Source organism: Pseudomonas sp. AC016 (genome assembly GCF_979253365.1).
The window spans coordinates 3,607,940-3,723,282 of the sequence record NZ_CEEDCC010000001.1 but is presented as its reverse complement, the minus strand read 5'-3'; the positions used below and the strand labels follow the sequence as shown (position 1 = coordinate 3,723,282).

Sequence of the window (115,343 nt, the reverse complement as noted above, 5' to 3'; positions counted from 1 at the left end):
GGGGCAAGCCGAGGAGTTTCTGGATCAGGCTTGCAGTGAAGCCGAACGACTATTGGCGGGCATGAGCCTGGGCGGCATCGAACTGCTAGGCCCGGTGCCCGCCCCCATGGAGCGCCGTGCCGGACGGTATCGCGCGCAACTGCTGCTGCAGTCCAGCGCCCGCGCGCCGCTGCACAAATTGCTGAGCCAGTGGCTGATTGTCCTGGAGCAGATGCCCAGTGGCAGGCAGGTCCGCTGGTCGCTGGATGTGGATCCGGTGGATCTGTACTGAGCTGTCTACGCGAATAAACGCGGCTTTTGTGGGACGCGGCTGCACAGTTACGGGCCTGAAAACCAACACGGTTGGCAACACGGCTTGAGCAACGGATAATGCGGAGTTTTTCCACCCGCGCATCCAGGCGCCACCGCGCTTGCGGTCGAAGAGAGCATCATGAAAGACACCATTCGTCAGCTGATCCAACAAGCCCTGACCCGTCTCGTCACTGAGGGCGTCTTGCCAGAAGGGCTGACGCCGGCGATTCAGGTAGAGAACGCTCGCGACAAGACCCACGGGGACTTCGCCAGCAATATCGCGATGATGCTCGCCAAGCCTGCCGGGATGAAGCCGCGTGATCTGGCTGAAAAGCTGATTGCCGCGCTGCCCGCCGATGAGCAGGTCAGCAAGGTGGAAATCGCAGGTCCCGGCTTTCTGAATTTCTTCCAGAACACTCAGGCCCTGGCCGCGCGTCTGGACACAGCCTTGGCCGACCCGCAGCTTTCGGTACGCAAGGCAGGCCCGGCGCAGCGTGTGGTGGTCGACCTGTCGGCACCGAACCTGGCCAAGGAAATGCACGTCGGCCACCTGCGCTCGACCATCATTGGTGACGGCGTAGCCAACGTCCTCGCTTTTCTGGGCGACACTGTCATTCGCCAGAACCATGTCGGCGACTGGGGTACCCAGTTCGGCATGCTGCTGGCGTATCTTCAGGAAAAACCGGCGACCAGTGACGAACTGTCTGACTTGGAAAACTTCTACCGCGCCGCGAAGCAGCGCTTCGACGAATCCGAAGAGTTCGCCGAGCGCGCTCGCGGGCTGGTGGTCAAGTTGCAGGGCGGCGATGCCGAGTGCCTCGCGCTATGGAAACGCTTCAACGAGATCTCGCTGTCGCACTGCCAGAAGACCTACGAGCGCCTCAACGTCAATCTGACCCCGGCCGATGTCATGGGCGAAAGCGCCTATAACGATGATCTGGCCAATGTGGTCAGCGACTTGAAGGCCGCTGGCCTGTTGGTGGAAAGCAATGGCGCGCTGTGCGTGTTCCTCGAAGAATTCCGCACCGCAGAAGACACGCCCCTGCCGGTGATCGTGCAGAAGGCCGGTGGCGGCTATCTGTACGCCACCACTGACCTGGCCGCCATTCGTTATCGCAGCAAGGTGCTCAAGGCTGACCGTGCGCTCTACTTCGTCGACCAGCGTCAGGCGCTGCACTTCCAGCAAGTATTTGAGGTGGCGCGCCGCGCAGGCTTCGTTCATGAAGGCATGCAGCTGGAGCACATGGGCTTCGGCACCATGAACGGCGCCGACGGCCGTCCGTTCAAGACGCGCGATGGCGGCACGGTCAAGCTGATCGACCTGCTCGACGAAGCCGAAGAGCGCGCCTACACGCTGGTGAAAGAAAAGAATCCCGAAGTCGCGGAAGCCGAACTGCGCAGTATTGCCAAGGCGGTGGGTATCAGCGCAGTGAAGTACGCCGACCTGTCCAAGCACCGCACCAGCGACTACAGCTTCAACTTCGACCAGATGCTGAGCTTCGAAGGCAACACCGCGCCTTACCTGCTCTACGCCTACACCCGCGTGTCTGGCGTATTCCGCAAGCTGGGCACGCCGTTCGACGCCAGCAAAGGCAAGATCGTGCTGGAAGCGCCACAGGAGCAGGAGCTGGCGGCTCGCCTGGCGCAATTCACCGAAACCCTGAATAACGTCGCAGAAAAAGGCACGCCTCACGTACTCTGTGCTTACCTGTATGACCTTGCGGGTCTGTTTTCGAGCTTTTACGAAAACTGCCCGATCCTTGGTGCCGAAAATCCCGATCAGCAACAGAGCCGCCTGCGTCTGGCAGCGCTGACCGGTCGCACCCTCAAGCAAGGCCTGGATCTGTTGGGTCTGGAAACTCTGGAGCGTATGTAAGTTGGCAGTTGCGAAGAAGAAACCGGCACCCAAGCGCGGCGCCAGCCGTTATCAGGCACCCGCCAAGCAGCCGATTCCAGGATGGTTGTGGCTGGTCATTGGTTTGACCGTAGGCGCATTCGTTGTCTTCCTGATGAAGCTCGAACCCGGCGGCGACGACATCAAGCGAGTCAAGGCTGACGCCAAGGCCGCGAAGATCGCCGAGGCGAACAAGACGCCGCCGAGCCCGACGGCGCCGGTCAAACCCAAGTACGACTTCTACACCTTGCTGCCCGAGTCGGAAGTGATCGTGCCGAACGAAGCGGTGCCTGAAAAGACGCCACCTGCAGTCGCGCCGACCGCCCCGGTTACGCCGGAGCAGGCCGCCAAGATCGACACGGCCCGTGCCCAGGCTGCGCTCAGCGGTCTGACGCCACCGCCAGCGCCTCCGGTCACGGCCACCAAACCGGCAGCGGTGACTACGTTCTTCCTGCAGGCGGGCTCGTTCCGCAAGCAGGCCGACGCTGAAAAAGTCCGTGCGCAGATCATCCTGCTGGGCCAGACGGCAACGGTCGAATCCGGCACAGTGAAGGACGAGACCTGGTACCGCGTTCTGGTCGGCCCGTTCAGCAACCGCGAACAACTGACCACGGCCCAGAAACAACTGGCGGGTGGCGGATTTAGTAACCTGTTGTTGCAGCAGCGTCAGAGCCGGTAGGGCGCGCACCAATAGTCGATAGTGCGCATGCGGAGCGCTCATCGTTATACACAAGCCCGCCTCGACACTGATCGATGATCGTTCCCACGCAGAGCGATGGGCACGATCAGTGTTGAGACAGCCATTCACCCCCAACGGTTGAAATACCCGACCCCACCCCCATATGAGTCTGCATCAGGGCATTTTCGCCCCGCTGCGTGGAGACTCTCCCCTTGACCACCATCGTTTCAGTGCGCCGTCACGGCAAAGTCGTCATGGCTGGCGACGGCCAGGTTTCCCTGGGCAATACCGTCATGAAAGGCAACGCCAAGAAAGTGCGTCGCCTGTACCACGGCGAAGTGATTGCCGGGTTCGCTGGCGCTACCGCAGATGCATTCACGCTGTTCGAGCGCTTTGAAGGCCAACTGGAAAAACACCAGGGCCATCTGGTGCGGGCAGCCGTCGAACTGGCCAAGGACTGGCGCACCGACCGCTCGCTGAGCCGTCTGGAGGCCATGCTGGCCGTTGCCAACAAGGACGCCTCGCTGATCATCACCGGCAACGGCGATGTCGTCGAACCGGAAGACGGTTTGATCGCGATGGGCTCCGGCGGTGCATTCGCTCAGGCCGCCGCACGCGCCCTGCTGCTCAAGACCGATCTGTCGGCACGCGAAATCGCGGAAACCTCCCTGCACATCGCAGGCGACATTTGCGTGTTCACCAACCACAACATCACCATTGAGGAGCAGGACCTCGCCGAATAAGCCGCTCTCGGCTTGTTTGCGCTAGAGGACCGTCAATCATTATGTCCATGACTCCCCGCGAAATCGTCCACGAACTCAACCGCCATATCATCGGCCAGGACGATGCCAAGCGCGCCGTTGCGATTGCCCTGCGCAACCGCTGGCGCCGCATGCAGCTGCCTGAAGAGCTGCGCGTCGAAGTGACGCCGAAGAACATTCTGATGATCGGCCCGACCGGTGTCGGCAAGACCGAAATCGCCCGTCGCCTGGCCAAGCTCGCCAACGCGCCGTTCATCAAGGTCGAAGCGACCAAGTTCACTGAAGTCGGCTATGTCGGCCGCGATGTCGAGTCGATCATCCGTGATCTGGCGGACGCTGCGATCAAGCTGCTGCGCGAGCAGGAAATCGTCAAGGTTCGCCATCGTGCCGAAGATGCTGCCGAAGACCGCATTCTCGATGCCCTGCTGCCACCGGCCCGTGTCGGGTTCAACGAAGACCCGGTGCAGACCAACGATTCCAACACTCGCCAGCTGTTCCGCAAGCGCCTGCGCGAAGGTCAGCTGGATGACAAGGAAATCGAGATCGAAATCAACGAAGCCGTGGGCGTCGATATCTCCGCGCCACCCGGCATGGAGGAGATGACCAACCAGCTTCAGAGCCTGTTTGCCAATATGGGCAAAGGCAAGAAAAAGAGCCGCAAGCTCAAGGTCAAGGAAGCGCTCAAGCTGGTCCGTGAAGAAGAAGCGGGCCGTCTGGTCAACGACGAAGAGTTGAAGGTCAAGGCGCTGGAAGCCGTCGAGCAGCACGGTATCGTGTTCATTGACGAAATCGACAAGGTGGCCAAGCGCGGCAATTCCGGTGGCGTAGACGTGTCACGCGAAGGCGTTCAGCGCGACCTGTTGCCGCTGATCGAAGGCTGCACGGTCAACACCAAGCTGGGCATGGTCAAGACCGACCACATCCTGTTCATTGCCTCGGGCGCGTTCCACCTCAGCAAGCCGAGCGATCTGGTGCCCGAGCTTCAGGGTCGTCTGCCGATTCGCGTCGAACTCAAGGCCCTGTCGCCCCAAGACTTCGAACGCATCCTCAGCGAGCCGCACGCATCGCTGACCGAGCAGTACTGCGCGCTGCTCAAGACCGAAGGCCTGAATATCGAATTCAAGCCCGAAGGCATCAAGCGCCTGGCGGAAATCGCCTGGCAGGTCAACGAGAAGACCGAGAACATCGGTGCCCGTCGCCTGCACACGCTGCTTGAGCGCCTGCTTGAGGAAGTGTCGTTCAGCGCAGGCGATATGGCCTCCAGCCCGGACGCTGCGCCGATCGCCATCGATGCCGACTACGTCAACAGTCACCTGGGCGAACTGGCCGAGGACGAAGATTTGTCGCGTTACATCCTGTAAGCCTGCCAGATTGCACAGGGGCGTCGAAAAACGCTCCTGTGCATGCATCGCCTTGAACATCGAAACCGGAATCCATGAGCCCAATCCCCAGCGCCATTCAGTTGCACAAGGCCTCGAAGACCCTGACGCTCAAATACGCGTCCGGTGAGGAATATCACCTGCCTGCCGAGCTGCTGCGGGTGCATTCTCCTTCCGCCGAAGTTCAGGGCCACGGCAAACCGATTCTGCAACACGGCAAACTGAATGTAGGCCTGACGAAAGTCGAGCCGGCCGGGCAATACGCGCTGAAACTGACCTTCGACGACGGTCATGACAGCGGCCTGTTCACCTGGCAATACCTCCACGAACTGGCCGTGCGTCAGGAAGCCTTGTGGGCGGATTATCTTCAGGAGCTGGAAAAAGCCGGCAAGTCCCGCGATCCTTCCGAGCACGTCGTCAAACTCATGCTCTGACCCGCAAAACCCCGCCCCAGCCGCTCTGGCACGCCATCTGCCGTTTTAGGACGCGCTTTCTAATCGAATTTGTTTCAATATTCCGCGCAGCGGCCAATGACTGACGCCGCTTGCGATTTTTTGAAATCTCGCGTAACCAATGGCATTGGCAATTTCCTCCGCATCGATCCGATGCGCAGACGCGGTATGCAAGGAGTGGTTACACGAAGCGCAGCTGTTCAGATGCCTTCGCGGTAGCCTGCGTGAAAATCGGGAAATTGGCTGCCAAGCCATCTTAGGTCACACGAGCAGTAGTACCGGCTATTCGCCTGTGTCACTGGTTCACAGGGAAGTAGTTGCGGTACTCGTCTCAGGACAACGGAGCGTCGTAGATGAGTAACACGAAAGACGATGACCTGCAGCGCCAGGCCTCTGAACACACCTTGAATCTCAATCCGGTGGTGGGCTTGCGTCGCAAGGACCTACTGACCACCGCACGCATGGTGCTACGCCAGGCCATCAGACAACCGATCCACAGCCTCAAGCATGTCGCTCATCTGGGTACCGAACTCAGAAAGGTGGTGTTCGGCAAATCCGCTCTGCAGCCGTCCCCGGACGATCGACGCTTTGCCGACCCGGCCTGGAGCCAGAACCCGCTGTATCGCCGTTATCTGCAGACCTACCTTGCCTGGCGCAAGGAGCTGCATGACTGGATTGGCGGTAGCAATCTCACCCCGCAGGACGTCAGCCGTGCTCACTTTGTGATCAATCTGATGACCGAAGCCATGTCGCCCACCAACTCGGCAGCCAACCCTGCCGCCGTGAAGCGCTTCTTTGAAACCGGTGGCAAAAGCCTGCTGGACGGCCTGTCACACCTCGCCAAAGACCTGGTGCACAACGGTGGCATGCCCAGCCAAGTGAACATGGACGCGTTCGAGGTGGGCAAGAACCTCGGTACGACCGAAGGTGCGGTGGTGTTTCGCAACGATGTGCTGGAGCTGATCCAGTACAAGCCGATCACCGAGCAGGTCCACGAAAAGCCACTGCTGGTGATTCCGCCGCAGATCAACAAGTTCTACGTCTTCGATCTGAGCCCGGAAAAGAGCCTGGCGCGCTTCTGTCTGCGCAGCAATGTGCAGACGTTCATCATCAGTTGGCGCAACCCGACCAAGGCCCAGCGCGAGTGGGGCCTGTCGACCTACATCGAGGCGCTGAAGGAAGCGGTGGACGTAGTCCTGGCGATCACCGGCAGCAAGGACCTGACCGTGTTGGGCGCCTGTTCCGGCGGCATTACCTGCACCGCCCTGCTGGGCCATTACGCAGCCCTCGGCGAGCAGAAGATCAACGCCATGACCCTGCTGGTCAGCGTGCTGGATACCACGCTGGACACCGATGTCGCCCTGTTCGTCGATGAGCAGACGCTGGAAACTGCCAAGCGTCATTCGTATCAGGCGGGCGTGCTGGAAGGCCGGGACATGGCCAAGGTGTTCGCGTGGATGCGGCCCAATGACCTGATCTGGAACTACTGGGTCAACAACTACCTGCTCGGCAATGAACCGCCGGTCTTCGACATCCTGTTCTGGAACAACGACACCACGCGTTTGCCGGCGGCCTTTCACGGCGACCTGATCGAGATGTTCAAGAACAATCCGCTGACCCGCCCGAACGCGCTGGAAGTCTGTGGCACACCGATCGACCTGAAACAGGTGACCACCGATGTGTTCTGTCTGGCAGGCACCAATGACCACATCACGCCGTGGCCGTCCTGCTACAAGTCCGCCCGTCTGTTCGGCGGCAAGACCGAGTTCGTGCTGTCCAGCAGCGGGCACATCCAGAGCATTCTCAACCCGCCGGGCAATCCCAAGTCGCGCTACATGACCAACACCGAGTTGCCGGCCACGCCAGACGAATGGCAAGAAAACGGTACCAAGCACACAGACTCGTGGTGGCTGCACTGGCAGGCATGGCAGACCGAGCGTTCGGGCAAGCTCAAGAAAGCGCCCACAACACTTGGCAATAAAACATTCCCGGCAGGCGAAGCGGCACCCGGCACCTACGTTCACGAACGCTAGACTCAAGGAAGAAGGCGCACTGCCGTTCACTATGGAAGTGACCGGCAGTGCTCGTTAGGCGAATGACAGACGTACGATCTGGTCGAAACGCAGGACAGCTTTCCCAGCGGTTTAACCAACAGGGCTTTGCGCATGCCTCAACCGTTTGTATTTCGCTCCATCGACCTGGACGGTCACACTATTCGCACCGCTGTGCGACCCGGCAAGAGCCATTTGACGCCGCTGCTGATCTTCAACGGCATCGGTGCCAACCTCGAGCTGGTGTTTCCGTTCGTCGACGCGCTGGACCCGGATCTGGAAGTCATCGCGTTCGACGTGCCAGGCGTCGGCGGCTCCTCCACACCCAAACGTCCCTACCGCTTTCCGGGCCTGGCGAAGCTGGCCGCGCGCATGCTCGATTATCTGGACTACGGGCAGGTGAATGCGATTGGCGTGTCGTGGGGCGGTGCGCTGGCACAGCAGTTCGCCCACGACTACCCCGAACGCTGCAAGAAGCTGGTGCTGGCCGCGACTGCGGCCGGTATGGCGATGGTGCCCGGCAAGCCACGGGTGCTGTGGCTGATGGCAAGTCCGCGCCGGTACATCCAGCCTTCGCACGTGATCCGTATCGCACCGGAAATCTATGGTGGTGCGTTCCGTCGCGACCCTCATCTGGCGGCCAACCATGCGGCGAAGGTCCGCTCGTCCGGCAAGCTCGGTTACTACTGGCAGCTATTCGCAGGCATGGGCTGGACCAGTATCCACTGGCTGCACAAGATTCATCAGCCGACGCTGGTGCTGGCGGGTGATGACGATCCATTGATCCCGTTGGTCAATATGCGCCTGTTGGCTTGGCGGATACCCAATGCCCAGCTACACATAATCGATGACGGGCATTTGTTCCTGATCACTCGAGCCGAAGCCGTGGCTCCCATCATCATGAGTTTTCTGCAACAGGAACGACAACGCGCAGTCATGCACCCGCAACCTGTACCTCCCAGAGCGCGCTGAATCCGTCCGTCACGGTCGAAGGCACTGGAACGCTTCGCGAACAAAAAAAGCTTCACCGACTGCGCCAGAGACAGGAGTGTCGAACCGCGCAGAACGACGCAGGCCGCCGCGACGGGGCCTGCGCCAGTCCATGAGTTGATGGCTTGACGAAGGAGTGTTGCCCTCATGCAAGAAAAACCAACGAAGGTTGCCGAAATGACGCCGGCCACCTTCATCAACGTGCAAAGCGCCGTGACCGGCCTGCGCGGACGCGATCTTTTTTCCACCCTGCGCAGTGTCGCTACCCAAGGCTTGCGCCATCCCTTTCGCAGCGCCCGCCACGCCCTGACGCTGGGCGGTCAGTTGGGGCGCGTGATGCTGCTGGGCGAGACGCCGCATCCGCCCAACCCGCGCGACAGCCGTTTCGCCGACCCGACCTGGAGCCTCAACCCGCTGTACCGTCGTGGCTTGCAGGCTTATCTGAGCTGGCAGCACCAGGTCAAACGCTGGATCGATGACTGCGACCTGTCCAAGGATGACCGGGCAAGGGCGCATTTTCTGTTCAACCTGCTCAACGATGCCCTGTCGCCGACCAACACCCTGCTCAATCCGCTGGCGGTCAAGGAGCTGTTCAATTCCGGCGGCACCAGCCTGATCAAGGGTCTGAGCCACATGGCCGATGATCTGCTGCACAACAACGGCTTGCCCAGCCAGACCACCAAAGACGCGTTTGAAATTGGTCGGACTGTGGCGGCAACACCCGGTGCCGTGGTGTTTCGCAACGAAATGCTTGAGCTGATCCAGTACAAGCCGATGAGCGAAAAGCAGTTCAGCCGACCGATGCTGATTGTCCCGCCGCAGATCAACAAGTACTACATCTTCGACCTGAGCCCCACCAACAGCTTTGTGCAATACGCACTCAAGAATGGCCTGCAGACCTTCGTGATCAGTTGGCGCAACCCGGACGTGCGGCATCGGGAATGGGGCTTGTCCAGTTACGTGGAAGCCACCGAAGAAGCGATGAATGTGTGCCGGGCAATCACCGGTGCCCGTGAAGTGAATATCATCGGAGCCTGCGCCGGTGGCCTGACCATCGCTGCGCTGCAGGGCCATTTGCAGGCCAAGCGCCAGATACGGCGGGTGGCAAGCGCGACCTACATGGTCAGCCTGCTGGACAGCCAGATCGAAAGCCCGGCCACGCTGTTCATTGACGAAGAAGCACTGGAAGCCGCCAAACGTCGCTCCTATCAGCGGGGTGTGCTGGAGGGCAGCGACATGAGCCGAGTATTTGCCTGGATGCGGCCCAACGACCTGATCTGGAGCTACTGGGTCAACAACTACCTGCTGGGCAAGGCACCACCGCCGTTCGACATTCTCTACTGGAACAACGACACCACACGTCTGCCAGCCGCGCTGCACGGCGACCTGCTGGATTTCTTCAAGCACAACCCGCTCAGCCATCCGGGCGGACTGGAGGTCTGCGGTACGCCTATCGATCTGCAGAAAGTCACAGTGGACAGTTTCAGCGTCGCCGGCATCAACGACCACATCACCCCTTGGGATTCGGTCTATCGCTCGACCCTGCTACTGGGCGGCGAGCGTCGTTTCCTGCTGTCCAACAGTGGTCACGTGCAGAGCATCCTCAACCCGCCGGGCAATCCGAAAGCCAATTACGTAGAGAACGGCAAGCTCAGCGGCGACCCGCGCGCCTGGTATTACGACGCCCAGAACCACGAAGGCAGTTGGTGGCCAGAATGGCTGACCTGGATTCAGGAGCGTTCCGGCAGTGAGCGCGAGACCCGCATGGAACTGGGCAACGCCAAGTACCCGCCGATGGAAGCCGCGCCGGGCACCTACGTGCACATGCGCTGATGGCCTGACCTGAAGGGGCAACACTGTGCGGTGCGCCCCTTGCCTCCTGATGACGTTGGATTCTCGAACAAGAAGACTGGATGAAAACCCGCGACCGTATCCTCGAATGTGCACTGACGCTGTTCAATCAACAGGGCGAACCCAACGTCTCGACGCTGGAAATCGCCAACGAAATGGGCATCAGCCCTGGCAATCTGTACTACCACTTTCACGGCAAGGAGCCGCTGATTCTGGGTCTGTTCGAACGCTTCCAGACCGAACTTGCCCCTCTGCTCGACCCGCCCGCCGATGCAAGGCTCAGTGCCGAAGACTACTGGGTGTTCCTGCACCTGATCGTCGAGCGCCTGTCGCACTACCGATTTCTGTTTCAGGACCTGTCCAACCTCGCCGGACGTCTGCCAAAGCTGGCGCGTGGCATCCGCAACCTGCTCAACTCACTCAAACGCACCCTGGCCTCACTGCTGGCCCGCCTGAAATCCCAGGGCCAACTGGTCAGCGAAACCCAGGCGCTGGGGCAACTGGTGGAGCAGATCACCATGACCCTGCTGTTCTCGCTGGATTACCAGCGCATTCTTGGCCGTGAAGGTGACGTGCGGGTGGTGGTGTACCAGATCATGATGCTCGTCACCCCGCACCTGCTGCCCACCTCGAGGCAGGCAGCCGAGCAGATTGCGATGGAGTATCTGGGGCGGTGAGGATTGAAGGCTGGGAAGCAAGTTGCTTTACGATTGATGCTTTGTACGCGACCTGATGCGCTATAGCTATTCGGAAGAAACGACTTCGTTCAGCACGTCTAACACCCTAAGATCACCTTCAAGGTCGCTCCATACCCCGTCAGCAATGACAGATCCCTGCTTCATAACAATCACACGATCGAAAAAAGGCAGCGCTGCAAGATCGTGAGTTGCACAGATCAATCCCTTATGCTGAAAATGAGTGAATAATATTTCCCAGACACGTACCCCCGTCTCTTGGTCTAATGAAGCTGTTGGCTCGTCGAAGAGGTTAAAATCTCCAGGTCGGTTGATCAGCCTAAGTAACGAAAGTCTTTTCGCCTCTCCGCCAGAAATATTTTTGGCACCCTCTGCGATATAGGTGCTTTTTGCCAGTTCGTGCAATTCTAACGACTCAATTGCCGACGCCGCTAACGAAGATATTTCATATCCAAAAAAAACAGACTGGCGAATATAGCCCTCTAGAAAAACAGGGCTTTGCGGGCAGTAGCGAACACGACTTAGGTATTCCTCGATACCTGAGGGATGCAGGGGCAAGTCGTTGGCACTGAGATGCTGACGTTTAGATCTCAGTGTACCGGCCAATGTTTCCAAAAGCGTGGTTTTACCTCCACCGCTTGGCCCGATTATCGCGACGGATTGATCAGACTGAAAACGCAACAGTTTGTCTGTAACCCCTTCTACGCGCGACAGACTCAGGCTGGAGAGATGACGAAGAACAGATTGCTGAGAACACGTTATCACGTCATCCAACAGCAACGTTTTTTCCAGCTTTTCTTTGTCAACTCGAAATTGATCAAGTGCTCTATACGCTTCTGCCAATGCGCTGAAATTATTCAATAGCATCCCGGCGATCGAAAATACAGCGACCAGGTCGCCGACCGTCAGCCTTGGTGAAACCGACAGTTGATCATAGACACCCCAGGCTAACAATCCTGCGACTGACAGTCCAAGGTACAAAATCTTTACAGCACCCAGAAGGGCTCCCGTGCTGGCGACTTTTGTAGCAGCTTGCGCATAACCTGCATAACTCGCATACAACTGTTCAGGCGCTTGATCGCAGGCCTGCTCAAGTTTTATTATCTTCCCGGCCTGAAACGCCTCAAAAAGCTTTGAGGACACGGCGTCCTCTAGTTCGTTGACAGCCGTTAGAAAAGGACGCCGCCAGTTTACCAGGCAGCGATAAATAAACATATAGACAATTGACACACCCAAAAGAGCAAAAAATATAGTTACGCCCCCGACAAGCGAAAAAATAGCAGCAATTAACGCCAACTCGATTATTAAGGGCAGCCCTGCCGTGATGACGAATGTCAGAAATTTTTCATGTGCAGTTATTCCTCTCTCCAACGACTTTATCAACCCACCGAGGCGTAGAGATGAGAACTGTTCGAATTCTTTTTGCAGAATCTTTGCTGTCCACAGAACGGACTTTTCCTTCAGAATGATCTGTACGAGTTTCACAAGCTGGTAGGTTTGCAAGGGATGAAAAACTGACTGAAGAGCAGTAGCAACGCACAACATAATCAATAGAAAAAAACTGTAGGTTGCGTCAACCTGAGGTGATGTAGAAAACGTATCAATAATCTTCCCTAACAACAGAGCGGGAATTAACACAGACACCTTTACGAGAACGGTCATGCCCGTTGCGCCGATAAAAAGCGTTCGTTTTGAACGAAGCGTTTCTTTTAAAAAAGCAATCATGGCACACACCTTTTATTGCAATGACTTATTCGCATGCAGTAAGTGTTGCGGAACGACTGGCAGGCCCGCTCTAATCAAGTTAAACCTCTCCAACCCGGGAACATAAATCTGCGTCACTGCACAGCCATTTTCAAAAGACAGCACCGTACGACTAAGAATCCTCAGCCCTGTACTCGAAACTTTTTTTATCACATGACTCACTTGGTCAGTCACTGACATTTGCACAGGCGGGGTGAGTCGTTTGCAGGGTAGATCAATATTCCTAATCACTTCCAACTGCAACAGTGGTTGTAGCGCAGGCACTTTATGCATCAATGCATAGGCCCTAAAGTCAGTTGCTTTTTCAGACGCATCAAAAAGCTGAGTCGTTTGCAGAAGCTCAGAAGCGGCTCGTTTTATAGCGACCCTAGGGTCCACCGAGCAGCCCGATCCTATTGGGCAAATCGGGTATCTTCCATCCGGCCTCTTCGGCATGGCCATACTAAAATAAACGCCATAAATTGTTTTCACGATTAATATTTTCATCGCTTCATCGTTTCAACGGCGGACCGAAAATCGGATACTTTGTAGAAAATATCATCCAGTACGTCTGCGCTTACAGATGCCAGCATTAATCGCTCATGCTGACCACACAGCGACATAAAGATTTTTGAAAGCACGTGCCGCTCTACAACTTCATTGAGACCGTGAAGAAGCGCCTCAGGCCGTGAACAACCAAACGCAATGCCTGAGTTCGAAGAGTATTTATTAAGAAATGAGAGCTCCGCCTGCATACAGGCTTTTCCTGTAAGCGGTATATGTGGCATTTGAAGCACTGCCGGAAGCAGCACAGGCGCACCGGACTGCATATCGGTCAACGTCACACAATTAATAACCGAACAGTCACTTGGAAGGTTAGCAACCAACCCATCCATGTTGAGCAAAGGTTGAAGACGAACCGTTTTCACAGCAGACTCTACGAGATGCCGAGACCAATCGTAGCTCAATGCATAGTGTTCAATGCTTTCAGCCAATGCACCAATGTCGCAATGATAACCTTTCCCCGCGCCCTCGCTTACCACCCTACCCTCATTATCACTGAGTACACAGGTTGCAACTGTTTTTGATGAATTCTCGTACTCTAGTGAAGCAGACAACGACAAAGAAGAAGTCGCTTGCAAGATTTTATCTCTCGCTGCCGCAGGCACGTACTCTCGCTCAAACATAAAAACTCCTGATTTGAAAGGCTTGGGGAATACCCCAAGCCTGCCTTACAGCGATACCGAATCAATCAATAGAATAGAATTGATTTTCACTCGGCAGGAGATGACCCAGCGCATCTTGACTTTGATTCATCGGGTCAATTGAAATTTCCGAACGACGTCTTCCCATTATTATTGCTCCATAAGATTTTAAGTAGTGGTGACAATCACCTTACTCGTACACGCTGTGCGAGTGAGATATTAGTAACATCGACACCAGACTCCTCATAGACCCTTTGGACGCCCTGCAGTCCGACAAAACTGTAGGATAATTCCTTGGCCATGTAGGACACCAAGCTTAAACCCATGAACAATCAAGCAAATCACTGTAGGAATGGCTAAACAGACACTGTCTTATTATTTTAAATTCATCAGTAACTTTACAGACGGACGATCCAACTGAGTGCCGACCATCCGTTTTCTTCACACATGCACCGAGACCTGTAAGCAATCTATTTAAGATCTTGCCGGACGTGGAAAGTAGAGCCTCCACAAGGACTATCAGTAAGCGCTGCACAACAAAAAGCCCGACCTGCTGAGCAGGTCGGGCCTTGGCGTTTCCGGTCTTCTTACGAAGGCTGGTTGGCGGGTGCTTCCGGTGAAGGCGTTGGCGCGGCAGCCGGTTTCGGGCTGTCTGCCGTGGCCGAGGCGGCTGGCTTGGGTGCTGCGGCCTTTTTGGCTGCCGGCTTTCTCGGCGCAGCCGGTTTGGCGGCTGGCTTGGCAGCATCCTTGGCCTTGCTGGCCGTTTTGGACGCCGCTTTCTCGGCAGCATCAAGCGGCTTGGCGGCCGCCTTTCTGGCCGCAGGCTTGGCCGCTGCTGCTTTATCCGCAGCCTTGTCTGCTGTCTTGGCGACGGTTTTGGCCGCTGCTTTCAGCGGTTTGGCCGTGGTCTTGGGAGCAGGCTTGGGCGCGGCAGCAGCGCGCGGCGCAACCGGACGAGCCTTGGCGCCGGTCAGTTGCTCGATCTGCTGAGTCAACTGGTCAACCTTGCTGTGCAGTGCCTGGACTTCGTTACGGCTCGGCACACCCAGACGCGAAATGGCGCTGTTCAGACGCTTGTCGAACGCACCTTCCAGTTCGTTCCACTTGCCCAAAGCCATGTCCTTGACATCACCGACGCGGGACTTGGCCGCCTTGGTGGTGTCCTTGACTTCATCGATCTGTTTCTGCGCTTCGGCCTTGGTCTGCTTCTCAGCCTTTTCGCCGTCTTTTACCAACGTCTCGAAAAGCTTACTGCCGTCATTGCTTATCTTGGAGTAAGCGCCTAAACCAGCCAGCCAGATTTGGCGAGAGTACTTCTCAACCTCGCCAATCCAGGAGCTGCCTTCTTTCTCTACCTTTTTCTTGCCAGCCATCCTGCTCTCCTTATTGTCCAGGCTCGGAACGTTCGAGTCGTTTAGGCTCAGAGCGTTCGAGCTTCTTGGGCCCGACACGTTCAAGCAATGCCGTCAGCTCATCGAGCTTAGCAGAGAGCGTGTCAACATCATGTTTAGACGGGATGCCGATCCGGTTCAAGGCCTTTGCGACGCGGCGGTCGAAAGCACCTTCGATTCGGTCGAGTTGCGCTTCGACATGACCCTTGGCATCGGACACTTCGCCCTTGACCGAGTCCATTTCGCTGTTCGCGGCTTCAAGCTTTTCATCCAGAACTTTTTTGGCTTCCTGCTCAGCCTGCTCACCCGTCTTGATCAGCTCTTTGACGTATTGCGTACCTTCCTCATTGACCTTGGCGTAGGCGCCCAGGCCTGCCAGCCAGATCTTGCGGGCATACAGCTTGACGTCGGAAAAGGTGGAAGCCTGTTCGTCTTCGATTTTTTTCCTGGTGGTAACTCTGGCCATGGTGCACCTCATGCTCGAAAGTTGAAGGAACCGCCCCACAGGGGCATGAGCTCAAAGCTACGGAGAAAAATTAGAATGCTCACCCTAGGGTGAAAGGAAAGGAGCAGAGCACGGCGGCCTGCTGAGCCCCGACAAACGGGGCATTACGACTCGGACAGTCTCAGGCAGCCAGTGCCTTGTCCAGCACACGCTCGACCTCGGATTTGATCGAGCCGCTCATGGTCGACAGGATGAAGTTCAGGTCGATATTGATGCGAATCAGCTCGTCCTCGACCTCTACCTTGCCCTTGGCGCCCTTGCCTTCGAGTTTCACGGTGTCGCCTACCCACTCATGGGCCAGGCCATACCGGTCGGCAAGCTTTTCCACCAACTGCTCCGCCTTCTCGCGCGCCTGCTCCCGGCCCAGGGAATGAGGGCGCTCAACAGTTATCTTCGCCATGAGAGAGTTCCTTGATGATCGTATGAAATGCGGCGCAACTATATACACCCGTCTGCATCCAAGAAAGCGTTGGCGGTGAGCCTTGTCAAGACAAAGCCAGCCTTGACGATTAGAATGGCCCGCAATCTATTCCGGTGAAGCGATATGAACGATCAGCGCAAAGGCAGCGATGCCGAACCTACGACTCACTTCGGTTACAAAAATGTACCGGAAAGCCAGAAGGCAGAAAAAGTCGCTGAGGTATTCCACTCGGTAGCGGCCAAGTACGACCTGATGAATGACCTGCTGTCCGGCGGCATGCACAGGCTCTGGAAACGCTTTGCCATCGAACTCTCGGGGGTTCGTACCGGCAACCGCGTGCTCGACATCGCGGGCGGCACAGGCGACCTGACCCGCAAATTCTCCAGCCTCGTCGGCCCGACCGGCCACGTGGTACTGGCAGATATCAACGCCTCGATGCTGAAGGTCGGCCGCGACCGACTGCTCGACCTGGGCGTTGCCGGCAATGTGGAATTCGTCCAGGCCGACGCTGAAAAGCTGCCGTTTCCGGACAACCATTTCGACTGCGTGACCATCGCCTTCGGCTTGCGCAACGTGACGCACAAGGAAGACGCCCTGCGCTCCATGCTGCGCGTGCTCAAGCCCGGCGGTCGCCTGCTGGTGCTGGAGTTCTCCAAGCCGACCAACAAGCTGATGTCCAAGGCCTACGACGCCTATTCCTTTGCGTTCATGCCGTTCATGGGCAAGCTGGTGACCAACGACTCGGAAAGCTACCGCTATCTTGCCGAGTCGATCCGCATGCACCCCAATCAGGAAACCCTGAAGTCGATGATGGTAGAAGCCGGTTTTGACCGCGTGACCTATCACAACATGACCTCGGGCATTGTTGCCCTGCACCGCGGTATCAAACCGTAATGTTGCTTCGGGGGCTGCTCGCCAGCGTCGAGCACGGTATCAACCGCGTGTTGCGTCTGGACAGCACGGCGCTGCCGCGTCTGGCCCGGTTGTCCGGCCATGTGATCAAGATCGATTGCCGCGATCCGTCCCTGAAAATCTATATTCTGCCCAGCGACGAGGGCCTGCTGTTGGCCCCTGAATGGGCCGCCGATGCCGACTGCACCCTTCGCGCTCCGGCGTCGAGCCTGCTGCGTCTGGCCCTGAGCAAGGACAAGACGGCCGTGCTGCACGGTCCTGAAGTCGAGCTGGATGGCGACAGTGGTGTACTGCTGGAACTGGTTGGAATCCTCCAGGACCTTGAGCTGGACTGGGAACACGAGCTGTCCCGCTGGCTGGGTCCTGTGGCCAGCCAGTTGCTCAGCGGCCATTTACGTAATAGTGCGCGCTGGACGCGTGATAGTGTGGCAAGCCTGAGCCAGAACGCGGCCGATTACTTCAGCGAAGAGTCGCGCACCCTGGTCGGCAAACATGAAGCCGAAGCCCGCTTTGCCGAACTCGACCAGATCAAGCTCGATCTGGAACGCCTCGAGGCGCGTTTTGCGCGCCTTGCCCGATCCCTCAATTCCAGCGATAACGCATGAAGCTGCTTGCCGTCCGCCGTCTGTTTCGCATTCAACGTGTCGTTATCCGCTACCGCCTCGATGACTTGTTGTTCGCCCTGCCCCTGCCGTGGTGGATGCTGGCAGTTCGTTTCGTGCTGCCGTGGCGCTGGCTGCCGCGCAGCAAATCGGAGCTGAGCCGTGGCGCACGCTTCCGTCTGGCCCTTCAGGATCTGGGGCCGATTTTCATCAAGTTCGGCCAACTGCTTTCGACCCGCCGCGACCTGTTGCCCGAGGACATTGCCGACGAACTGATGCTGTTGCAGGACCGCGTACCGCCGTTCGACCAGAATCTGGCCATCAAGCTGATCGAAGAACAGCTTGGCGCGAAAATCTGCGACGTGTTCAGCCGCTTCGATGAAACACCCCTGGCGTCGGCTTCGGTCGCGCAGGTACACGCCGCTCGTCTGAAGACCGGCGAAGAGGTTGTGGTCAAGGTGGTGCGCCCCGGCCTGAAGCCGATCATCGGCCAGGATCTGGCGTGGCTGTTCATCCTGGCCCGCACCGCCGAGCGCCTATCAGCCGATGCGCGATTGCTGCACCCGGTGCAAGTGGTGATGGACTACGAGAAAACCATCTACGACGAACTGGACCTGCTGCGCGAAGCCGCCAACTCAAGCCAGTTGCGCCGCAATTTCGAAGGCTCCGAGCTGTTGTATGTGCCGCAAGTCTACTGGGACTGGTGTCGCCCGAAAGTGCTGGTCATGGAACGCATCTACGGCGTTCAGGTGACCGATCTGGCGACCCTGGCCGATCAGCGTACCGACATGAAACTGCTCGCCGAGCGCGGAGTGGAAATCTTTTTCACCCAGATCTTCCGCGACAGCTTCTTTCACGCCGACATGCACCCAGGCAACATCTTCATCAGCACGGTCAGCCCCTGGAGTCCGCAGTACATCGCCATCGACTGCGGCATCGTCGGCAGCCTGACACCGGAAGACCAGGACTATCTGGCCCGCAACCTCTTCGCTTTCTTCAAGCGCGATTACCGTCGCGTGGCGCAATTGCACATCGATTCAGGCTGGGTGCCGGCCGAAACCAAACTCAACGAGTTCGAAGCGGCGATACGCACCGTTTGTGAACCGATCTTCGAGAAGCCGCTCAAGGACATTTCCTTTGGTCAGGTGCTGATGCGCCTCTTCCAGACTGCACGCCGCTTCAACATGGAGGTCCAGCCACAACTGGTCCTGCTGCAAAAGACGCTGCTCAACATCGAAGGTCTGGGCCGCCAGTTGTACCCCGAGCTTGACCTCTGGAGCACCGCACAACCCTATCTGGAACGCTGGATGCGCGAGCGCGTCAGCCCCAAGACACTGGTGAGCAATCTGCAATCGCAGGTCGAGCAGTTGCCGCACATCGCCAACATGACCCGCGACCTGCTGGAGCGTCTGTCCCGCCCGCACGCTTCCGACCCGCCAAACCCATGGCGCGAGAACAGGGACGGCTGGGCCTTGCGACTGATCGGCTCGGCCTTGCTGGCCGGTGGCGTCATACAGGGCTGGGTGATCAGCGAAGCCGGTACGCAACTGCCGACACTTGCGGCTTGGCCCGCGGCGATCATGCTCATTGCCGGGCTGTATCTGATCGTTCGCCGATAGCCAGCAGCGCATGGCGCTGGCACACTGTTCAACCCGCCGGACCTCAAGTCCGGCTGCCGGAGTAGATATGAAAGACTGGCTGGACGAGATTCACTGGAACAGCGACGGTCTGGTGCCTGCAATCGCTCAGGACCACAAGACCGGCCGCGTACTGATGATGGCCTGGATGAACCGCGAGGCCCTGAGTCTGACGGCGTCCGAGAATCGTGCAATCTATTGGTCGCGTTCGCGTGGCAAACTCTGGCGCAAAGGTGAAGAATCGGGTCATGTGCAAAAGCTGCATGAACTGCGCCTGGACTGTGATGCCGACGTCGTCATCCTGATGGTCGAGCAGATCGGCGGCATCGCGTGCCACACTGGCCGTGAAAGTTGCTTCTACCGAGTGTATGAAAATTCAGGCTGGAAGACCGTCGACCCGGTCTTGAAAGATCCTGATGCTATTTACCATGCAGGCCATTGAACATGACTGATACGCTGTCCCGCCTGGCCGAGGTGCTGGAATCACGCAAGGATGCCGCTGCCGACAGTTCCTATGTCGCCAGCCTGTATCACAAGGGGTTGAACAAGATTCTGGAAAAACTTGGCGAGGAATCGGTTGAAACCATCATTGCCGCCAAAGACGCTGCCATCAGCGGTGATTGCAGCGACGTGATTTATGAAACGGCTGACCTGTGGTTCCACAGCATGGTCATGCTTGCGGCACTGGGTCAGCATCCACAAGCCGTACTCGATGAACTGGACCGCCGGTTCGGGCTATCCGGTCATGCGGAAAAAGCCGCCCGTACAGCAGACTGACTGCCTTCCCCTTTCGAGCTTGAAGAATCTTCTACGAGGACTGTTTCATGGGTATTTTTGACTGGAAACACTGGATCGTCATCCTGATCGTCGTGGTACTGGTTTTCGGTACCAAGAAACTCAAGGGTCTGGGCACTGACGTCGGCGAATCGATCAAGGGCTTTCGCAAGGCCATGAACGACGACGAAAAAAACGCTGATCAAGCTTCTGCGCAACCACAGCCTCAACCTCAGACTCAACAACCGTACACCGCGCCCCAGGGCTCGCCTCTGAACCAGCCGCATACCATCGATGCGCAAGCGCACAAAGTTGAAGAGCCGACCCGCAAAGACCAGGTTTAAGACCATGTTCGGTATCAGCTTCTCTGAATTGCTGTTGATCGGCCTCGTGGCCCTGCTGGTGCTCGGCCCCGAGCGATTGCCCGGCGCAGCACGCACCGCAGGCCTGTGGATAGGCCGACTGAAGCGCAGCTTCAATGCGATCAAACAGGAAGTTGAACGTGAAATCGGTGCCGACGAAATCCGTCGGCAGCTGCACAACGAGCACATTCTTTCGCTGGAAGATGAAGCGCGCAAAATGTTCGCTCAGCAACAGCACCCTGAAGTGGCCTACGAGCCGATCGTTCCGCCGACCGCGCCGCAGGCTGCCCAGCCAGCATCGCATCACGAGATCGGCCCGGCAGAGCCTGCCGACAAGGCACCGCTGAAGCTTGAGAAAACCGCCAAACCTGCCGCCGACACGACACCGGACGTCACGCACTCTCCCGCCCACGATTCGTCATTGCCACCGCGAGCCCCATGAGCGCAGATACCCCGGAAAACGATCAGCAAATGCCGCTGATCTCGCACCTCACCGAGCTGCGTACACGCCTGCTGCGTTGCGTTGCCGCAGTGTTTCTGATCTTTGCCGGTCTGTTTTACTTCACGCAGAAGATCTACACGCTCGTGTCCGCCCCGCTGCGGGTCTATCTGCCAGAAGGCGCGACGATGATCGCCACCGACGTGGCCTCGCCGTTCATCACGCCTTTCAAGCTGACCATGATGGTGGCGCTGTTCCTGTCCATGCCGGTCATCCTGCACCAGATCTGGGGCTTCATCGCGCCAGGGCTGTACAAGCATGAGAAGCGCGTGGCCATTCCGTTGCTGGTGTCGAGCATCATCCTGTTCTACGCAGGCATGGCGTTCGCCTACTTCCTGGTCTTCCCGCTGATCTTCCACTTCTTCGCCAGCGTGACGCCGGAAGGCGTGTCGATGATGACCGACATCGCCAGTTACCTCGATTTCGTGATGACGCTGTTCTTCGCCTTCGGCGTGGCGTTCGAGATTCCCGTGGCCGTGGTGCTGCTGGTCTGGATCGGCATTGTCGACGTGAAGTACCTGAAGAAGATCCGCCCGTATGTGGTCATCGGCTGCTTCGTGGTCGGCATGATCCTCACCCCGCCTGATATCTTCTCGCAGACCCTGCTCGCCGTGCCGATGTGGTTGCTGTTCGAACTGGGCGTGCTGTGCAGCGGACTCATCAAGAAACGCGGTGAGCACCCGGACGATGAAGAACAGGAAGCCGACAAGCAAGACCAGCCGCCCGCGACTCAGCCGTGAACCTGCTGCTTCTCGAAGAGGCCGACTTTATTGCGGCCGACCGGGTGGTGCTGCGTGACCGTCGCCTCACGCACATGCAGGAAGTGCATCGGGCCGAGGTCGGCGACAGTATGCGGGTCGGTCGCGTCAATGGCCTGCTGGGCACCGCCGAAGTGCTTCGCCTTGAGCCGCGTGAAGCCGAGCTGCGGGTCTCGTTGAACAGCGAGCCGCCTGCCAAGCTGCCTCTTACCCTGCTGCTGGCACTGCCGCGTCCCAAGATGCTGCGCAGAGTCTTTCAGACTGTCGCGACCATGGGCGTGCCGAAAGTCATCCTGCTCAACAGCTACCGAGTGGAGAAAAGCTTCTGGCAAACACCGTTTCTCGAGCCTCACGCGATTCGTGAGCAGCTGATTCTGGGGCTGGAGCAGGCCCGCGACAGCGTGCTGCCGGAAATCGTGATCGAAAAACGTTTCAAGCCCTTTGTCGAAGACCGTCTGCCGCAACTGGCGCTGAATACTCTGGGCCTGGCCGGCCATCCCGGCGACTACCCGGACTGCCCGCGCGCCGTCACCGAACCAGTCACCCTCGCCATCGGCCCCGAAGGCGGCTGGATTCCCTACGAAGTCGACCTGCTGGGCAAATCAGGCCTGCAGCCGGTGCAATTGGGCGACCGTATTTTGCGGGTTGAAACCGCTGTCACTGCACTCCTAGCACGACTGTTCTGATTCGACAGGCGACATCCAACTCAATCGCTTCAGTTACGTCATGGCTGGCCGATAGGGATGGATACGCACAAGAATGAGTCATCGAGGAGTGGTCATGTATCGCGGGTTAACTCAAAGTCTCGCCAACGCGAGTGTCAGCTTGAAATTGGCCATCGGCTTCGGTCTGGTGCTGATCATGACCCTGATGATCTCCACAACCGCCTGGTTCAGCACCGACGCCCTGATTGATCGAGGGGATCGCGTAACGGCGATTGCCGAAATCAATGAGCTGACCCTGCAGCTGCGCATCAACCGCATGCGCTACGAAGCGCTGTACAACGCAGAGACCGCCACTGACGTCAAAGCCAACCTTGATCAACTCGACGCCGCCCTCCAGAGCGCCAGAAACCTGCTGCGTTCTCCGGAAAACATTCAGTTGCTCGATGGCCAGATCCAGGCAACACGCGAATATCGTCAGTCGTTCGACGACATGACCAAGGCCATCGGAGTGCGTGAAGGCAGTCGCAGCCAGATGGGCGACAACGCCGACAAGGCGGTGGAGCAGGCGAACAAGATCGAAGCGGCGCTGCTCAAGGAAGATAACATCCTGGCGTTCAATGGCATCGTGGGCGTCAGCAAGCTGATCCAGCAGGCACGTTTTCAGGTTCGCGGCTACACCTACAGCGGCAAACCGGAATTCGAGAAGAACGCCAATCAGGCCATTGATGACGCAGTCACCGGCATCAATACCTTGGCAGGCGATGTGTCCTCAGAGTTCGCACCCACCTTGCAACAAGCCATCGCAGGCCTGAAAGGCTACCGCGCAGCGGTGGGCGTATACCGGGACTCGCAGGCTGCCAGCAAGGCGGCGCTGGAAAAAATGACCACTCTGGGCGTGAAAATGCTGGCCACCAGCAGTGACATGATCGATCGCCAGAACAAGAGCCGCGACGCAGAAAGCGACCATGCCGTCATGATGATCGTTGCGGCAACCGTTATGGCGCTGCTGCTCAGCGTGCTGGCCGCGTGGATCATCACCCGTCAGATCACCACGCCGCTGCAGGAAACCCTGGAAGTGGTGGAGCGTGTCGCCGCTGGTGACCTGAGCCGCAACCTCAACGTGAATCGCAAGGACGAACTGGGCAGGCTGCAAAGCACCATCCAGCGCATGACCGTCAGCCTGCGCGAGCTGGTCGGCGGTATCCGTGATGGCGTCACCCAGATTGCCAGCGCGGCCGAAGAGTTGTCAGCAGTTACTGAACAGACCAGTGCTGGCGTCAACAACCAGAAGGTCGAGACCGATCAGGTTGCGACCGCCATGCACGAGATGACGGCCACTGTGCAGGAAGTCGCTCGCAACGCCGAAGAAGCCTCCGAAGCAGCTGTCGCGGCCGATCAGCAGGCACGCGAAGGTGAGCGCGTGGTCAACGAAGCCATCGCCCAGATAGAACGTCTGGCGTCGGCAGTCGGTAACTCAAGCGAGGCCATGGGCGCGCTGAAGCAGGAAAGCGAGAAGATCGGCAGCGTGCTGGACGTGATCAAATCCGTCGCCCAGCAGACCAACCTGCTGGCCCTGAACGCCGCCATCGAGGCCGCTCGAGCCGGTGAAGCCGGTCGCGGCTTTGCCGTGGTTGCCGATGAGGTGCGCAGCCTGGCGCAACGCACCCAGAAGTCCACCGAAGAGATCGAAGCCCTGATTGTCAGCCTGCAGAGCGGAACGCAACAGGCGGCCAGCGTGATGGACAGCAGCCGCGAGCTGAGTGCCAGCAGCGTCGACCTGACGCGCCGCGCAGGTGGTTCGCTGGAGAATATCACCAAGACCGTCTCGGCGATTCAGTCAATGAACCAGCAGATCGCCGCGGCCGCCGAGCAACAGAGCGCCACGGCCGAAGAAATCAACCGCAGCATCATCAACGTGCGCGACGTGTCGGAACAAACCTCCGCTGCCAGCGAAGAAACCGCCGCATCCAGCATCGAGCTGGCGCGCCTGGGTACTCATCTGCAAACGCTGGTGAGCCGCTTTACCGTCTGATTGCATCCAGGCCATTTCCGCGCCCGTTGAACGGCGCGGAGATGCCCGGCCTTGTCGTTGAGTGACGCCCGTCACTGTCCCGACCGACTCGGAAATCTCCTACGACCTGTTCAGGTCACGCGATTCAACTCCTCGCCGATGCGTTCATAACGCAGGTTCTGTGCTGTTCAGAATCTGGTTTCGTTCGCATATCGCAGGAGCATTTCAATGCCTGGAAGGATCACTCACACGCTCGACAACCTGAGCGTCAAACTCAAACTGGCACTCGGTTTCGGCCTGGTACTGCTGTTGACGCTAGCGATTACGTTGACCGGCTGGCATGGCCTGGACACGATGATCGATCGCTCCGAATCGCTCTCCGCAATCGACCGGCTCAACAGCCTGACCAAGGACTTGCGCACAGAGCGGATCGTCGCCCGAGTGGAAAATACCCCGGAGAACGTATCCAGAGTCGTCGACCGACTCAATGAGATCGAAGCCCTCCTGGCCTCGCTGCGCAAACAGAGCGATGAAGCTGACGCTCTTGCCAGCCTCGAGTCCCAGAGCCAACTGATCAGCCTCATGGAAAAGACCTTCACCGACCTGGGGGCCGATCGTGAAGCACGCGATCAGATGCGCGCCCGGCTTGATCAGAAGTCCGAGCAAGCGGTAAACGCCGTAGCGCAGGTAGAGACGGAAGTGCTCAAGGCGGTCAGTCAGGAGCAGGACAACGGTGAGCGAATGGACGAGTTCACTAACCTCTCGCAACTCAAGCATCAGATTCAGATTGCCCGTTATCAGGTGCAGGCCTACACCTTCACCGGCAAGGAAGCGGATGAGACCGCAGCTGTCACCGCAATTGATGAAGCGCTCAAGGAAATGCAGCAAATCTCGCAGGATCAGGCGGATGAAAATATTCAGGCGCTGGTGCCTGCCAATGAGGCCTTGCAGCAGTATCGGGAGCAGCTGACCCGGTTCAAGGTCATCCAGATCAAGACCGAGGCAGGTCAGGAAACACTGGAGGATCTGGGTGACAAGATGCTCAACGCTGTCGCAGAGCTGAGCACCCTGCAAGGCACACGGCGCGACAGCGAGGCGGACAGTTCAAGAAAAACCCTGTCCGGCGTTGCTGCACTGGCCTTGCTGGTCGGCTTGCTGGCCGCCTGGATCATGACTCGGCAGATTACCGAGCCTTTGCGTCAAACGCTGATCGCTGCCGCCCGGATCGCCCAGGGTGATTTGAGCAAGGACCTTGAAACCGGACGGCGCGACGAGCTGGGGCAACTGCAGAACAGCATGCAGGCCATGACGCTGAGCCTGCGAGAGCTGATTGGCGGCATCGGCGACGGCGTCTCGCAGATTGCCAGCGCGGCGGAGCAACTGTCGGCTGTGACCGAGCAGACCTGCATGGGGGTCAATACGCAGAAAGACGAAACCGATCAGGTCGCCACCGCCATGAACGAGATGACCGCAACGGTTCAGGAGGTCGCCCGCAATGCGCAGGAAGCCTCGCAATCGGCGGCTCAGGCTGACCAGCAGGCGCAGGACGGAGATCGGGTTGTCGGCCAGGCCATTACTCAGATCGAGCAACTGGCGCGCGAAGTCGTGAACTCAACCCAGGCGATGAATCAGCTCAAGCAGGAAAGCGGCAAGATCGTAGGGGTTCTTGACGTGATCAAGTCGGTTTCACAGCAGACTAACCTGCTGGCGCTTAACGCTGCCATTGAGGCCGCACGTGCGGGCGAGGCAGGCCGGGGCTTTGCGGTTGTGGCCGATGAGGTTCGCAGTCTGGCGCAACGGACGCAGAAGTCCACAGAGGAAATCGAAGAGCTGATCGAGGCCCTGCAGACCGGCACTCAACAGGTTGCAACCACGCTGGACAACAGCCGGAGCCTGACTGACAGCAGCGTAGAACTGAGCCGTCGGGCTGGCGGAGCGCTGGAGCAGATCACCCGCACCGTGGCCACCATTCAGCAGATGAACGAACAGATCGCCGCCGCCAGCGAAGAACAGAGCACCGTGGCCGAGCAGATCAACGCCAGCGTCATCAACGTGCGCGACATCTCCGAACAGACCGCCTCCGCCAGCAACGAAACCGCCGCTTCAAGCGTAGAGCTCGCCCGCCTGGGCTCGCACCTGAAAACGCTGGTGGGGAAATTCCGGGTGGGGTGATGGCCTGCCAGGCCGGACGCGGAGCGTCCTGAGAGGCGTTACCACGCAGAGCGCTCATTGTTATACACAAGTCTGCCTCGACACTGATCGTGCCCATCGCTCCGCGTGGGCATGCATCCTGTGACGCTCCGCGTCACAAATGGCACAGACTGAGGATTCAGTGAGCCGAGCGCATGACGTGGATGACGCTGGAGCTTGTCCACGCATCTGCGCCACATTCGAGAGCGGACGCGGAGCGTCCTGAGCGGCATTCCCACGCGGAGCGTAGGAACGATCAGCGTGATCTCAAGTGCCCACGCCTGTGCTCAGCGTTATACCCGAGTCTTGCTGCGACCACGGGGTATGCATTCAGTCAGTCACTTTTGTTTTGGCCCCCGTTTTGCGCGTCTTCCGGACTTGTGTATAACGATGAGCGCAGAGCGTGGGAACGATCAGTGTCAGGACGAAGGAACCCCGGCGAAGCCGGGGCCGGAACCGGAGCGAAGGACTTTGGCTACTTTGGTCCCTCAAAGTAGCGCGCCGTAAGGGCGCAAAGGTGACCTGAGCCGGGCGCTCGGCTCACTGAGTCCGCAATCTGTGCCATTTGTGACGTGGGGCGTCACTTGCGCGGTCGTGAGCCGGGCGCATAAAAAAGCCCCTGAAGCAGCACTTCAGGGGCTTTTTTCAAACCGGGTGGCGATCAGGCCAGAACCGGCTGTACCTCAGGTTTCAGTGGCTGCAGTGGCAGCAACGGCGCATGAGGGTCAGCTGCAATGGAAGCTCTCCACGCAGCCAGCCATTCTTCATGACCACCGCTCCAGACCAGCTCATGCAGACGACCCAGGGCAACCGGATCGCTCAGCAACATCAGACGCTCATGATTGCCAAGCTTGTCCGGACCAACCTTCAGTGCATGCTCGACGCGCTCCATACGGACCACTTCGATCGGCCTGGCCTGCTTGTGACGCGACGTTGCCAGCGCACATGCCAAAGCATTCTGCTGCGGATCGACCACGGCGCGAATAAAGCCTTCCTTCAGCGCATGCCAACGGTTCTCGTGGGTGTACTGATCGGTGGAGATCAGTTCCTGCGGCGGCTCGAACTCTTCCGGAATCAGGAAGAACTTCTCGTCGCGCGCCTTGAGACCCAGACCGGTACGGCTGGAAATCACCGACACCGGAATCGACAGCATCAACGACACCACAATCGGTGCCAGCCACCAGAGGAAGCTCGGGTTCAGCGAGAACACCAGCGCTGCCCAGCAGGCGCCCAGCAAAGTCTGAGGACCATGACGCTTGACCGCTTCGATCCATGGCGTGGAGTCATCGTCGCGCTGTGGGGAGTTCCAGGTCGCTGCCCAGCCCAGGAAAGCGGCCAGTACGAAGCGGGTGTGGAACAGCATGCGAACAGGCGCCAGCAGCACCGAGAACAGCATTTCCAGCAGCATCGAGATGGTGACCTTAAACTTGCCGCCATAGCCCTTCGCGCCCTTGGCCCAGATCAGAATGACGCTGAGCAGTTTGGGCAGGAACAACAGGACGATGGTGGTCGAGAACAGCGCAACGGCTTTTTCCGGGTGCCATTGTGGCCACAGCGGGTACAGCTGACGCGGTTCAAGGAAGTAGGTCGGCTCCATCAGCGTGTTCACGGCCAGCAAGGCAGTGGACAGCACCAGGAAGAAGAACCACAACGGCGCCGACAGGTAAGACATCACGCCTGTCAGGAACACTGCACGGTGAACCGGGTGCATGCCCTTGACCAGGAACAGCCTGAAGTTCATCAGGTTGCCGTGGCACCAGCGGCGGTCACGTTTTAGTTCGTCGAGCAGGTTCGGCGGCAACTCTTCGTAGCTGCCCGGCAGATCGTAGGCAATCCAGACGCCCCAGCCGGCACGGCGCATAAGCGCAGCTTCGACGAAGTCGTGAGACAGGATCGCACCGGCGAAGGCCCCTTTACCCGGCAACGGCGCCAGTGCGCAGTGCTCGATAAAAGGCTTCATGCGGATGATCGCGTTGTGGCCCCAGTAGTGGGATTCACCCAGCTGCCAGAAGTGAAGACCGGCAGTGAACAGCGGACCGTAGACACGTGTGGCGAACTGCTGCATGCGCGCATACAGCGTGTCCATGCCCGAGGCACGTGGCGCGGTCTGGATGATACCGGCGTCCGGCGTGGCTTCCATCAGGCGAACCAGGCTGGTCAGACACTCGCCGCTCATGACGCTGTCGGCATCGAGCACGACCATGTAGCGGTATTCACCACCCCAACGACGGCAGAAGTCATCGAGGTTGCCGCTCTTGCGTTTGACGCGACGGCGACGACGGCGATAGAAGATCTTGCCGAAACCACCGGCTTCACGGCACACGTCGAGCCAGGCTTGCTGCTCGGCAACGGCGATGTCGGTGTCGTTGGTATCGCTGAGGACGAAAAAGTCGAAGCGATCCAGGTCACCCGTGGCCGCGACCGACTCGAAGGTCGCACGCAGACCGGCGAACACGCGTGGCACGTCTTCGTTGCAGATCGGCATGACCAGAGCAGTACGCGCGCCGACTTCAATCGGCTCGTTACCTGCGCTGGCACCGGAGATGCGGTACTTGTCGCGACCGGTCAGCAATTCCAGGAAACCCATCAGCGCGGTCCAGAAACCGGCCGATACCCAACAGAACAGAATCCCGAACAGCAACAGGATGCTGGTCTGCAAGGCATAAGGCATGACCTGTAACGCAGTCTGCACGAAGGTCTGACGCGTGATTTCGTCCAGCGAAACCAGCGACCAGCCCTGATACGGCAGAATGCCTTTCATGTACCAGCCAGCCACGATCGTCTGACCCAGCATGAGAACCAGCAGGATATAACGACGGATCGAGCCGACCGTGCGCCAGCGCGACTTCGGCAGGTCGCGTGGCAGATCGTCGTGCTCAGGCTTCGGCGGATTGGTCTTGCCGGTCAGCCGGCGCCAGCCACGCACCAGAATGTTGGTGCGCCACGGCTCGGGAACGACCTTGGTGCGACGGATTGGCGGAGTCGCCTTCAAGCACAGGCGACCGCTTGCATCGACACCGAGCATCTCGGCGTCCTGCAATTCGTCGGCAGTGGACAGCGTCAGGCGACGGCCTACCGAAGCCTGGGCGGCCTCGGCAGTGTCGGTGAATGGCTGCGCCGAAAGGCGTTCGTGCAACTCGGCGAAAGATTTGCAGCCGACCAGTTCGGCCCGCTGCTCGTCGCTCATCGGCAAATGCGCCAGGTACTCGTTCAGAGACACTGGCACCGGTAGAGAATTACTCATCGCTCGGCAACTGATAGCTCCAGGTCTCGGTCATGACTTGCAACGTCTTGGCCGGTTCCGGATGGGTGGGCGCGGCCTCGGTTTCAGGCTGCTGGATTTCTTTACCGTCCTTGTCCTTGGCTACGTCAGCCTTGGCGGCGTCGGTTTTGGCAACTTCACCTTTGGCAGCGTCAGGCTTGGATGCATCACCTTTCGCAGCTTCAGGCTTGGCGGCTTCGACCTTCGGCGCATCGGCCTTGGCAATTTCTACCTGGTCCGTGTCCTTGGTTGCCGCAGGCTTGGCGGCTTCCTTGGCAGCAGCTTCCTTGGCAGCGACTTTCTTGTCTTCTGCCTTGTCGGCAACCAGCAGTGCAGGTTCCTTGCCCGGTTCGGCCGGAATCTCACGCAGCAGGTAAGCGCGCATTTCAGTTGGCTTGCCGGAATCCTTGACCTTCACCCGCAGGGTCAGGCGATAGCCTTTGGTGACCGGGTTGTAACGCAGGTTGTTCTCGACCAGCTCGACGTTGTCATCGGTGGTCACCTGGCTGCGAATGGTCTTGTCTTCAGGCAGAGCAGCCAGCACCGGACCGACGAAGTCGACCAGGAATGCGAGGCTGCCATCCGGCTGACGAATCAGGTTGGACTGACGCACGTCACCGATGGAGCGCTGAGTCTGCTTGACCCAACCCAGATCCGGGGAGTGAATCGAGTTTTCCTGCATGGTCCAGTGGATGCGGTAGTTGAAGTCCATCGGCTCGCCCGGCTTGGCCAGGGTCTCAGGCTTCCAGTAGGCAACGATGTTGTCGTTGGTTTCGTCGGCAGTCGGGATTTCGACCAGCTCGACCGTACCTTTGCCCCAGTCACCTTTCGGCTCGATCCAGGCGCTTGGGCGCTTGTCGTAGCGGTCGTCGAGGTCTTCGTACTGGCTGAAGTCACGGCCACGCTGCAACAGACCGAAACCACGCGGGTTCTCGACCGAGAAGCTGCTGATGGACAGATGCTTAGGGTTGTTCAGCGGACGCCACAGCCACTCACCGTTGGCTGCCTGAATCGACAGACCGCTCGAATCGTGCAGCTCGCGACGGTAGTTAGGCACACGCGAAGGCTGGTTGGCACCGAACAGGAACATGCTGGTCAATGGCGCAACGCCCAGCTTGTTGACGTTGTCACGCAGGAACATGCGCGACTTCACGTCGACCAGCGTGTTGGTACCAGGACGCAGGGTCAACTGATAGGCACCGGTGGCACGCGGCGAATCGAGCAGTGCGAAGATCACCAGATGGTTGTCATCCGGGCCTGGCTTCTCGATCCAGAATTCCTTGAAGCGCGGAAACTCTTCGCCCGACGGCGATGCAGTGTCGATGGCCATGCCACGAGCGGACAGGCCGTAGACCTGACCCTTGCCGATCACGCGAAAGTAGCTCGCGCCCAGCATGGTCATGATCTCGTCCTGCTTGTCGTCCTTGTTGATCGGGTAAAGCACACGGAAACCGGCATAACCCAGTTTTTCGGTGGATTTCGGATCGATCTTCAGGTCGCCGAAATCGAAACGACTGGGGTCGTACTTGATTTCGTCAACGGACGTGGCGGTGACTTCGTTGATCTTGACCGGCGTGTCGAAATGCATGCCCTGATGATAGAAGGACACTTTGAACGGCGTCTTGTCGCCCGCCCACTCGGCCTTGTCATCACGGAAACGGATTTTCTGGTAGTCCGCGAACTTCATGTCGCGCAACTCGTTGGGCAGATTGCTTCTCGGCGCTTCGAATTTCTGCCCGGCCATTTCTTTGGCTCTGGCCGCTACATCATCCAGGCTGAAAGCCCACAACTGACCCGCACTGAACAGGCAGACCAGCGCCGAACTTGCCAGGAGCGCACTGCGCAGGCGCTTGACAGATTTCTTTGGAGCATTACAGGGACTAACAATCACGAGCAACCCTCGCCGAAAACAGATGAAGAAACCAACGGCCAGCTATCGATGCCGGGTTGGCGAGCATTGTTCCGACTCCAATTGGGCCTAATGATTCCCCAACCTGGTGTCAGAACCGCTTTTGTCATGCCAGATGGACCAACCACCGCTGATCTCCGTTGCGCGCGATTATCCAGTAGCACGCGTCACAACGCATCAGGTATGACAAAGAATTTTATTCCCCCCGGACTTATGAATCCGGGAGAAGACAACGGAATATTAGCTCAGGTTTCAAGCAGGAAAGTCACAGGGCCATCATTGACCAGATGCACTTGCATGTCCGCACCAAACTGGCCCGCCGCAACCGTTGAATGCGCGATCCTGGCCTGACTCAACAGATAGTCGTACAACTCGGCACCCAGCGCAGGCGGCGCCGCTTTCGAGAAGCTCGGACGCATGCCGCTTTTGGTATCGGCCGCCAGCGTGAACTGCGAAACCAGCAGCAATCCGCCGCCCACTTCACGCAGGGAAAGATTCATCTTGCCCTCGGCATCACTGAACACTCGATAGTTGAGCAACTTGTGCAGCAACTTATCGGCACTGGCCCGAGTGTCTTGAGGCTCCACACCGACCAGCACCAGAATGCCCTGATCGATTGCGCCAACCACCTCGCCACCCACTTCCACGCGTGCACCCTGCACGCGCTGCAATAAAGCTTTCATAGAGACTCTTTTCAGACCTGCGACAAGGACGCGACGGTATCAGGCTTCTTCAGGCGGCAGGTCAAGCAGACGACGCGCGACCTGTGCAGCGGCCCGTACCAGCGCATCGGTGATGCCCGGCTCCGACGCCGCGTGGCCTGCATCACGAATCACCTGCAGCTCGCTGTTGGGCCACGCCTGATGCAGCTCCCAGGCATTGTCCAGTGTGCAGATGACATCGTAACGACCATGAACAATGATGCCCGGCAGATGGGCGATCTTCGGCATGTCGCGAATCAACTGGTTGGCTTCCAGAAAGGCATTGTTCATGAAGTAGTGACATTCGATCCGCGCAATCGACAGGGCGCGTTGCGGCTCGGAGAAGCGGTCGACTACCTGTGGATTGGGACGCAGGGTGGCCACACGACCTTCCCAGGTGGACCAGGCCTTGGCCGCGTGCATCTGCGCAATCTGGTCCGGACCGGTGAGGCGCTTGTGGAAAGCCGCCAGCAGGTTGTCCCGCTCATCCAGCGGAATCGGTGCGACGTAGTCCTGCCAGTAATCGGGGAACAGGCGGCTGGCGCCTGCCTGATAAAACCAGTCGATATCCTGCTGGCGCGCCAGGAAGATTCCGCGCAGGATCAGCGCATGAACGCGGTCCGGGTGAGTCTGGGCGTAAGCGAGCGACAACGTCGAACCCCACGAGCCGCCGAACAGCACCCATTTTTCGATGCCCAGGTGTTCACGGATTCGTTCGAGGTCTTCAACCAAATGCCAGGTGGTATTGTTTTCGATGCTGGCGTGAGGCGTGGAGCGACCGCAGCCGCGCTGATCGAAGGTGATGATGCGGTACAGGTTCGGATCGAAGTAACGACGGCTCTGTGCATCGCAACCCGAACCCGGCCCGCCATGGATAAAGACGACGGGAAGGCCTTCGGGCGACCCGCTTTCATCGACGTAAAGCACATGCGGCTGTTCCACGGCCAGATCGTGCCGGGCGTAAGGTTTGATCTGCGGGTACAAAGTCTGCATATGTGCTCCATGAGTCCGATTCAGAGGCTTCTATTATTCTGCCGTTGGGCATCATAAACCCGAAACGAGGAATGAGCATGCTGCACATCATCGTTGCGAGTGGAACGATCAATGCAAGCGTTTTGCCAATTTGCAGAGTTCGCGAACCAGCGCAGGCGCGCTGGGTCGAAGCGAGAGCTCTGTCTTCAATTATTTCTTTCATTTTCAGGAAATAACTGACGACACGCCTACAGTCTAATAACCCCATCTTTCAATCCGTCAGACTACTTGAGGTCGTACCGATGTCTCAGGAACCACTCGTTCGTGACGCTGATGTGGCTGCTTTCCGCGCCGCAGTGCTCGCCAAACTCACTTACTCAGTGGGCAAGGACCCCGACCATGCGTTTGAGCATGACTGGTTCGAAGCTGTTGCCCTGGCTGCTCGTGACCACATGGTCGAGCACTGGATGGACCACACGCGACAGATTTATCGCAAGGTTCAGAAACGGGTCTATTACCTGTCGCTGGAATTTCTCATCGGCAGATTGCTGTACGACAGCCTGAGCAACCTGGGCCTGCTGGAAATCGCTCGCGAAGCCATGACCGAACTGGGCGTGGACATCGAGCGGATTCGTCTGCTGGAACCTGATGCCGCGCTGGGTAACGGTGGCCTGGGTCGTCTGGCGGCCTGCTTCATGGAAAGCATGTCGACGCTGGGCATTGCGGGTCATGGCTACGGCATTCGCTACGAGCACGGCCTGTTCCGTCAGGCAGTGGTCGACGGCTGGCAACAGGAGCAGACCGAGAACTGGCTGGACTTCGGTAACCCGTGGGAATTCGAACGCCCGGAAGTGGTGTACTCGATCGGCTTCGGCGGCAGCGTTGAAACCTTCACCAACGAAGCCGGTGAGACACGTCAGGTCTGGCGCCCGGGCGAAACCGTGCGCGCCATTGCCTACGACACCCCGGTAGTCGGCTGGCGTGGTGCAAGCGTGAACACCTTGCGCCTGTGGCGCGCCCGTGCGGTGGAAGATCTGCACCTGGAACGCTTCAACGCCGGTGACCACTTTGGTGCCGTGGCGGAAGTCGTGCGCGCTGAAAGTATTTCCCGTGTGCTGTACCCGAACGACGCGACTGAAGCCGGTCAGGAACTGCGCCTGCGTCAGGAATACTTCTTCGTTTCGGCTTCCCTGCAGGACTTGCTGCGTCGCCACCTGAACATGCACGCCACGCTGACCGATCTGCCGGAGCATGCGGCGATCCAGATGAACGACACACACCCGTCCATCGCCGTGGCCGAGCTGATGCGTCAGTTGATCGACAACCACAACATTCCGTGGGACACCGCCTGGAAAATTACCGTCGGCACCCTGGGCTACACCAACCACACGCTGCTGCCTGAAGCGCTGGAAACCTGGTCGGTCGGCCTGATGGAGCGGATGCTGCCGCGCCACATGCAGATCATCTACCTGATCAACGCGCAGCACATCGACACGCTGCGCGCCAAGGGCATCCACGATTTCGAAGTGCTGCGCGCGGTGTCGCTGATCGAAGAAGACAACGGCCGTCGCGTGCGCATGGGCAACCTGGCATTCCTCGGTTCCCACAGCGTCAACGGCGTTTCGGCATTGCACACTCAGTTGATGCGCAAAACCGTATTTGCCGAACTGCACAAGCTGTATCCGGAACGGATCAACAACAAGACCAACGGCATCACCTTCCGCCGCTGGCTGTTCCAGGCCAACCCGAAGCTGACCGAAATGCTGGTCGAAGCGCTCGGCCCGGACGTGCTGGACAACGCAGAAACCCGTTTGAAGGAGCTGGAGCCGTTCGCCGAGAAGTCATCCTTCCGCAAGCAAATGGCCGATCAACGCCTGCACAGCAAACGTGCGCTGGCGGCGATCATTCATGAACGCCTCGGCATCGCGGTCAACCCGGCGGCGATGTTCGACGTGCAGGTCAAGCGGATCCACGAATACAAGCGTCAGCTGCTGAACCTGTTCCACACCGTAGCCCTGTATCAGGCGATTCGTGCCGAGCCGGGCACGGACTGGGTGCCTCGGGTCAAGATCTTCGCAGGCAAGGCGGCAGCCAGCTATCACTCGGCCAAGCTGATCATCAAGCTCACCAACGACATCGCCCGCACCGTCAACAACGACCCGACCGTACGCGGCCTGCTCAAAGTGGTGTTCATGCCCAACTACAACGTCAGCCTGGCCGAGAGCATCATTCCGGCAGCCGACCTGTCGGAGCAGATCTCTACCGCAGGCCTTGAGGCCTCGGGTACCAGCAACATGAAGTTTGGCCTCAATGGCGCTCTGACCATCGGCACGCTGGACGGTGCCAACGTGGAAATGAGCGAGCAGATCGGTCTGGAAAACATGTTCATCTTCGGCATGACCTCGCAGGAAGTCGAAGCCCGCAAGCAGGCAGGCGACTTCAGCGCACATGGCGATGTTGCCGCGTCCGGCCGTTTGAACGATGTGTTGCAGGCGATTCGTGGCGGGGTGTTCTCGCCGGATGATCCGAACCGCTATGCAGGTCTGGTCGATCAACTGCTGGCCTATGACCGTTTCCTGGTCTGCGCCGACTTCGACTCGTACTGGGCCGCCCAGGCCAAGGTCGAGGAACGCTGGCACGACTCCAAGGAATGGTGGCGCTCGGCAGTGCTCAACACGGCACGCATGGGCTGGTTCTCCTCCGACCGGACCATTCGCGAGTACGCGGGCGAAATCTGGAAAGCACTGGACTGAAAACAGGGGGGCACATCCGTAACCTGATGCACCGCCCCCTTCGCGGACAAGTCCGCTCCTACTGGCAGAAACCCGCTTTCGACCTGTAGGAGTGGACTTGTCCACGAAGACTGGCTTTCAGACGCTCCATTTCGACTGAATGTACCGCTCCACGTCAGGAGCGCGCTGAGTCCCTCTCTCCCCTATACTGCGCACCGATAAACCTTCACACATCGAAAAGGATGTCGTCGCGTGCTTTGGATTTGTCTGGTAGTGGGCGGTGCAGTGCTCGGGTACTCGGTCAGTTACGACGAGTGGGAAGGCATGCTCATCGGTGCGGTCATGGGCTGGGGGCTATGGGCGGGAGTTCGCCTGTATCTGCTGGACAAACGCTCGGCAGAGCAGTCTCTGGAGTTACTCGCTACCCGGAAAACCGTCGAATCCCTCCAACAGCGCCTGACGCTTCTCGAATACCCGCCTGTTCCAAGCCCGCAACCCGTTGCCGAAGCGCAGCAGACCGCTCCGCTGCCCGCCGACTCGGTCATCATCGCAGCGCAGACCACCGGACCCGAACTGATCTGGGACTTGCCTGCTGAAGAAGCACCTGTAGCGCCGACCGCTGCCCCAGTTGCAACGGCCACGACCAGGCAAGCATCGACCACACCGCCTTCACCCAACTTCATCGAAAAGACTCTATCCGGCGCCATGGGCTGGCTGATGGGTGGCAATACGGTTTTGCGGGTCGGCATCGTCGTGCTGTTCCTGGGGCTGGCCTTTCTGTTGCGCTACGCCACCGAAGGCATGGTCGTACCCATAGAGGCGCGCTATGCAGGTGTGGCCGCCAGCGCGCTGGCATTGTTGGGGCTTGGCTGGTGGCTGCGCCTGCGCAACGCACCTTACGCCCTGATGCTTCAGGGCGCGGGCATCGGTGTGCTGTACCTGACGGTATTCGCCGCGATGAAACTGCACACGCTGCTCGACCCGACTCTGGGCTTCGGGCTATTGGTAGCGATCACGGCGTTCTCGGCCGTGCTGGCCCTGACCCAGAATTCGCTGGCGCTGGCCTGCGCAGGCGCACTGGGCGGGTTTGCCGCGCCGCTGCTGGCCTCGACCGGGCAAGGCAGTCATGTGTCGTTGTTCAGCTATTTTGCTCTACTCAACGCCGGTATCTTCGCCATCGCCTGGTTCCGGGCCTGGCGCGTGCTGAACCTGATCGGTTTTTTCGGCACGTTCGGCATCGGCTTTGCGTGGGGTATCAAAGCCTACACACCGGAGCTGTTCTGGAGCACCGAACCATTCCTGATCCTGTTTTTCCTGATGTACTTGGCCATCGGCCTGCTGTTTGCGCGGCGCAAGCTTCAGGAGCAGGCAGGCGGGCCACAGGATGACAGCCGCAACGCCTTGCTGCGCTGGTCGGCGCGTCAGGGCGATTATGTCGACGGCACGTTGCTGTTCGGGACGCCTATCGCCGGGTTCGGCCTGCAATATGCGCTGGTCGAACACTTCGAACTGGGCGCTGCATTCAGTGCGCTGGCGCTGGGTGTGATTTACATGGGACTGGCGCGGGTGCTGGCAGCGCGCGGCTCGGAAAGAACCACCTTGCTGATGGAAACCTGCCTGGCACTGGGCGTGGTGTTCACGACACTGGCGATCCCGCTGGGGCTGGGTTCGCAATGGACGACCTGCGCCTGGGCCGTGGAAGGCGCAGCCATCTTCTGGCTGGGCATGCGCCAACATCGAGTATTGGCGCGTGCGTTTGGTCTGTTCCTGCAATTGGCTGCCGGCATCACCCTGCTGAGCAACCTGGATCTGTCGGACGCATCGCTGTTGCTCCACGGTGATTACTGGACCGCGATGATTCTGGCGATTGCCGCCTTTGTCAGCGCCTGGTGCATCCATCGCTACCAGACGTTGACGCTGATGGATCAGGAATTGGCCAGAGCGTTGTTGATGGTCTGGGCTGCGGCGTGGTGGATGTTTTCAGTCATCAACGTCGTCCAGTTGTTCGTGCCTGTCTTGCTGCAGACCTCTGCGCTGCTGATGGCGGCGGCGGCCAGTGCCGCGCTCTGGACCATGCTGGCATTGCGGCTACGCTGGTCCGATCTGGCGACGTTGTGCGCCACACTGACTCCGCTCTGCACCCTTGTGCTGCTGACCTCGCTGGGCAGTCAGTATCACCCGGCGCAGGATGGCGGCTGGATCGCCTGGCTGGCGGTATTCGCGGTGCATCTGCTCTCGCTTCGTCGCCTCGCCGAACTGGCCCCGAGCCTTGCGATTCGCCTTGCACATGTCGTTGGCTGCTGGCTGATCATCGCCGTACTGGCCCTGGAGCTGCGCTTCGGGCTGATGCAATTGTCCGACCAGTACAACGCATGGCGCTGGCTGGGTTGGGCCGTTGTGCCGAGCCTGTACCTGTGGGCAATGACGTCGCAGCGCCAATGGCCGTGGCCTGTGTCCACCTACCCTCAGGCCTACCGGGTCAGCGCCGCCGCTCCGCTCGCCGTATTGATGCTCGCATGGTTCTGGCTGGCCAATATCTTCAGCGACGGTGCGGCCGACCCGCTGCCGTACGTCCCACTGCTCAACCCGCTGGAAATCGGTCTGCTGTTCTCGCTGGCTAGCGTCTTCCTGTGGACTCGCCATTACCTGCCGAAGATGGGCCTGGATGACACGCGCTCGCGCAATATTCCCCTGCTGACAGCAGGCGCTTCACTCTTTGCGCTGGTCACGGCAATGGTCATGCGCACTGCGCATCACTGGGCTGATGTGCCCTGGAACACCGAATATCTGCTCGAATCGATGCGCGTTCAGGCCGGGCTGTCGATCGTCTGGACGTTGATGGCACTGGCACTGATGATCGGCGGGCACATGCGCGCCCATCGACAGATCTGGCTGGGCGGCGCAGCGTTGATCGGCGTGGTGGTGATCAAACTGTTCTTCATCGAACTGGGCAATCGCGGGGGCATGGAACGTATTGTCTCGTTCATAGGAGTTGGCATTCTGCTACTGGTGGTGGGATATTTCGCACCATTACCGCCGAAACCTCCCGTTACCCAGACTGCCGGGGAGCCCGGCACGGCTCCAACCGCTGAGCCGAACAGCCCATGAGGAAACCGTTCTTGAGTCGTTCACCCCTGAAAATCGCCGTGCTCGGCCTGACCCTGTGCACGACGATGGCCGCCCATGCTCAAGACAAACCGGCCGATTTCGCCAGCCAGACGCCGCTGACGCTCAGCGGTGATGGCCCGTGGTATCGCATCGAACTGCCACTTTCGGTGCAACTGAATGCGCGGCAGGCCAATTTGAGCGATCTGCGCGTGTTCAATAACGAAGGCCAACCGCAGGCGTATGCCCTGAATCAGAAGCAGGCTTCGCAGGAACAGGAGCCCACGCCGATCCCGGTCAAGCGGTTCGCGCTCTACAGCACCCAGGAAGCGGGCGATGCCACGCCGGTCATTCGCATCGAGCGCACCGGCAATGGCACTGTGATCGAAGTCCAGCCGCAAAGCGACATCGAGGCCGGCGAAGAAGTGCTGCGCGGCTGGCTGCTGGACACCAGTGCGATCAAGGCCCCGCTTGAACAGTTGATCATCGACTGGAGCGCCGAGCGCGAGGGTTTCCAGAGTTTCAGCATCGAGGCCAGCGATGACCTCCAGCACTGGCGCGACTGGGGTGAAGGACAGGTTGCACGACTTTCGTTCGCCGATGAAGTGGTCGATCAGCGCGAGGTCGGTCTACCCGGCCAGAGCGCACGCTATCTGCGCCTGTTGTGGCGCTCGCCGCACAGCGCACCCACGTTGATCTCGGCCCATCTGTTCGCGGCCGACAGCGAAACGCCCACCCCGCCATTGACCTGGTCACCACCGGTCACCGGTAAGGTCGAAAAGGCCAACGAATATGTCTGGGAGCTGCCTGCGGGCCTGCCTGTCGAACGTGTGAAAGTCGACATCGCCCAGCCCAACAGCCTTGCGCCGGGCACACTCTACGCACGCAGCGACGCCAGACAGCCGTGGCAACCGATCAGCAGCGGACTGCTGTATCGCCTGACGCAGAATGGCAGCGATGTGGTTCAGGATCAGTTGCAATTGTCCGGGCGTATCGTGCAGCAACTCAAACTGGTGGTCGATGACCGCGGCGGCGGACTGGGTGCCGAAGCACCAGCATTGAGTGTCGCCGTCCGGGCCAGCGAAGTGGTATTTCTGGCGCGCGGCAACGGGCCGTTCACCCTCGCCGTGGGCAACACCTCCGTGAAGGCCGCCAACCTGTCGCTGGCGACTCTCATTCCCGATTTCACCCCGCAGAAACTGGCCACCCTCGGCACGGCGAAACCAACGTCCGCCACGGTCGCCAACATGGCCGCGCCGCTGCCGGTCGTGCAGGAAAGCGTCGATTTCAAGCGCATCGGACTGTGGGCAGTCCTGGTGCTGGGCGTGCTGTTTCTGGGCTGGATGGCGATGAGCACCCTGCGTACCTCGAAACGCTGAACAGGCCGTCCGAGAGCGCCGGATTCCAGCTACGCTGATCCGGCGTATGAACTGAAACAGTCATAAGCCAGTCTGATAGCAGTATTACGTCGCCACTCGCGTTAAACTGCGCGGGTTTTCATACCCCCCTATTTCGGAGCTATCCATGTCCCGCGTTACACTAAGTCGCTACTTGATTGAGCAGACCCGCAGCAACAACACTCCTGCCGATCTGCGCTTCCTGATCGAAGTAGTGGCGCGAGCATGCAAGGAAATCAGCCACGCCGTCTCCAAGGGCGCACTGGGCGGTGTACTCGGCAGCATGGGCACCGAGAACGTGCAGGGCGAAGTACAGAAAAAGCTCGACGTGATCTCCAACGAAATCCTGCTGGAAGCCAACGAATGGGGCGGTCACCTGGCTGGCATGGCGTCCGAAGAAATGGACAACGCCTACCAGATTCCAGGCAAATACCCCAAGGGTGCCTACCTGCTGGTATTCGACCCGCTGGACGGCTCGTCCAACATCGACATCAACGCACCGGTCGGCACCATCTTCTCGGTATTGCGCTGCCCGAACCAGTACCTGAGCCAGAACGAAGCCCTGAACGAAAAGGCTTTCCTGCAGCCAGGCACCGAGCAGGTTGCTGCCGGTTACGCGATCTACGGTCCACAGACCATGCTGATCCTGACCCTGGGCGACGGCGTGAAAGGCTTCACGCTGGACCGCGAAATGGGCAGCTTCGTACTGACTCACGAAGACATCACCATCCCTGAAACCACTCAGGAATTCGCCATCAACATGTCCAACCAGCGCCACTGGGAAGCCCCGGTACAGCGCTATGTGGACGAGTTGCTGCAGGGCGAAGAAGGCCCGCTGAAGAAGAACTACAACATGCGCTGGGTTGCGGCCATGGTCGCCGACGTACACCGCATCCTGACCCGTGGCGGTCTGTTCATGTATCCGCGTGACAGCCGTGAGCCTTCCAAGCCGGGCAAGCTGCGCCTGATGTATGAAGCCAACCCGATGTCGTTCCTGGTTGAGCAGGCCGGCGGCGCGTCCACCGACGGCCACCAGCGCATCCTCGACATTCAGCCTGAAGGCCTGCACCAGCGTGTCGCGGTGTTCCTGGGTTCGAAGCAGGAAGTCGAGCGCGCCACCGCTTACCACAAAGAGTAAGAGGGACAAGACCGATGCGTGCGCCCTGGCTGCCACTGCTCGACTGGTGGTTCGGTTCTGCCGAATCGCCCAGTGAAGTGGTGAAAGCCAGGAACACGCTCTGGTTCGGCAAGAAAAAAGCCAACGACACCGAAGCGCGAGAGCGCTTTGGTGATCAGGTCGAAAAGGCCCTGGCGGGCGAACTGGCCGAATGGGCGGAAAACCCCAAGGGCTGGCTGGCGCTGATCCTGTTGCTCGACCAATTGCCCCGCATGATTCACCGCGATACACCCAAAGCCTTTGCCGGCGACCTGCGCGCGCAGTCATTGGTCAAACACGGATTGAAACTGGAGCGCGATCAGCACCTTGATCCGTTGCAGCGCACATTCATCTATCTGGTGCTGGAACACAGCGAGGACCTCGCTGACCAGAACCATGCCATCACCTGCTTTACCCGTCTGCTTCCCCTGCTGCCCGCCACTGATCGCGACTACTTCAAAAGCAGCCTGGATTACGCAGAACGCCATCAAAAGATCATTGCCCGCTTCGGGCGCTTTCCGCACCGCAATGCTGTTCTGGGCAGGCCGTCGACCGAAGAAGAGATAGAATTTCTCAAGAAACCCGGCTCAAGCTTCTGATCAGCCAGATAAATCCTTGTCCCTGCCGGGAACCAGATCGGCTTTTTCTCTTCTAACCTTTCGGTATTGCGCCAGCGTCAGGCTGCATCAGCCCTCGTTGCGACGCGACCCCCTTCCGTTCAGGAGCTACATCCATGTCCTTGCGCTATGTCGCGTTACTGTCGTTTTGCGTGTTTCTGGCTGCGTGCAGCAAAATCACCCAAGAGAACTACGCCAAGCTCTCCGCTGGCATGCCCAAGGCTCAGGTCGAGTCGCTGCTGGGCAGCCCGACCGAGTGCTCCGGTGCGCTGGGCATGTCGAGTTGCACATGGGGTGATCAGAACACTTTCATCAGCGTCCAGTATGCAGCCGACAAGGTCGTGCTGTTCTCGGGCCAGGGCCTCAAATAAACATGATCAAGGTACTCGTTCGGTTTGGTATCTTCGTGATGGCCAGTTTTCTGGCCATCGGCTTTGCACACTCGGCTGACAACCTTGAGCCGAGGACAGTCGACAGCGTCGATCTCAAGCAGTATCAGGGCACGTGGTACGAGCTGGCGCGTCTGCCGATGTTCTTCCAGCGCAAGTGCGCCCAGTCCGAGGCCCATTACGCACTCAAGGATGACGGCAACATTGCGGTGACAAACCGCTGCCGCACCCTTGAGGGCGAGTGGCAGGAAGCGACCGGCACAGCGACGCCGCAGGTGCCGGGCAAGACCGACAAGCTGTGGGTCGAGTTCGACAACTGGTTCTCGCGTCTGCTGCCGGGCGTCGCCAAGGGCGATTACTGGGTGCTGGATATCGGCAACGGCTACAAGACCGCTGTGGTTGGCAATCCGGACCGCAAATACCTGTGGCTGCTGTCCCGCACGCCAACTGTCTCCGAGTCGGTCAAACAGGACATGCTGAGCAAGGCCCGCCAACAGGGTTACGACACCTCACGCCTGATCTGGCGCGAGGATGATTCGAAGATTGGCAAAGAAGCGAAGTAACGATTCAAGCGAGGAAATCTGATCGTGCCCGCCGACTGGCACGATCAGACAGTGCCGACTCAGTTCTGGTGATACTGCGCCGACAACTCGTGCACGGCCTCAATGAAAGCGCCCGCATTCGCCGGGTCGACTTCCGGCGTAATGCCATGACCCAGATTGAACACATGCCCGGTGCCGCTGCCATAGCTGGCAAGGATGCGTGCGACTTCCTGGCGGATAGCCTCAGGACGCGCATAAAGTACGGTCGGGTCCATGTTGCCCTGCAATGAAACCTTGCTGCCGACACGCCGACGCGCTTCACCAATGTCGCAGGTCCAGTCCAGCCCCAGTGCATCGGCACCGGCATCGGCAATGCTTTCCAGCCACAAGCCGCCACCCTTGGTGAACAGAATCACCGGCACCTTGCGCCCGTCGTGCTCGCGGATCAGGCCGTTGACGATCTTGCGCATGTACGCCAGAGAAAACTCCTGATACGCCGCCGAAGACAGGCTGCCGCCCCAACTGTCGAAAATCTGCACCGCCTGCGCGCCCGCCAGAATCTGGCCGTTGAGGTAGGTGGTGACCGACTGCGCCAGCTTGTCCAGCAACAGGTGCATGGCTTGCGGGTTGTCGTAGAGCATGGCCTTGGACTTGCGGAAGTCTTTCGAGGAGCCGCCTTCGACCATGTAGGTCGCCAGGGTCCACGGGCTGCCGGCAAAGCCGATCAGCGGAACGCGACCATTGAGTTCGCGGCGGATGGTGCTGACCGCGTCCATCACGTAACCCAGATCCTTCTGCGCATCAGGGATCGGCAGGGCTTCGATATCGGCCAGCGTGCTGACGGTCTTCTTGAAGCGCGGGCCTTCACCGGTTTCGAAATACAGGCCAAGCCCCATCGCATCGGGAATGGTCAGGATGTCGGAGAACAGGATCGCCGCATCGAGCGGGTAGCGGTCAAGCGGCTGCAACGTGACTTCACAGGCGAACTGCGGGTTCTTGCACAGGCTCATGAAGTCGCCGGCGCTGGCGCGGCTGGCACGGTACTCGGGCAGATAGCGGCCCGCCTGACGCATCATCCAGACTGGGGTCACGTCCACGGGTTGCTTGAGCAGGGCGCGCAGGAAACGGTCGTTCTTCAGGGCAGTCATGTCGGCATCCGCTATAAAAGTGCGGGCATTTTCTCAGAGCGCGACGTAAAAGGCACGGCAAGAGCCGTGTCTTTTATCTATCGAGCTGATTTGTTACAGACATGAAACCTGTGAGACGCACGAGCCTGGACTGTTCCAGGCCCGGCCTGACGACCTCAAACGCCCAGGTAATCCAGAATCCCTTCAGCCGCATTACGGCCTTCGAAGATCGCAGTGACCACCAGGTCGGAGCCGCGAACCATGTCGCCACCGGCGAAGATTTTCGGGTTGCTGGTCTGGTGCTTGTACTGCGACTGCTCGGGCGCAATCACGCGGCCCTGGCTGTCGGTGTTGATCGTGAAGGGTTCGAACCATGCAGCCGGGCTCGGGCGGAAACCGAAGGCGATGACCACGGCGTCGGCCGGGATGATTTCCTCGGAGCCCGGAATCGGCTCGGGGCTGCGACGGCCACGGGCATCCGGCTCGCCGAGACGGGTCTCGACCACTTTCACGCCCTCGACCTTGTCCTCGCCGACGATGGCGATCGGCTGACGGTTGTAGAGAAACTTCACGCCCTCTTCCTTGGCGTTCTTCACTTCCTTGCGCGAACCCGGCATGTTTTCTTCGTCGCGACGATAGGCGCAGGTCACGGACTTGGCACCCTGACGGATCGACGTGCGGTTGCAGTCCATCGCGGTATCGCCACCGCCCAGTACCACGACCCGCTTGCCTTTCATGTCGACGAAATCTTCAGGTGACTTTTCGAAGCCCAGATTGCGATTGACGTTGGCGATCAGGAAGTCGAGTGCATCGTGTACGCCCGGCAGGTCTTCACCGGCAAAGCCGCCTTTCATGTAGGTGTAAGTGCCCATGCCCATGAACACGGCATCGTACTCTTCGAGCAACTGGTCGATGGTGACGTCCTTGCCGACTTCGGTATTGAGACGGAACTCGATACCCATGCCGGTGAACACCTCGCGACGATGGCTCAGCACGCTCTTCTCGAGCTTGAACTCGGGAATGCCGAAGGTCAGCAGACCGCCGATTTCAGGGTTCTTGTCGAACACCACCGGCGTCACACCGCCACGCACCAGCACATCGGCGCAACCCAGGCCCGCAGGTCCGGCACCGATGATTGCCACGCGCTTGCCGGTCGGCACGACCTTGGACATGTCGGGACGCCAGCCCATGGCGAAGGCGGTGTCGGTGATGTACTTCTCGACCGAACCGATGGTCACGGCGCCGAAGCCGTCGTTCAGGGTGCAGGCACCCTCGCACAGACGGTCCTGCGGGCATACGCGGCCGCAGACTTCCGGCAGGGTGTTGGTCTGGTGCGACAGCTCGGCCGCCGCCAGGATATTGCCCTCGGCGACCAGCTTGAGCCAGTTGGGAATGAAGTTGTGCACCGGGCACTTCCATTCGCAATACGGGTTACCGCAGCCCAGGCAGCGGTGCGCCTGATCGGCGGACTGCTGGGGCTTGAAGGGTTCGTAGATCTCCACGAACTCTTTCTTGCGCTGACGCAGCAGCTTCTTCTTCGGGTCTTTACGCCCGACATCGATGAACTGAAAGTCGTTACTTAGACGCTCGGCCATTCTCTAGAACCTCTACACGACAGCTTCAGGCGGTAGCCCTGAAGCCGCAGGAAATCATGTTCGCAGGCATTCGCGCACTGCTGTGGTCGTGCGGCGTGATACACGCCGCGTGCAGTTGCGCTTATTGCGGGTTCGCCCGGGTGCTGGAGAGCAGCGACTTCAGGTTGGCAGCCTTGGGCTTGACCAGCCAGAAACGACGCAGGTAGTCGTCCAGGTTTTCCGCAAGGTTGCGACCCCATTCACTGTCGGTTTCCGCGACATACTCGTTCAGCACGCTCTGCAGGTGAGTGCGATAAGCTTCCATCGCCTCGCCGCTGATGCGCTGGATTTCAACCAGTTCATGATTGACGCGGTCGACGAACGTGTTGTCCTGATCCAGCACGTAGGCGAAACCGCCCGTCATGCCGGAGCCGAAGTTGTAGCCGGTCTTGCCGAGGACGCAGACGAAACCGCCCGTCATGTATTCACAGCAGTGATCGCCCGTGCCTTCCACAACCGTGTGGGCACCGGAGTTACGTACCGCGAAACGCTCACCCGCCGTGCCCGCCGCAAACAGCTTGCCGCCGGTTGCGCCGTACAGGCAGGTGTTGCCGATGATCGCACTCTCGTTGGTCTTGAACGGGCTGCCCTTGGGCGGCACGATAACCAGCTTGCCAGCGGTCATGCCTTTGCCGACGTAGTCGTTGGCATCGCCTTCCAGATACATGTTCAGGCCACCGGCGTTCCACACGCCGAAGCTCTGACCGGCCGTGCCCTTGAAGCGGAACGTGACCGGCGCCTTGTTCATGCCCTGGTTGCCGTGCAGACGAGCGATTTCGCCGGAAATCCGCGCGCCGATGGAACGGTCGCAGTTGCAGATGTCCATCTCGTATTCGCCGCCGCTGAGGGCTTCGATGGCCGGCTTGGCCAGCTCTACCATCTTCTCGGCCAGCAGGCCCTTGTCGAAAGGCGGGTTGCGATCCACGAGACTGAACTGAGGCTTGTCAGCCGGAATATGGTCGCTGCCCAGCAACGGCGTCAGGTCCAGATGCTGCTGCTTTTCGGTTTCGCCCGGCAGTATTTCCAGCAAGTCGGTACGGCCGATCAGCTCTTCCAGCGAACGCACACCCAGTTTGGCCAGCCACTCACGCGTCTCTTCAGCCACGTAGGTGAAGAAGTTGATCACCATATCGACGGTGCCGATGTAGTGATCCTTGCGCAGCTTCTCGTTCTGGGTCGCGACGCCGGTGGCGCAGTTGTTCAGGTGGCAGATACGCAGGTATTTGCAGCCCAGCGCGATCATCGGCGCAGTGCCGAAGCCGAAGCTCTCGGCACCCAGAATCGCCGCCTTGATCACGTCAAGGCCGGTTTTCAGGCCGCCGTCGGTCTGCACACGGACCTTGCCGCGCAGGTCGTTGCCGCGCAGGGTCTGGTGAGTTTCAGCCAGGCCCAGCTCCCACGGCGCACCGGCGTACTTGATCGAGGTCAGTGGCGAAGCACCGGTACCGCCGTCATAACCGGAAATGGTGATCAGGTCGGCGTAGGCCTTGGCGACACCGGCCGCGATCGTACCGACGCCCGCCTCAGCTACCAGCTTGACCGAAACCAATGCCGCCGGGTTGACCTGCTTGAGGTCGAAAATCAGCTGCGACAAGTCTTCGATGGAATAGATGTCGTGGTGCGGTGGTGGCGAAATCAGGGTCACGCCCGGCACTGCATAACGCAGTTTGGCGATCAGACCGTTGACCTTGCCGCCTGGCAACTGCCCGCCTTCGCCAGGCTTGGCACCCTGAGCGACCTTGATCTGCAGCACGTCGGCGTTGACCAGGTATTCCGGCGTCACACCGAAACGACCTGTAGCGATCTGCTTGATCTTGGAGCTGCGGATAGTGCCGTAGCGCGCCGGGTCTTCACCGCCTTCACCGGAGTTGGAGCGGGCACCCAGACGGTTCATCGCCTCGGCCAGCGCTTCGTGCGCCTCGGGCGACAGTGCGCCCAGCGAGATACCGGCAGAGTCGAAGCGCTTGAGAATCTCGGACAGCGGCTCGATTTCGTCGATGTTCAGCGGCTGGTCGAGGGTCTTGACCTGCAGCAGGTCGCGAATCATCGACACCGGGCGCTTGTCCACCAGCGAGGTGTATTCCTTGAATTTGCTGTAGTCGCCCTGCTGCACTGCAGCCTGCAGGGTGCTGACCACGTCCGGGTTGTAGGCGTGGTATTCGCCACCGAACACGAATTTGAGCAGACCGCCTTGCTGGATCGGCTTGCGCGGGCTCCAGGCTTCGGCCGCCAAGGCCTTCTGCTCGGCTTCGATGTCGACGAAACGCGCGCCCTTCAGACGGCTCGGCACACCGCGGAAGCTGGTGTTGCAGACCTCCTCGGACAAGCCAATGGCTTCGAACAGCTGCGCACCACGGTAGGACGCAACGGTCGAGATGCCCATCTTGGACAGGATTTTGAGCAGTCCCTTGGTAATGCCTTTACGGTAGTTCTTGAAGACTTCGTACAGATCGCCCAGCACTTCGCCGGTACGGATCAGGTCGCCCAGCACTTCGTAGGCCAGGAACGGGTAGACCGCCGACGCACCGAAACCGATCAGCACCGCGAAGTGATGCGGGTCACGGGCGGTCGCGGTTTCGACCAGAATGTTGCTGTCGCAACGCAGACCCTGTTCGGTCAGACGGTGGTGAACCGCGCCAACCGCCAGCGATGCGTGGACCGGCAGTTTGCCGGGTGCGATATGACGGTCGCTCAGCACGATCAGGGTATGACCGGAACGCACCGCTTCTTCGGCCTGATCGGCGACGTTGCGGACTGCGGCTTCAAGGCCCATCTGCTCGTCGTAGTTCAGGTCGATGATGTAGCGTTCGAAGCCCGGGCGATCCAGGTTCATCAGCGAGCGCCACTTGGCCGGGGAAATGACCGGCGAGCTGAGGATCACGCGCGAAGCGTGCTCGGGCGACTCCTGGAAAATGTTGCGCTCGGCACCGAGGCAGATTTCCAGCGACATGACGATGGCTTCACGCAGCGGGTCGATCGGCGGGTTGGTGACCTGCGCGAACTGCTGGCGGAAGTAATCGTAAGGCGAGCGCACACGACGCGACAGCACGGCCATCGGCGTGTCATCACCCATCGATCCCACGGCTTCCTGACCCTGCTCGCCCAGCGGACGCAGCACCTGATCACGCTCTTCGAACGTGACCTGATACATCTTCATGTATTGCTTGAGCTGGTCGCTGTTATAGAAAGCCGAACCGTGGTCGTTGTCTTCCATGGTTGCCTGAATGCGCAAGGCGTTCTTGCGCAGCCACTGCTTATATGGATGACGCGACTTGAGGCGGTTATCGATGGCGTCGGTGTCGAGGATCTGACCGGTCTCGGTATCGACCGCGAAGATCTGGCCCGGACCGACACGGCCCTTGGCGATGACGTCTTCAGGCTTGTAGTCCCACACGCCGATTTCCGAAGCCAGGGTGATGTAACCGTTCTTGGTGGTGACCCAGCGCGCCGGGCGCAGACCGTTACGGTCCAGCAGGCAGACCGCGTGGCGACCTTCGGTCATCACGACACCGGCCGGACCGTCCCACGGCTCCATGTGCATGGAGTTGTATTCATAGAAGGCCCGCAGATCCGGGTCCATGGTCTCGACGTTCTGCCACGCAGGCGGAATGATCATGCGCACGCCACGGAACAGGTCGATGCCGCCAGTGACCATCAGCTCAAGCATGTTGTCCATGCTCGACGAGTCGGAACCGACGCGGTTGACCAGCGGCCCCAGCTCATCCAGTTCCATCAGGTCGTTGGTGAACTTGGTACGGCGCGCCTGCGCCCAGTTGCGGTTACCGGTAATGGTGTTGATCTCGCCGTTGTGGGCGAGAAAGCGGAACGGCTGAGCCAGCGGCCATTTCGGCAGAGTGTTGGTCGAGAACCGCTGGTGGAACACGCAGATCGCGGTTTGCAGGCGTTCATCGCTCAGGTCCGGGAAGAAGGCCGTGAGGTCGGCCGGCATCATCAGACCTTTATAAATGATGGTCTTGTGCGAAAAGCTGCAGATGTAGTGCTCGGTATCAGCGGCGTTGGCCACCGATGAACGGCGACGCGCGCTGAACAGCTTGATCGCGAACTCCTGATCACTCAGGCCTTCACCGCCGATGTAGACCTGTTCGATCTTCGGCAGACGCTCCAGCGCCAGGCGACCCAGCACGCTGGTATCGATCGGCACCTGACGCCAGCCCACCAGTTCCAGGCCCTCGGCCAGGATTTCGCGGTTCATGTTTTCGCGTGCGGCTTCGGCCTTGGCGTCGTCCTGATTGAGGAACACCATGCCCACAGCATATTGGCGGGGCAGATCGACACCGAAGTGTTCCCTGGACATCGCGCGCAGGAAGCCGTCGGGCTTCTGAATCAGCAGACCGCAACCGTCACCGGTCTTGCCGTCGGCATTAATGCCACCACGGTGGGTCATGCAGGTCAGGGCTTGGATAGCCGTCTGCAACAGGTGATGACTGGGCTCGCCTTGCATGTGTGCGATCAGGCCGAAACCACAGTTATCCTTGAATTCATCTGGTTGGTACAGACCTGCTTTCATAGACACTTTCTCACCAGGCTGCCTCTATGCGAGGCAAATTTCCTTTTAATTCAACCAATTACCTGTCACGCCGAACGTACGCCGGCTTCGGACGGGCAAAACGGAGGTCATTGTACACAGCGATACTGGGGCTCACAAATTTAACGACGATTGGTGGATAATCAATGTCGCAATTGTGAAAGTTTTAAAGCGGGTCACTGTGGTAGTCAAAGTATTTCTTGAATAATCTGACTGAAGCGACTGAGACTGCGGAGCGTTTGTAACGCAGACGCCACAAGGCGCGCCCCGAAAAGGCGGCGCGCTCAAGCGGGTAAAGTCAGGTTTGCCGGGTGAGCGGCCTGGATAAGGCCGCTGCGACTTCAGCGAGTGGCGCCAAGCTCTTGTTGGATGCTTGCGACAGTACGAGGCCAAGGTTTACCAGCCTGAACCTTGGCTGGCAATACCTTGATGGCTGCCAGGGCGGCAGCACGGTCAGAAAAGTTACCGTAGGTCACCACATACAGCGGCTTGCCCTGCAGGGTTTTCTTGAAGTAACGGTACTCGCCACCCTGCTCTGCCACGTAGGCCTGAGCCGTGGCTTCCGAGCTGGTGCCGAGGATCTGCACAACATAGTGGCCGGGTGCCTGACCGCTGTACCAGTTGCCACCGGCAGCCGGTTTGGCGGCAGCAGGCTTCTCGGCGGGTTTGGCGGCCGGCGCTGGAGCCGGTTTGGCAGTCGCCACCTGAGTCGGCGCTGGCGCAGGCTTGGCAGCCGGTGCAGGCTGAGTCATTGGAGCGGCTGGCGTCGGCGCAGGAATGGACGAGCGTGGCGTCTGAGCCGCAGCCTGACCGGCAGGAACACCGGCTGGCGGCGCAGTGGTGGCCACGGTCGGAGGCTGAGCGGGCGAGCCGGTTGGCACTGAGTCTTCGTCGGAATCACTCGAACCTGCCGCCTCGGCCAGCGGGCCGCGCATGACCGGTTGCGAGTTGCCACCCAGTGGTAACGGCATCGGCTGGGAGTTGCCCGCGAACTCGATGGCCGGGCCACCGTTGTTCGACTGCTGGGCAGATGGCGTGCCCTGCCCCAGAGGCAGTTGCGCCTGAGCGGAAGCAGGGTCACTGGCAGGTGTCTTGTCGCCACGGCCCGGGATCAGCACAGCGGCTGCCACGGCCACGAGCACGACAGCACCCAGAGCCAATACGTGTTTTTTCGGCATGTTGAACCCCATACTTGGACGCTTGACCGCAGAACGACTTGCGATCATCGCCTCGATCATTGAATCGCGGGCCACCTGGTTGATCGCCCCAGGCCAACCATCGGACTGTTCATGGATATCGGTGATCTGGTCGGCAGTAAACAATGCGATTCCCTGCCCTGCACCCTCCAGACGTTGAGCCAGATACTCCCGGGTTTCTTCTTCCGTATAAGGTTGCAACTCGATGACGTGAAAGCGCTCGCCCTCAACGTCGCCCTGCAGCTCGGCACACAACTGATCTAGACGATCGAGCAGTGACGGTTCGCCAAACAGGAATACGTGCGGGCGCCCTTCCGGCGTACCCGCTGCAAGACCCAGCAACGCTTCGAGCGCCGAATCGCCCAGTTGTTCCGCATCGTCAACCAGCAGGTACACTTCCTGCCCCGTCAGACCGAGCTGAACCACCTGCGACAGGATCGACTGCATTTCGGCATGGGCAACGCTCAGGGCCTGCGCGACCTGTTGCAGCACACCGGCCGCATCGCTGGCGCCCCGCGCCGAAACCACCACGCTCTGGACCGATTGCTTATTGGTGCTCGCCACCAGTGCCTGGCGCAGCAGGGTCTTGCCGCTGCCCTGAGGCCCGGTGACCGCCAGCAACAGCTGGCTGTAACGCGCCAGATGATGAAGCTGACCCAGCACCGGCTTGCGCTGGGCAGGGAAGAATTTGAAGCCAGGTACCCGCGCTGCAAAGGGGTCATGACTCAACTGGTAATGGCCGAGGAAGGCCTCGTCGGCGTGCAAACTAGTCATGGGTTTCCGTTAACCTCTAAGCTGATCCACCAGGGCGCGGTAATCCGCAACCAGAGTGGCCTGTAGTACTTCTTTTGGATAATCGTCCGTGATGACCGCTTCACCCATCTGACGCAGCAGCACCAGACGCAGGCGTCCGTCGATGACTTTTTTGTCGATTGCCATGTGCTCGAGGAAATGCTCCTCGGTCATCTCCTGCGGGGGCACCACCGGCAGACCGGCACGCTGGAAAAGACGTATGCCGCGGTCGCGGTCCTGCGCGCTGATCCAGCCCAGGCGCGAGGACATTTCCAGCGCCATGACCGTACCGGCGGCAACCGCCTCGCCGTGCAGCCAGACACCATAGCCCATATGCGTCTCGATGGCGTGACCAAATGTGTGACCCAGGTTCAATGTCGCCCGCACACCCGACTCGCGCTCATCGGCACCGACGACCAGTGCCTTGGCCGCGCAGGAACGTTCGATGGCCGTGGTCAATGCAGCCTGATCCAGCCCGCGCAACGCGTCGACATGCTCTTCGAGCCAGGTCAGGAACGGCTCGTCGCAGATCAGCCCGTACTTGATGACTTCCGCAAGCCCGGCGGACAGCTCACGCGCAGGCAGGGTATTGAGCGAAGTGGTATCGATCAGCACGACACCCGGCTGGTAGAACGCACCGACCATGTTCTTGCCCAGCGGATGATTGATGCCGGTCTTGCCGCCCACCGAGGAATCAACCTGCGACAGCAGCGTGGTCGGGATCTGGATGAAGTTCACGCCGCGCTGATAGCACGCGGCGGCAAACCCGGCCATGTCGCCGATGACGCCGCCACCCAGCGCGATGACCGTTGTGCGGCGGTCATGGCGGGCCGTCAGCAGACCGTCGAAAATGGTTTGCAGGGTTTCCCAGTTCTTGAACGCTTCGCCATCGGGAAGCACGATTGGCAGCACGTTATAACCGGCGAGCGTGCGGGTCAGTCGCTCCAGATACAGCGGCGCGACCGTTGTATTGGAAACGATGGCCACCTGGCGCCCGACGATATGCGGGGTCAGGAGTTCGGGACGGTCCAGAAGGCCTTCGCCGATATGGATCGGATAGCTACGCTCACCAAGCTCGACCTTAAGTGTCTGCATGTGTCCCCACGTTGATTGCCGGTTCGACGATTGCACACCAGGGTGCGTCAGGATGGCCATTGTGCCGGACCCTGTACCGTCGCTGTTTTATTGGTCGCCGAGGATAGCGCATTTTTGTCTGCGCTTTAACGGGGAGGAAGCTCGGCAAGACGAGCCAGTATGTCCAGAACCACCATGCGCGGTGGCCGCTCGTCGGTTTCGACCACCAGATCGGCAATCTCCCGGTACAGCGGGTCGCGAATGGCCAGCAATTCGCCCAGCACGCGAGCGGGATCCGCCGTACGCAACAAGGGACGATTGCGGTCGCGTGCCGTCCGGCCGACCTGCTGCTCGACCGACGCGTGCAGATACACCACTCGTCCGCCAGCGTGCAGCGCCTGACGATTTTCGCTGCGCATGACCGCGCCGCCGCCCGTGGCCAGGACAACGCCATCGGCTTCGCACAGTTCTGCAATCATGGCCTGCTCACGGTCGCGAAAGCCCGGTTCGCCTTCCTTGTCGAAAATCCAGGGAATATTGGCACCGGTGCGCAACTCGATTTCCTTGTCGGAATCCTTGAACGGCAGTCGCAACTCTTTGGCAAGCAAACGGCCGATGGTGCTCTTGCCAGCACCCATCGGCCCCACAAGTATTAAATTTCGCACAGAATCAACGACTCACAGCAATCGCCTGGTTGTTCATGATACGCGGTGTCAGAAATACCAACAGCTCGGATTTCGCCTCCGCCACCACGTCGCGCCTGAAAAGGCGGCCAAGATACGGCACATCACCGAGAAATGGCACTTTCTCTACAACTTTACTTTGCGTATTGGAGAACACACCACCGATCACGATGGTCTCGCCGTCGGAAATCAGCACCTTGGCGTTGACCTCGTTCTTCTTGATAGGAGGCACGCCCAGCACCGCATTGAGGTAATCAGGCTCGTCCTTGGTAACCTTGACCTCCATGATGATGCGGTTGTCCGGCGTGATCTGTGGCGTGACCTCAAGCGACAGGGACGCCTCCTTGAAGCTCACTGTCGTGGCACCGCTGGAGCTGGATTCCTGATACGGAATCTCTGTGCCCTTGAGGATCTTGGCAGTCTCCTTGTCGGAGGTGACGACCTTGGGCTGGGAGACGATTTCACCGTTGCCGGTCTTCTCCATAGCACTCAGCTCAAGGTCCAGCAGTGCATTGTTGGTCAGGAAACCGATCCCGACACCCGCCGTGGCATCTGGAGCACCCAGATCCACAAACGGAATGTTGGCCGTCAGATCGTTGCCCGTATTGCCTGCTTCATCGCCGTTATCGTCGAGACCGCCGACGCTCCACTTGCGCGACCGGTCGGTTCGCCCGCCCCAGCGCACGCCGATCTGCTTGTCATAGTCGACGTTGGCTTCGACGATTCGCGCCTCGATCATCACCTGACGTACCGGAATATCCAGCTGCGAGACGATACGGCGCAGCTCGTCGAGTCGATCCTGAGTCTGGTAGGCGATGATGTTGTTGGTGCGCTCATCCACAGTAATGGAACCACGCTCGTCCGCCTTGGACTCGGCGCTGGTGACCGACTGGAACAGCTTGGCGATGTCCGCTGCCTTGGCGTAATTGACCTGCAACAGCTCACGACGCAACGGGGCCAGTTCGGCAATCTGCTTGAGCGACTCCAGCTCCTGACGCTCACGCGCGGCGATTTCGTCAGCCGGGGCGACCAGCAACACGCTGCCGACCTTGCGCTTGTCCAGCCCTTTGGTCTTGAGCACCAGGTCCAGCGCCTGATCCCACGGCACGTTCTGCAGACGCAGGGTGATGCCGCCCTGAACCGTGTCACTGGCAACCAGATTGAGGTTGGTGAAGTCGGCGATCAGTTGCAGTACCGAACGCACATCGATGTCCTGGAAATTCAGCGAAAGCTTCTCGCCGGTGTAGACCGGCTTGTCGGCGGCGCGACGATCCACGTCCTCATTGGTCAATGGGCGCACGCTGATGGTCAGCTTGTTTTCGGTCTGGAACGCCGAATAATCGAACGCACCCGATGGTTCGATGGAAATGCTGGCCTTGTCGCCGGACGCTGTGGCGCTGACGAATTGCACGGGTGTGGCAAAGTCTTTCACGTCCAGACGCACGCGCAGCGGATCGGGCAATTGCGTCTTGGCGAAATCGACACGGATCTTGCCGCCCTGCTCCTGAATATCTGCAGCGATGCTGGCATTGCTCAGGTCGATGACCACGTTGCCTTCACCCAGCTCACCGCGCTGGAAGTCGACATTGCGAATGGCTCTGACGCCCGCAGGCACGTAGGGCCGCGCCGATGCCGGTGTGGGCGGCGGCACGGCGACCCGTGCAGCGCCCTTGGCAGTGGTCGGTTGCGAAGCCTGTGCGGCTGCTGCCCCCTGACCGATGACTACGAACAGGTTGTTGCCATCGACGCGTGAGCTGTACGGCGAAAGCGTCGTCAGGTTGATGATGACTCGCGTGCGGTCCTGCGCCTGCACAACCACCACACTGCGGGCATTGCCTGCGCCCAGATCACGGCTTTTGGTCGCCAGCTGGCTGGTCACGCCCGGCAGGTCCAGCGCAATGCGCGCAGGCTGCTCGGTGGTATAGCCGCGTGGCGCGGGCACCGGTGCATCGAAGGAAAGCTTGAGCTCGATTCGATCACCCGGCAGGGCTGCGACGTCGAGCGTCTTGAGATTGGCAGCCTGGAGAACCGGCGACATCATCGCTATCCATAACGAAACGCCGATAATCGAGAGAATCCGGGTCATGATCAATTTCCGTTGTGCGGTGCTGTACATGCTTGGCCTTACCCACTTCATGAGCGTTCTTTGAGGGCGATACTGCGCGGCCTTTCCAGCCAGGCCCCCTCTCCATCAGGAACTATTTCAATGACATCGACCTGCCCGTCGCTGACCGACACGATGCGACCGTTATTGCGACCCAGATAATCACCCACTTTCACGCGATAGACGCCTCCGGCCCCTTTCAACAGGGCGAAGATGCCGGAGTCGTTGCCGATGGTACCCACCATGTCGAACGACTCGATGTTGAAGCCTTCGAGAAACTGCCTGACGCGAGTATCGTCCGGCGCAATCAGACGCGAGCCTTTCTGACGATTGAGCGCATCGACCTTGACCGCAGGCTGAAACGGGCTGCGCAGACTGGCGGCGTTGTAGGTGAACGCCTCATAGGCACGAAACCTTGGCAGGGGCTCGATGGTGCCGCTCGGACGCGACTGGGCCTGCGCCACAAACTCGCTCAGGTCAGTGTAATCATTGCCCCCACCGCAACCGGCCAGTCCCGCCAGGACCGTACTGACGCACAACACACGCGCCACCCTCATTTCTTCAGCCCTTCGTCGTTGTAGCGGTAGGTCTTGGCCAGAATATTCATGCGCAACTTGGCAGGCACCTTGGGATCAGCCGGTTTGATATCGAAATCATGCAGCGTCACGATGCGCGGCAACCCGGCCACGCCACTGACGAAGGTCGCCAGATCGTGATAGCCGCCGACCACTGTGATCTGTATCGGCAGTTCGATGTAGAACTGCTGCACCGCCTCGGGCAACAGTTTGATTTCTTCGAACTCCAGGCCGCTGCCCAGACCGGTGCGGGTAATGTCTTCAAGCAGGCCGGGCACTTCGGTGTCGCTGGGCAATTGCCGAAGCAGCGCGCCAAAGGTGTTTTCCATTTCCTCCATCTGCTTCTTGTAGGGCTCCAGATTCGCGGCCTGGAACGCCTTGGTGGAAAACTGTTCCTTGAGCGAAACCTCACTGGCCTGCGCGTTCTCGAGCTGGGTTTCCATGTCCTGAATGAACAGGAAATAGCCGAGGGCGAAGATCAGCACAGCCAGCAGCACGCCGGCGATCGCCTTGACTGCAGCAGGCCATGAACCCAGGTTGTTGAGGTCGAGTTCGTTGAGTTCGACCTTGCGAAGCCCTTCCAGCCACTCGCTCATGTTCATGGCTTGGCTCCTTCGGCAGGAACCTGTACCTGCGGCTGGGTCTGGCGCACGGTCAACTGAAAGACGTTGGCCTGATCCACGGCACCCGCAGTCGTCGCCTTGACCTCGGTCAGGCTTGGCGCCTCCAGCCAGTCGGATGCTTCAAGATTACGCATGAGGTCGGAAACCCGGTTGTTCGATTCGGCCGCACCGGTGATCGCGATCAGTTTGTCAGTCATCTTGACCTGCGAGAAATACACGCCATCCGGCAGGGTGCGGGCAAGCTGATCGAACACCCGTCCGGTGATCGGGCGGTTGCCCTGCAGGTCCTGGATGATTTTCATGCGCTCCAGCAACTGCTTGCGCCGCGCTTTCAGGTCGCTGATTTCCTTGATGCGCACATCGAGTTGCGCGATCTCTTTCTGCATGAAGGTGTTGCGTGCCAACTGGTTGTCGATCGCCATACCGATATAGCGATCGATCAGAAACAGTACGCCCACAGAGACCACCAGCACGCAGACCAATACGGTCAGGAAGCGTTTCTTGCGCTCTTCGCGCAGTTCTTCACGCCAGGGTAAAAGGTTGATCCGCGCCATCAGTCGAAGCTCCTCAAAGCAAGACCGCACGCGATCATCAGCGCGGGCGCATCACTGGCCAGCGCTCCGGCGTTGACCTTGGAGCTGAGGGCCATGTCGGCGAACGGGTTGGCCACCTGGGTCGGCGTGCCGAGTCGGCGCTGAATCAGATGCTCCAGGCCGGAAATGGAAGCCGTACCGCCAGCGAGCATGATGTGATCCACAGAGTTGTACTGACCTGCCGCGAAGAAGAACTGAAGTGAGCGCGAGACCTGCTGCACCAGCGCATCCTTGAAGGGTTCCAGCACTTCACTGACATAGTCGTCCGGCAGCCCACCCTGTTTCTTGGCAAGCCCGGCCTCCTCCATCGACAGGCCATAGCGGCGCTGGATTTCTTCGGTCAGCTGGCGCCCGCCGAACAGTTGCTCACGGGTGTAGATGATGCGCCCATGGTGCAGGACGCTCAGTGTGGTCATGGTCGCCCCGATATCGACGACCGCAACGGTCAGCTCATCGTGACCGTTACCCAGTTGTGCAGCCAGCAGCCCGAACGAACGCTCAAGGGCATAGGCTTCCACATCGACGACTTTCGCAGTGAGGCCAGCCAGCGCCAGCGCGGCCTCGCGCACCTCGACGTTCTCCTTGCGACAGGCAGCCAGAAGGACTTCCACGCGTTCGGGGTTGCGCAGCGAATAGCCTTGCACTTCGAAATCGATGGCCACTTCTTCAAGGGGATAGGGGATGTACTGGTCAGCCTCGAGCTTGAGCTGATTTTCCATGTCGTCGTCCGAGAGACCGGCATCCATTTCGATCGTCTTGGTGATGACTGCGGAGCCTGCGACAGCGACCGCCACTATTCTGGCGCTGGTCTTGGCCTTGCCAACGACCCGTGACAACGCCTGACCAACCCCTTCGAGTTCGGCAATGTTCTTCTCGACGACGGCATTGGCCGGCAACGGCTCAACAGCGTAAGACTCGACTTTGTAGCGGGTTCCGGAACGACTCAATTCAAGGAGCTTGACCGAGGTGGAACTAATATCGATCCCTAGAAGGGTGTTGGCCTTCTTACCGAAGAGTTCGAACACAACCTGATTCCTATGAGTTTCCGTCACTTACGGAGTTATTTCGGGTCGGCGTCACTGCCAACAGCCTTGACAGTAGCGCAAATCACGCTTGGGGACGAAAAATGCTTATAATGCCCAGCGTTTTTTTCGTTTGAGAAAGCTTCAAGGCGTGTTCATTTGTAAATGCCTGCGCTTAACCCATTATTTTTTCTGGAAATCCAAAAGCCTTGATACGCCTGCTGAAGTTTTTCTGGTGGTCTCTCGTCGCGGTATTCTGCTCGCTGCTGCTCGGCCTGAGCGGCGCGTTCCTTTATCTGAGCCCCACTCTGCCATCCGTTGAGGCGCTGCGAAGCATCCAACTGCAAATCCCTCTGCGCGTGTACAGCAGCGACGGCAAGCTGATCGCCGAATTTGGCGAGATGCGTCGCACGCCGATTCGCTTTGCGGAAATCCCGCCCAATTTCATCAACGCCCTGTTATCGGCCGAAGACGATAATTTCGCCAATCACTACGGTGTCGATCCAAGCAGCCTGATGCGCGCCGCCACCCAGCTGGTGAAGAGCGGCCACATTCAATCGGGCGGCAGTACCATCACGATGCAGGTCGCGAAGAACTTTTTCCTGACCAGCGAAAGAAGCTTTTCGCGCAAAACCACCGAGATTCTTCTCGCCTTGCAAATCGAGCGCCAACTGACCAAGGACGAGATTCTCGAGCTGTACGTCAACAAGATTTATCTGGGCAACCGGGCCTATGGCATCGAGGCGGCGGCGCAAGTCTACTACGGCAAATCGATTCGCGATGTAAGCCTTGCGCAAATGGCCATGATTGCCGGTTTGCCCAAGGCACCGTCACGTTTCAACCCACTGGCCAACCCCACCCGTGCCAAGGAACGCCGCGACTGGATCCTGGGCCGCATGTACCGTCTGGGCAAGATCGACCAGACCGCGTATCAGGCCGCTCTGAACGAGCCGCTGAACGCCAGCTACCACGTTCCTACCCCTGAAGTTAACGCGCCTTACATCGCGGAAATGGCACGTGCCGAAATGGTCGGCCGCTACGGCAGCGACGCCTACACCGAGGGTTTCCGGGTTACCACCACCGTCCCGAGCGGCTTGCAGGAAGATGCCAACAAGGCGATTCAGCGCGGCCTGATCGACTACGACCAGCGTCATGGCTATCGCGGACCGGAAAGCCGCTTCCCCGGCATGACCCGCGCTAACTGGGCTCAGGAACTGACCAAACAACGCACGATCAATGGCCTGGAGCCTGCCATCGTGACTCAGGTCGACAAGACTGGCCTGAAGGTTCTGACCCGTAACGGCGAGCAGGAAGAGACGGTCGAGTGGAGCACCATGAAGTGGGCGCGACCTTACCTGAACACCAACAGCCTGGGCGCCAATCCCAAGCAGCCGGGTGACGTCGCCAAGGTCGGCGATCTGGTTCGCCTGCTGCGTCAGGACGACGGCTCGCTCAAATTCAGTCAAATTCCCGTCGCGCAAAGCGCACTGGTGTCACTGGATCCGCAGAATGGTGCCATTCGTGCACTGGTGGGCGGCTTCGCGTTCGAGCAGAGCAACTACAACCGTGCCATGCAGGCCAAGCGTCAGCCGGGCTCCAGCTTCAAGCCGTTCATCTATAGCGCCGCGCTGGACAATGGCTACACCGCGTCCAGTCTGGTGAACGATGCTCCTATCGTGTTCGTCGACGAATACCTGGACAAGGTCTGGCGTCCGAAGAACGACACCAACACCTTCCTGGGTCCGATTCGCCTGCGCGAAGCGCTGTACAAGTCGCGTAACCTGGTTTCGATCCGTCTGCTCCAGGCCCTGGGCGTGGACAGCACGATCGACTACGTTACCCGCTTCGGCTTCGCCAAGCAGGACCTGCCGCGCAACCTGTCGCTGGCACTGGGTACGGCAACACTGACGCCGATGGAAATCGCCACCGGCTGGAGTGCGTTTGCCAACGGCGGCTACAAGGTCAGTCCTTATCTGATCCAGACCATCGAAAACCGCGACGGCCAGACGATATTCGCCGCCAACCCGCCAAGCGTTCCGGCTCATGACGTGAAGACTGCGCCGGACACGTCGACCTTTGCGGTACACGACAGCCCAAACCTGACGACTCCATCCTCCACGACGCCTGTCGAACCTCAGGCACCAGCCGTGGCGGAGCGTATCGTCGACAGTCGCACCACCTTTATCCTCAACAGCATGTTGCAGGACGTGATCAAGCGCGGCACCGGACGTCGTGCGCTGTCGATGAACAGGCCTGACATTGCGGGCAAGACCGGTACGACCAACGAATCCAAGGATGCGTGGTTCTCGGGCTACAACGCCGATTACGTGACCACGGTCTGGAGCGGTTTCGACCAGCCGGAAAGCCTGGGACGCCATGAATTCGGCGGCACGGTTTCCCTGCCGATCTGGATGGACTACATGAGCGCGGCATTGAAAGACAAGCCGCCGCATCAGCAGGCAGAACCGGATGGCATCCTCAGTCTGCGCGTCGACCCGGTCAGCGGTCGTGCGGCCACGCCGAGCACGCCGAATGCGTTCTTCGAACTGTTCAAGAGCGAAGACACACCGCCAAGCGTCAACGAACTGGGCGGCGGCAGCGCTCCGGGCAGCCCGCTCCCAGCAGACGAGTCAGCGCCGATCGACCTGTTCTGATGCATTGATAGGGACGCAGAGCGTCCCGAGAGACATTCCCACGCGGAGCACTCATCGTTATACACAAGTCAGCCTCAACACTGATCGTGCCCATCGCTCCGCGTGGGCATGCCTCCCGTGACGCTCCGCGTCACAAATGGCACAGACTGAGGATTCAGTCAGCTGAGCGCATGACGTGGAAAGCGCTGGAGCTTGGGCACACATCTGCGCCACATTCGAGAGCGGACGCGGAGCGTCCTGAGCGGCATTCCCACGCGGAGCGTAGGAACGATCAGCGTGATCTCAAGCACGCCGATCATGCCCATGCTTGTGCTCGGCGTTATACCCGAGTCTTGCTGCGACCACGGGGTATGCGTTCAGTCAGTCACTTTCGTTTTGCCCCCCGTTTTGCGCGTCTTGCGGACTTGTGTATAACGATGAGCGCGGAGCATGGGAGCGAGCAGCGTGATCTCAAGCACGCCGATCATGCCCATGCCTGTGCTCAGCGTTATACCGAGCCTTGCTACGACCACGGACTGTGGGAGGCGGCTTGCCGGCGATGCTTTTTCTGAAGCGACCTATCAGTGACTGAACTGAGCCATCGCCGGCAAGCCGCCTCCCACGGTATATGCATTCAGTCAGATACTTACGTTTTGGCCCCGTTTTGCGCGTCTTCCAGACTTGTGTATAACGATGAGCGCTCTGCGTGGGCATGCTGTCCGTAACGCATACCTGCACGACCGACAGTCGCCCCGACAATTTTTACTTACTCCAAAACCGTCGAGCCCGGTATGATCGCGCGCCCGATTCACCCGGAAGTCTGAATTCAAATGAAACCCACCTTGATCGCCGCCGCAGAACTCGATCGCATCGATACCTGGGCCAAGTACTCCAGCCACATGTGCGGAGGCTGCGTGTCCAGCTGCTGCACGCTGCCGGTCGAAGTGAAGATCAAGGACCTGATCCGCATCGGTATCGTCGATGATTTCGAACGCGGCGAGCCTGCGAAGAACATCGCCAAGCGGTTGCAGAAGGAAGGGATCGTCGAGCGCTACAACCAGAAGACCGAAATCTTCACCCTGCAGCGCATGAGCAACAACGACTGCCTGTATCTGGATCGCAAGAGCCGCCTGTGCACCATCTACGACAAGCGCCCGGATACGTGCCGCAACCATCCCAGGATCGGCCCACGTCCCGGCTACTGCGCCTACAAGCCCAAGGCTGTCGTGCGCCCGGAAAGTGGTTCGCTCAGAAACGCCACCAGCGCGCCTGTCCCGAAGTTCTGAGCGACTTCCTGATGTGACACGGAGCGTCACGGGCTGCATGGTCACGATCATCTGTAACGCATGATCGTTCCTACGCTCCGCGCTCATCGTTATACCCAAGTCCGCCTCGACACTGATCGTGCCCACTCCGCGTGGGCATGCATCCCGTGACGCTCCGCGTCACAAATGGCACAGATTGCGGATTCAGTGAGCCGAGCGCATGACGTGGATAACGCTGGAGCTTGTCCAAGCATCTGCTCTCCCATGTGCCGCATGGAGCCAGGCTTTCATAAAACCCACACAAACAAAAACGCCCCCGGCCTTTCGACCGGGGGCGTTTTCGTTCAGCGAGGGCTAAGTATCAAGCCTTGGCTTTCTTGGCAGCGCGGGTACGCTCGCCTTCGTCCAGGATCTTCTTGCGAAGACGGATCGACTTAGGCGTAACTTCGCACAGCTCGTCGTCCTGGATGAATTCCAGAGCCTGTTCCAGAGTGAAACGAACAGGTGGAACCAGAGCGATGGTTTCGTCTTTACCCGAAGCACGCATGTTGTCGAGCTTCTTGCCTTTGGTTGGGTTGACGCCCATGTCGGTGTCACGGCTGTTCAGACCAACGATCTGACCGTTGTAGATCTCTTGACCGTGCTCAACGAACAGCTTGCCACGCGCCTGGAGGGTTTCCAGGGAGTAGGTCAGCGCCTTGCCGGTTTCAACCGAGACCAGAACACCGTTCTGACGGCCGGACATCTGGCCGGACTTCATGGTGTCGTAACGATCGAAGATCGAGGTCAGGATGCCAGCACCGTTGGTCAGGGTCAGGAACTGGTTACGGAAACCGATCAGACCACGAGCAGGGATGTTGTATTCCAGACGAACACGGCCTTTGCCATCCGGCACCATATTGGTCAGGTCGCCCTTACGCAGACCCATCTCTTCCATCACCTTGCCTTGGGATTCTTCCGGGGTGTCGATGGTGACGTTTTCGAACGGTTCCTGCTTGTTGCCGTCAACGACGCGGATGATCACTTCTGGACGACCAACGCCCATTTCGAAGCCTTCGCGACGCATGGTTTCGATCAGTACCGAGAGGTGCAGCTCACCACGGCCGGAAACCTTGAACTTGTCAGCCGAGTCGCCTTCTTCAACGCGCAGAGCAACGTTGTACAGCAGCTCCTTGTCCAGACGCTCCTTGATGTTACGGGAGGTCACGAACTTGCCTTCTTTACCGCAGAACGGCGAGTCGTTTACCTGGAAGGTCATGGAAACGGTTGGCTCGTCGACGGTCAGAGGCTTCATCGCTTCAACGTTCAGCGGGTCGCACAGGGTGTCGGAGATGAACAGCTCGTCCATACCGCTGATGCAGACGATGTCGCCGGCCGCTGCTTCTTCAACGTCAACGCGGTGCAGACCGTGGTGACCCATCAGCTTCAGGATACGACCGTTACGCTTCTTGCCAGTGGCGTCGATAGCCACGACCGGCGTGTTCGGCTTGACGCGACCACGTGCGATACGGCCAACACCGATGACGCCCAGGAAGCTGTTGTAGTCCAGTGCGGAGATCTGCATCTGGAACGGACCGTCACGGTCAACAGCCGGCGCAGGTACGTTGTCGACGATCGACTGGTACAGCGGGGTCATGTCTTCAGCCATGTCGGTGTGGTCCAGACCGGCAATACCGTTCAGGGCCGAGGCGTAGACGACTTTGAAGTCCAGCTGTTCTTCGGTGGCACCCAGGTTGTCGAACAGGTCGAAGATCTGGTCCAGAACCCAGTCCGGACGCGCGCCTGGACGGTCAACCTTGTTGATGACCACGATTGGACGCAGGCCGGCTTCGAAAGCCTTCTTGGTCACGAAACGGGTCTGCGGCATAGGGCCGTCCTGAGCATCGACCAGCAGCAGCACGGAGTCGACCATCGACATCACGCGCTCTACTTCACCACCGAAGTCGGCGTGGCCCGGGGTGTCCACGATGTTGATGTGGTAGCCGTTCCAGTTGATCGCGGTGTTCTTCGCGAGAATGGTAATACCGCGCTCTTTTTCCTGGTCGTTGGAGTCCATCACGCGCTCGTCGTTGAGCTCGTTGCGCTCCAGAGTGCCGGATTGACGCAGGAGTTTGTCTACCAGGGTGGTCTTACCATGGTCAACGTGGGCGATGATGGCGATGTTGCGTAGATTTTCGATCACTTGTGTATCTCGATCAGAGGATTCGGTCTGCTGACGGTTTAACGCCGGCGATTAACAGTTACTAGTCGGCAAAAGCCGTTACGGCTTGGCGACTGGTGTCGGGGGGCCGGTGACGCAAGCCACAGGCAAACAGCCCCGGGCACTTAGCTCGGTCGATAAACGCGCACATTGGCATGCCCCTCACTGAGCAAATGGTGAGCATGCAGGCGACTCATGACGCCTTTGTCGCAATACAACAGGTACTGGCGCGTGTTATCCAGTTCCTTGAAACGGCTGTTCAGTGCATAGAACGGCAGCGTTTGTACTTCTATGCCCGGCACCTGCAGCGGCTGGTCTTCCTGCGCATCCGGGTGACGGATGTCGATGACGACCTGACCGGCCAGCGCCTGGCTGACTTCTTCTATATCGACATTGCGGCTCAGATCGTCGATGACCCGATCGATCGAAACCAGCTTTGCGCGCTCGAGCGCCTGCTCGAGAATCGCCATGTCGAACTGTTTTTCTTCGTACTCAACGCGATTCCGCTTGGCGTTGGTCTTGGGGTTGACCGAGATCACCCCGCAATATTCAGGCATGTGCCGGGCGAAGTCGGCCGTACCGATCTCCGTCGCCTGATCCACGATGTCCTGCTTGTGACTGGCCACCAGAGGCCGCAACACCAGCTTGTCGGTCGCCGAATCGATCAGCGACAGGTTGGGCAGCGTCTGGCTCGACACCTGTGAAATCGCCTCGCCCGTGACCAGCACATCGATTTCGAGACGATCAGCCACGGATGAAGCAGCGCGTAACATCATACGCTTCAAAACTACACCCATATGACTGTTATCGACTTTCTGCAGAATTTCTCCGAGAACTTCCTCGAAAGGTACGCTCACGAACAACACTCGCTGGGAGCTGCCGTACTTCTTCCAGATGAAATGAGCGACTTCCATCACGCCCAGTTCGTGGGCACGACCGCCCAGATTGAAGAAGCAGAAGTGCGCCATAAGCCCGCGGCGCATGATCTGGTAGGCCGCAACGGTCGAATCGAAACCGCCGGACATCAATACCAGGGTCTGCTCCAGCGCTCCGAGCGGATAACCGCCCAGGCCTTTGTGCTGGTCATGAACGACAAACAACCGTTGGTCGCGAATTTCCATTCTGACCACCAGATCGGGCTTTTTCAGCTCGATTCCGGCCGCGCCGCACTGTTGACGCAACTGGCTGCCGACGTATTTCTCGACATCCATGGAGCTGAAATCGTGTCGTCCGGCACGCTTGCAACGCACGGCGAACATCTTGCCCGGCAGCAGGTCGGCGTAGTGCGCCTTGCACTTGGCAACGATGTCATCCATGTCGCCGAGCGGGTACTCGGCCACCTGCAGAAAGTTGGCGATGCCAGGCATGCAACTCAGGCGCTCGGTAATGCCCTGCAGCACTTTGGGGTCGGTCAGCCGGGTCTCCACCTCGAGGTTGTCCCATACGCCACCCACAACAATGTCCGCGTCCAGTTCCCGGAGCACGGTACGAATGTTCTTGCCCAACTGCCGGATGAACTTCTTGCGAACCGGCGGGCTTTTGATGGTGATTTCTGGGAAAACTTTAACGATTAGTTTCATGGAAACGGTGCGTGAGGTGCCGACCAAAAAAGGGGGGCGCGGATTATAGCGGAAATTGCTCACGGTTTAACCAGTTATCGTACGGCTAATCATCGACGCACCAAAAAGGGTCGATGCTTCAATTGTCAGCGCTATAAAGGTGCGCGATTTTTCTGAGAATCGTCATTTGACGCCCTGAAAGCCCCGGATTGAGGCAAAAAACCCAACACGGGGCACTGGCATGCAAATTGCTCCCTTGTGAGGCAGGTTGCCTTGGCAGAGTATTCGCGCCGGCATCACCCAAATTCAAGGGGCCCAAAACTATAAGGCGGTCCCTAGCCACCCGGAGGACACCATGTCGAAGTCGGTTCAACTCATCAAAGATCATGACGTTAAGTGGATTGATCTGCGCTTCACAGACACCAAGGGCAAGCAGCAGCACGTCACGATGCCTGCGCGCGATGCGCTGGAAGATGACTTCTTTGAAGTCGGCAAAATGTTCGACGGTTCCTCCATCGCTGGCTGGAAAGGTATCGAAGCCTCCGACATGATCCTGCTGCCGGATGACGAAACCGCCGTTCTCGACCCGTTCACCGAAGAGCCGACCATCATTCTGGTCTGCGACATCATCGAACCTTCGACCATGCAGGGCTACGATCGCGACCCACGCGCCATCGCCCACCGTGCCGAGGAATACCTGAAGTCCACCGGTATCGGTGACACCGTATTCGTAGGTCCTGAGCCAGAGTTCTTCGTCTTCGACGAAGTGAAGTTCAAGTCCGACATCTCCGGCTCCATGTTCAAGATCTTCTCCGAACAGGCTTCCTGGATGACCGACGGCGACATCGACGGCGGCAACAAGGGCCACCGTCCTGGCATCAAGGGTGGCTACTTCCCGGTTCCACCGGTCGACCACGACCACGAAATCCGTACCGCAATGTGCAACGCCCTGGAAGAAATGGGCCAGATCGTGGAAGTACACCACCACGAAGTTGCCACTGCCGGCCAGAACGAAATCGGCGTGAAATTCAACACGCTGGTCAAGAAGGCTGACGAAGTTCAGACCCTCAAATACTGCGTACACAACGTTGCCGATGCCTACGGCCGTACCGCTACCTTCATGCCGAAGCCTTTGTATGGCGACAACGGTTCGGGTATGCACGTGCACATGTCCATTTCCAAAGATGGCAAGAACACCTTCGCAGGCGAAGGCTATGCCGGTCTGTCCGACACTGCCCTGTTCTTCATCGGCGGTATCATCAAGCACGGCAAGGCACTGAACGGCTTCACCAACCCGTCGACCAACTCGTACAAGCGTCTGGTCCCAGGTTTCGAAGCACCGGTCATGCTGGCCTACTCGGCACGTAACCGCTCCGCGTCCATCCGTATTCCTTACGTCTCCAGCCCACGCGGCCGTCGTATCGAAGCACGCTTCCCGGATCCGGCAGCCAACCCGTACCTGGCGTTCGCTGCACTGTTGATGGCCGGCCTGGACGGCATCCAGAACAAGATCCACCCTGGCGACGCAGCTGACAAGAACCTGTATGACCTGCCGCCTGAAGAGGCCAAAGAGATTCCACAGGTTTGCGGCAGCCTGAAAGAAGCCCTGGAAGAACTGGACAAGGGCCGTGCGTTCCTGACCAAGGGCGGCGTATTCAGCGACGACTTCATCGATGCCTACATCGAGCTGAAAAGCGAAGAAGAAATCAAGGTTCGCACCTTCGTACACCCACTGGAATACGAGCTGTACTACAGCTGCTGATCCAGTTGCACCAACGTTGATGGCCTGACGTTGATGGCGTAACAAAAGACCTCCTTCGGGAGGTCTTTTTGTTTGCGCAATATCAATTGTCGGACAATTCATGAATCTTTATTCACTCGAAGGCACTGGCCCCGAACCGCGACGTGGCGTTAACTCTTCATCCTTTCCCACGATGGAGCGCCCCATGCGCATGCTTCTCGCCAGCTCGTTACTGACCCTGACCTGTCTGTCCTCAGGCTTTATCTTCGCCGCCGAGCAGAAACCTTCCGCCCTTGAACCGTTGCTGCAGGCCATCAGCGAGCGCCTGACGATTGCCGATCAGGTGGCCCTGAGCAAGTGGGACAGTGGCAAGGCCGTGGAAGACCCGCCCCGCGAGCAACAGGTGATTACCGCAGCCCAGGCGCGTGCCGCCGAGTTCAAGTTGAACCCGGAGGATGTCCAGCGGCTGTTCCGTGCCCAGATCGAAGCCAACAAGCGTGTGCAGAACGCCCTGCTTGCCCAATGGCACGCGGCAGGCAAGGCGCCCGACACTGTACGTCTGAGCCTGGTCGACGACATCCGTCCGAAACTGGATCGCCTGCAGACTGAATTGTTGAAGGCCTACGCCGACTTCCAGCCGGTGCGCATGTCGGGCGATTGCCAGACGCTGCTGGACGCCGCACTCAAGCGCCACCTGAGCGACCCGATCCATGATCAGGCGCTGGTGCTTGCCACTGCGGATCTGTGCGCACCAAAACTGTAAGCCTGTCTGCACGACACAGGGCGAAGTGTTCTATGCTGGTGACCTTTGCCCTTCGCTGTCGAGCCCCCCATGCGTCAAAGCCTCATCTGCCTGTTCCTATTGATCAGCCTGCCTGCCGTAGCGCAGATCTATAAGTACACCGATGCGAATGGCAATACAGCGTTCAGTAATGAGCCACCCAATGGCGTCAAGACCGAAGTCGTCGAACTGCCGCCGCTCAACAGCGTGGAATCCCGTCCCTCCCGACCGGTCCTCAACACCGCGCCGCAAGCAGTCGAGCCGCAGACTCAAACGCAGGCACAGTCTCAAGACGCCTACAGCACGCTCGAACTCTCTGACCTGCCGACCGACGAGGCACTGCGCGCCAACAACGGCTCGTTCATCATCGGTGTGAAAATTCAGCCGCGTCTGCAGCAAGCCCATCGCCTGCAGCTGCTGCTGGACGGCAACCTGTATGGCCAACCCACCAACCTTCCGCGCTTTCAGGTCATGAACATTGATCGTGGCGAGCACAGCTTCGCAGTGGTGGTGAAGGACGGCGAACGCATCATCCAGCAAAGCGAGACCATCACCCTGACCGTGCAACGCGTTCACCTCGGCAAGCCATGAACGTGCGCAACCTGCTGCTGACGCTGTTATTGCTGTGCGCACTGCCTGCGCTGGCGGACGTTTACACCTATATAGACGCCAACGGTAATCGGGTCTTTACCGACCAGCCGCGCAAGAACGCCAAGCGCGTCGACATCCCGCCCAGCAACAACATGACCGGCACACCGCCGACCCGGACCCTCAAGAGCAAACCCGTCGAAAGCAAGCCGCCTGCGATCTTCCACTATCAGTTGCTGAGAGTGCTTGTGCCTGAACCGGATGCCGCGATCAGCAGCCCCAGCGGCGACCTGATCGTGACGGTGACCAGCGATCCGGTATTACAGCCAGGCCACAGTTATCGCCTGTTGCTGGACGGGATTGCCGTCGGCCAGCCGGGACGCAGCCCTGTGTTTCCACTGAGCAATATTGACCGGGGCACGCACCAGATTTCTGTCGAGATCTTCGACCAGATGGGGCGAGTACTGGAAAAGACGCCCAATCAGTCCTTTCACTTGAAGCGCATCTCCCTTGCACAGAAGCGTGCAGTCAATCCGTGCAAGACCGAGGAATACGGTGTTCGCCCGGAGTGCCCGATCAAGGACAAGCCAGAACCGGAAAGCAGCATCCTGCCGTTCCTCTGAAGCTATCTCGTCTTCGACGTAGCGCTGTCGCGCAGCAAACACCGGACCGTAGGAGGCGGCTTGCCGGCGATCTGCCGGGAACCGGCAGCAAAACCTGCACACGCGTTTTATCAGACGCAACCAGGGGCCGCTTCGCAGCCCATCGCTGCAGTCGTAACCTCCGAGAACTCCTAAGCCCTACGGGCAGAAGCCGATTTCAACCAATCTTCAGGCACTGGACGCGTGACAGGAGACGGTATACGCCGGAGCACCTTTTTGGTGCGCTAATCTGGCATCCACGCAACAATACAGCCCACTTTGGTTCAGAAATCACCCTCAAGTAGCGCCGTATGCGGGCACGCGTTCGAAAAAAGCACCTGTTTTCCAGAGAAAGCGCTTCTTTTCGGAGCCTTGGTTTGGTTTTTGCAACTTCTCCGTCATAGCACCCCGTCAAGCACCCTATGGGTGGCTCTGCCCGTGCTGACAAGGCTCCGTCAGCACTCGCATAGCGCGATTGCCATGTGCCAAAAGAGGTCAACACGATTCATGACTATCAGCGATGCGCTGCACAGACTGTTACTGGATAACCTGACCACTGCCACCATTCTGCTCAACGCCGACCTGCGTCTTGAGTACATGAACCCGGCGGCGGAAATGCTGCTCGCCATCAGTGGGCAGCGCAGCCATGGGCAATTCATCAGCGAACTGTTCACCGAGTCGGCCGAAGCGCTGAGCTCACTTCGCCAGGCTGTCGAACAGGCCCACCCTTTCACCAAACGTGAAGCCATGCTCACCGCGCTGACCGGCCAGACCCTGACCGTCGACTACGCCGTGACCCCGATTCTGAGCAAGGGCGAAACCCTGCTGCTGCTTGAAGTCCACCCTCGTGACCGCCTGCTGCGTATCACCAAGGAAGAGGCCCAGTTGTCCAAGCAGGAAACCACCAAGATGCTGGTGCGTGGCCTGGCTCACGAAATAAAGAATCCGCTGGGCGGGATCCGCGGCGCCGCACAACTGCTGGCCCGCGAACTGCCTGAAGAAAGCCTCAAGGATTACACCAACGTCATCATCGAAGAAGCCGACCGCCTGCGTAACCTCGTTGACCGGATGCTGGGCTCCAACAAACTGCCTTCGCTGGCGATGACCAACGTGCATGAAGTGCTCGAACGGGTGTGCAGCCTGGTCGAAGCCGAAAGCCAGGGCTGCATCACGCTGGTGCGCGACTATGACCCGAGCATTCCGGATGTCTTGATCGACCGCGAGCAGATGATTCAGGCCGTGCTCAATATCGTGCGCAACGCGATGCAGGCCATCAGCGGTCAGAACGAATTGCGCCTGGGCCGCATCACCATGCGCACCCGTGCCATGCGCCAGTTCACCATCGGCCACGTGCGCCACAGGCTGGTGAGCAAGATCGAGATCATCGACAACGGTCCGGGCATCCCGGCCGAGCTTCAGGAAACCATTTTCTACCCCATGGTCAGTGGCCGCCCGGATGGCACAGGGCTCGGTCTGGCCATTACCCAGAACATCATCAGCCAGCACCAGGGGCTTATCGAGTGTGACAGCCATCCCGGCCACACCACATTCTCGATCTTCCTGCCGCTGGAACAAGGAGCAGCTTCGACATGAGCCGTAGTGAAACTGTCTGGATCGTAGACGACGATCGTTCCATTCGCTGGGTACTGGAAAAGGCCTTGCAACAGGAAGGCATGACCACGCAGAGCTTCGACAGCGCCGATGGGGTGATGAGTCGCCTGGCGCGTCAGCAACCGGACGTGATTATTTCCGACATCCGCATGCCGGGTGCCAGCGGCCTGGACCTGCTGGCACGAATTCGCGAACAGCATCCACGCCTGCCGGTCATCATCATGACCGCCCATTCGGACCTGGACAGCGCCGTAGCGTCGTATCAGGGCGGTGCGTTCGAGTACCTGCCCAAGCCGTTCGACGTCGATGAGGCCGTCTCGCTGGTCAAGCGTGCCAACCAGCACGCCCAGGAACAGCAAGGCCTGGATGTCGCACCCACGTTGACCCGCACCCCCGAGATCATCGGCGAAGCGCCCGCGATGCAGGAAGTGTTTCGCGCCATCGGGCGTTTGAGCCACTCCAACATCACCGTATTGATCAATGGCGAATCGGGCACCGGTAAAGAACTGGTCGCCCACGCCCTGCACCGTCACAGCCCGCGTTCGGCGTCACCGTTCATTGCGCTGAACATGGCGGCGATCCCCAAGGACCTGATGGAGTCCGAGCTGTTCGGGCACGAGAAAGGCGCCTTCACCGGCGCTGCCAACCTGCGTCGCGGCCGCTTCGAGCAGGCTGACGGCGGCACGCTGTTTCTCGACGAAATCGGCGACATGCCTGCCGACACCCAGACGCGACTGTTGCGTGTTCTGGCAGACGGCGAGTTCTATCGGGTCGGTGGTCACACGCCGGTCAAGGTCGATGTGCGCATCATCGCTGCGACCCACCAGAATCTGGAAACCCTCGTGCAGGCCGGCAAGTTCCGCGAGGACTTGTTCCACCGCCTGAACGTGATCCGTATTCACATTCCGCGTATGTCGGACCGTCGCGAAGACATCCCGACACTCGCCCGTCACTTCCTCAGCCGTGCCGCGCAGGAACTGGCGGTCGAGCCGAAACTGCTCAAGGCCGAGACCGAGGAATACCTCAAGCATCTGCCCTGGCCGGGCAACGTGCGTCAGCTGGAAAACACCTGCCGCTGGATCACGGTCATGGCCTCGGGCCGTGAAGTGCACATCAGCGACCTGCCGCCAGAACTGCTCAGCCTGCCGCAGGATGCTGCGCCGGTCACCAACTGGGAGCAGGCACTGCGTCAGTGGGCCGATCAGGCCCTGTCACGCGGTCAGTCGAGCCTGCTGGACAGCGCCGTACCGACCTTCGAACGCATCATGATCGAAACCGCCCTCAAACACACAGCAGGACGCCGTCGCGACGCCGCCGTGCTGCTGGGCTGGGGCCGAAACACTCTGACCCGCAAGATCAAGGAGTTGGGCATGAAGGTCGATGGCGGGGATGATGACGAGGGTGAGGAAGGCTGACTGCTCTGATATGACCGGACACTGTCACTTCTGACAGTATACGGACAGGGACCATGCTGTTTAGCTCCTGACATGCCTCGCTATGAAGGCATGAAAGGAGCTGAATGCAATGGACAGTCTTGAATACCTGAACCCCACGTTTACACCCGAAGAACACCTCAACAACGCCCGACTGCTTGCCGATCTGCCCAAGGGTTCGTCCGTCCCGCAGCGTGAACGGATCGTCGACTACGAAGTGGTCGAACTCGCCGCATTGTTCAGAGAAGGCAACCCGCAGCGCCTCACCGCCGAGCAGGTTCTGCTCGCCTACCTTGAGCGCATCGACCGCCTCAACGGCCCGACAGAAGTCTACGGCGACAACGGGTTCTACAACGCTTTTGTCCGACTCGAAGCAAGGCCCACGCTTGTGCAGCAGGCCAGGCTCGCCGATCTCTGGCTGACGAGTACGGACGACGAAAGAGGACCGGCACCGCCCCTGTGCGGTATTCCCATCGGCATCAAAGACTCCATCGCGATCCAGGGGCTGGAAAGCAAGAACGGCACCCAGGCGTTCACCACAAACCTGGCGGCCAGGGACGCCACCTGCACGCTGCGTCTTCGAAAGCAGGGCGCAATCATTCTTGGCCACACCATCTGCTCCGAGCTGTCGACCCATACCGTCGGCCAGTTCGCCGGTAATGCCTGGGACCCCGAGCGGGTACCCGGTGGCTCAAGCCAGGGCTCGGGCGTGGCGCCGATGGCGCGACTCTGCGCAGCAGCCCTGGGTGAAGAAACCGCAGGCTCGATCATCATTCCCGCTGCGGCCAACGGTGCCAGTGCCATCAAACCCTCATTGGGTCTTGTTTCAGGCGCAGGAGTGATGCCGTTGCGCACAGGCTGGGACGTGGTAGGGCCGATGGCCCGTTCGATGCGCGATGCATCGCTGCTGCTGTCGATACTGGCTGGAACAGATGCCGAGAATGACCCGCAGAGCCTCAGCGCACCCTCGCTGGGCGGCGACCTGCCCATCAAACCCTCTGCCGATCCCTTGCCTCTTGAGGGCCTGAAAATCGGCATTCCGCAGACTGACTGGATGACGGCACACGGTGTGCCCCCCGCCCAGAGCTACGACGAGGATTACCGCGCAGCCTTCGTCCGGTTCAAGGCTCAACTCACGACGCTCGGCGCAGAAGTTATCGAATTCCCGTGGCTCGATGCGCAACAAGTGGAAAACGTGCCCTACACCTCGCCCTACCCGTTTCATGATGTGCACGATGCAGACGGCACATTGCTGATGAGCCTTAACGCACCGGCGGCCACGAGCTATGCCAATCAACTGGAAACACGGCACTGGTCAGCCGTACGTGACTTCGCCGGGACGCTGGAGAATCAGGACCATCGCGAGTATCTGCTTCATAAGAACGGAGAATTTTTCGATCAGGTTGCCACACGGATACCCACCGGCATCAGGCTTGAGGCCGAGAACCGGCGGCGTCAGCAACAGGCGCTTTTTGAAAAGGCTCTGGATGACGATCAAATAGACTTCATGGTGGTACTGCCGCTGGGCGCTCACATCGGGAAGCGCACCGGCGCAGTGGCCGAGACGCTGCCTGTGCAACGCATGTATTACGAATTGCCCAACGCATTGGCCTGGCCGATGCTCACGCTGCCTGTCGGTCATGGAACGACAGGCGTACCCCGGACGCTGCCCATCAACGCGGCGTTCTGGGGCCGACGTTTCAGTGAGCCGCTGCTGGTGCAGGCCGCCATCGATTTCCAGACGCACTATCCCCAGTATCACACCATGGCACCGCCGGACCCAGTCTTCACGCCGCGCCCGCCGATGCCCTTGTGGGCCTTCGAAGACATTCCGTCTCGATATTCCGCCGACCCGCTCGTCATACTTGAGCGCAGGAGAACACCGTCATGACCCAGACGACTTTCCTGGCTGTTCAGTGGGGGACACTGAACAGCCCTGCGATGCTGCCTCGCCAGGCGAGCACGCCGCCAGCGCCATTCTTCGCAGTCAAATGGCAACCCGCGTTGAGCCTGGCGTACTACCCGGCGCGCGCCTCGCTTACTCAGCCAGCGAAGGCTTCTCCCACAGATTGATCCCGCCTTCTACCGCAAAGCTGTCGATCTCGGTCAGTTCTTCCTGACTGAACGACAGGTTTTTCAAGGCACCGACGTTCTCGACGATCTGCTCAGGACGACTTGCGCCAATCAGCGCTGATGTCACACGTGGATCGCGCAGCGTCCAGGCCAGGGCCATTTGTGCCAGGCTCTGGCCACGACGCTGGGCGATTTCATTCAAGGCACGCACGTGAGCGATGTTCTGCTCGGACAGGTGCGAAGCCTGAAGCGAACCGCCGCCCGGACGATTGACCCGCGCATCCTTGGGCACTCCGTTCAGGTACTTGTCCGACAGCAGACCCTGCGCCAGCGCAGTAAAGGCAATCACGCCTGCGCCCAGCTCTTCAGTCGCATCGAGCAAGTCTTTCTCGACCCAGCGGTTCAACAGGTTGTAGGCCGGTTGATGAATCAGCAGCGGCACTTTCCACTCTTTGAGCAACGCAGCGATCTCGCGGGTCTTGGCCCCTGAATAGGAAGAGATGCCGATGTACAGCGCCTTGCCCTGCTGCACGGCAGTGGCCAGTGCGCTGGCGGTTTCTTCCAGAGGCGTGTCCGGGTCGAAGCGGTGCGAATAGAAAATGTCGACGTAATCCAGCCCCATGCGCTGCAGGCTCTGATCAAGGCTGGCCAGCACGTATTTGCGCGAACCGCCGCCCTGCCCGTAAGGCCCCGGCCACATGTCCCAACCCGCCTTGCTGGAGATGATCAGCTCATCGCGGTACTGCTTGAAGTCTTCACGCAGCAGGCGACCGAAGTTGATTTCGGCGCTGCCGTAGGGAGGGCCGTAGTTGTTGGCCAGGTCGAAATGGTTGATGCCCAGATCGAACGCGGTGCGCAGCATCGCGCGCTGGGTGTCGATGGGCGTGCTGTCACCGAAGTTGTGCCACAGGCCCAGCGACAGCGCTGGCAGGACCAACCCGCTGCGACCGGTACGGCGATAAGGCATGTCGTTGTAGCGATGTTCGGCAGCGATATACGTCATTGAATCCTCTCTTGTCAGGGGGATACTCAGGGCCTGTTCCACACGGCCTGCTGGATATCGACCCGCTTGGGCACCAGGTGGTTGTCGAAAAACAGATCGGCGGTCGCCTGTTGCGCGCGGACGATCTCTGGCGTGATCGGCAGGCTCGGTGAAGCCGGGCGATGGTCAAGATACTGAGTGATGACCGCTTCGGACAAGCCCATGCTGCGCGCCAGAATCTGAATGCTCTCGGCGCGTTGCGAGCGGGTCAGCGCATCGGCGGCGGTCAATTCGTCGAGCACGCTCTGCACAAAAGCCCCGTTGCTGTCAGCGAAACCGCGGCGTGCGGTGTAGAAAGGACCAGACAATTCCAGCCCCTCACCATTCGCCAGCAGGCGGCTATGGCCTTCGTTGAGAGCGATGGAATAGTACGGGTCCCAGATGGCCCAGGCATCGACACTGCCGTTTTCAAACGCCGCGCGGGCGTCGGCCGGGGTCAGGTAGATTGGCTGAATGTCCTTGAAGGTCAGCCCTGCCTTGTTCAGCACGCGCAGCACTACGTTGTGCGCGCTGGAGCCTTTCTGGAATGCGACCTTGCGCCCTTTCAGATCAGCCACGCTGTGCAGTGGGCTTTCATTGCGCACCAGAATGGTCTCGGCTTGGGGCTTGGCGGGTTCGGCGCCGATGTAGACCAGATCGGCACCCGCCACTTGGGCGAAGATCGGCGGAATATCACCGGTCGAGGCAATGTCGAGACTGCCAATGTTCAAGGCTTCCAGCATCTGCGGCCCGGCCGGAAATTCGATCCACTTGATCTGCGTATTCGGAAAGCGCTTCTCCAGCAGGCCATGCTCCTTGGCGAGGACCAGGGTGATTGAGCCTTTCTGAAAGCCGATACGCAGGGTGTCGGGTTCGCTGGCTGAAGCCGTGTTTAACAGGCCGCTGAACGCGAGAATGGCGGCGATGAGTGCAAATGGTTTCATGAGGTTTTTCCTTTACCAATGATTGTTCCCACGCTCTGCGCTTGGCGTTATACACAAGTCCTCCTGGAGGAATACGATGATGATCGTTACTACGCTCTGCGTGGGAATGCCTCCCAGGACGCTCCGCGTCCGCTCTGGAATGTGGCGCAGACGTGTGCCCAGGCTCCAGCGTTATTCACGTCATGCGCTCGGCTTACTGAATCCTCAGTCTGTGCCATTTGTGACGCGGAGCGTCACGGGAGGCATGCCCACGCGGAGCGATGGGCCCGATCAGTGTCGAGACGGACTTGTGTATAACGATGAGCGCTCTGCATGGGAACGATCAAATTCGATTTACCGGGCGCTGCAGGCCTAGGTTTTCGCGCAAGGTAGTGCCTTCGTATTCCGTGCGGAACAGGCCGCGACGCTGCAACTCGGGCACCAGCAACCGCGCGACATCTTCAAGCCCGCCGGGCAGGTGCGGCACCAGCACATTGAAACCATCTGCAGCGCCTTGCTCAAACCAGCGCTGCAGTTCATCAGCGACCTGTTCAGGCGTGCCGATCAGGCTGTAATGCCCTCGCCCACCGGCAATGCGACGGCCCAGTTGCGCGAGGTTGAGGTGTTCCTGCTCGGCCAGTTCGGTGAGCAGTTTCTGACGGCTGCGCTGCCCGCTGTCGGTCAGCGGCAGTTCCGGCAACGGGCCGTCCAGCGGGTAACCGGACAGGTCAAAATTGCCCAGCATCCGCCCCAACAGAGCAACGCCGACCTCGGGCTCCACCAGGCCCTGAAACGACTCGAATTTTTCCCTGGCCAGCGGTTCGGTCTCGGCCACGACAATCAACACGCCAGGCATGATTTTCAGCGAATCGGCGCTGCGCCCATACGCTGCCAGACGGCCCTTGATGTCGGCATAGAACGCCTGCGCGCTGGCCAGTGAGGTCTGTGCGGTGAACACCACCTCGGCCGTTTGCGCCGCCAGATCGCGACCGACCTCCGATGAACCGGCCTGCACGACGACCGGCTGACCCTGCGGCGAGCGCGCCACGTTGAGTGGGCCTTTGACGCTGAAGTGTTCGCCCTGATGATTCAGCACCTGCACTTTGGCTGGGTCGTAATACTGACCGCTAGCCTTGTCACGGGTGAACGCATCGTCTGCCCAACTGTTCCACAGCCCGGTCACCACCTGATGAAACTCCCGGGCGCGGCTGTAACGTTCGGCATGACCGACGTGTTCACTGCGACCGAAGTTCTGCGCTTCGGCCGCCGCATCGGACGTCACCAGATTCCACCCCGCTCGCCCACCCGACAGATGATCCAGCGAGGCGAACTTGCGGGCCACGTGGTACGGCTCGTTGTAGGTTGTGGTTGCGGTGGCAATCAGGCCGATGTGATCGGTCACCGCACTCAGCGCCGACAACAGCGTCAGCGGTTCGAAATGATCGGAACGCGCCATGCGGCTGGCGATGTCGCCCGTGGCGGAAGCGACACTGTCAGCCACGAACAGCGCATCGAATTTCACGGCTTCGGCCACCTGAGCCAGATGCCGGTAGTGCTTGAAATCCAGCCCCGCGTTGGCGGGCACGTCCGGGTGTCGCCAGGCCGCCACATGGTGCCCCGTGGCCATCAGGAAAGCGCCCAGTTTCATCTGTCGAGCCGTTGTGCTCATACCTGTCTCCCTTCATTGCGGTTGCCCGCTTAGAAATCCTTGCGCACCTGCACGCCGAAATAACGCTCGTCATCACGTGGCACCGAGCGATACACATAGTTGCCGCCCGTGGCGAGCATCGGTGCATAGGACTTGTCCGCCAGGTTCTTGCCCAGCAGCGCCACACGCCAGCCGCTGTTGTAATCGGCCAGCGCGACGCTGGCGTTCCAGATGCCGTAGGCGCCTTGTTTGGTGTCCGGGTTCTGGCTGATGTCGTACTGCACTTCGCTCTGCCAGCTGTAATCGGTGCCCAGTTCGATATCCAGGCCGTTGTCCAGCGGGATGGTGTAGTCGGCGCGGACGTAGCTTTTCCAGTCCGGGCTATACGGCAGGGTCTTGCCATCCACATTGCAGGACGCGGCGGCACCGGCCGGGCAGGCGAAGGTGTCGATGCGGGCCCGGGTGTAGGACAACGCACCGGAAAATTTCAGGTTGCGTGTGGCCTGCAAGGCGTAATCCAGCTCGACGCCTTCAGTGCTGACGCTGCCCGCGTTGATCAGTCGGGTCACGACCTGCCCGGCAACGCTGTCGAAAAAGTTGGCCTGATAGTTGTCGTAATCGCTGTGGAACACCGCCAGGTTGGTGGTCAGGCGATTGTTCCAGGTGGTGGCCTTGATGCCGACTTCCCACGTATTGGAGGTCTCGGGTTTCAGGGCTTCTGTGTCGCGCGGCTGCATGTTGAAGAACACGTTGTAGGCCGGGCCCTTGTAGCCGCGCGAATAGGTGATGTAGCTGGTCACGCTGTCACTCAGATCGTATTGCAGGCCCAAACGGCCCGACTTGCCCTCTTCGTTGACCGAGCCGGAGCTGCTGGTCGCCGGCTGAATGCCGCTGACCGTGGTGGCCGAGGTCGAGACGCGGCGGTGATCGTACTCAAGGTCGTCGTGAGTCCAGCGCAGCCCGGCAATCGCCCGGAAGTCCGGGGTGAAATTGAACGTGGTTTCGCCGAACACCGAATAGCTTTCAGTGGTCGTGGTGTAATCGGCAACGCCCTGATCGCGGCGCGTCGGCGTGACCAACGTACGCTGATAGGTCTCCTCGCTCTTGCCGTGCATGTAGAACAGGCCACCAACGTATTCGATGAACTGGCCCTTTGGCGAGGCCAGACGCAGCTCTTGCGAGTACTGGTTGAACTCAAGATCACCCTTGTCTTCAGTGCCGGGGAACGCCGCGGTGACGGTGCCCAAACGGTCGCCGTCCTGATACTGCGTGTTGTCCCAGCCACGCCAGGCGGTGATCGACGTCAGGGTGTAGTCACCCAGTTGCCAATCCAGTTGCCCGGACAGGCCTTTGTTGGTGTCTTCGACATGGCTGCGGTAATCGCTGATCACGTTGCGGTTGTCGCTGTCGGCACGCACCGGCGACAGTGCGCTGGTGAACGCTGGCGTGAGCGATTGGGTCACCACGCCATTGGGCGCGTCGTCGTGGGACTGCATGTAGTCGGCCGCGAGGGTGAAGGTGATGTCGTCGTTGGGCGTGAATTCCAGCTTGCCCCGTGCGCCCTTGCGGTTGTAGCCGTTGACCTCATGGCCGTTGAGTTTGTTGTCGACGTTGCCGTCGTAGCTACCGAACAGCGTGGTGATCGAGCCTTTGAGCGTGTCCGGGATCAGGCTGCCGCCGATGCCGAAGCGCGTACGGCTTTCATTGCCGCTGTAGTAGGACTGATCGATGTAACCGTGGGTCTCTTCGGTCGGCGCCTTGGTGGTCACGTTGAGCACTCCGGCCGACGCATTCTTGCCGAACAGCGTGCCTTGCGGACCGCGCAGGACTTCGATGCGCTCCAGGTCCAGCAGATCGAGCGTGGCCTGGCCTGGACGAGCGTAGACCACACCGTCGATGACTGTCGCGACGGTCGGCTCGACGCCCGGCGAAGTAGAGATGGTGCCGACGCCACGGACGAACAGCGAGGTGTCCTTGTTCGACGCGCCGGTCCTGAAGTTCAACGAGGGCACCTGCTGCACGATACTGGCGACGCCGTTGCGGTTGTCGCGCTCCAGTTGCTCGCCCTGAATCACCGACACGGCGACCGGTACTTTCTGCAGCGATTCTTCACGACGCGTGGCGGTTACGGTGACCGATTCGAGTGTCGGCGTCTCGGCGGCCTGCTCTACCGTATCGGCCGCCATGACCGGCATCATCGGCAAGGCCGTCAGCCCCATCAACAACCAGCCGCAACGACGCCCCTGCGTCGCATGGGCCTGATCGATGGCATGCGCCAGCCGTGTGTGTTTGACCTCATCCCCATGTGTTGTGTGCATCTGCGTGCCTGCCTGAAATATGCCCTGATCCGACAGTGCCCCAAGCACTGACGCCTTTGATTACAACCAAACCGGTTCCGGGCATTCGCGGTGGCGAGTAGCAGACAAACCATCTTTGTTAGCGCTAACATCGCCAGTATCAGGAACAGACAGATAGATCGTCCAATACTGAAAAATTAGTTTTATATGCTTTTTAATTTTAAAAGAAGCGCACGAACATGGCTGACCCAACACCCGTGACACGTAAACGCCGGGGCGCAGGACGCGTGACGATCAATGCCGTGGCCAAACAGGCTGGCGTGTCGGCCATCACCGTTTCGCGCTACTTCAACCAACCGGAACAGGTGTCGCCGGAACTGCGCGAGCGCATTGCGGCGTCGGTCAATGCGCTGGGTTATGTGCCCAATCTGGTGGCAGGCGGCCTGGCGTCGGCGCGCAGCCGGGTGGTGGCGATGGTGATCCCGAACATCTCCGGGCCGATATTCGCCAACACCATTCAGGGCTTCAGCGACACCCTGAGTCAGCACGGATTCCAGTTGCTGCTGGCATCCAGTTACTTTTCGGAGGAACAGGAAGAAAGCGCCGTGCGTGCGTTTCTGGGCTGGTCACCTGCAGCGCTGGTGCTGACCAGCCGCTTTCACAGCGAAGCGACGGAAAAGATGATCGGGCAGGCGGATATCCCGGTGATCGAAACCTGGGACCATCAGCCTGAACGCAGCCCGATCCAGATCGGCTTTTCCCACTACGAAGTCGGTGTCACGGCGGCGCGGTATCTGCACGGCAAGGGCTACCGTCGCATTGCCTTCGTGGAGAACAGCATCGCCGGTGACCTCAGCGCGCAGGAACGCCGCGACGGCTGTGTCGCCACACTGGAAGCGCTTGGGCTAAAGCCGTGGGTGTTCGTACCGGATGCAGGGCTTGCGCCGTTTGAAGCGGGCAGGCAGGCGATGCATGTGCTGATGGACAACCATCCTCGGCCTGATGCGATTTTCTTTGCCAACGACAACCTGGCAGCGGGCGGCCTGCTCACCAGCCAGCGCATCGGCCTGCAGACACCCAGGGATTGCGCCGTGATGGGCTTCGGCGATTACGCCTTCGCGCAAATGATGATGCCCAGCCTGACCACCATCAAACCACCCGCCCTGCAGATCGGCTTACTGGCTGCGCAGCGCGTGCTGGAGAGCCTGGGCGTGTTGCCGGTCAAGGGTGAAATTCAGAGGTTGAACCTGCTGGCATGCGAGCTGGTTGAGCGGGAGAGCACGTGATTTGAGACAGCGGACGCGGAGCGTCCCAAGAGGCGTTCCCACGCGGATCACTCCTCGGGTATAACGCTGAGCACAAGCATGGGCATGATCGGCGTGCTTGAGATCACGCTGATCGTTCCTACGCTCCGCGTGGGAATGCCGCTCAGGACGCTCCGCGTCCGCTCTCGAATGTGGCGCAGATGCGTGGACAAGCTCCAGCGTTATCCACGTCATGCGCTCGGCTCACTGAATCCGCAATCTGTGCCATTTGTGACGCGGAGCGTCACGGGATGCATGCCCACGCGGAGCGATGGGCACGATCAGTGTCGAGGCGGACTTGTGTATAACGATGAGCGGAGCATGGAGCATGGGAACGATCATCTGAGGGTATCTGGCCCGCTCGATCAACGCACCAGATGCAGGAACTGCATGTGCCGCTCGTACTGGTCGAGCACGTCGTTGATTACTTGTTCCTTGGTGTAACCCACCAGATCGTAGTCCTGGCTGCCTTCACTCAAGTGAACCTCGGCGCGGTAGTAGCGGCGGTTGTTCAACTGTTTGGAGCCCATGCCACCGCGTGCGAACGACGGGGTGAAGAACCCTTTCATCTGCACCTGATAGATGAACGGACGTTCCTCGCCATGGCCGATTTCCAGCGTCACAGAATCGTTGGAAGGATCGGGCACGTTGACCACACTCAGACCTTTCTCGACAAACACGGCCGTGACCTCGTCGATGGCCGGGCGTACGGTCTGGTCGAGGAAACGGTACACCTCGTCTCGCGACGGATAATGCACGGCCTGGCTCAGACGCTGACGCCAGCCGCCACGTCGCGAACCCGACACCGGGGCCAGCGAATACAGCTGCGCGATCTGGCGCTGGGACTCCATGAAGAACGCCTTGTGCAGCCCCCACATCATCAGCAACAGAATCAGTGAGAACGGCAGCGAGGTCAGCACCACCGCTGATTTCAGCGCATCGATACTGCCTGAGAACAGCAATCCGCTGGTGATCAGCGCGGTCGCCACGCCCCAGAACACACGCAGCCATTTCGGGCCATCCTCGTCCGGGTTGCCGCCTTTGGCCGACAGCGTCGAAAGCACTACGGTGCCCGAGTCGGCCGAGGTCACGAAGAACACGAAACTGATGAACACCGTGACGGCAATCACCGTCTTGCTCCACGGATAGGTTTCCAGCAGCAGGTACAGCGTCATCGAAGGATCGTCGATGGCTGACTGGCCCAGCGCGGTCATGCCGTGGTTGAGCACCTGATCGATGGCGCTGTTGCCGAAGATCGACATCCAGGCCAGGGTAAAGCCCAGCGGAATCAGCAATACGCCGAAGACGAATTCGCGGATGGTACGGCCACGCGAGATGCGCGCAATGAACAGACCCACGAACGGCGACCAGGCAATCCACCACGCCCAGTAGAACACCGTCCAGCCACCCAGCCAGTCGCTCGGCTCGTTGTAGGCGTAGACGTCGAAACTCTTGGTCGGCAGTGCACCGAGATAGTCACCGATGTTCTGCACCAGCGTGTTCAGCAAGTGCTGAGTCGGGCCGGCGAACAACACGAACAGCAGCAGCGCGCAGGCCAGCAGCATGTTGATGTCGGACATCAGGCGCACGCCTTTGTCGACGCCCGCAATCGCCACCAGAATCGCCGCGCCCATCATCAGCGTGATCAGACCGACCTGAATCCAGTGGGTGTGTGCGACGCCGAACAGGTAGTCCAGCCCCGAATTGAGGTGCAGCACGCCGAAGCCCATGTCGGCGCCCAGGCCGAAGATGGTCGCGATGATGCCGAAACCGTCCACCGCGTAGCCGATCGGGCCGTTGATGCGCTTGCCGATCAGCGGATACAGCGCCGAACGCAGCGCCAGCGGCAGGTTGTGGCGATACGCGAAGTACGCCAGCGCCATGCCGACGAAGGCAAACACGCCCCAGCCATGCAGGCCCCAATGCAGGAACAGCAGCTGCATGCCCTGCCGCGCCGCCTCGGTGGTGCCACCCTCGCCCTGCGGCGGTTGCAGCAGGTGAGTCAGGGGTTCGGACACGCAGAAAAAGAACAGCGTGATGCTGATTCCGGCAGCGAACAGCATGCCGGCCCAGGACAGATAACTGAATTCGGGCTCGTCGTGGTCGGCACCGAGCTTGATCTTGCCGTAGCCAGATACGGCGGTGACCACCACGAAGACCAGATACAGCGTCATGACCAGCATGTAGTACCAGCCGACCGTGTTGGCCGCCCAGTTCTGTGCCGCCAGCAGCCACGCACCGGCGGCTTGCGGGAAGGCGATCACGATGACGCCGAAGATCAGAATAAAGCTCGCAGCGAAGTAAAACACTGGAGCGTTCATGCGGACCGTACCGCTGGGTTGCGTACTCGGAGTACTCATCGACTGCATGCCTCCGGACTGATTGAAACCACTACAAAAAACGCATACGGCAAGGGTTAGCCTCCTGTTGTGAGCGGGCAGCGAACCACCGGTTTAACTTGAATGAACGTTCAATTTAAACACGAAAGGCCCCGTGATTACGAATCGCGGGGCTGTGATTGCTGGCTCAGACCTGGGTAGGACGTGTGCAGGAGAGGGTTCGTTCCCGGGTGCGGGATTTGTATGCAGGACGCAATTACGCGTCAGTCGGGAGCGTCACGGGAGGCATGCCCACGCGGAGCGGTGGGCACGATCATGTTAAGGCGGACGCGCTACAAAAACCTACTTCTGCGTCCCGTCATCCTGCTGCAGCAGGTTGGCCTGCGTCAGGTTGCAGCCTGCCGGGACGCTGCGGGTCAGCCAGACGTTGCCGCCGATGGTCGAGCCCTGACCAATGGTGATGCGGCCCAGAATGGTCGCACCGGCGTAGATCACCACGTCGTCTTCCACGATCGGGTGGCGCGCGTGGCCCTTCTGCAACTGGCCGTCTTCGTCCGCCGGGAAGCGCTTGGCGCCCAGCGTGACAGCCTGATAAATCCGCACTCGCTCACCGATGATGGCGGTCTCGCCGATCACGACACCTGTGCCGTGGTCGATGAAGAAGCTCGGACCGATCTGCGCGCCGGGGTGAATGTCGATGCCGGTCGCCGAGTGGGCCAGCTCCGAGCTGATGCGCGCCAGCAGCGGCAGACCTGCGCGGTACAGGTGGTGGGCAAGCCGGTGGTGGATCACCGCCAGAATGCCCGGATAGCACAGCAGCACCTCATCGACACTGCGCGCCGCCGGGTCACCGTGATAGGCCGCCAGCACATCCGTGTCGAGCAACTGACGAATCCCCGGCAGTGCCGTGGCGAAATCCTGAATCAGCGTCAGCGCATGCTCGTCGATCCCGGCCAGTTCCCTGCCCTGCTGATGGGCCACGTAACGCAGCTCGAGCCGGGCCTGCGCCAGCAGCGCATTGAGCGCGACGTCGAGTGTATGGCCGACATAGAAATCCTCGCTCTCTTCGCGCAGGTCAACAGGGCCGAGTCGCATCGGAAACAGCGCGCCGCTCAGGGCTTCGAGAATTTCGCCCATGGCTGCACGCGACGGCAGCTCGCGACCACCATGCTCGCCACTCACGCGGCGGTTGCGCGTGCGCCAGTCCTCACGCGCCGTGCGTAACTGGCTGACGATACGCTGCAACTGCCAATGGCTGGAACGGCCGTCGGCGGATGCTTCTGGAATATCGCTCACGCTGAACTCTCCTTGATCATGACGATTGGCGACCCGACCGTATCGGGCGCTGCTGCGTCCACTCTACGGCAAACATTCAAGTGGAAAAAATAACAATTTTTGTACGAAACGGCTGAGCGAAGCATAAACACCGATGGGTTGCCGTGTGGGAAACGTCTGCCTATAGTCCGCTGACTAAAGTCCCGCTGACTCTCTACACGGCTCATTTATTTCCATGATCAAAAATCAGCTTGCCCGTTTCAATCGTCTGGACTTGATCAGCGCGCCCACCGCCCTTGAAAAGCTCGACCGTCTGTCGACATGGGCTGGCCGCGACATTTACGTCAAACGTGATGACACCACGACCCTGGCGCTGGGCGGCAACAAAGTGCGCAAGCTTGAATACCTGGCGGCCGATGCGCTGGCACAGGGCGCCGACACCCTGATCACGGCCGGTGCGATCCAGTCCAACCACGTACGCCAGACCGCAGCGCTGGCGGCTCGTCTGGGTCTGGGCTGCGTCGCACTGCTGGAAAATCCCATTGGCACCGACGACAGCAACTATCTGCACAACGGCAACCGCCTGCTGCTGGAGCTGTTCGACGCCAAAGTCGAGCTGGTCGAGAACCTCGACAACGCCGACGAACAACTGCACGCACTGGCCGCTCGTCTGCGCAGCAACGGCAAGAAGCCTTATCTGGTGCCTATCGGCGGTTCAAGCCCGGTCGGCGCGCTGGGCTATGTGCGCGCCGGGCTGGAACTGGCCGAGCAGATCAAACAGACCGGCATCGACTTCGCCGCCGTGGTACTGCCCTCGGGCAGCGCTGGCACCCACAGCGGTCTCGCGCTGGCGCTGGCCAGCCAATTGCCGGATCTGCCCGTCATCGGCGTGACCGTCTCGCGCAGTGAAGAAGCGCAGTTTCCCAAGGTTCAGGGCCTGGCCGAGCGCACCGCAGAACTGCTGGAAATCCCGATGCCGCAAGGCTTCAAGGTCGAGCTGTGGGACGAGTATTTCGCACCGCGCTATGGCGAGCCGAATGCCGGAACTCTCTCGGCAATCAAACTTGTTGCGGGTCACGAGGGTCTGCTGCTTGACCCGGTTTACACCGGCAAGGCGATGGCAGGGCTGCTGGATGGCATCGGACGTCAGCGATTCAACGACGGCCCGCTGATTTTCCTGCACACCGGCGGCGCACCTGCGCTGTTCGCTTACCCGGATGTATTTTCCAGCTGATACGGCAGGCAGTGATCAGGGTTATGTCCAAAATGAAAGACGAGCGTCTTTTTAGTTATTTTTGTTCATAACCGGATGGCTTTATAGTGGCGCCCGGCACGCTCAACCTGTCGCGTAACCCACTGAAAAACAACGCTGAATTCCAGCACCCAGACGCGTCCGTCCGGCTCGAAACAGGGCCGACACTTCACACAAAACAAGAGGCTCGCATGAACATTTCCGCTATTCGTCGCACGTTTCTCTTCTCGGCACTGAGCCTGATGCTCGGCACCGGTATTGCTGGACACGCCATGGCAGGCGAGCAACTGCAGAAAATCAAGGATAGCGGCACCCTGAATGTGGGCCTGGAAGGCACTTATCCGCCGTTCAGTTTCGTGGACGAGAACGGCAAGCTGACCGGCTTCGAAGTCGAACTCTCCGAGGCGCTGGCCAAGGAACTGGGCGTCAAGGCGAAGATTCAGCCGAGCAAATGGGACGGCATCCTGGCCGCCCTGGACTCCAAGCGTCTCGACGTGGTGATCAACCAGGTCACCATCTCCGATGAGCGCAAGAAAAAGTATGACTTCTCCGAGCCTTACACCATTTCCGGTATTCAGGCGCTGACCCTGAAGAAGAACGAAGGCACCATCAAGACGGCTGCCGACCTCGAGGGCAAGAAAGTCGGGGTTGGCCTGGGCACCAACTATGAGCAATGGCTGAAGGAAAACGTCAAAGGCGCGGACATCAGGACCTATGACGATGACCCTACCAAGTTTCAGGACCTGAAATCGGGCCGCATCGACGCCATTCTGGTTGACCGTCTCGCGGCACTGGAAATGGTCACCAAGACCAGGAACGCCATGGCCGTCGCTGGCGCCCCGTTCTCCCGTCAGGAGTCGGGCATCGCACTGCGCAAGGGCGAGCCGGAACTGCTGGCAGCCATTAACAAGGCCTTCGACAAACTGCGTGCCGACGGCACATTGGCCAAGCTGTCGCAAAAGTACTTCCAGGCTGACGTGACCAAATGATCGAAGAGAGCCTGAAGCTCGCGCTGGACTCCGCGCCCTTTCTGCTCAAGGGCGCGTATTACACCGTTATCCTCAGCCTGGGCGGCATGTTCTTTGGACTGGTGCTGGGCTTCGGCCTGGCACTGATGCGTCTGTCGAGCTTCAAGTTGCTGAGCTGGATTGCGCGTATCTACGTGTCGTTCTTCCGCGGCACGCCGCTGCTGGTGCAGCTGTTCATGATCTATTACGGCCTGCCTGAACTGGGCATCGAGCTGGATCCTCTGACGGCTGCGCTGATCGGCTTCTCGCTGAACATGGGTGCCTATGCCTGTGAAATCCTGCGTGCGGCCATCGGCGCCGTTGAGCGTGGACAGTGGGAAGCGGCGGCCAGTATCGGCATGACCCGCTGGCAGACACTGCGCCGGGCGATTCTGCCGCAGGCAGCGCGCACGGCCTTGCCACCGCTGGGCAACAGCTTCATTTCGCTGGTCAAGGACACTGCGCTGGCTGCCACCATTCAGGTGCCGGAGCTGTTCCGCCAGGCGCAGTTGATCACCGCGCGCACTTTCGAAATTTTCACCATGTACCTGGCCGCCGCACTGATCTACTGGATCCTTGCCACGGTGCTTTCGCACTTGCAAAACAAGCTCGAAGCGCGGGTCAACCGGCATGATCTGGAGTCCTGACGCATGATCGTGGTTGAAAAACTCACCAAGGAATTCAAGGGCAATCAGGTGCTCAAAGGCATCGACCTGCGTGTCGAAGCGGGCGAAGTCGTGGCCATCATCGGGCCCAGTGGTTCGGGCAAGACCACCCTGCTGCGTTGCCTGAACCTGCTGGAAACACCCACCAGCGGCAGCATCACAGTCGGGGACATCACCATTGATGGCAGCCGTCCCGTCAGCCAGCAGCAAGGTCTTATCCGTCAGTTGCGCCAACAGGTCGGGTTCGTGTTCCAGAACTTCAATCTGTTTCCGCACCGCACCGCGCTGGAGAACGTCATCGAAGGCCCGGTGGTGGTCAAGAAGGTCGAGCGTGAAAGCGCAATGACGCTGGGCAGGACGCTGTTGGCCAAGGTCGGCCTGGCGGGTAAGGAAGATGCCTACCCTCGCAGGCTGTCAGGCGGCCAGCAACAGCGCGTGGCTATTGCCCGCGCGCTGGCGATGGAACCGCAGGTGATTCTGTTCGACGAACCGACCTCGGCGCTGGACCCCGAACTGGTGGGCGAAGTGCTGACCACCATCCGCGCCCTGGCCGAGGAAAAGCGCACCATGGTGATCGTCACTCACGAGATGAGTTTTGCACGTGATGTCGCCAACCGGGTGATCTTCATCGACAAGGGTGTGATCGTGGAACAGGGCGACGCAAAAGAGCTTTTTGCCAACCCGAAGCAGGAACGTACGAAGCAGTTTCTGGAGCGAACCAGGGCCTGATCCTACAGCGCCCTTCCCAAAGGCAGCACTTCACACGCGCTGCCTTTTTGCGTTTTACATTTCAAAAAAGATTGTTCGATCAGTATCTTCACTGGTTTTCTGCGATACGCCGGTGGCAACTCATCTAAAGAATGGGTCCGTGCCAACGACGTTCTGTCACATGACGGCCTGCGTTTCCACGCAGCCCCCCAAACGCTTTCATGCACCTGCCTTCCTGAAAAAACCGGTTCAGCCACAGCGTTCATTTAAAAGTTTCCTGTGGTAGGACAGTTGATGCCCGCCAAGTAAACAGTTCCGAATATCGGTTGTAGGAAGCATCTAATTTTTCAGAAAAGCCCTACTTGACAGCGGCCGTATATTGACACGACCACGTAAAGCTAATTAGCTCGCCTGAAACGGCACATTGATAACCGCACAAACTTTCAAGCCACCAATTTCGACACTTTGTAATGTTTGCCATAGCTTGGAAGTTTGCGGTACTTATCAACCCGTCTGTTTTGAGAATTATTTTAGTCAAACATGAAAAGTCATGACGACTTTTTACTTTAATCCTTGTTTTCAGGAGCACTCGACATGAACCAGACTTTGTGCAAAAACAGCCTCGTAAAGCTGTCGCCCCCTTCTGTTCCGCAGGCCTGCCGACATGGCATCGGTGTCAGGACCGCCTCCAGCCTGACCGTCCACATTGATCCCTATGACAGCATGGATGATGGCGACCTGATAGAACTGTTCTGGGACGGCTGTTACGTCGCGTCGAAAATTCTAACGGCGTCCGACATTGGGACCGCCATCGCCCTACGCGTCCCGGAAAGCTTTCTACAGAACGGCAAGGCGCGTACTTACTACCGAGTCATGAAAGTGGGGGGAATGCCGATCACGTCGGCCTGCCGCAAGCTGTGGGTCAAGCTCAACCCGCCCGGAGGACGACTGCTCGGCCCCAACGCTGAGGAGAATCAAGGGCTGGCGCCGCTTTACGTGGCGCCTTCGGTGCTGCGTCGAGGCCTGACGCAGCGGCATCTGGACGGCGGGTTGCCAATGGCCATCGAGCCCTACCTGAACATGGCGGCCCACGATGAGATCACCGTACGCCTGGGGGATCTGCGCATGGACCTCCCGCCCCTTACTCAGGAAGATATCGGCGAGCCTATTGATCTGGTCGTGCCTGCGGACCTGATCATGGAAGCCGGTGACCAGCAACTTGAGGTGACCTATTGCATTATCGACAGGGTCGGGAACAATTCGCTGTGGGCGCCGCCGCGTGAAATAACAATTCCGGCATCGAGTGTCAGGACACCTCAATAACCGGACAACCCGCAGACAGAATCGGGGCAACCAAAGGAGCGTTGTAAGCAATAACCGCAGCACGGATAGTTTGCCACCACTTAATATAATTAATTAGCACCGACCGCATTAATCAGGCCCGTTTCTGCAGCATTGGCGATTAAGGCTGAGTCGAGTAAAACAGTTTCGAATCAAACAAGCGGCTACAGGGCTTATTTGAGTGACGACAGGCTTTCGCCTGACCACGCATTGCCAATCTATGCTTATTCCAAAATGAAAGTTTAAAAATACTTAATACAAGCTTAGGGTATATGCACCGGACCACCGGACATCGTGATGTTTTCAGCCGCAGCGCTTGCGGCCTACCGCTACGAGGTTTCGATGGTCACCTTCACAACCACCCCTGTGGATAACACCAGGGCGATCAAGGCTCCACAAGAGCCCGACGTCGCCCCTCCTTTGTCGCCTGCCAAGGTGCTGCAAAACGACGCGGATGCGATTTCTGCGGCCCATGAACTGGCTGCGGCAGCTCGCGTGCAGGCAGCCCGGCGCGACCAGGAGCGCCTGTTGCCCTGGCCGGAAATCGAGCAGTTCACCCGCAGCGGGCTGGGCAGCATTTCCATCCCGCGTGCCTATGGCGGTCCGCAGGTTTCTTTCGTAACGATTGCCGAAGTCTTCAGGATCATCTCGACTGCCGATCCGGCACTCGGACAGATCCCGCAGAATCAGTTCGGCATCCTCCATTTGCTGCAAGGTACGGCCACCGAGTCGCAGAAAAAAGCGCTGTTCCAGAGCGTGCTGGATGGCTGGCGCATCGGCAATGCAGGGCCTGAGCGCGGTACCAAAAACACCCTGGACCTCAAGGCGCGAATCACTGCTCAGGGTGATCATTTCGTGATCAGCGGCCAGAAGTTCTATTCCACCGGCGCGCTGTTCGCGCATTGGGTCGCCGTCAAGGCGCTGGACGAGGAAGGCCGTCAGGTCATGGCTTTCGTCAAACGCGGCTCGCCGGGGCTGCGCATCGTCGATGACTGGTCAGGCTTTGGTCAGCGCACCACCGCCAGCGGCACGGTATTGCTGGACAACGTACCGGTCGAGGCCGGGCAGGTGGTCGCCAACTGGCGCTTGTCATTGACGCCTAACATTCAGGGCGCCGTATCACAGTTGATTCAGGCCGCCATCGATGCGGGCATCGCACGCGGAGCCATCGACGACGCCATCGCCTTTGTCCGGGATCGCTCCCGGCCCTGGATAGACGCCAACGTCGAGCGTGCCAGCGATGACCTTTACGTGATCGCCGACATCGGCAAGCTGAAACTCGACCTGCACGCCGCCGAAGCGCTGTTGCGCAAGGCCGCTCAAGTGCTGGATGAAGTCAGTAAAGCGCCTATCGACGAACAGTCGGCCGCCCTCGCCTCCATCGCCGTCGCGCGCGCCAAGGTGCTGACCACCGAGATCTCGCTGCTGGCCAGCGAAAAGCTGTTCGAGCTGGCTGGCAGTCGCGCCACCCTCGCCGAATTCAATCTGGATCGGCACTGGCGCAATGCACGGGTCCACACCCTTCACGACCCGGTGCGCTGGAAATACCACGCCGTCGGCACCTGGCATTTGAACGGCACCCTGCCCGCCCGCCATTCCTGGATCTGAACCAGACCACTGGAGCACCCCTTTCATGAGTTTCAATCCACAGGCGCGCGACCACGCAGCACTGATCACCAGTGACGCCCAGGCCGTGCACATTGCCCGCGAACTGGCCAACCACTTCAAGACCGAAAGCGCCGTACGCGACCGCGAGCGTCGCTTGCCACATGCCGAACTGGAGCTGTTCAGTCAGTCCGGGCTCTGGGGCATCAGCGTGCCGAAAGCTTTCGGCGGCGCAGGTGTGTCGTCGGTCACTCTGGCGCAGGTCATCGCGCTGATTTCGGAAGCCGACGGCTCGCTGGGGCAGATTCCGCAAAACCATTTCTATGCCCTTGAAGTGCTGCGCGTGAACGGCAGCCCGCAACAGCAGAAGCGCTTGTACGCCGAAGCGCTGGCGGGTCAGCGCTTCGGTAACGCACTGGCCGAACTGGGCACCAAAACCGCCCACGACCGCACCACACGCCTGAAGTGCGAGGGCGACGGCTATCGCATCAACGGCCGCAAGTTCTACGCCACTGGCGCGTTGTACGCGCAGCGCATTCCGACCTCGGTGATCGACGACGACGGCATTCAACAACTGGCGTTCGTGCCACACGACAGCGCGGGCCTGACGGTTATCGACGACTGGAGCGGTTTCGGCCAGCGCACAACGGGCAGCGGCTCGGTGGTGTTCAACAATGTGTACGTCGATCCAGACGATGTGGTGCCCTTCCAGAGCGCTTTCGAGCGCCCGACCACGCTGGGGCCGCTGGCACAGATTCTTCACGCGGCCATCGACACCGGCATCGCCCGCGCCGCCTTCGAGGACGCGCTGACCTTCGTCCGCACTCGCACCCGGCCATGGATCGACTCAGGCATCGAAAAGGCCGTGGAAGATCCGCTGACGCTGCACAGCTTCGGCAGGTTGAGCATCCGGCTGCACGCCGCCGAGGCCTTGCTGGAGCGCGCAGGTGAGATTCTGGACATCGCCCAGGCTGACAGCAACGCCGACACCGTGGCCGCCGCCTCCATCGCGGTGGCCGAGGCACGCGCCATCAGCACCGAGATTTCTCTGGCGGCGGGCAGCACGCTGTTCGAACTTGCCGGCAGTCAGTCAACACTCGCCGAGCACGGCCTGGATCGTCACTGGCGCAATGCTCGCGTGCACACGTTGCACGACCCGGTGCGCTGGAAATTTCACGCCATCGGCCATTACTACCTCAACGACACAAACCCTCCGTTGCGAGGGACGATCTGATGGCGCGCAAGAAGATCCTGCTCAACGCGTTCAACATGAACTGCATCGGCCATATCAATCACGGCTTGTGGACACATCCGCGTGACACCTCCACGCAGTTCAACAGCCTGGAATATTGGACCGATCTGGCGAAGCTGCTGGAGCGCGGTCTGTTCGACGGGCTGTTCATCGCCGACATCGTGGGGGTGTATGACATCTACCAGAACTCGGTGGACGTCACGCTCAAGGAGGCGATTCAGTTGCCGGTCAACGACCCGCTGCTGGTGGTATCGGCCATGGCGGGCGTCACGAAGCATCTGGGTTTCGGCCTGACCGCCAACCTGACTTACGACGCGCCGTACCTGTTTGCCCGCCGCATGTCGACGCTCGATCACCTGAGTCGTGGCCGGGTCGGCTGGAACATAGTCACCGGTTACCTCGACAGTGCCGCCCGCGCCATGGGCCTGAGCGAACAGGTGGAACACGACCGACGCTACGATCAGGCCGACGAGTACCTGGAGGTGCTCTACAAGCTTTGGGAAGGCAGTTGGGAAGACGACGCGGTGATCAATGATCGCGAGCGACGCGTGTATGCCCAGCCGGGCAAGGTTCACAAGGTGCGGCACCAGGGCGAGTTCTATCAGGTGGAGGGCTATCACCTCTGCGAACCCTCGCCGCAACGCACGCCGGTGCTGTTTCAGGCGGGCAGTTCCGAGCGCGGCTTGCAGTTCGCCGGGGAGAACGCCGAGTGCGTGTTCATCAGCGGCCAGAACAAGGCCTCGACCCGCGAGCAGGTGGACAAGGTCCGCGCCAGCGCCGTGCAGGCCGGGCGCAATCCAGATGACATCAAGGTGTTCATGGGCCTGAACGTGATTGTCGCCGCGACCGAAGCATTGGCGCAGGAAAAGCACGCCGAGTACCGCCGTCATGCCAGTGCCGAAGCGGGCGTGGCGCATTTTGCAGCGTCCACCGGGATCGATTTCGCGCAGTACGAACTGGACGAGCCGATTCAGTACGTGAAGAGCAACGCTATTCAGTCGGCGACCAAAAACCTCAAGAACAACGACTGGACCCGCCAGAAACTGCTCGATCAGCATGCGCTGGGTGGTCGCTACATCACGGTGATCGGCTCGCCTGAACAGGTTGCCGACGAGCTGGAGTCGTGGATCGCCGAAACCGGCCTGGACGGCTTCAACCTGACTCGCATCGTCACCCCGGAAAGCTACGAGGATTTCATCGATCTGGTGATCCCCGTGCTGCAACGCCGCGGGTCGTACAAGACCGCTTATGAAGACGGCAGCCTGCGCAGGAAACTCTTCCCCCAAGGCACCGACCGCCTCCCGCCGCAGCATGCAGGCGCCGGGTTCGGCAGGGCTCATGATCATGATCGTGCCCATGCTCCGCGCTCATCGTTATACACAAATCCTCCTGGAGGAATACGATGATGATCGTTCCCACGCTCCGCGTGGGAATGCCTCCCAGGACGCTCCGCGTCCGCTCTCGAATTTGGCGCAGATGTGTGCCCAAGCACCAGCATTATCCACGTCATGCGCTCGGCTCACTGAATCCGCAATCTGTGCCATTTGTGACGCGGAGCGTCACGGGATGCATGCCCACGCGGAGCGATGGGCACGATCAGTGTTGAGGCTGACTTGTGTATGACGATGAGCGCGCGTGGGAACGATCCGTTCAAACATGTCGCGCTCTTTGAGGACGCGCAGCGTCCGGGAGTGATCGACATCAACCCATTCGATAACCTGTCAATTCAACGGAATGCACCATGACCAAAACCCTCGCAGCCCTGGCCGTTGGCCTGTTGACCCTGACCGCTCACGCCGCCGATGCGCCGCTGAAGGTCGGCACCACCGCAGCCTTCGCCATTCCGCTTGAAGCAGCCGTAGAGGAAGCCGACAAACAGGGCCTGAAGGTCGAGCTGGTCGAGTTCACGGACTGGATCGCGCCCAACGTCACCCTCGCGGCGGGCGACATCGACGTGAACTACTTCCAGCACATCCCGTTCCTGACCAACGCCAACGAGGCCGCAGGTTTCGGCCTGGTGCCCTACGCGCCGGGAATCATCAATAACGTCGGGCTTTACTCGAAAAAGTACAAAAGCTTCGACGACCTTCCGAGTGGCGCCACCGTCGCCATCGCCAACGACCCGATCAACAGCGGGCGGGGTCTGCAACTGCTGGCCAAGGCCGGGTTGATCACGCTCAAGCAGGGTGTCGGCTACAAGGCGACCGAAGAAGACATCACCGCGAACCCGAAAAAGCTCAAGATCATTCAGGTCGAGGCCGTGCAACTGGTGCGCGCCTACGACGATGCCGATCTGGTGCAGGGCTATCCGGCCTACATCCGCCTGGCCAAGACCTTCCCGGCCGACTCGGCGATTCTGTTCGACGGCATGGACCACCCGGAATACGTCATCCAGTTCGTGATCAAGCCAGAGCGCAAGGACGACCCGCGTCTGGCCAAATTCGTCGACATCTATCAGCATTCGCCCGTAGTCCGCGCAGCGCTGGATAAGGTCAACGGCAAGCTCTACCAGGTAGGGTGGAAAGAATGACCGCCATCGCGCAACGACAACAGCCACTGGACAGACCGGACGCAGGGCATGTCGCGCAACAGACCGAACTGCACCCGGACCTGAATAACGCCCATGTGCGTTTCATCAATCTGGGCAAGACCTATCAGGGTCGGCAAGGCCCGGTGGAGGCGCTGGGCAACATCGATCTGGCGATCCAGCGCGGCGAGATTTTCGGCATCATCGGCCGCAGCGGCGCGGGGAAGTCATCGCTGATCCGCACCATCAATCGTCTGGAACAACCCAGCAGCGGCCGGGTGCTGATTGATCAGATCGACATCGGCGGCTTCAACGAAGACAGGCTGGTGGAACTGCGTCGTCGCACCGGCATGATCTTCCAGCACTTCAACCTGATGTCGGCCAAGACCGTATGGCAGAACGTCGAACTGCCGCTCAAGGTCGCGGGCGTGCCCAAGGACCAGCGTCAGCGCAAAGTTGCGCAGTTGCTGGAACTGGTCGGCCTGCAGGACAAGCACAAGGCCTACCCGGCGCAGCTGTCCGGCGGCCAGAAACAACGGGTGGGCATTGCCCGCGCACTGGTGCACGACCCGGCGATTCTGCTCTGCGACGAAGCGACTTCGGCGCTGGACCCGGAAACCACGCAATCGATTCTCGGCCTGCTGCGCGAGATCAATCAGCGCCTGGGCCTGACCATCGTGCTGATCACTCACGAGATGGCGGTGATTCGCGACATCTGCCACCGCGTTGTGGTTCTGGAACAAGGCCAGGTGGTCGAGCAAGGCCCGGTCTGGCAAGTGTTCGGCGACCCGCAGCACGAGGTCAGCAAAACCCTGCTGGCACCGCTGCAACCCGGGCTGCCAAAAGAATGGGCCGAGCGGCTGACCGCGGACCCGCAACAACCCGACGCCACGGTGTTGCTCGACGTGCAGTTCACCGGTGTCAGTGGCCAGGAGCCGGATCTGGCGGCGCTGTTCACGGCGCTGGGCGGCAAGGTGCAACTGCTGCAGGGCGGCGTCGAGCGTATTCAGGATCGAGCCATCGGGCACCTGATTCTGTCGGTCGCAGGCTCACCCTACAGCCGGGAAGAATTACTGGTCCGTGCCCGCAGGCAGGCACCACGCGTGGAGGTACTGGGCTATGGGGTTTGATCGTTTGCTGCAAGGGACTATCGATACGTTTCTGATGGTGGGCGTGTCTTCGTTGATCGCGCTGCTGCTGGGTATTCCGCTGGCGGTTATTCTGGTCACCAGTTCCAGAGGTGGCATCTATGAAGCGCCTGCGATCAACCGGGCACTGGGCGCCTTCGTGAACCTGTTCCGCTCGATCCCGTTCCTGATCCTGATGGTGGCACTGATTCCATTCACCCGGCTGATCGTTGGCACCACCTACGGCGTATGGGCGGCCATCGTGCCACTCACCATAGCCGCCACGCCATTCTTTGCGCGCATCGCCGAGGTCAGCCTGCGCGAGGTCGATCACGGCCTGATCGAAGCCGCGCAGGCCATGGGCTGCCGACGCCGCCACATCATCTGGCACGTCCTGCTGCCCGAGGCCCTGCCCGGCATCATCGGCGGCTTCACCATTACGCTGGTGACCATGATCAACTCATCGGCCATGGCCGGTGCCATCGGTGCAGGCGGTCTGGGCGATATCGCCTATCGCTACGGCTATCAGCGCTTCGACACACAAGTGATGCTGACGGTCATCGTGTTGCTGGTCGCTGTGGTGGCGTTCGTGCAACTGGGCGGCGACCGTTTGGCGCGACGCTTCAACAAGCGGTAGTTGCGTGGGAATAATCTCTCCAACTAGTAAGCCCCCTCTATTTTTTTTCAACGTGAAAAATAGTGACATCCAACCCTTTAGTCTTGGAATTCTTTACTAGGTTTGAAGACTGACAGATGGAAGAGAAAGACTTATCCGAAGCTATTTTCAAAGAGTTCCACCCGCTAAAAGCCAAGGGACTCGATCTGGGTTCTCCTGACCTGGTTGCGTTCAACCTCAAGAGCTCAATGATGACCTCCTGCCCGGCGACCTTGATATTGCCCTCCCAATTCCGGGTAAACGGGGTGCCCAGGCTGGAGATTATCAGCGGTATGCATACTGCAAACGCTCCGCTTCCGGACACAACATTCGAGACACTGTGGAACTGTACAAAAGAGCACTATGGGCTTACAGCGGCAACGGCGATAGTTTCCGCAGCGGGCATTCCGATCAGCAAAACAGCGGTGGGAGCCTGGGTCCACACCGGTTCAAGCAAAACGACTAATATCGCCAGTCTGATCGGAATGCGTTTTTTTCCGCGTACTCTAATCAGGCAACCCACAGTCGCCAGAATGGCGAAAGCCATCTTTGGTACGGTGAGAGTCTTCGGTGTAATTGGAAGAGGAATCCCTTTTGTCGCAGCTGGTCTGGCGGTATTTGATCTGGTTAGCATAGGGCTATGCGCTTACGAGGCTAAAAATGGACGCTGAAGCAAATCGAGAAGAACTGACCCAAGAGATCATCGAACTCTTCGTCTCGATCATCGGCTTCATTCCACGCGAGGCGGTATCGGCACAGACCAACTTCATCAAGGACTTCGACATCATTGACGACGACCTCACCTGCTTCATGATGCAGGTGAAGTGGCGCTACAAACTCAATCCGGGCCCCCATTGGCAACAGATAGCAACCATCAATGAGGTAGTCGATCTGGTACTGGATAGACGCTGAACATAAACATTTCCCAAACAACTGGGCGGCGACCGGTTGGCGCGACGCTTCAACAAGCGCTGACGGTCCGAGGTATATTGGCGGCCTTCCCGGACCGGACCGCCTTTGATGAAACTCGATCCCCAGACCCTCGACCAGATCACCACGACCACGCTGGACAACTACAACCGCGTTGCCGACGACTTTCGCGAAGGCACGCGGGACCATGACGTCAGCCAGAATATCGACGCGTTGCTGCGTCATATCGAGGGACCGACGCCATGGCAAATTCTGGATTTTGGCTGCGGGCCGGGACGTGATCTGAAAACGTTCACGGCACTGGGGCACGTTGCGGTCGGGCTGGACGGCTCCGAGCGCTTCGCCGAGATGGCGCGTACCGAGACCGGTTGCGAAGTGCTGCAACAGAACTTCCTCGAACTCGACCTGCCACCCGCACGTTTCGACGGGATATTCGCCAACGCTGTGCTGTTTCACATCCCGCGTCAGGAACTGCCCCGCGTGCTGCTGCAACTCCACGCCACGCTCAAGCCGGGCGGCGTGCTGTTCAGCTCCAACCCGCGCGGAGAAAATCAGGAAGGCTGGCAAGGAGAACGTTACGGCTCGTACCACGACCTGGAATCATGGCGAGCATTGCTGACCAAAGCCGGATTCGCCGAACTGGAACACTACTACCGCCCCGCCGGGCTGCCGCGTGAGCAACAGCCCTGGCTGGCGAGTGTCTGGCGCAGGGTGTGAACCTGTCCGAAATGTGACGCAGAGCGTGAGGCACGATCAATAAGTCCGCCCCAACACTGATGATGATCGTTCCTACGCTCTGCGTGGGAATGCCTCCCAGGACGCTCCGCGTCCGATCCCTCAGGCGGCGCGCCGCTCACTCAGTGCCCCGTCGCCAACTCACCGTCTTGATCCTTCTTCTCATCCGCCTCACGACGCTGTTCGTCGGTCGGTTCCTTGATCCGGTACCAGGCCACGTACAGCGCAGGCAGGAACAACAGCGTCAGCAAGGTGGCGATGATAATGCCGCCGATCATCGCGTAAGCCATCGGGCCCCAGAACACTTCGCGCGCAATCGGGATCATGCCCAGACTTGCCGCCGCAGCCGTCAGCAGAATCGGCCGACGGCGGTGCTCGGTGGCTTCGACCACGGCATCCCACGGCAGATACCCGCTGATCTCATACGCGTCGATCTGGGTCACCAGAATCACCGAGTTGCGGATGATGATGCCGATCAGTGCCAGAACACCGAGAATCGCCACAAAGCCCAGCGGCGTCCCGGTCGGGATCAGCGCCAGCACCACGCCGATCAGGCCCAGCGGTGCAACACTGGCGACCAGAAACATCTTCTGCACGCTGTGCAGCTGGATCATCAGGAAGGTCGCCATCAGAAACAGCATCAACGGCACAACGCTCGCAATCGGGCCCTGGGCCTTGCTGCTTTCTTCCACGGTGCCGCCGGTCGCAACCTTGTAGCCCACCGGCAGACCGGCAGCGAATTTGTCGATCTCGGGCTTCAACTGCTTGACCAGATCTGTCGGCTGAATCTCGTCGCGCACCGCACCTTTCACAGTGATGGTCGGTTTGCGATCACGACGCCAGACCAGCGGCTGCTCAAGCTCGTAGCCCACCGTCGCAAACGCCAGCAACGGAATGGACGCCCCGCTCGGCGTGACGATCTGCAGGTTCTGCAGCGTTTCCGGCGTACCTCGCTCAGCATCCTCGGCGCGGCCGACCACGTTAATCAGGTAGATATCGTCGCGTACCTGCGTCACGGCAGAACCGCTGACCACGCTGTTCATCAGGTTGGCGACGTCTTCGGATGACAACCCCAACTGCCGCGCCTTGTCCTGATTGATGTCGATGCGCAGCACCTTGCCCGGCTCGTTCCAGTCGTAGATCACTTCGCCCACATGCGAGTTCTGGTCCAGCAGCGTGGCCAGTTCGATGGCGTGCTGACGCACCTTGTCGACGTCCTCGCCGCTGACGCGATACTGCAACGGACGCCCGACCGGCGGCCCCATTTCCAGTGGCTGCACGTAGGAACCGATGCCGACGAAATCTTCACGCAGACGTTTCTGCAGGCGTGCCGTCAACGCGCCGCGCTCTTCCAGACCTTTGCTGACAATCACCAGCTGGGCGTAGAACGGGTTTTCCAGTTGCTGGTCCAGCGGCAGGTAAAAACGCAATGCGCCCTGGCCGATGTAAGTACTCCAGCGCTCAATGTCCGGATCGTCCTTGAGACTTGCCTCGAAGCGATCCACCACCTTGCGCGTCTCATTGACCGAGGCGTTCTGCGGCAGGTTCAGGTCGACCAGAATTTCCGGCCGGTCGGATGACGGGAAGAACTGGCTCTGCACGAACTGCATCGAGAACAGCGACGCAGCGAACAGCGCCAGTGTGATGCCAATCGCCAGCCAGCGATGACGCATGGCCCAGATCATGCTGCTGTTGAACGCCCGGCCGACGCGGCCCGGTTCTTCGGATTTGGGTTTGATGTTGCTGCTCAGAATATGAACGCCGATCACCGGCGCGAACAGCACGGCGACGACCCAGGACACCAGCATCGCCACCGCGATCACGGCAAACAGCGTGAAGGTGTACTCGCCCGCAGAGCTGTTGTTCAAGCCAATCGGCACGAAGCCCGCCACGGTCACCAGTGTGCCGGTCAACATCGGGAAGGCTGTCGAGGTGTAGGCATAGGTCGCTGCCTGCTCCTTGGTCTCACCCATTTCCAGCCGCGTGACCATCATCTCCACGGTGATCATTGCGTCGTCCACCAACAGACCTAGGGCGATGATCAGCGCACCCAGGGAAATCCGCTGCATGGTGATGCCACTGTATTCCATGAACACGAACACCATCGCCAGCACCAGTGGAATCGAACACGCCACCACCAGACCGGCACGCACGCCAAGGCTGATGAAGCTGACCACCAGCACGATGATCACCGCTTCGAACAACGCGCTGGTGAAACCGCCCACCGCCTTGTCCACCACTTCGGCCTGATCCGATACTTTGTGCACGCCCACGCCGACCGGCAGTTCGGCGGTCGTGGCGTCCATGCGTTCATGCAATGCCTTGCCGAACGCCTGAATGTTGCCGCCCTTTTTCATCGCGATAGCCAGGCCGATGGCAGGCTTGCCGTTGTAGCGAAACAGCGGTTTGGGCGGATCGGTATAACCGCGGGTGATGTCGGCAATGTCGCTCAACCGGTAGAAGCGGTCATTGAGCCGCAGGTTGACCGCGGCCAGGTCTTTCTCGGACGCGAACTGCCCCGAAGTACGTACGGAAATCCGCTCCGGTCCGGCTTCGATCACGCCCGCAGGCGTCACGGCGTTCTGCGATTGCAGGCTCTGCACGACCTGCCGTTGATCCAGCCCGAGGGCCGCCAGTTTGCGGGTCGAGAAGTTCAGGTAAATGACTTCGTCCTGCTGGCCGACCATTTCGACCTTGCCCAACCCCTCCACCGAGCGGATATCGACGCGGACCTTCTCGACGTAATCGCGCAATTGCCGCATCGAGAACCCGTCGGCGGTGAACGCATAGATCGACCCGTACACGTCGCCGAATTCATCGTTGAACGCTGGACCCTGCAGCCCTTGAGGAAATTGCCCACGAATGTCGTCGATCTTCTTGCGCACCTGATACCAGATTTCCGGTATCGCCTCGGCGCTGGTGGTGTCACGCAGGAAAACCATGACCGTCGATTCGCCCGGCCGGGTGTAACTCTTCACGTAGTCTAGGGAGTCCAGCTCTTCGAGTTTTTTCTCGATGCGGTCGGTCACCTGTTCCAGGGTTTCGTCCACGGTCGCGCCCGGCCAGCGGGTCTGGATGACCATGGTCTTGATGGTGAAGGACGGATCCTCTTCACGCCCCAGCTTCATGTAGGAAAAAACGCCCATCAACAGCGCAACGAACATCAGGTACCAGACAAACGACTGGTGCTTGAGCGCCCACTCGGACAGATTGAAATTCCCTTTCATCGCGGGCTTTCCTCATCGACTTTGACTTTCTGCCCCGGCTTGAGGCTGTTGACGCCCGCACTGACCACTTTTTCTCCAGCGCTCACGCCGCCAGCCAGCAGAAAGCTGCTGTCATCCTGGCTCACGATGTTGACGACTCTCGGGTTGACGGTCTGATTCTGCGGATCAATGACCCAGATCTGGCGTTTGCCATCGGCCTCCTGCAAGGCATTGAGCGGCAGGCGGATGCGTGGCGCGATGGCCGAGCTGAGCGTCACGCTGATCGCCGTGCCCAGACGCAGCGCAGGCGGCGTTTCGGTCAGCGAAAAGCGCGCTCGACGGGTACGGGTCGAGCGGTCGGGTTGCGGTTCGATTTCACGCAGTGTGGCGGTCGTGCTCACTTGCGGATCAAGCTGACTGGCCACGGTGTACACCACATCGTCAGGCAACTGGTCAGCCAGCTGTGCTGGCATGTCGATCACCGCTTCCTTGATATCCGGGCGCGCCAGCGTGACCACTTCCTGCCCCGCCGTGACGACTTGGCCGGCTTCGACTTTCCACTCAGTGACCACCGCATCGTGATCGCTGCGCAGATCGCTATAGCTCAGTTGATCACGGGCCTGTTGCTCGGCAGCCTTGGCCTGATCCAGCGACGACTGAGCGGTTTTCAGGTTGGTCAGCGCGATGTCCAGTTGCGCCTGCGCGCCGACACCACGGTCAAACAGTTCCTGCTGACGGCGAGCATTGGCCTGCGCATTGATCCACTGCGCCTGAACATTGGCCAGATCACCCTGACGGCCACGCACATTGTTCTGCTGGTCGGTGGGATCGAGCGTGGCGAGCAGATCGCCCTTTTTCACCTCACTGCCCACGTCCACGTGCCGACTCGCGATACGGCCCGATACACGAAAGCCCAGCACGCTTTGATAGCGCGCCTCGATATTGCCGGCAAAGCGTCCAAAATCTTCCATCGACTCGGGTTTCGCTTCAACGAACACCACCGGCCGCACCGGCTCGGGCGGCGCTTCGTCCTTGCCGCAACCCGCCAGCAGCAAGCCACTCAGTACAACGCACGACAAACGCTTCATGGTTGCACCTTGGCATTCTGTGGCTGGGGTTGATCGGCGATTTCCACCTGCATGTCCGGGTGCAGCAACTGGCCGCCAGCGATCACTACTTTCTCTCCACCCTTGAGGCCATCACTGATGATCACGTGGGAGGTCAGGTAGCGTGCAACCGTGACACGGCGCAGATTGGCCTTGCCCTGCTCGTCCACGACCCATACGGCGGGCTTGCCGAGGTGCTCGCCAAGGTCTTTGGTCAGCGCCGACCACGGCAGCTCGACGCTGGCACTGGCAGGTTTGCTCAACGCAACGCTGACCACCGAACCCAGGTCCATGCCTTCGGGCAGCGGGTCCAGCGCGATCTTGACCTGCAGGGTGCCGGTTTGCGCCGACACCGCTGGCGTCACCTCACGCACCTTGCCGCTGACCTTGATGGTCGGATTGTCGAGCAGCGTCACCTGCACCGGCTCGTCGCCCGGCGGCTGCACGAACAGGGATTCGTAGACGTTGAATACCGCATCGCGCTCGCCATCACGCGCCAGATCGAAAATCGGTACGGTGGCCTGAACCACCTGCCCAACCTCGGCCTGACGTGCAGTGATCACCCCTGGAGCCTCTGCCACGAGGGCGGTGTAACTCAGTTGCTCGCGGGCGTTCGCCAGTTGCGCCTGAGCGGCTTTCAGCGAACTCTCGCTGCCACGCAGGGCCGCCTGTGCGGAGTCGTATTCACTCTGGCTGGTGTAACCCTTGGGCAGCAGTTTCTGCTGACGGACAAACGCGGCGCGAGTCTGACTGACACGTGCCTGCTCGGCCGCGACCGACGCCTGCGCCGAATCGACATTGATCTGCAGATCCTTGGGGTCGAGCCGTGCCAGTACCTGGTTCGCCTTGACCCGGTCGCCGACGTCCACGTAGCGCTGAATGATCTTGCCGTTGACCCGGAACGAAAGCTGCGTCTGCACCCGTGCCTGGATATCGCCGGTCAGCGCCACACTGGCGGCGAACTCGGCGGTTTTCACCGGTTGCACGTACACGCGGGGCAATTCAGGCGCTGCCGGTTTTTCCTCGCCGCAGCCGACCAGCACTGCCAGGGCAGCGGCAAGGCCGAGCGTAAACACATTTGAAGGACGAGCGGGCATGCAGACTCCTTTTGCGGATGCCGGGTGCAAGCGTGGGATCACGAGAGAACAACGTGAACATGCGACTGTTGGCGTGCGGGAGGGTTCCTTGGGGGCGCGCTCAAGCAGTAATGTTTGTGGTGTCGGGGCGGGATTTCTGATGCGGCCTCACACTACTTCAGCATGAGCAAGGCCGGGTTACGTGCACAGGTTGCAGACAACTGTCGTTTGCCGATGAAACAGACAGGCATGAGCCCGACAATCCTGTGTCCCATCAAACCCTGCTCTCAAGTGTCCCTCGCACTTGCTGCACGGTGGTCTGAGGCTGCAAGGGTCTCATTTCCAGTCTGCTGTGCATCGAGCCTGATCCCGCAATAGCGTCTGCATAGGAAGGTGGCGGATCATAGGGAGGTGGTGGGTCGTAGGAAGATGCCGGGGGTCTACGTGGCACAGCGTCATGCGTACTCGATGATGACGCAACAATATCGGAATTGAAGAATGAATCAGGCCTGGTCGATGACGGTGTTCTTTGAATGTTTCCAAACGAAGGTCGTGGTCGTCTACCCACTACTTTGACGGCTGTCGAAACACCCATTGATAGCAGGCCAGTGCCAACCAGAACGCCTGCGGCGATAAAAAGCTGCTTGGAGAGTTCGGGATTTGATTCTGCGACTACTCCGCCAGCAACCAAGCTCGTGGCACCAGAAATCATCAATAGCGCACCCGTAATAAAGCCCTTTGCCAGAAATCCAATATGCCCCGTCGGATCAATGCGGTTGACCGGATCCCCCATGCAGTAGGCATAGGCATTCAACCCACCCTCACCAAACGGGCTGTAAGTGTCTGGACTGTTGAAGCGCATCAACACCGGGTTGAAGGCTCGATACCCGTTGCCCAACAGGTAATGACCGGTAACTGGCTCGGGCTGTGCGCCTGTGAATCCCGGCAGTGCGGCGGTCTGGCAAGGCTCGCGGTGACCGTAAGGCGTATAGGCGATATCCGCTTGTTGTCCGGCGGCTGTTACGTGCAAAACGCTATTCCGGTTGTCAACGGCCATGAGCGTTGCACCACGCGCGTCTCCATCCTTGTGCAGTTGCGCCAACAGCTGACCACTGGCGTGAAAAAACGTCTGTTGCGCATCACCCTGAAGTTCGGTGGCCAGTCGTCCTGCGCAGTAAAACCGGTTCGCAAGCGCTTGGGCCAACGGGCTGAGTGAGGAACACGGTCCAGTGCATCGTAGGTATAGCGACAAAGAGTGGCCATGATCACGTCCTTGATGATTGAGGCTGCGCTCCCAGAGTGCGCCGACTCGGGACGCAAATCATCTGGCAAAAGTACCAGCAGACTGTCTCATGCGGCTCGCCGTTCGCCGCGCGAAGATGCAGCTTCGAATACATCGCGGGAACCCATCCGAATAGTAATCGCCCAATGGCTTCTCATAGAGATGGGGCGGTCAGACTCTGGTCTCCCGCAAGTCACGCACACCTGCGGACCGAAGTCGAAGACTACCGCCCACTTGCACTGCCACGCTGTGCATGACAGGACGAGGCGGCGGCGGAGGAAGAGCCGCTGCTGCAAGTTTGGCTGCGCGCTTTGCTGCTTCGGAGCGGAAAAAACTGTAACCGCGAAACCCAAGCGTCGGAATGCTCACTGACACCGCCAGCGTGGCCAGTGCTATTTGCACTGGAGAGTCCGCATCTACATTTCTGACAACGAACGCAGAGGTCCAGAGAACACCAGCGGTCATTGCACCTACTGCGACGGTAGCCGAAAGTTTCTCTGTTTTATTCGCCGGCCTTGTCTTGGGTTGCTGCGGCACTCCATCAATATGGACAGGTTTCACCTTTACCCCTTTGAACACTGCCTTAACTGAAGACCGAGCTATTGCCAGGCCAATACCGGCCGTCAGAATGCCAGCACCAATATAAATGGCCGATAACCAATCACCGAATTCATGTCCGCTTGGGTCACTTCGATTTACCGGATCCCCTGCACAATAGGCGTAGGCGTTTGGCCCGCCACGGTCAAACGGACTCAGATTATCCGGGCTGTTGAAGCGCTTCAAAACAGGGTTATAGGCACGATAACCATTACCCAGCAGATAATGGCCAGTGATCGGATCGGGTCGCTCGCCGTTGAACCCCTTCAGGTGATGTGCTGGCTGATAGTGGCCGTAAGGCGTGTAGACAAAAGCGTCTGTCTGATCAACTTTCACTGCACTGAGCACGCTGTTTTGCAGATCATTGGTCGTCAATGACACGCTGGAGGACTTGCCGACAACTGTTCGGCAGGCCAGCAATTGGCGATTGTGCTGAAAGAAACTGCGCTGTACACCACCTTGGGTTTCAGTGACGAGTACGTCAGCCTTGTAGAACACCTTTGAAATGGCTTCGGCGAGAGGGGTGCGGGTGGCAAGCCTGTCCAGCGGGTCGTAGCGGTAGAGGCAGAAAGTTGTGTTATGAGCCATGTCAGACGCCTACCCGGTTTGATATGCAAAGCATCGGTGCGAGCAGGCTGGCCTTGCTCACACCGTGATACTGAACCGCCGGGCGCCTATCGGCCACTCGCAGAACTGTCAGGTTTTCCGCAGCTTCAGGCACGACGGGCATTGATGGGAAACTCAACTGGCCACCTTGGACGTCAGTGAATAAATGGCTACGGTTACACCTATTCAGAGAAGTCGCTGTTGTATGCCCACCGTTAGATCAAGGAGTACTCAGAGCCCGATGAACTGACAGTGGTGATCGAATCTCTGGAGCCACTTCGCAAGACTCTGGCCAGGTGTTCAGCTCTTTTATGTAGCACATTTTGCCATGCCAGTTCTGCTGCTGCTTTCTCGCTGATAACCTGACGTGCTTCCGAACGTAGAGTGCCTGGAGCTGCAGTCAAGTGCGCCATTTGGATTTTTTCCAACTCAGTCTGAAACCGGATGCCTTTGGCCGTGCGAACGACAGTCTTGCTGCGCATATACTTCAAAAAATTTATATCAGAGGCCTCACTCACCAAGGCATTCAGCTCTGGGACCTTCGACATCTTTGAGATATCTTTTACGCTTAGGTAGCGTTGAATCCTGGCAAAAACCTCAACTGGCATATCAGTCAATGTCACTTGTGGTTCAAGGGACAGCCGTCTAGGCAGGCTGAGTAGTTCCACATTATTTTTGAGACCCGGCACTTCATGTACTTTACGTGTCAGACGGCTCCATCCCCCCTTCAACGCGCTCACCATGTTTACATGACCGCTCGGATCACTCCTGTTGACCGGGTCTCCTGCACAGTACGCATAGGCATTCAAGCCCCCCTTGCCAAACGGGCTAAGGTCGTCCGTGCCATTGAAGCGCATCAACACCGGGTTATAGGCACGATAACCATTACCCAGCAGATAATGGCCAGTGATCGGATCGGGCCGCTCGCCGTTGAACCCCGGCAGGTGATGTGCTGGCTGATAGTGACCGTAAGGCGTGTAGACAAAAGCGTCTGTCTGATCAACTTTCACTGCACTGAGCACGCTGTTTTGCAGATCATTGGTCGTCAATGACACGCTGGAGGACTTGCCGACAACTGTTCGGCAGGCCAGCAATTGGCGATTGTGCTGAAAGAAACTGCGCTGTGCGCCGCCCTGGGTTTCAGTGACGAGTACGTCAGCCTTGTAGAACACCTTTGAAATGGCTTCGGCGAGAGGGGTGCGGGCGGCAAGCCTGTCCAGCGGGTCGTAGCGGTAGAGGCAGAAAGTTGTGTTATGACCCATGTCAGACGCCTACCCGGTTTGATATGCAGAGCATCGGTGCGAGCAGGCTGAACCTCGCTCACACCGTTACACTGAACTGCCAGACACGTCTCGGCTACTGGCAGAAGTATCAGGTTGGCTTCAGCTCAAGGTGCGGCTACATCGTCCAGCGAGCGATCGAGCCGCGCTCTGGCGATGTCGATCAGATGGACCACCGAGAATGCCAGGTCGCGCTTCGCGCCGTTGAGGGCATCGCCGGATTCATAGGCAGCTGCGGAGGCGCAGCGCAGGATGTCACTGACCTGGATCAGGGTTTCTTCGAGCGACGTGTGGGGTGGTGCGGGGGTGGAGTTGATCATTGCTGTGGTCTCTATTGATAAGGCCACCTCGCATTCGCTGCTAAACGAAAAGGGTGGCGACTTTGACACGGGTTAGCAGACCGGTAGAGAACACGAAACCCGGCGCACCCGAAGGTGCCCCACGCAAAGCCGCCATCAAGCGGTTCTTGTATTCGTGACTCTGGACAGGCTGCTAAACCCGACCGCTGAAACTCAGCGACCGACGCAGCCTAGTGTCCAGAATTCATGCGCACAAGGGCCCGGGATTTTCTAGGAAAGTTCGTACTTGTGAAAGGGAAAGACCTGAAAGAATGGTCCTTCAAAAGTAGATTTTCGTTAGCTCAGGTTACACATCCGCCACAACATATCGGACGCAGAGCGTCCTGGGATGCATGCCCACGCGGAGCATGGGCACGATCGGCGTCAGGGTGATGATCGTCTCAGGACGCTCCGCGTCCGCTCTAGAATGCGACGCGGAGCGTCACGGGGGGGGCATGCCCACGCGGAGCATGGGCACGATCGGCGTCATGGTGATGATCGTTCCCACGCTCTGCGTGGTAACGCCGCTCAGGACGCTCCGCGTCCGGCCGTGCGGTGACGCAGAGCGTCGCCAGACACTTGTATCAACTCCCCGCGCCACTCTGCGCTTCTTCGAAGAAGTAATCCTTCCAGCTCGCCGCCTTGTTCTTCAATACGCCCAGTTCATGCAGCTTTTCGGCGTAGATGAAGGTGCGCTGCGGGGTGATGGTGAAGTCGATTTCCGGGTCTGAAACGATCTTCTCCACCAACGGCAACGGCAGCTTCGATTGCTCGACGCGGATGTAGGTCTGCGCCGCCGCTGGTTTGTCGGCCTTGATGATCTTCTCGGCCTCGGCCAATGCGTCGTAGAACGCTTTGTAGGTCTTGGGGTTCTCGTCGTGAAATTTCTCGGTGGTGTAGAGCACGTTGAACGTGGCCTGACCGCCCAGCACGTCATAAGAGCTGAGCACCTTGTGCACATTCGGGTTTTCCAGCGCCTGGTACTGGAACGGCGGGCTGGAGAAATGCGAGTTGATTTCCGAACCACCGGCAATCAGCGCGGCCGTGGCGTCAGGGTGCGCGAGGCTGACCGAGATGTTGTCGAATTTCTTGTAGTTGTCGTTACCGAACACCTTGGCGGTTTCGATCTGCAAGGTACGCGACTGGAAACCCACGCCCGCCGCAGGTACGGCGATGCGGTCCTTGTCGGTGAAATCCTTGATCGTCTTCACATTGGGATTATTGGTCAGCAGGTAGTTGGGCATCGATCCCAGCGAGGCGATGGCCTTCACGTTCTGCTTGCCCTTGGTGCGGTCCCATACTGTCAGCATCGGCGGCACACCAGCCGACACAACGTCCAGCGCGCCCGCCAGCAACGCCTCGTTCATGGCCGTGGCGCCGGAGATGCTGTTCCAGTCGACCTTGATGTCGAGCCCCTGCTCCTTGCCGTGTTTTTCGATCAGTTTCTGATCACGCACCACATCGAGAATCAGGTAACCGATGCCGAATTGCTGGGCGATGCTGATCTTGCCTTCTGCCTGTGCGCCGCCGCTGATCAATGCACCGAACAGACCGATTGTTGCCGCCAGTGCAGTCAGCACCGGACGCTTGAAAGGAGTTGCCATGGAGTGCTCGCTATAGTCGTTCTAAAAGTCGTTGGGTAGGTTGTTTCAGCGCTGCATGCCCCAGCGCTTGACGGTCAGGCGCTCGATGTTGGCGAACAGCAGGTTCTCCACCAGCAGGCCGATGAGGATCACGGCGGCCAGCCCGGCAAACACCTTGTCGGTGTACAGCTCGTTGCGGTTCTGGAAGATGTACCAGCCCAGCCCGCCTTTGCCGGAAGAGGCACCAAACACCAGCTCGGCGGCGATCAGCGTGCGCCAGGCAAATGCCCAGCCGATTTTCAAACCCGCCAGAATCGACGGCAGCGCCGCTGGAATCAGGATGTGCCAGACAAAGCGCAATCCTTTCAGTCCATAGTTGCGTCCCGCCATGCGCTGGGTTTCGGAAACACCCAGAAAGCCCGCGTAGGTATTGAGCGCCAGCGCCCACAGCACCGAATGCACCAGCACGAAAATCAGGCTGTTCTGCCCCAGTCCGAACCAGAGCAGCGCCAAGGGCAAGAGGGCAATGGCAGGCAACGGGTTGAACATGGCGGTCAATGTGCCGAGCAGGTCACGGCCCAGTTGGGTGGACACCGCCAGCGTGGTCAGGCCGAACGCCAGGACGATGCCGATCAGGTAACCCTGGATCAACACGGTCAGGGAAATCCAGACCTTGCCCGGCAGCTCTCCACTGACGATGCCGTCGTAAAAAGCGGCGGCGGTCTGCAAAAAGCTGGGCAGCAGCAGGTCGTTATTCTGAAGACGCGCAGCGAGTTCCCAGATCACGGCCAGCGCGATCATGATCACGGTCTTGCGCACCCAGCTCAGTTGCCAGATGCGCTGGGCCAATGGCAGGTCGCGGGCCAGGTCTTCTTGGGTGAAAGGCTGCAGCGTGACTTCGTATTCTTCGCGAACAGGAGGTGCGAGGCTCATGGTGTTCGGTTCCCTGATTGCTTGGGGGAAGCGCCTGTTCTGATCATGCCCATGCTCTGCGTCGGCTCGATCAGCAACGATCAGTACGCGATCCGGATGTCCTGAAAACTCAGTTCTTCATCGACCTGCCCCGCCTCGCCATCATCGAACAACAGGCGGTGAATACGCTGCGCGGTCTGTTGAAAACCGACGCCGCCGAGGCTTTTAAGATCGTATTGATGGCTATTGATTTCGGCACGCACGCGTCCCGGATGCGGTGAAAGCAACAGGATGCGATTGCCCACCACCAGCGCTTCTTCGATGGAATGGGTGACGAACAACAGGGTGAAGCGCACTTCGTCCCACAGCTCCAGCAACTCTTCCTGCATCTTGCGACGCGTCAGGGCATCGAGCGCGGCGAAGGGTTCGTCCATCAACAGGATTTTTGGCTGCATCGCCAGCGCCCGAGCGATGGCCACACGCGCTTTCATACCGCCGGACAAGGTGTGTGGATAAGCATCGGCAAAGGCGCTGAGCCCGACCTTCTCCAGGTAGTAACGCGCACGCTCCAACGCCTCTGGACGCTTCAAGGTGCGCGACGCCAGCAGCGGAAACATGACGTTCTCGATCACGGTTTTCCACGGCGGCAACTGATCGAACTCCTGAAACACCACAATGCGGTCAGGGCCGGGCTCGCGCACCTGATTGCCTGCCAGCCGGATCTCGCCTTCGCTGGGTCGGATGAAACCCGCCACCGCCTTAAGCAGCGTGGATTTGCCACAGCCCGACGGGCCGAGCAGGACGAAGCGGTCCGCCGGATCGACCTCGAAGCTGACCTGATGCGTCGCCCGCACCACGCGCTCGGGCGTGCGGTACTCAAGGCTGACGCCGCGAACCTGCAACAAGGCTTCAGGGGTGTGCTGAGCGGCCGGTTGCGATGGGGTGTTCTCGCTGGCCGTGTGGCCTTGCAGAGCAGCATTCATGAACGGTTCTCCATCAGAACGGCGCCGAGCCTTGAATGGTCGTGCGATGCAGCTTGCGTCGCAGATGCGCCGGGCAGCCCGCCGCCAGATGGATCAGCGAGCGGTTGTCCCAGAACACCATGTCGTTAGGCTGCCACTGATGGCGGTAGATATGTTCGGGGCGAACGCTGTGCGCGTAGATTTCGTTGAGAATCTGGCGGCTTTCGTCTTCCGGCAGGCCCAGAATGCGCGTGGTGAAGCCCTCACTGACGAACAACGCCTTGCGACCGTTTTCAGGGTGGGTGCGCACGATGGGATGGCTGACTTCCACAACCTGCGCCAGTTGCTCTGGGGTCAGGGTCGGACGCCAGTTGACGGCGTTATGGCCCTCTGAATAGCGCGCGGTATAGCTGTGAACGGCAGACCGCCCTTCGACCGCCTCGCGCAGGTGCTGCGGCAGCGTGTCCCACGCCTGATGCATGTTCGCGAACAGCGTGTCGCCACCTTCGCTGGGCAGTTCCTGCGCATACAGCATCGACCCCAGGCTCGGCAGTTCCTTGTACGACAAGTCCGAATGCCAATACTTGCCGGCGTCGCCCAGACCGACCGGCTGACCGTTCTCGACAATGTTGGAGACGATCAGGATTTCCGGGTGGTTGGCCAACAGGAACTGCTTGAGCACGTGGATCTGCAGCACGCCGAAACGGCGGCTGAAATCGATCTGCTGTTGCGGCGTGATGTGTTGGTCGCGGAACACGATGACGTGGTAATCGAGATGCGCCTGATGAACGCGCGCAAAGTCAGCGTCGTTCAATGGCCGGGACAAATCCAGCCCGACGATTTCAGCGCCCACCTTTTCGGCGAATGGACGCACGTCGAACGATTGCGAGGCCGCAGGGGCAGACGATGAAGCGAGGGAGGCTGCTGGCATGAGAACTCCGACTCCAGAATGTGGCTGAGACGAAGAACTGTATAGCTATAAGAAACGGATTTTAAATACCGTTAGGGAATATGCATAGCGCGGAATGGGATAGCGCGCAGGCAAGGGCCGGACGCGGAGCGTCCTGAGAGGCGTTACCACGCAGAGCGCTCATCGTTATACACAAGTCTGCCCCAACACTGATCGTGCCCATCGCTCCGCGTGGGCATGCATCCCGTGACGCTCCGCGTCACAAATGGCACAGACTGAGGATTCAGTGAGCCGAGCGCATGACGTGAATAACGCTGGAGCCTGGGCACACATCTGCGCCACATTCGAGAGCGGACGCGGAGCGTCCTGAGCGGCATTCCCACGCGGAGCGTAGGAACGATCATCAGCGTGGGAACGAGCGTGAATCTGGAACCCTGATCGTGCCCATGCTCCGCGTGGCATGCAGCCCGTGACGCTCCGCGTCACATTTCATGGCTCACATAAATGTGTCACAGGCGATACATCCAGTTGTAAGAACGGCTTGTTAGCGTCAGCGCCTTCTTTCAATTGCGTGCAGGACAGCAATATGCCGAGCGTCAAACCCACCGCCCATGTCATGGTATCGACGTTGATACTTTCGCTGCTTGCAGTTTCGGTACACGCAGCAGGCAGGTCAGGGGATGACCGCATCAACGGCGTTGACCTGCTGTCCGGCTTCAACACCCTGTGGACGACAGGTCCAACCTGGGACACCGGCACGCCGACCGCTCTGGGTCAGAGCCTGCTCAGGCGCAACCTGCAACTGGTGCTCGACCGCGCCAACTCGCGCACGCTTGCGCAGGAAACCGCTGCGTATTTCGATGACCGTCGCGACCAGAGC

General features: G+C 59.6%; 93 protein-coding genes and 1 pseudogene (2 of these 94 running past the window's edge). 54 read left to right on the top strand and 40 right to left on the bottom strand.

From position 1 onward, the window contains the following. From AC0IXS_RS16815 to AC0IXS_RS16770, 10 genes are all read left to right on the top strand, one after another. Nucleotides 1–271: the 3' portion of a primosomal protein N' gene (locus AC0IXS_RS16815; protein ID WP_057409716.1), read on the top strand. It extends 1,949 nt beyond the left edge of the window; the window shows 271 of its 2,220 coding nt (coding positions 1,950–2,220); its start codon lies beyond the left edge, outside the window; it ends in the stop codon at nt 269–271. A gap of 159 nt (nt 272–430) precedes the next feature. After that, on the top strand, nt 431–2,167 hold the full coding sequence (gene argS / locus AC0IXS_RS16810; RefSeq protein ID WP_057409717.1) for an arginine--tRNA ligase: 1,737 nt from the start codon (nt 431–433) through the stop codon (nt 2,165–2,167). 1 nt (nt 2,168) lies between these two features. Further along, nucleotides 2,169–2,864 (top strand): SPOR domain-containing protein, encoded by a 696-nt coding sequence (locus AC0IXS_RS16805; RefSeq protein WP_057409718.1) that lies wholly within the window; start codon nt 2,169–2,171, stop codon nt 2,862–2,864. A 212-nt stretch (nt 2,865–3,076) separates the two neighbouring features. Then, nucleotides 3,077–3,607, top strand: coding sequence for an ATP-dependent protease subunit HslV (gene hslV / locus AC0IXS_RS16800; RefSeq protein WP_004882674.1), 531 nt, complete (start codon nt 3,077–3,079; stop codon nt 3,605–3,607). Between the two features lie 41 nt (nt 3,608–3,648). Then, nucleotides 3,649–4,986 carry an HslU--HslV peptidase ATPase subunit gene (gene hslU, locus AC0IXS_RS16795; RefSeq protein WP_043304179.1) on the top strand — a complete coding sequence of 446 codons (1,338 nt, stop codon included), beginning with the start codon at nt 3,649–3,651 and terminating at the stop codon, nt 4,984–4,986. A gap of 74 nt (nt 4,987–5,060) precedes the next feature. Then, complete coding sequence (locus AC0IXS_RS16790) at nt 5,061–5,438, top strand: gamma-butyrobetaine hydroxylase family protein (protein ID WP_057409719.1); 378 nt, start codon at nt 5,061–5,063, stop codon at nt 5,436–5,438. Between the two features lie 371 nt (nt 5,439–5,809). Further along, complete coding sequence (gene phaC, locus AC0IXS_RS16785) at nt 5,810–7,489, top strand: class II poly(R)-hydroxyalkanoic acid synthase (protein ID WP_004882677.1); 1,680 nt, start codon at nt 5,810–5,812, stop codon at nt 7,487–7,489. A gap of 132 nt (nt 7,490–7,621) precedes the next feature. Next, nucleotides 7,622–8,479 (top strand): poly(3-hydroxyalkanoate) depolymerase, encoded by an 858-nt coding sequence (phaZ, locus tag AC0IXS_RS16780; protein WP_004882678.1) that lies wholly within the window; start codon nt 7,622–7,624, stop codon nt 8,477–8,479. 165 nt (nt 8,480–8,644) lie between these two features. Next, a complete protein-coding gene (phaC, locus tag AC0IXS_RS16775; protein WP_057409720.1) occupies nt 8,645–10,330 on the top strand; it encodes a class II poly(R)-hydroxyalkanoic acid synthase in 1,686 nt (561 codons plus the stop codon). Between the two features lie 80 nt (nt 10,331–10,410). Then, nucleotides 10,411–11,025 carry a TetR/AcrR family transcriptional regulator gene (locus AC0IXS_RS16770; RefSeq protein WP_057409721.1) on the top strand — a complete coding sequence of 205 codons (615 nt, stop codon included), beginning with the start codon at nt 10,411–10,413 and terminating at the stop codon, nt 11,023–11,025. Between the two features lie 66 nt (nt 11,026–11,091). On the opposite strand, the gene AC0IXS_RS16765 is transcribed toward AC0IXS_RS16770, so the two are convergent. From AC0IXS_RS16765 to AC0IXS_RS16740, 6 genes are all read right to left on the bottom strand, one after another. Beyond that, nucleotides 11,092–12,768 carry an ATP-binding cassette domain-containing protein gene (locus tag AC0IXS_RS16765; protein WP_122668657.1) on the bottom strand — a complete coding sequence of 559 codons (1,677 nt, stop codon included), beginning with the start codon at nt 12,766–12,768 and terminating at the stop codon, nt 11,092–11,094. Between the two features lie 12 nt (nt 12,769–12,780). Next, nucleotides 12,781–13,293 carry a YcaO-like family protein gene (locus tag AC0IXS_RS16760; protein ID WP_057409723.1) on the bottom strand — a complete coding sequence of 171 codons (513 nt, stop codon included), beginning with the start codon at nt 13,291–13,293 and terminating at the stop codon, nt 12,781–12,783. Then, nucleotides 13,290–13,973, bottom strand: coding sequence for a YcaO-like family protein (locus tag AC0IXS_RS16755; RefSeq protein ID WP_057409724.1), 684 nt, complete (start codon nt 13,971–13,973; stop codon nt 13,290–13,292). Before AC0IXS_RS16755 ends, AC0IXS_RS16760 begins: the two co-directional genes overlap by 4 nt. Before the next feature lie 605 nt (nt 13,974–14,578). Further along, nucleotides 14,579–15,364, bottom strand: a complete 786-nt coding sequence (locus AC0IXS_RS16750) for a phasin family protein (protein WP_057409725.1) — start codon at nt 15,362–15,364, stop codon at nt 14,579–14,581. Between the two features lie 10 nt (nt 15,365–15,374). Continuing rightward, nucleotides 15,375–15,848: a phasin family protein gene (locus AC0IXS_RS16745; RefSeq protein ID WP_191954562.1), complete on the bottom strand. Its 474-nt coding sequence runs from the start codon at nt 15,846–15,848 to the stop codon at nt 15,375–15,377. A 160-nt stretch (nt 15,849–16,008) separates the two neighbouring features. After that, nucleotides 16,009–16,287, bottom strand: coding sequence for a polyhydroxyalkanoic acid system family protein (locus AC0IXS_RS16740; RefSeq protein WP_004882685.1), 279 nt, complete (start codon nt 16,285–16,287; stop codon nt 16,009–16,011). Between the two features lie 144 nt (nt 16,288–16,431). Here AC0IXS_RS16740 and ubiE point away from each other — a divergent pair, with 144 nt between their 5' ends. From ubiE to AC0IXS_RS16680, 12 genes and pseudogenes are all read left to right on the top strand, one after another. Continuing rightward, nucleotides 16,432–17,202, top strand: a complete 771-nt coding sequence (gene ubiE, locus AC0IXS_RS16735; RefSeq protein WP_004882686.1) for a bifunctional demethylmenaquinone methyltransferase/2-methoxy-6-polyprenyl-1,4-benzoquinol methylase UbiE — start codon at nt 16,432–16,434, stop codon at nt 17,200–17,202. Next, complete coding sequence (locus tag AC0IXS_RS16730) at nt 17,202–17,825, top strand: ubiquinone biosynthesis accessory factor UbiJ (RefSeq protein WP_025993915.1); 624 nt, start codon at nt 17,202–17,204, stop codon at nt 17,823–17,825. Before ubiE ends, AC0IXS_RS16730 begins: the two co-directional genes overlap by 1 nt. Next, the gene (gene ubiB / locus AC0IXS_RS16725) at nt 17,822–19,441 is read left to right on the top strand and encodes a ubiquinone biosynthesis regulatory protein kinase UbiB (protein ID WP_057409727.1); all 1,620 of its coding nucleotides are present in this window, start codon (nt 17,822–17,824) and stop codon (nt 19,439–19,441) included. The genes AC0IXS_RS16730 and ubiB overlap by 4 nt, the downstream gene beginning before the upstream one ends. A 67-nt stretch (nt 19,442–19,508) precedes the next feature. Continuing rightward, on the top strand, nt 19,509–19,901 hold the full coding sequence (gene hisI / locus AC0IXS_RS16720; RefSeq protein WP_004882689.1) for a phosphoribosyl-AMP cyclohydrolase: 393 nt from the start codon (nt 19,509–19,511) through the stop codon (nt 19,899–19,901). A gap of 2 nt (nt 19,902–19,903) precedes the next feature. Next, complete coding sequence (locus AC0IXS_RS16715; RefSeq protein WP_096767103.1) at nt 19,904–20,236, top strand: phosphoribosyl-ATP diphosphatase; 333 nt, start codon at nt 19,904–19,906, stop codon at nt 20,234–20,236. Nucleotides 20,237–20,283: 47 nt separating this feature from the next. Then, entirely contained in the window at nt 20,284–20,577 is a 294-nt protein-coding gene (locus AC0IXS_RS16710) for a twin-arginine translocase TatA/TatE family subunit (protein ID WP_004882691.1), read from the top strand. Nucleotides 20,578–20,581: 4 nt separating this feature from the next. Next, a complete protein-coding gene (tatB, locus tag AC0IXS_RS16705) occupies nt 20,582–21,037 on the top strand; it encodes a Sec-independent protein translocase protein TatB (RefSeq protein ID WP_057409728.1) in 456 nt (151 codons plus the stop codon). Then, nucleotides 21,034–21,834 (top strand): twin-arginine translocase subunit TatC, encoded by an 801-nt coding sequence (gene tatC / locus AC0IXS_RS16700; RefSeq protein ID WP_004882693.1) that lies wholly within the window; start codon nt 21,034–21,036, stop codon nt 21,832–21,834. Before tatB ends, tatC begins: the two co-directional genes overlap by 4 nt. Next, on the top strand, nt 21,831–22,538 hold the full coding sequence (locus AC0IXS_RS16695) for a 16S rRNA (uracil(1498)-N(3))-methyltransferase (RefSeq protein ID WP_471825206.1): 708 nt from the start codon (nt 21,831–21,833) through the stop codon (nt 22,536–22,538). Before tatC ends, AC0IXS_RS16695 begins: the two co-directional genes overlap by 4 nt. A 73-nt stretch (nt 22,539–22,611) precedes the next feature. After that, nucleotides 22,612–23,646, top strand: a pseudogene (locus AC0IXS_RS16690) (methyl-accepting chemotaxis protein); the annotation flags it as partial. A 39-nt stretch (nt 23,647–23,685) separates the two neighbouring features. Continuing rightward, the gene (locus AC0IXS_RS16685) at nt 23,686–24,549 is read left to right on the top strand and encodes a methyl-accepting chemotaxis protein (RefSeq protein ID WP_449121666.1); all 864 of its coding nucleotides are present in this window, start codon (nt 23,686–23,688) and stop codon (nt 24,547–24,549) included. A gap of 207 nt (nt 24,550–24,756) precedes the next feature. Continuing rightward, nucleotides 24,757–26,700 (top strand): methyl-accepting chemotaxis protein, encoded by a 1,944-nt coding sequence (locus AC0IXS_RS16680; protein WP_191954563.1) that lies wholly within the window; start codon nt 24,757–24,759, stop codon nt 26,698–26,700. A 679-nt stretch (nt 26,701–27,379) separates the two neighbouring features. Here AC0IXS_RS16680 and mdoH read toward each other — a convergent pair. The 4 genes from mdoH to pip form a co-directional block, all read right to left on the bottom strand. Continuing rightward, nucleotides 27,380–29,962 carry a glucans biosynthesis glucosyltransferase MdoH gene (gene mdoH / locus AC0IXS_RS16675; RefSeq protein WP_057410464.1) on the bottom strand — a complete coding sequence of 861 codons (2,583 nt, stop codon included), beginning with the start codon at nt 29,960–29,962 and terminating at the stop codon, nt 27,380–27,382. Further along, on the bottom strand, nt 29,955–31,877 hold the full coding sequence (locus tag AC0IXS_RS16670) for a glucan biosynthesis protein G (protein WP_274605079.1): 1,923 nt from the start codon (nt 31,875–31,877) through the stop codon (nt 29,955–29,957). Before AC0IXS_RS16670 ends, mdoH begins: the two co-directional genes overlap by 8 nt. 257 nt (nt 31,878–32,134) lie before the next feature. Then, entirely contained in the window at nt 32,135–32,572 is a 438-nt protein-coding gene (gene dtd / locus AC0IXS_RS16665; protein WP_025993906.1) for a D-aminoacyl-tRNA deacylase, read from the bottom strand. Nucleotides 32,573–32,611: 39 nt separating this feature from the next. Next, on the bottom strand, nt 32,612–33,583 hold the full coding sequence (gene pip, locus AC0IXS_RS16660; protein WP_057410465.1) for a prolyl aminopeptidase: 972 nt from the start codon (nt 33,581–33,583) through the stop codon (nt 32,612–32,614). A gap of 281 nt (nt 33,584–33,864) precedes the next feature. Between pip and AC0IXS_RS16655 the strand changes: the two genes are divergently transcribed. The 7 genes from AC0IXS_RS16655 to AC0IXS_RS16625 all read left to right on the top strand — a co-directional run bounded on the left by AC0IXS_RS16655 (nt 33,865) and on the right by AC0IXS_RS16625 (nt 43,521). Continuing rightward, nucleotides 33,865–36,315, top strand: coding sequence for a glycogen/starch/alpha-glucan phosphorylase (locus AC0IXS_RS16655; protein ID WP_004882701.1), 2,451 nt, complete (start codon nt 33,865–33,867; stop codon nt 36,313–36,315). 231 nt (nt 36,316–36,546) lie between these two features. Continuing rightward, entirely contained in the window at nt 36,547–39,402 is a 2,856-nt protein-coding gene (locus tag AC0IXS_RS16650; RefSeq protein WP_057410466.1) for a DUF2339 domain-containing protein, read from the top strand. A 26-nt stretch (nt 39,403–39,428) separates the two neighbouring features. Then, the gene (locus tag AC0IXS_RS16645) at nt 39,429–40,778 is read left to right on the top strand and encodes a DUF3999 domain-containing protein (protein WP_471826254.1); all 1,350 of its coding nucleotides are present in this window, start codon (nt 39,429–39,431) and stop codon (nt 40,776–40,778) included. Between the two features lie 145 nt (nt 40,779–40,923). Continuing rightward, on the top strand, nt 40,924–41,934 hold the full coding sequence (locus tag AC0IXS_RS16640) for a class 1 fructose-bisphosphatase (RefSeq protein WP_004882704.1): 1,011 nt from the start codon (nt 40,924–40,926) through the stop codon (nt 41,932–41,934). Between the two features lie 14 nt (nt 41,935–41,948). Beyond that, nucleotides 41,949–42,551 (top strand): DUF924 family protein, encoded by a 603-nt coding sequence (locus AC0IXS_RS16635; RefSeq protein ID WP_122668662.1) that lies wholly within the window; start codon nt 41,949–41,951, stop codon nt 42,549–42,551. A 134-nt stretch (nt 42,552–42,685) separates the two neighbouring features. Beyond that, on the top strand, nt 42,686–42,940 hold the full coding sequence (bamE, locus tag AC0IXS_RS16630) for an outer membrane protein assembly factor BamE domain-containing protein (protein WP_004882706.1): 255 nt from the start codon (nt 42,686–42,688) through the stop codon (nt 42,938–42,940). 2 nt (nt 42,941–42,942) lie between these two features. Continuing rightward, entirely contained in the window at nt 42,943–43,521 is a 579-nt protein-coding gene (locus AC0IXS_RS16625) for a lipocalin family protein (RefSeq protein WP_122668663.1), read from the top strand. A gap of 59 nt (nt 43,522–43,580) precedes the next feature. On the opposite strand, the gene hemE is transcribed toward AC0IXS_RS16625, so the two are convergent. From hemE to AC0IXS_RS16570, 11 genes are all read right to left on the bottom strand, one after another. Continuing rightward, entirely contained in the window at nt 43,581–44,648 is a 1,068-nt protein-coding gene (gene hemE / locus AC0IXS_RS16620) for a uroporphyrinogen decarboxylase (protein ID WP_004882708.1), read from the bottom strand. 155 nt (nt 44,649–44,803) lie between these two features. Beyond that, nucleotides 44,804–46,222 (bottom strand): FAD-dependent oxidoreductase, encoded by a 1,419-nt coding sequence (locus AC0IXS_RS16615; RefSeq protein ID WP_004882710.1) that lies wholly within the window; start codon nt 46,220–46,222, stop codon nt 44,804–44,806. A gap of 121 nt (nt 46,223–46,343) precedes the next feature. Next, nucleotides 46,344–50,789 (bottom strand): glutamate synthase large subunit, encoded by a 4,446-nt coding sequence (gene gltB, locus AC0IXS_RS16610; protein ID WP_122668664.1) that lies wholly within the window; start codon nt 50,787–50,789, stop codon nt 46,344–46,346. A gap of 359 nt (nt 50,790–51,148) precedes the next feature. Next, the gene (locus AC0IXS_RS16605) at nt 51,149–52,777 is read right to left on the bottom strand and encodes an AAA family ATPase (protein ID WP_471825199.1); all 1,629 of its coding nucleotides are present in this window, start codon (nt 52,775–52,777) and stop codon (nt 51,149–51,151) included. Nucleotides 52,778–52,786: 9 nt separating this feature from the next. Continuing rightward, entirely contained in the window at nt 52,787–53,890 is a 1,104-nt protein-coding gene (aroB, locus tag AC0IXS_RS16600) for a 3-dehydroquinate synthase (protein WP_471825197.1), read from the bottom strand. A gap of 125 nt (nt 53,891–54,015) precedes the next feature. After that, nucleotides 54,016–54,534, bottom strand: a complete 519-nt coding sequence (aroK, locus tag AC0IXS_RS16595; RefSeq protein ID WP_004882714.1) for a shikimate kinase AroK — start codon at nt 54,532–54,534, stop codon at nt 54,016–54,018. Nucleotides 54,535–54,538: 4 nt separating this feature from the next. After that, nucleotides 54,539–56,638, bottom strand: a complete 2,100-nt coding sequence (pilQ, locus tag AC0IXS_RS16590) for a type IV pilus secretin PilQ (RefSeq protein ID WP_057410477.1) — start codon at nt 56,636–56,638, stop codon at nt 54,539–54,541. Nucleotides 56,639–56,685: 47 nt separating this feature from the next. Beyond that, on the bottom strand, nt 56,686–57,213 hold the full coding sequence (locus AC0IXS_RS16585) for a pilus assembly protein PilP (RefSeq protein ID WP_122517980.1): 528 nt from the start codon (nt 57,211–57,213) through the stop codon (nt 56,686–56,688). Further along, on the bottom strand, nt 57,210–57,833 hold the full coding sequence (pilO, locus tag AC0IXS_RS16580) for a type 4a pilus biogenesis protein PilO (RefSeq protein WP_004882717.1): 624 nt from the start codon (nt 57,831–57,833) through the stop codon (nt 57,210–57,212). The genes AC0IXS_RS16585 and pilO overlap by 4 nt, the downstream gene beginning before the upstream one ends. Then, complete coding sequence (locus AC0IXS_RS16575) at nt 57,830–58,408, bottom strand: PilN domain-containing protein (RefSeq protein ID WP_025993896.1); 579 nt, start codon at nt 58,406–58,408, stop codon at nt 57,830–57,832. Before AC0IXS_RS16575 ends, pilO begins: the two co-directional genes overlap by 4 nt. Next, nucleotides 58,408–59,472 carry a pilus assembly protein PilM gene (locus AC0IXS_RS16570; RefSeq protein WP_004882719.1) on the bottom strand — a complete coding sequence of 355 codons (1,065 nt, stop codon included), beginning with the start codon at nt 59,470–59,472 and terminating at the stop codon, nt 58,408–58,410. The genes AC0IXS_RS16575 and AC0IXS_RS16570 overlap by 1 nt, the downstream gene beginning before the upstream one ends. Before the next feature lie 209 nt (nt 59,473–59,681). On the opposite strand from AC0IXS_RS16570, the gene AC0IXS_RS16565 reads away from it, so the two are divergent. After that, nucleotides 59,682–62,123 carry a penicillin-binding protein 1A gene (locus AC0IXS_RS16565; protein ID WP_371321594.1) on the top strand — a complete coding sequence of 814 codons (2,442 nt, stop codon included), beginning with the start codon at nt 59,682–59,684 and terminating at the stop codon, nt 62,121–62,123. 809 nt (nt 62,124–62,932) lie between these two features. After that, complete coding sequence (locus AC0IXS_RS16560; RefSeq protein WP_029243170.1) at nt 62,933–63,388, top strand: YkgJ family cysteine cluster protein; 456 nt, start codon at nt 62,933–62,935, stop codon at nt 63,386–63,388. A 340-nt stretch (nt 63,389–63,728) separates the two neighbouring features. Here the strand turns inward: AC0IXS_RS16560 and typA are convergent, their stop codons facing one another. Both typA and thiI read right to left on the bottom strand, forming a co-directional pair. Then, nucleotides 63,729–65,549: a translational GTPase TypA gene (gene typA / locus AC0IXS_RS16555; RefSeq protein WP_057409742.1), complete on the bottom strand. Its 1,821-nt coding sequence runs from the start codon at nt 65,547–65,549 to the stop codon at nt 63,729–63,731. Between the two features lie 143 nt (nt 65,550–65,692). Continuing rightward, nucleotides 65,693–67,147, bottom strand: a complete 1,455-nt coding sequence (gene thiI, locus AC0IXS_RS16550; protein WP_004882723.1) for a tRNA uracil 4-sulfurtransferase ThiI — start codon at nt 67,145–67,147, stop codon at nt 65,693–65,695. A 334-nt stretch (nt 67,148–67,481) separates the two neighbouring features. Between thiI and glnA the strand changes: the two genes are divergently transcribed. From glnA to AC0IXS_RS16515, 7 genes are all read left to right on the top strand, one after another. Then, complete coding sequence (gene glnA, locus AC0IXS_RS16545) at nt 67,482–68,888, top strand: glutamate--ammonia ligase (RefSeq protein ID WP_057409743.1); 1,407 nt, start codon at nt 67,482–67,484, stop codon at nt 68,886–68,888. A 184-nt stretch (nt 68,889–69,072) separates the two neighbouring features. Continuing rightward, complete coding sequence (locus AC0IXS_RS16540; RefSeq protein WP_025993637.1) at nt 69,073–69,630, top strand: chorismate mutase; 558 nt, start codon at nt 69,073–69,075, stop codon at nt 69,628–69,630. Between the two features lie 69 nt (nt 69,631–69,699). Beyond that, a complete protein-coding gene (locus tag AC0IXS_RS16535; protein WP_057409744.1) occupies nt 69,700–70,239 on the top strand; it encodes a DUF4124 domain-containing protein in 540 nt (179 codons plus the stop codon). Next, a complete protein-coding gene (locus AC0IXS_RS16530; protein WP_057409745.1) occupies nt 70,236–70,859 on the top strand; it encodes a DUF4124 domain-containing protein in 624 nt (207 codons plus the stop codon). The genes AC0IXS_RS16535 and AC0IXS_RS16530 overlap by 4 nt, the downstream gene beginning before the upstream one ends. A gap of 525 nt (nt 70,860–71,384) precedes the next feature. Continuing rightward, complete coding sequence (glnL, locus tag AC0IXS_RS16525; RefSeq protein WP_024686098.1) at nt 71,385–72,470, top strand: nitrogen regulation protein NR(II); 1,086 nt, start codon at nt 71,385–71,387, stop codon at nt 72,468–72,470. Further along, on the top strand, nt 72,467–73,903 hold the full coding sequence (gene ntrC / locus AC0IXS_RS16520; protein ID WP_024686097.1) for a nitrogen regulation protein NR(I): 1,437 nt from the start codon (nt 72,467–72,469) through the stop codon (nt 73,901–73,903). The genes glnL and ntrC overlap by 4 nt, the downstream gene beginning before the upstream one ends. A 109-nt stretch (nt 73,904–74,012) precedes the next feature. Continuing rightward, the gene (locus AC0IXS_RS16515) at nt 74,013–75,812 is read left to right on the top strand and encodes an amidase (RefSeq protein ID WP_057409746.1); all 1,800 of its coding nucleotides are present in this window, start codon (nt 74,013–74,015) and stop codon (nt 75,810–75,812) included. A 147-nt stretch (nt 75,813–75,959) separates the two neighbouring features. Here AC0IXS_RS16515 and mgrA read toward each other — a convergent pair whose 3' ends face one another. The 4 genes from mgrA to AC0IXS_RS16495 form a co-directional block, all read right to left on the bottom strand. Beyond that, nucleotides 75,960–76,997: an L-glyceraldehyde 3-phosphate reductase gene (gene mgrA, locus AC0IXS_RS16510; protein ID WP_004882731.1), complete on the bottom strand. Its 1,038-nt coding sequence runs from the start codon at nt 76,995–76,997 to the stop codon at nt 75,960–75,962. A gap of 26 nt (nt 76,998–77,023) precedes the next feature. After that, nucleotides 77,024–77,959: a sulfonate ABC transporter substrate-binding protein gene (locus tag AC0IXS_RS16505; protein ID WP_057409747.1), complete on the bottom strand. Its 936-nt coding sequence runs from the start codon at nt 77,957–77,959 to the stop codon at nt 77,024–77,026. Nucleotides 77,960–78,281: 322 nt separating this feature from the next. Then, nucleotides 78,282–79,607, bottom strand: coding sequence for an LLM class flavin-dependent oxidoreductase (locus AC0IXS_RS16500; RefSeq protein WP_471825190.1), 1,326 nt, complete (start codon nt 79,605–79,607; stop codon nt 78,282–78,284). Nucleotides 79,608–79,636: 29 nt separating this feature from the next. Then, on the bottom strand, nt 79,637–81,904 hold the full coding sequence (locus tag AC0IXS_RS16495) for a TonB-dependent receptor (protein ID WP_137202505.1): 2,268 nt from the start codon (nt 81,902–81,904) through the stop codon (nt 79,637–79,639). 218 nt (nt 81,905–82,122) lie between these two features. On the opposite strand from AC0IXS_RS16495, the gene AC0IXS_RS16490 reads away from it, so the two are divergent. Beyond that, nucleotides 82,123–83,169 carry a LacI family DNA-binding transcriptional regulator gene (locus tag AC0IXS_RS16490; RefSeq protein WP_057410053.1) on the top strand — a complete coding sequence of 349 codons (1,047 nt, stop codon included), beginning with the start codon at nt 82,123–82,125 and terminating at the stop codon, nt 83,167–83,169. A 383-nt stretch (nt 83,170–83,552) separates the two neighbouring features. Here the strand turns inward: AC0IXS_RS16490 and betT are convergent, their stop codons facing one another. Together betT and epsC are read right to left on the bottom strand one after the other, a co-directional pair. Further along, entirely contained in the window at nt 83,553–85,508 is a 1,956-nt protein-coding gene (gene betT / locus AC0IXS_RS16485) for a choline transporter BetT (protein ID WP_161627598.1), read from the bottom strand. 360 nt (nt 85,509–85,868) lie between these two features. Continuing rightward, nucleotides 85,869–86,822, bottom strand: coding sequence for a serine O-acetyltransferase EpsC (gene epsC, locus AC0IXS_RS16480; protein ID WP_004882745.1), 954 nt, complete (start codon nt 86,820–86,822; stop codon nt 85,869–85,871). Between the two features lie 214 nt (nt 86,823–87,036). Between epsC and AC0IXS_RS16475 the strand changes: the two genes are divergently transcribed. The 14 genes from AC0IXS_RS16475 to AC0IXS_RS16410 all read left to right on the top strand — a co-directional run bounded on the left by AC0IXS_RS16475 (nt 87,037) and on the right by AC0IXS_RS16410 (nt 100,587). Further along, complete coding sequence (locus tag AC0IXS_RS16475) at nt 87,037–88,035, top strand: D-cysteine desulfhydrase (protein WP_057409204.1); 999 nt, start codon at nt 87,037–87,039, stop codon at nt 88,033–88,035. 209 nt (nt 88,036–88,244) lie between these two features. Continuing rightward, nucleotides 88,245–89,042 (top strand): cystine ABC transporter substrate-binding protein, encoded by a 798-nt coding sequence (gene tcyJ / locus AC0IXS_RS16470; protein ID WP_057409203.1) that lies wholly within the window; start codon nt 88,245–88,247, stop codon nt 89,040–89,042. Further along, the gene (gene tcyL, locus AC0IXS_RS16465) at nt 89,039–89,707 is read left to right on the top strand and encodes a cystine ABC transporter permease (RefSeq protein ID WP_025993625.1); all 669 of its coding nucleotides are present in this window, start codon (nt 89,039–89,041) and stop codon (nt 89,705–89,707) included. Before tcyJ ends, tcyL begins: the two co-directional genes overlap by 4 nt. Nucleotides 89,708–89,710: 3 nt before the next feature. Further along, nucleotides 89,711–90,454 (top strand): L-cystine ABC transporter ATP-binding protein TcyN, encoded by a 744-nt coding sequence (gene tcyN, locus AC0IXS_RS16460; protein ID WP_004882749.1) that lies wholly within the window; start codon nt 89,711–89,713, stop codon nt 90,452–90,454. Nucleotides 90,455–91,027: 573 nt separating this feature from the next. Further along, nucleotides 91,028–91,756: a hypothetical protein gene (locus AC0IXS_RS16455; protein ID WP_057409202.1), complete on the top strand. Its 729-nt coding sequence runs from the start codon at nt 91,028–91,030 to the stop codon at nt 91,754–91,756. 453 nt (nt 91,757–92,209) lie between these two features. Then, the gene (locus tag AC0IXS_RS16450; protein WP_174518374.1) at nt 92,210–93,382 is read left to right on the top strand and encodes an SfnB family sulfur acquisition oxidoreductase; all 1,173 of its coding nucleotides are present in this window, start codon (nt 92,210–92,212) and stop codon (nt 93,380–93,382) included. Between the two features lie 25 nt (nt 93,383–93,407). Next, on the top strand, nt 93,408–94,613 hold the full coding sequence (locus AC0IXS_RS16445; RefSeq protein ID WP_122668670.1) for an SfnB family sulfur acquisition oxidoreductase: 1,206 nt from the start codon (nt 93,408–93,410) through the stop codon (nt 94,611–94,613). Then, the gene (locus AC0IXS_RS16440; RefSeq protein WP_471825186.1) at nt 94,613–96,037 is read left to right on the top strand and encodes an LLM class flavin-dependent oxidoreductase; all 1,425 of its coding nucleotides are present in this window, start codon (nt 94,613–94,615) and stop codon (nt 96,035–96,037) included. The genes AC0IXS_RS16445 and AC0IXS_RS16440 overlap by 1 nt, the downstream gene beginning before the upstream one ends. Nucleotides 96,038–96,372: 335 nt before the next feature. Further along, nucleotides 96,373–97,161 (top strand): MetQ/NlpA family ABC transporter substrate-binding protein, encoded by a 789-nt coding sequence (locus tag AC0IXS_RS16435; RefSeq protein WP_057409766.1) that lies wholly within the window; start codon nt 96,373–96,375, stop codon nt 97,159–97,161. Then, nucleotides 97,158–98,288 (top strand): methionine ABC transporter ATP-binding protein, encoded by a 1,131-nt coding sequence (locus AC0IXS_RS16430; protein WP_057409767.1) that lies wholly within the window; start codon nt 97,158–97,160, stop codon nt 98,286–98,288. Before AC0IXS_RS16435 ends, AC0IXS_RS16430 begins: the two co-directional genes overlap by 4 nt. Further along, nucleotides 98,278–98,922, top strand: coding sequence for a methionine ABC transporter permease (locus AC0IXS_RS16425; protein WP_057409768.1), 645 nt, complete (start codon nt 98,278–98,280; stop codon nt 98,920–98,922). The genes AC0IXS_RS16430 and AC0IXS_RS16425 overlap by 11 nt, the downstream gene beginning before the upstream one ends. 116 nt (nt 98,923–99,038) lie before the next feature. After that, the gene (locus tag AC0IXS_RS16420) at nt 99,039–99,611 is read left to right on the top strand and encodes a hypothetical protein (RefSeq protein ID WP_057409769.1); all 573 of its coding nucleotides are present in this window, start codon (nt 99,039–99,041) and stop codon (nt 99,609–99,611) included. Beyond that, complete coding sequence (locus AC0IXS_RS16415; RefSeq protein WP_057409770.1) at nt 99,601–99,852, top strand: hypothetical protein; 252 nt, start codon at nt 99,601–99,603, stop codon at nt 99,850–99,852. Before AC0IXS_RS16420 ends, AC0IXS_RS16415 begins: the two co-directional genes overlap by 11 nt. Nucleotides 99,853–99,960: 108 nt before the next feature. Next, the gene (locus AC0IXS_RS16410; protein ID WP_057409771.1) at nt 99,961–100,587 is read left to right on the top strand and encodes a class I SAM-dependent methyltransferase; all 627 of its coding nucleotides are present in this window, start codon (nt 99,961–99,963) and stop codon (nt 100,585–100,587) included. A gap of 140 nt (nt 100,588–100,727) precedes the next feature. Here AC0IXS_RS16410 and AC0IXS_RS16405 read toward each other — a convergent pair whose 3' ends face one another. From AC0IXS_RS16405 to AC0IXS_RS16355, 11 genes are all read right to left on the bottom strand, one after another. Further along, on the bottom strand, nt 100,728–103,832 hold the full coding sequence (locus AC0IXS_RS16405; protein ID WP_025993615.1) for an efflux RND transporter permease subunit: 3,105 nt from the start codon (nt 103,830–103,832) through the stop codon (nt 100,728–100,730). Further along, on the bottom strand, nt 103,829–104,899 hold the full coding sequence (locus AC0IXS_RS16400) for an efflux RND transporter periplasmic adaptor subunit (RefSeq protein WP_122668671.1): 1,071 nt from the start codon (nt 104,897–104,899) through the stop codon (nt 103,829–103,831). Before AC0IXS_RS16400 ends, AC0IXS_RS16405 begins: the two co-directional genes overlap by 4 nt. Next, nucleotides 104,896–106,014 carry an efflux RND transporter periplasmic adaptor subunit gene (locus AC0IXS_RS16395; RefSeq protein WP_057409773.1) on the bottom strand — a complete coding sequence of 373 codons (1,119 nt, stop codon included), beginning with the start codon at nt 106,012–106,014 and terminating at the stop codon, nt 104,896–104,898. Before AC0IXS_RS16395 ends, AC0IXS_RS16400 begins: the two co-directional genes overlap by 4 nt. 253 nt (nt 106,015–106,267) lie before the next feature. Next, nucleotides 106,268–107,050 carry an RHS repeat-associated core domain-containing protein gene (locus tag AC0IXS_RS16390; RefSeq protein ID WP_471825182.1) on the bottom strand — a complete coding sequence of 261 codons (783 nt, stop codon included), beginning with the start codon at nt 107,048–107,050 and terminating at the stop codon, nt 106,268–106,270. A gap of 396 nt (nt 107,051–107,446) precedes the next feature. After that, the gene (locus AC0IXS_RS16385; RefSeq protein WP_057409775.1) at nt 107,447–108,460 is read right to left on the bottom strand and encodes an RHS repeat-associated core domain-containing protein; all 1,014 of its coding nucleotides are present in this window, start codon (nt 108,458–108,460) and stop codon (nt 107,447–107,449) included. A gap of 233 nt (nt 108,461–108,693) precedes the next feature. Beyond that, a complete protein-coding gene (locus AC0IXS_RS16380) occupies nt 108,694–109,740 on the bottom strand; it encodes an RHS repeat-associated core domain-containing protein (protein ID WP_122668673.1) in 1,047 nt (348 codons plus the stop codon). A 125-nt stretch (nt 109,741–109,865) separates the two neighbouring features. After that, entirely contained in the window at nt 109,866–110,078 is a 213-nt protein-coding gene (locus AC0IXS_RS16375) for a DUF6124 family protein (protein ID WP_029244310.1), read from the bottom strand. 602 nt (nt 110,079–110,680) lie between these two features. After that, complete coding sequence (locus AC0IXS_RS16370; RefSeq protein ID WP_122446484.1) at nt 110,681–111,700, bottom strand: ABC transporter substrate-binding protein; 1,020 nt, start codon at nt 111,698–111,700, stop codon at nt 110,681–110,683. Between the two features lie 45 nt (nt 111,701–111,745). Beyond that, complete coding sequence (locus AC0IXS_RS16365) at nt 111,746–112,612, bottom strand: ABC transporter permease (protein ID WP_004882776.1); 867 nt, start codon at nt 112,610–112,612, stop codon at nt 111,746–111,748. Nucleotides 112,613–112,692: 80 nt separating this feature from the next. Beyond that, nucleotides 112,693–113,574: an ABC transporter ATP-binding protein gene (locus tag AC0IXS_RS16360; RefSeq protein WP_122690447.1), complete on the bottom strand. Its 882-nt coding sequence runs from the start codon at nt 113,572–113,574 to the stop codon at nt 112,693–112,695. 13 nt (nt 113,575–113,587) lie between these two features. Continuing rightward, nucleotides 113,588–114,484 (bottom strand): TauD/TfdA dioxygenase family protein, encoded by an 897-nt coding sequence (locus AC0IXS_RS16355; RefSeq protein WP_069143032.1) that lies wholly within the window; start codon nt 114,482–114,484, stop codon nt 113,588–113,590. 595 nt (nt 114,485–115,079) lie between these two features. Here AC0IXS_RS16355 and AC0IXS_RS16350 point away from each other — a divergent pair. Further along, nucleotides 115,080–115,343 carry the beginning of an autotransporter domain-containing protein gene (locus AC0IXS_RS16350; RefSeq protein WP_471826251.1) on the top strand. The gene runs 2,805 nt beyond the window's last position, so only the first 264 of its 3,069 coding nucleotides appear in the window; it begins with the start codon at nt 115,080–115,082; its stop codon lies off the right edge, out of view.

Coding starts and splice junctions, on each gene's coding strand:
- argS (WP_057409717.1), top strand. CDS start 431: ATGAAAGACACCATTCGTCAGCTGATCCAACAAGCCCTGACCCGTCTC.
- hslU (WP_043304179.1), top strand. CDS start 3,649: ATGTCCATGACTCCCCGCGAAATCGTCCACGAACTCAACCGCCATATC.
- AC0IXS_RS16790 (WP_057409719.1), top strand. CDS start 5,061: ATGAGCCCAATCCCCAGCGCCATTCAGTTGCACAAGGCCTCGAAGACC.
- phaC (WP_004882677.1), top strand. CDS start 5,810: ATGAGTAACACGAAAGACGATGACCTGCAGCGCCAGGCCTCTGAACAC.
- phaZ (WP_004882678.1), top strand. CDS start 7,622: ATGCCTCAACCGTTTGTATTTCGCTCCATCGACCTGGACGGTCACACT.
- phaC (WP_057409720.1), top strand. CDS start 8,645: ATGCAAGAAAAACCAACGAAGGTTGCCGAAATGACGCCGGCCACCTTC.
- AC0IXS_RS16770 (WP_057409721.1), top strand. CDS start 10,411: ATGAAAACCCGCGACCGTATCCTCGAATGTGCACTGACGCTGTTCAAT.
- AC0IXS_RS16765 (WP_122668657.1), bottom strand. CDS start 12,768: ATGATTGCTTTTTTAAAAGAAACGCTTCGTTCAAAACGAACGCTTTTT.
- AC0IXS_RS16760 (WP_057409723.1), bottom strand. CDS start 13,293: ATGAAAATATTAATCGTGAAAACAATTTATGGCGTTTATTTTAGTATG.
- AC0IXS_RS16755 (WP_057409724.1), bottom strand. CDS start 13,973: ATGTTTGAGCGAGAGTACGTGCCTGCGGCAGCGAGAGATAAAATCTTG.
- AC0IXS_RS16750 (WP_057409725.1), bottom strand. CDS start 15,364: ATGGCTGGCAAGAAAAAGGTAGAGAAAGAAGGCAGCTCCTGGATTGGC.
- AC0IXS_RS16745 (WP_191954562.1), bottom strand. CDS start 15,848: ATGGCCAGAGTTACCACCAGGAAAAAAATCGAAGACGAACAGGCTTCC.
- AC0IXS_RS16740 (WP_004882685.1), bottom strand. CDS start 16,287: ATGGCGAAGATAACTGTTGAGCGCCCTCATTCCCTGGGCCGGGAGCAG.
- ubiE (WP_004882686.1), top strand. CDS start 16,432: ATGAACGATCAGCGCAAAGGCAGCGATGCCGAACCTACGACTCACTTC.
- AC0IXS_RS16730 (WP_025993915.1), top strand. CDS start 17,202: ATGTTGCTTCGGGGGCTGCTCGCCAGCGTCGAGCACGGTATCAACCGC.
- ubiB (WP_057409727.1), top strand. CDS start 17,822: ATGAAGCTGCTTGCCGTCCGCCGTCTGTTTCGCATTCAACGTGTCGTT.
- hisI (WP_004882689.1), top strand. CDS start 19,509: ATGAAAGACTGGCTGGACGAGATTCACTGGAACAGCGACGGTCTGGTG.
- AC0IXS_RS16715 (WP_096767103.1), top strand. CDS start 19,904: ATGACTGATACGCTGTCCCGCCTGGCCGAGGTGCTGGAATCACGCAAG.
- AC0IXS_RS16710 (WP_004882691.1), top strand. CDS start 20,284: ATGGGTATTTTTGACTGGAAACACTGGATCGTCATCCTGATCGTCGTG.
- tatB (WP_057409728.1), top strand. CDS start 20,582: ATGTTCGGTATCAGCTTCTCTGAATTGCTGTTGATCGGCCTCGTGGCC.
- tatC (WP_004882693.1), top strand. CDS start 21,034: ATGAGCGCAGATACCCCGGAAAACGATCAGCAAATGCCGCTGATCTCG.
- AC0IXS_RS16685 (WP_449121666.1), top strand. CDS start 23,686: ATGACCGTCAGCCTGCGCGAGCTGGTCGGCGGTATCCGTGATGGCGTC.
- AC0IXS_RS16680 (WP_191954563.1), top strand. CDS start 24,757: ATGCCTGGAAGGATCACTCACACGCTCGACAACCTGAGCGTCAAACTC.
- mdoH (WP_057410464.1), bottom strand. CDS start 29,962: ATGAGTAATTCTCTACCGGTGCCAGTGTCTCTGAACGAGTACCTGGCG.
- dtd (WP_025993906.1), bottom strand. CDS start 32,572: ATGAAAGCTTTATTGCAGCGCGTGCAGGGTGCACGCGTGGAAGTGGGT.
- pip (WP_057410465.1), bottom strand. CDS start 33,583: ATGCAGACTTTGTACCCGCAGATCAAACCTTACGCCCGGCACGATCTG.
- AC0IXS_RS16655 (WP_004882701.1), top strand. CDS start 33,865: ATGTCTCAGGAACCACTCGTTCGTGACGCTGATGTGGCTGCTTTCCGC.
- AC0IXS_RS16640 (WP_004882704.1), top strand. CDS start 40,924: ATGTCCCGCGTTACACTAAGTCGCTACTTGATTGAGCAGACCCGCAGC.
- AC0IXS_RS16635 (WP_122668662.1), top strand. CDS start 41,949: ATGCGTGCGCCCTGGCTGCCACTGCTCGACTGGTGGTTCGGTTCTGCC.
- bamE (WP_004882706.1), top strand. CDS start 42,686: ATGTCCTTGCGCTATGTCGCGTTACTGTCGTTTTGCGTGTTTCTGGCT.
- AC0IXS_RS16625 (WP_122668663.1), top strand. CDS start 42,943: ATGATCAAGGTACTCGTTCGGTTTGGTATCTTCGTGATGGCCAGTTTT.
- hemE (WP_004882708.1), bottom strand. CDS start 44,648: ATGACTGCCCTGAAGAACGACCGTTTCCTGCGCGCCCTGCTCAAGCAA.
- AC0IXS_RS16615 (WP_004882710.1), bottom strand. CDS start 46,222: ATGGCCGAGCGTCTAAGTAACGACTTTCAGTTCATCGATGTCGGGCGT.
- gltB (WP_122668664.1), bottom strand. CDS start 50,789: ATGAAAGCAGGTCTGTACCAACCAGATGAATTCAAGGATAACTGTGGT.
- AC0IXS_RS16605 (WP_471825199.1), bottom strand. CDS start 52,777: ATGACTAGTTTGCACGCCGACGAGGCCTTCCTCGGCCATTACCAGTTG.
- aroB (WP_471825197.1), bottom strand. CDS start 53,890: ATGCAGACACTTAAGGTCGAGCTTGGTGAGCGTAGCTATCCGATCCAT.
- pilQ (WP_057410477.1), bottom strand. CDS start 56,638: ATGACCCGGATTCTCTCGATTATCGGCGTTTCGTTATGGATAGCGATG.
- AC0IXS_RS16585 (WP_122517980.1), bottom strand. CDS start 57,213: ATGAGGGTGGCGCGTGTGTTGTGCGTCAGTACGGTCCTGGCGGGACTG.
- pilO (WP_004882717.1), bottom strand. CDS start 57,833: ATGAACATGAGCGAGTGGCTGGAAGGGCTTCGCAAGGTCGAACTCAAC.
- AC0IXS_RS16575 (WP_025993896.1), bottom strand. CDS start 58,408: ATGGCGCGGATCAACCTTTTACCCTGGCGTGAAGAACTGCGCGAAGAG.
- AC0IXS_RS16560 (WP_029243170.1), top strand. CDS start 62,933: ATGAAACCCACCTTGATCGCCGCCGCAGAACTCGATCGCATCGATACC.
- thiI (WP_004882723.1), bottom strand. CDS start 67,147: ATGAAACTAATCGTTAAAGTTTTCCCAGAAATCACCATCAAAAGCCCG.
- glnA (WP_057409743.1), top strand. CDS start 67,482: ATGTCGAAGTCGGTTCAACTCATCAAAGATCATGACGTTAAGTGGATT.
- AC0IXS_RS16540 (WP_025993637.1), top strand. CDS start 69,073: ATGCGCATGCTTCTCGCCAGCTCGTTACTGACCCTGACCTGTCTGTCC.
- AC0IXS_RS16535 (WP_057409744.1), top strand. CDS start 69,700: ATGCGTCAAAGCCTCATCTGCCTGTTCCTATTGATCAGCCTGCCTGCC.
- AC0IXS_RS16530 (WP_057409745.1), top strand. CDS start 70,236: ATGAACGTGCGCAACCTGCTGCTGACGCTGTTATTGCTGTGCGCACTG.
- glnL (WP_024686098.1), top strand. CDS start 71,385: ATGACTATCAGCGATGCGCTGCACAGACTGTTACTGGATAACCTGACC.
- ntrC (WP_024686097.1), top strand. CDS start 72,467: ATGAGCCGTAGTGAAACTGTCTGGATCGTAGACGACGATCGTTCCATT.
- AC0IXS_RS16515 (WP_057409746.1), top strand. CDS start 74,013: ATGGACAGTCTTGAATACCTGAACCCCACGTTTACACCCGAAGAACAC.
- mgrA (WP_004882731.1), bottom strand. CDS start 76,997: ATGACGTATATCGCTGCCGAACATCGCTACAACGACATGCCTTATCGC.
- AC0IXS_RS16505 (WP_057409747.1), bottom strand. CDS start 77,959: ATGAAACCATTTGCACTCATCGCCGCCATTCTCGCGTTCAGCGGCCTG.
- AC0IXS_RS16500 (WP_471825190.1), bottom strand. CDS start 79,607: ATGAGCACAACGGCTCGACAGATGAAACTGGGCGCTTTCCTGATGGCC.
- AC0IXS_RS16495 (WP_137202505.1), bottom strand. CDS start 81,904: ATGCACACAACACATGGGGATGAGGTCAAACACACACGGCTGGCGCAT.
- AC0IXS_RS16490 (WP_057410053.1), top strand. CDS start 82,123: ATGGCTGACCCAACACCCGTGACACGTAAACGCCGGGGCGCAGGACGC.
- betT (WP_161627598.1), bottom strand. CDS start 85,508: ATGAACGCTCCAGTGTTTTACTTCGCTGCGAGCTTTATTCTGATCTTC.
- AC0IXS_RS16475 (WP_057409204.1), top strand. CDS start 87,037: ATGATCAAAAATCAGCTTGCCCGTTTCAATCGTCTGGACTTGATCAGC.
- tcyJ (WP_057409203.1), top strand. CDS start 88,245: ATGAACATTTCCGCTATTCGTCGCACGTTTCTCTTCTCGGCACTGAGC.
- tcyL (WP_025993625.1), top strand. CDS start 89,039: ATGATCGAAGAGAGCCTGAAGCTCGCGCTGGACTCCGCGCCCTTTCTG.
- tcyN (WP_004882749.1), top strand. CDS start 89,711: ATGATCGTGGTTGAAAAACTCACCAAGGAATTCAAGGGCAATCAGGTG.
- AC0IXS_RS16455 (WP_057409202.1), top strand. CDS start 91,028: ATGAACCAGACTTTGTGCAAAAACAGCCTCGTAAAGCTGTCGCCCCCT.
- AC0IXS_RS16445 (WP_122668670.1), top strand. CDS start 93,408: ATGAGTTTCAATCCACAGGCGCGCGACCACGCAGCACTGATCACCAGT.
- AC0IXS_RS16440 (WP_471825186.1), top strand. CDS start 94,613: ATGGCGCGCAAGAAGATCCTGCTCAACGCGTTCAACATGAACTGCATC.
- AC0IXS_RS16435 (WP_057409766.1), top strand. CDS start 96,373: ATGACCAAAACCCTCGCAGCCCTGGCCGTTGGCCTGTTGACCCTGACC.
- AC0IXS_RS16430 (WP_057409767.1), top strand. CDS start 97,158: ATGACCGCCATCGCGCAACGACAACAGCCACTGGACAGACCGGACGCA.
- AC0IXS_RS16425 (WP_057409768.1), top strand. CDS start 98,278: ATGGGGTTTGATCGTTTGCTGCAAGGGACTATCGATACGTTTCTGATG.
- AC0IXS_RS16420 (WP_057409769.1), top strand. CDS start 99,039: ATGGAAGAGAAAGACTTATCCGAAGCTATTTTCAAAGAGTTCCACCCG.
- AC0IXS_RS16415 (WP_057409770.1), top strand. CDS start 99,601: ATGGACGCTGAAGCAAATCGAGAAGAACTGACCCAAGAGATCATCGAA.
- AC0IXS_RS16410 (WP_057409771.1), top strand. CDS start 99,961: ATGAAACTCGATCCCCAGACCCTCGACCAGATCACCACGACCACGCTG.
- AC0IXS_RS16405 (WP_025993615.1), bottom strand. CDS start 103,832: ATGAAAGGGAATTTCAATCTGTCCGAGTGGGCGCTCAAGCACCAGTCG.
- AC0IXS_RS16400 (WP_122668671.1), bottom strand. CDS start 104,899: ATGAAGCGTTTGTCGTGCGTTGTACTGAGTGGCTTGCTGCTGGCGGGT.
- AC0IXS_RS16395 (WP_057409773.1), bottom strand. CDS start 106,014: ATGCCCGCTCGTCCTTCAAATGTGTTTACGCTCGGCCTTGCCGCTGCC.
- AC0IXS_RS16390 (WP_471825182.1), bottom strand. CDS start 107,050: ATGGCCGTTGACAACCGGAATAGCGTTTTGCACGTAACAGCCGCCGGA.
- AC0IXS_RS16385 (WP_057409775.1), bottom strand. CDS start 108,460: ATGGCTCATAACACAACTTTCTGCCTCTACCGCTACGACCCGCTGGAC.
- AC0IXS_RS16380 (WP_122668673.1), bottom strand. CDS start 109,740: ATGGGTCATAACACAACTTTCTGCCTCTACCGCTACGACCCGCTGGAC.
- AC0IXS_RS16375 (WP_029244310.1), bottom strand. CDS start 110,078: ATGATCAACTCCACCCCCGCACCACCCCACACGTCGCTCGAAGAAACC.
- AC0IXS_RS16370 (WP_122446484.1), bottom strand. CDS start 111,700: ATGGCAACTCCTTTCAAGCGTCCGGTGCTGACTGCACTGGCGGCAACA.
- AC0IXS_RS16365 (WP_004882776.1), bottom strand. CDS start 112,612: ATGAGCCTCGCACCTCCTGTTCGCGAAGAATACGAAGTCACGCTGCAG.
- AC0IXS_RS16360 (WP_122690447.1), bottom strand. CDS start 113,574: ATGAATGCTGCTCTGCAAGGCCACACGGCCAGCGAGAACACCCCATCG.
- AC0IXS_RS16355 (WP_069143032.1), bottom strand. CDS start 114,484: ATGCCAGCAGCCTCCCTCGCTTCATCGTCTGCCCCTGCGGCCTCGCAA.